Below are 115,343 nucleotides of genomic sequence, written 5' to 3' on the forward strand. Positions count from 1 at the left end.
CCGGTTTTCTCAGACAAACGGGAACCGTTTTGTCCAAGGATCATGCTCAAAAAATGCCTTAGCTACCGACCCGGGCGCGTGCTTCGAGATAGCGGCTGATCGCGGCGTTGAGTTCGCCGCCAAGGATGAAGATTGCCGACAACATGTACAGGAAGACCACCGCGATCATGATCGAGGCCAGCCCGGCATAGGTCGTGACATAGGACGAGAAGTGATCGAGATAGGTGGCAAAGACGGTTGAACCGATAAGCCATGCGGCAAGCGTGAACAGGATGCCCGGTACGATCGAGACCAAGCGGCGCTTGCCCGCCGGCAGCCAGAAATGCACGGCAAACAGTCCACCGACAATGACCGTCGAGGCGATGACGAACCGCCACAGCGTGATCGTGCCCATATAGGGCTTGATCCCTTCGATATGGGCTTCGGCGAGCCGCGCGAGCAGCGGCGCGAACACCAGAAGCACGCTGATCGCCAGGAAGCCGGCCGTGGCGATCAGCACGAAGATGATGCTCTGCACCCGGCGATAGATGATGCCGCGCGTCTCGGCGACGCGGTAGGCGCGGTTGAGCGAGGTGCGCAGCGCCTCGATGCCGTTGGAGGCGAAATAGGCGGCAAGCAGCACGCCATAGGTCAAAAGATCGGTGCGCCGAACGGTCAGCACGTTGAGCACTTCGCGTGCGATCGGCTTGGCGATTTGCTCCGGCCATGTGTCGAAGACCAGGTGCACGGCGGTATCGGCGAACGCCTGCGCGCCGAGGAAACTCGCCAGCGTGGTGGCAAAGATCAGGAACGGAAACAGCGCCATCAGCGAGGTGATCGCCAGATGGCTGGCCATCGCCCAGCCGTCGTCGGTGTTGAAATGGCCAAGCGCGTCATAGAGCACGCGGCGCAGCACGACGATATTCCGCATCAAGAGCCGCGTTCCCTTCGATTGTCTCGACGCCGCGAATATGGGAAGGGATTGTGGCAAATGGCAACCCTTCCTCAAACCACGATCCCGCCGGCGAACGAGTTGCGCACCATCATCGTCACCGGCGCCTCGTCCGGAATAGGCGCCTATTGCGCCCGCGCGCTGAAGGCGGATGGCTGGCGCGTGTTCGCGACGGCGCGCAAGCCCGAAGACATCGCCGCACTCGAGGCCGACGGCATCGAGGCGTTTTACCTCGACTATCGCGAGCCGGACTCCATCGCCGCCCTTGCGGCATCGGTGCTGGAACGAACAGGCGGCCGCCTCGACGCCTTGTTCAACAACGGCGCCCATGCACAGCCGGGTGCGGTCGAAGACCTGCCGGTTGCCGCATTGCGGGAGCAGTTCGAGGCAAATTTCTTCGGCTGGCACGACCTCACACAACGCATTGTGCCGGTGATGCGCCGCCAGGGACACGGCCGCCTCGTCCATTGCTCCTCGATCCTCGGGCTGGCGCCGGTGCGCTTTCGCGGCGCCTATGCCGCCTCCAAGCACGCGCTTGAGGGCCTGATGCTGTGCATGCAGCAGGAACTTAGCGGCAGCGGCGTCCACGTCTCGCTGATCGAGCCGGGGCCGGTGACGTCGAAGATCGCCAGCAACGGGCTGTTCTGGTTCCTGAAGAACATCGACCACGAGAACTCCGTCCACCATGTCGCCTATGCGGCGCAACTGGCGCGGCTTCGGACCGGCGGCAGCTCTTCGCGGCTGAAAAAGGGGCCGGAGGTGGTCTATGCGGCGTTGCGCCATGCACTTCTGTCGCGGCGCCCACGCCCGCACTATGTGGTAACAGTGCCGGCTAAGATCGGCGTCATGCTCAAGCGCATCCTGCCGGCATCGATGCTCTATCGCGTGCTTGCCAGGCGCGCCTGAGCGAAACGAACTGGAGCCGCCAGATGGTCACCGTCTTCAAAATCCTCGCCGTTGTGGCCATGGCCGCGGTCTTGATCGTGCTGGTCCGCGGCCTCATCAACATGATGCGCGGCGGCGACGGCGTCACCTCCAACAAGCTGATGCAGGCCCGTGTGCTATTGCAGGCCGTGGCCTTGGCGCTGATCCTGCTGGTGGTGTATTTCACCCGCAAGTGACGGCCGTTCGGGAGGCGACGTGGTCAAGCTCAACAAGATCTACACCCGAACGGGCGACGACGGCACCACCGGCCTCGGCACCGGCGAACGCCGGCTGAAATCCGACCTGCGCGTCGATGCCTATGGCACGGTCGACGAAGCCAACGCCTGCATCGGCATCGCCCGCCTGCACACCGCGGCAAGCCATCCCGCGATCGACGCCATGCTGTCCCGCATCCAGAACGACCTGTTCGATCTCGGCGCCGATCTCGCCGTTCCCGACGACGGCAAGCCGCTCGGCTATGAGCCGCTGCGCATCATCGCTTCGCAGACCGACCGCGTCGAAAAGGACATCGACCTTCTCAACAAGGACCTGCAGCCGCTCAAATCCTTCGTCCTCAATGGCGGCACACCGGCCGCAGCCGCCCTGCATCTTGCCCGCACCGTGGCGCGGCGGGCCGAGCGGATCATGGTGGCGCTGGCCCAGGACCCGGCCGAGCACGTCAACCGCGAGGGCCTGAAATACATCAACCGCGTCTCCGACTTTCTGTTCGTCGCCGCCCGTGCGGTCAATGACAACGGAAATGCCGACGTGTTATGGGTGCCCGGCAAGAACCGCTGAATTTGCTCGAAAGCGGACGAGGGACCGGGGCATGTTCATCCCGCTTTACGACACCAACAGGCTGCGCCACATAAGGCTGCAATATGTGACGATCGGCCTGATCGCGGCCAACGCGATGGTTTTTCTCATCACCACGATCGGCGGCGAAAATTTCAACAACGCCGCTGTGCTCGGCCTCGGCTTCATTCCTTCGGTCGTCCACGACACGGCCGAGCTCTCGCCCCAGTTCGTCGTCATTCCGGAGAGCCTGAGCTACATCACCTATGCCTTCCTGCATGCCGATATCTTCCATCTCGGCGGCAACATGCTGTTCCTGTGGGTGTTTGGCGACAATGTCGAGGACGCGCTCGGCCACATCCGCTACCTCATCTTCTACCTGCTGTGCGCCATCGCCGGCGCCTTCTTCCAGGGACTCGTCGCCTGGAGTTCTGAAACGCCGCTGATCGGCGCCTCCGGCGCCATCGCCGGCGTCGTCGCCGCCTATCTGGTCCTCTACCCCCGGGTGAAGGTATGGGTGCTGGTCTTCGCCCGTATTCCCCTGCGCATCCCGGCCTTCATCCCGCTGATCCTGTGGATCGGCTTCCAGGTGGTGATGTTTGCCGCCGGCGGCGAAAACCAGATTTCCTGGGCCTGCCACATCGGCGGCATCATTGCCGGCGGCGTGCTGGTGCTCATTATGCGCAGCCGCGGCGTGCCGCTGCTTGCCGGCGACGACGGCGAGCCGGAACCCGCCGATCAGCCCGCCGTATCCACCGCTCCGGCGCCAGCCGATCCCGCACCCACGCAACCGGAGACGCGCTGGGGCCGGGGTGGCGCTTCCGGTCAGAACTGAACCGATTTGAGTGGTTTGGCCGCTGCCTTGGCATATTGACGTGTTGCGTTGCCACAACTACGGAGGACGCCACCGTTAGGCGGCAGAAGACAGGAATTCCGTCCGGCCAGAATTCCGTTTGGCCGGAATTCAGTCAGGAATGTCGGCTTTCGACAACTCTGCAGTGGCGCACGCTGCTATAGCGCGCCCGAATATCTCAGGAGAGGTGACAGGCAAATGAAGATCCTTGTGCCCGTGAAGCGGGTTGTGGATGCGAACGTCAAGGTTCGCGTGAAGGCTGATGGTTCGGCGGTCGAACTCGCCAACGTCAAGATGGCGATGAACCCGTTCGATGAGATCGCGGTGGAAGAGGCGCTGCGGCTGAAGGAAGCCGGCAAGGCCGAAGAGATCATCGTCGTGTCGATCGGCCCGCAGCAGGCGCAGGAAACCTTGCGCACCGCGCTCGCCATGGGCGCCGACCGCGCCATCCTGGTCAAGACCGACGAACAGACGGAGCCTCTGGGCGTCGCCAAGGTGCTGAAGGGCGTCGTCGACGCGGAACAGCCCGGCCTCGTCATCCTCGGCAAGCAGGCGATCGACGACGACTCGAACCAGACCGGCCAGATGCTGGCCGCTTTGCTCGGCTGGGCACAGGGCACCTTCGCCTCCAAGGTCGTGCTCGAAGGCGACAAGGCCAAGGTGACGCGCGAAGTCGATGGCGGCCTGCAGACGGTGGAGTTGAAGATGCCGGCGATCATCACCGCCGATCTGCGCCTCAACCAGCCGCGCTACGCCTCGCTGCCCAACATCATGAAGGCCAAGAAGAAGCCGCTCGACGAAAAGAGCCCGGCGGATTACGGCGCCGACGTCAAGCCGCGCCTGAAGGTGATCAAGACCGAGGAGCCCAGCGGCCGCAAGGCGGGCGTCAAGGTCAAGAGCGTCGCCGAACTGGTCGACAAGCTCAAGAACGAAGCCGGCGTGTTGTAAGCGATCGGGAAAGGAACAGAAAAATGACCATTCTCCTCATCGCAGAACACGACAACGCAACCCTTTCCGACCAGACCGCCAAGGCGCTTTCGGCGGCCCTGCAGATCGGTTCGGACGTGCATGTGCTGGTTGCCGGCAAGGGCGCCAAGGGCGCTGCCGATGCCGCCGCCAAGCTGAAGGGTGTCACCAAGGTACTGCTCGCCGAAGCCGACGAACTGGCCGAACGCCTTGCTGAGCCGACAGCGGCCCTCGTTGTCTCGCTGGCCGGCGCCTACGACACCATCATTGCGCCGGCGACCTCGTCGGGCAAGAACGTCGCACCGCGCGTGGCGGCCCTGCTCGATGTCGCGCAGGTGTCGGAAATCATCGAAGTGGTTTCGCCCGACACCTTCAAGCGTCCGATCTATGCCGGCAACGCCATCCAGACGGTGCAGTCGAGCGACGCCAAGAAGGTGATCACCGTGCGCACGGCCTCGTTCCAGGCGGCGCCCGAAGGCGGTTCGGCCGCGGTCGAGACCGTCAACGCGGCGGCGAACCCCGGCCTGTCCACCTTCGTCGAGAACAAGCTGTCTGAGACCGATCGTCCGGAGCTGACCTCGGCCAAGATCATCATCTCGGGCGGCCGCGCGCTGGGTTCGGCGGAGAAGTTCCAGGAAGTCATCCTGCCGGTCGCCGACAAGCTCGGTGCCGCCGTCGGCGCAAGCCGAGCTGCAGTCGATGCCGGCTATGCGCCGAACGACTGGCAGGTCGGCCAGACTGGTAAGGTCGTCGCTCCTGACCTCTACATCGCCGTCGGCATTTCCGGCGCCATCCAGCACCTTGCCGGCATGAAGGATTCAAAGGTCATCGTCGCCATCAACAAGGACGAAGAGGCGCCGATCTTCCAGGTTGCCGATTACGGCCTGGTCGGCGACCTGTTCGTCATCCTGCCGGAGCTGCAAAAGGCGCTTTGACGCTATCTGCCAAAGCGTATTAAATTGTGAAAGGGTGGGGTAGACGAAGCTGCCCCACCCTTTTAGTTTGCACTGCACAAAAAGCAGGCCGCAAAGGCCTTTTCGACGGGATCGCTGCAAATGGCCAAGATCGAGACGATCGGCATTATTGGCGCCGGCCAGATGGGCGGCGGCATCGCGCATGTGTCGGCGCTTTCGGGCTTCAAGGTGCTGATCTACGACGTCTCGCCCGACCGTATCGAGAAGGGCATTGCCACCGTCAGCGGCAACATGGCCCGCCAGGTCGGCTCCGGCAAGCTTGACGAAAAGCTGCGCAACGATGCGATGGCACGCATATCGGCGGCTCCCGCCATGGCCGATCTCGCCGGTGCGGATCTGGTGATCGAAGCGGCGACCGAGGACGAGACGGTCAAGCGCAAGATCTACGCGCAGCTCTGCCCCCAGCTCAACCCGGAAGCCATCCTGGCGACCAACACGTCGTCAATCTCGATTACCCGGCTGGCCGCGCAGACCGACCGTCCCGAGCGCTTCATCGGCATTCATTTCATGAACCCTGTGCCGGTGATGAAGCTGGTCGAACTGGTGCGCGGAATCGCCACGGAAGATCAGACCTTCGAGGCGGCCAAGGCCTATGTGAAGCAGCTCGACAAGACGATCACCGTCTCTGAAGATTTCCCCGCCTTCATCGTCAACCGCATCCTGCTGCCGATGATCAACGAGGCGATCTATACGCTCTACGAGGGCGTCGGTTCGGTCGACGCCATCGACACCGCCATGAAGCTCGGCGCCAACCATCCGATGGGGCCTTTGCAGCTCGCCGATTTCATCGGCCTCGACACCTGCCTGTCGATCATGCAGGTGCTGCATGACGGCCTGTCGGATTCGAAATACCGGCCCTGCCCGCTGCTGGTGAAATATGTCGAGGCCGGCTGGCTCGGACGCAAGACCGGGCGCGGCTTCTACGACTATCGCGGCGAGCATCCGGTCCCGACGCGCTGACCCATCAGAACGCTAGGTCTGTTCCGCCCTCAGGACGCCGCCGCAAGCGGCGGCGGCTCAGCCTGGCCTTTTGACCCGCTGTCGTCAGGCGCCACGGAAACGCAGCCGCGGCCGGCGGCCTTGGCCGCATAGCAGGCAGCATCGGCCCGGGCGATGATCTCGTCGACTTCGCCGCTGCGGATCGGCGCTACCCCGATGCTGGCGTCGATCGCATGCGGCCGGCCGTCCCAGGTGAACTGCAGGCCGCGGATGGCGTCGATGATCGAGCGCGCGGCAACCCTGGCGCCGGCGTTCGAGCCGGATTTCAGGATGACCGCGAATTCATCGCCACCGAGCCGGGCGACGACATCCCCCGGCCCAAGCGCGCCGCGAATAGCCTCGGCAACCCGCTTCAGAAGGGCATCTCCCGCGGCATGGCCGCCAGTGTCGTTGACCAGCTTGAAATGGTCGAGGTCGATGAACATGAAATGATGCTCGCCGGTCGACCCAGTCGTACCGCCCGCCGGCTTTGCCGCGCCGGCCTTGCGGTTCCGGTCGACCAGCTCTTCCATGGTGCGGATGAAGCTTGAGCGGTTGGCAAGGCCGGTCAGCGCATCATGCGCGGCGGCGTAGGCGAGCTGGCGCTGCAAGGCGCGCGCATCGGTGAAATCCTGAAAGACGATGACTAGGCCGCCGAACTCCTGGCGCTCGTTCATGATCGGCGACACCACCTGGCGGATGCTGCAGCGCGTGTCGTCGCGGCGGATCAGCACCGCGCGGCTGTTCTGGTCGGCCGGGCTGGCGCCGCCGAGCGCCGGCCGCGTCATGCCGATCCTTTGCCCGGTCTCCTCATCCACCGCCCAGTAGACATGGCCAAGCGTCTTGCCGAGCGCCTCGCTGCCTGCAACACCGGTCAGCTTTTCGGCGATCGGGTTCATGAAGGTGATGCGATTGGCGGCATCGGTGCAGATGACGGCGTCGCCGATCGACTGCAGCGTCACCCTCAGCCGCTCTTTCTCGTCCGCCAGCGCCGCCGCCGATGCGATCAGGCTTTCCTCGGCCTGCTTGCGCTGGGTGATGTCGGTCAGGCTGCCGATGGCCCTGATCAGCCGGCCCTCCCTGTCGCGTTCGAGCGTCTTGCCGCGATCGAGGATCCAGACCCAGTGGCCGTCCTTGTGGCGCATCCTGAATTCGGCCTCGAAAAACGGCGTCCTGCCCTCAAGATGCGCGCTGTCGGCTTCGGCCACGTTTTCGCGATCGTCGGGGTGGATCATCGTCAGCCAGCGGTCGGGATCGCCGTCGAGTTCGCCCTCGTCATAGCCCAGCATCTTCACCCAGGTGGCGGAATAGGTTGTGCCGCCCTTGCGCATGTCGAGATCCCAGACGCCTTGACCGGCGCTGGCCAGGGCAAAGTTCCAGCGCGTTTCGGCTTCGGCTATGCGCGCCTCGGATTGTTTGCGTGCGTCGATGTCCTCGATCTGCGAGACGAGGTAGAGCGGGCGGCCGCTCTTCTCGTCGCGAATGACGGAACCGGCAAGATGGGCCCACACCGGCGTGCCGTCCTTCTTGAGGTAGCGCTTTTCGAAGTGGAAGGCGTTGACGGTGCCCGCCCGCATGCCGTCCATCGTTTCGCGGCCGATCTGCACATCGTCGGGATGGGTGATCTGGAAGAAGGTCAGCGCCTCGATCTCTGCCTTGCTGTAGCCGAGCATGGCGGCGAAGGCCGGATTGGTTTCCTGGATGCGGCCATCGAGGCCGACAATGGCGATGCCGATCGCCGAATCTTCCATGGCGCGGCGAAAGCGTTGTTCGCTCTCGGCGATTTGCCGACGATCGTCCAGTATTCGGTAAATGAAGAAGGCGGCGAGCATCAGTGCCACGGTGGCGACCGGCACCGATATCAGCAGACAGAGTTTCAGCACTTCGGCGCTGACGTCGAGCCGCGACAGCAGGATCGCCACGACGGCGGCGCAAAACCCGCCGGCGGCGAGCACCAACGCCACGTGACTGTCAGCCCGCAGGCTTTTGCGTTTCCATCGCATCACTGTGCATGCCACCCCGTGCGCAACACATTTCTGCAAAAAACACTGGATGATCGATTTTAAGGAAAGGTTGCGCCGGAGCCACCGGCAACACGGTTCACCCGCAAACAATTGCCGGCATGATTAAGGATCGGTGATTATTGCAGGCTATCTCAGGCGGGCCGGTTACCAGCGCACGAAGAACCGTCCGCCGAGCGCACCGAGCCCGGCAAGGACGGCGATTGCGAGCGTATACCAGGTGGCGACGAACAGCGGCGAATCGTCGAAGCAGTGCGCGGCATAGAAGGTCGCCGCCAGCCCGCCGGCGAGCAGGCCCGCGACCGCGCCGGCAAGCACCGGACGCGTCGGCGCGCCATAGCGCAGCATCCACAGGAAGACGGCAAGCGGCCCGATGCCGATCAGTGGGATGAAGCCCATGCAGATCATCATGTTGGAGCCGACCATGCGCGTGCTCCACATCGGCTCCGGCACCATAAACAGTTCAAGAGCCACGGCCACGGCCACCAGCAGCGGCGCCGCAAGCATCCAGGCCGCGGCTCTCGCCGTCGAAGCGCCCGGCGTCGACAGTGCCCGGATCAGGCCGAAGGCGGTGATGGCAAGCACGAGGGTGAAGACGAATTTCGCCAGGAACCGCATCGTGTGCATGGCGATCATAATGTCGGGGCGTGGGCCGATGGTGAGAAAGAACACCACCGCTGCGATCACCACCGCTGCTGCCGCAGCCATCCACCAGGCCGAGCGCAGCGGCATCGCCTTGCTGCGTGTATCGGCGTCGAGTGCCCTGATGAGATCTTCGGTTCTCATGTCACTGCCGCCCGAACCGTTTGGCGATCGCGGCAAGCCCGCGATGCAGCGATACCCTGACCGCCGTCTCGCTGACGCCGAGCTTGGCCGCCGTCTCCCCGATCGAGCGACCGTCAACCGATATGGCAGAGACCACGGAACGCTGCGCCGGCGGCAAGCCGTCCAGTGCCCGGTTGATGTCGCGTTCGCTGACGGTCTCGGTTTCCGGCTCGGCAAAGGTCTCGGCGATCTCGTCGATCTCGATTTCGATGCGCCGTCCGCGCCGCCGGAAGGCATCGATCAGCTTGAAGCGGGCAATCGCATAGATCCACGGCAACACCGGCGCATCCTGGCGCCAGGTATGCCGTTTCACATGAATGGCCAGCAAGGTTTCCTGCACGACATCCTCGGGGTCGACCCCGCCCTGTACGATCTTGCGCCTGACGAAGCCGCGAACCAGCGCGGCGATCCGGTGCAGAAAGTCGGCGTAGGCCCTTTCATCTCCCGCAATCGCGGCCCGCATCAGCCGGGAAAGCTCGGCCTCATCCTTGCCGCTCACAAGAGTTCACTCCCCGATCTTCGCGCCTCGGCGCTGATTTGTTACGTGGCCAACGAAATAATGTCCAAGCCAAAGTGCCGCAAAATCACGAAAGTTTGCGGCCGGGCGACGGATTGAAGCAGCTCGCCAATGTTGACTATGGTATTCAGGTATTGATAGGTGCAGCCTTGCAAACCAGAACCGCCGAGATTGAGGATGACGCCATGAAATACACCCTTTCCACCCTGGTCGGCGCCACCGCGCTGGCAATCGGCATGATCGCCGGTCCGGCAATGGCCAAGGATGCCGGCATCATCGTCTACAATGCCCAGCATGAGAGCCTGGCCAAGGAATGGGTCGCAGGTTTCACCAAGGAAACCGGCATCAAGGTCACGTTGCGCAATGGCGGCGACAGCGATTTCTCCAACCAGATCGTCGCCGAGGGTGCTTCTTCGCCGGCCGACGTGTTCCTGACAGAAAACTCTCCGGCCATGACCCTGGTCGAAGCGGCGGGCCTTTTCGCTCCGGTCGACGCCGAGACGGTGGCCCAGGTGCCGGCCGAATTCCAGCCGAGCAGCGGCAAATGGGTGGGCGTTGCGGCACGCAGCACCGTCTTCGCCTACAACAAGACCAAGCTCGCCGCCGACCAGCTGCCCAAATCGATGCTCGATCTCGCCGATCCGAGCTGGAAAGGCCGCTGGGCCGCCTCGCCCTCCGGCGCCGATTTCCAGGCCATCGTCAGCGCGCTGCTTGAGCTCAAGGGCGAAGCCGCCACCGCCGACTGGCTGAAGGCGATGAAGGAGAATTTCACCGCCTACAAGGGCAACGGCACGGTGATGAAAGCGGTCAATGCCGGCGAGCTCGAAGGCGGCGTCATCTACCACTATTACTATTTCGGCGATCAGGCCAAGACCGGCGAAAACAGCAAGAACGTCGCGCTGCACTATTTCAAGAACCAGGATCCCGGCGCTTTCGTCTCGATTTCCGGCGGCGGCGTTCTGGCCTCGAGCAAGCATCCGAAGGAAGCCCAGGCGTTCCTGAAATGGGTGACCGGCAAGGGCGGCCAGGACGTGCTGAAGACCGGCACGTCCTTCGAATACGCGGTCGGCAAGGGCGCTGAGTCCAACCCCAAGCTGGTCCCGCTGGTCGACCTGCAAGCGCCGAAGGTCGATCCGGCGACACTGAACTCCAAGAAGGTGACCGATCTGATGACGGCAGCCGGCTTGCTTTAGTCCGCGTACGTCCTAAAAGGGCAACGTTTGCGCTCCTGCGAGGTTTTCCGCAGGAGCGCTCTGTTTTCGAGATGGCATTGTCCATGACGACACATTGCGTTTCCGGCCGCACCCGCGGCGCCCCCGCCCCGGCGGCAGTGGCGCGGCCGAGCTGATGCAGTCTGCAGTCGATCTCGCGCGTTCAGGCCAGGCAGCCGCGCGGCCCCGCCGGCAGCCCATGTCCTGGATCGCGCTTGCCGCCATCATCGTCTCGCTGCTGTCGCTGGTGCCGCTTGCCTTCATCATCTGGATCGCCGTGCAGACCGGCTGGGACACCGTCTCGGCCCTGGTCTTCCGGCCGCGCGTCGGCGAACTTCTGGTCAACACCGTGCTTCTGGCGGCGCTCGCCGTGCCCATCGCCATCGTCCTGTCGATGGCACTGGCCTGGCTGACAGAGCGCAGCGACCTGCCCGGCGCTCGCCTCTGGGCCTGGCTGTCGGTGGCGCCGCTCGCCATCCCCGCCTTCGTCCACTCCTATGCCTGGATTACCCTGGTGCCGGGACTGCACGGCCTTTGGGCCGGCGTGCTGGTGTCGGTGCTTGCCTATTTCCCGTTCCTCTATCTGCCGATCGCGGCGTCGCTGCGCCGGCTCGACCCCGCTTTGGAAGATGCCGCCGCAGCGCTCGGCCTCGGACCGTGGCGCGTGTTCGCACGTGTCGTGCTGCCGCAGCTCAGGCTCGCCATTTGCGGCGGCGCGCTGCTGGTCGGCCTGCATCTGCTCGCCGAATACGGCCTCTACGTCTTCATCCGCTTCGACACCTTCACCACCGCGATCGTCGACCAGTTCCAGTCGACCTTCAACGGCCCTGCCGCCAATATGCTGGCCGGCGTCCTGGTGACCTGCTGCTTCGTGCTGCTCGCCCTGGAAGTGCTGGTGCGTGGCGAAGAGCGCTATGCCCGCGTCGGCTCGGGCGCGGCGCGCCACCGGCAGCGCTCTAGGCTCGGGCGCGCCACGCTGCCTTGCCTGGCTCTGCCTGCCATCACCACGCTACTCGCCATCGGCGTGCCCTTCGTCACCATCGGCCGCTGGCTGGTCGCCGGCGGCGCCGATGTCTGGCGTTTCGACGAGATCGGCCTGGCGCTTGGCCAGACGCTGTTCCTGGCGCTCGCCGGCGCCCTGTTGGCAACAATCGCCGCCATGCCGATGGCCTGGATCTCGATCCGCGCGCCAGGGCCGCTGCAGCGGCTGCTCGAGGGCTGCAACTACATCGTCGGCTCGCTGCCCGGCGTCGTCATCGCGTTGGCGCTGGTCACCATCACCGTGCGCATCGCCATGCCGCTCTACCAGACGCTGTTCACCATCCTGGTCGCCTATGCGCTGATGTTCCTGCCGCGCGCGCTGATCAGCCTTCGGGCGTCGATCGCGCAGGCGCCGGTCGAGCTCGAACGCGCCGCCGCCAGCCTCGGCCGGCCGCCGCTGAAGGCGCTGTGGTCGACGACGATCCGCCTGTCGGCGCCTGGGGCCGCGGCAGGCATGGCGCTGGTCGCGCTCGGCATCATGAATGAACTGACCGCCACCCAGATGCTGGCGCCGAATGGCACGCGCACGCTGGCGATGGCGTTCTGGTCCTACAGCGGCGAGATCGACTATGCCTCGGCAGCGCCTTACGCCTTCATCATGGTGGCGATGTCACTGCCGCTGACCTGGCTGCTCTATGTCCAGTCGAAACGGATGGCCGGACGATGAGCTTTCTCGAAATAAGCGGCCTCACCAAGCGATACGGCCCGGTGGCCGCCCTTGCCGGTGTCGACCTCAGCGTCGCCAGCGGCAGCCGCACCGCGATCGTCGGCCCGTCCGGCTGCGGCAAGACCACCTTGCTGCGGCTGATCGCCGGCTTCGAGGCGCCGGACCAGGGCCGCGTCGTGCTCGACGGCGAGGTGCTGGCCAATGGCGGCCATGCGGTGCCGGCGCATCGCCGCGGCATCGGCCTGGTGGCGCAGGACGGCGCCCTGTTTCCGCATCTCAGCATCGGTGACAATATCGGCTTCGGCATGGCCCGCGGCGAGGACCAGCGCGCCGAGCGCATCGTCGAGCTCGCCTATACGGTCGGGCTCGACAAGGCGATCCTCAAACGCCGCCCGCACCAGCTCTCCGGCGGCCAGCAGCAGCGCGTGGCGCTGGCCCGCGCCATGGCGATGAAACCCAGGCTGATGCTGCTCGACGAGCCGTTCTCGGCGCTCGACACCGGCCTGCGCGCCTCGATGCGCAAGGCGGTCGCCGAATTGCTGGAAACCGCCGGGATCACCACCATCCTGGTCACCCACGACCAGGCCGAGGCGTTGTCCTTCGCCAGCCAGGTCGCGGTGATGCGCGAAGGCCAGTTCTCGCAGGTCGGCACGCCGCGCGAACTTTATCTGCAGCCGAAGGACCGCATGGTCGCCGAGTTCCTCGGCGACGCCATCATCCTGCCGGCAAAGATTTCAGGCGGCTTCGCCACCTCCTCGCTCGGCCGCATTGCCGTCGACTCGAAGGAGCGCCGCGATATCGCCCGCATCATGCTGCGGCCGGAGCAGGTGCAGGTGAACCGCACCGCGCGAGAAGGCATGTCGGGCCCACCGGGCACGATCTTCGCCGAGGTGACTGAATCGGAGTTCGCCGGCTCGATGTGCACGATTGCGGTGCGGCTGTTGAACAACCCCGATCCGCCCGACGCCGCGGCCATCGGCAACACGCCGCTGATGCTGCGCAAGCCGGGTATCGACGCGCCTTCCGTCGGCGAGATCGTGCGGCTGACCGTCTCCGGCAAGGCGCACGTCTTCGCCTGACTGAACCTATCGGACCCTCTTGCCGGTCGCCGGTGACCAGAGCGGCCAGGTCTCGAGGAAGTCGTTGTTGTGCACGACCACGCGTCGGGCGCCTGCGTCGATGAGCACGATGCCGTAGGTCGGCGGCGCCTGCTCGACCACCTCGTCGCCGACGAGGTCGAGCATGAAGCGGGCATGCAGGCCGCGTTGCGCGGTGAAGGGAATGCCGGAGACCGTGCCGGCAATGTCGCGATGGACATGGCCGAAGAAGATATGACCGACATTGCCATGGCGCGTCAGCACTTCGAGGAAACGCTCCTTCTGTTCGAGCCCGAGCGGGTCGAGCAGCGGCAGGGCAAGCTCGACCGGCGGGTGATGCAGGAAGATGTAGGCCTGCCGTCCCGCCACCTCACCGAGCCGTGCGTCGAGCCAGGCCAGCCGCTTGTCGCAGAGTTCGCCGGTGACGCGGCCTTCGGCCAGGCTGTCGAGGAACAGCAGCGATGCCTCCGGCGTATCGAAAACCGATTGCACAAAGCCGTTCTCGTCGGTCGGGTTCTCAGGGAATGCCGCCACGAGATCGGCGCGCTGGTCGTGATTTCCCGGCAGCAGCCGGTACGGCAGCGAAAGCCGGCTCAAGGCCGCTTTGAGATCAGCGTAGCTCTCGGGCGCTCCTGTCTCGGTCAGGTCGCCGCTGAAGACGCAAAGAGCGGCATCGCCATGCCGGGCATTGATGTGGTCGATGCAGCGGTCGAGCCGCTCATGCAGATCGACGCCAAAGCGGATCTCGCCGCGCCGGCCCAGATGGACATCGGTGACCTGGATGATTTTCATGCGACTTTTCCCTGGGAATTGCTTTGCCGTCCGTCCGAAGCAGACGGAAACGCGCTAGCTGATGGCTACAAAAATCAGAGCGCCGGTTCCGGTACCGACGCCTTGAACACGTCGAGCCGGCCTCCGGTTTCGGACGAGAAGAAATGCAGGTCGGCTTCAGCAAACTGCAGGCCGACTGTGCTGCCCGGCACCGGGTGGACCGTCTCCGACGTCACCACAGAGAACGGCGCGCCGTCGAGATCGACATAGACGACGCGTCCGGCGCCGAGTTCCTCGACCAGATCGACGGTCGCTTCGAGAGCGCCTGGCGTGCCCGCCGCAACCAGCCGTACGGATTCCGGCCGGATGCCGACCGCGACCTTGGTGCCGACCGGCAGGCCGGCGCGTGACACGTTGAGCTTGCGGCTGTCGCCAAGCAGCGACAGGCCGTCGAGCGTCACCGTGCCCTCGAGTATGTTCATTGCCGGCGCGCCAACGAAGGTGGCGACAAAGCGGCTTGCCGGGCGGCTGTAGACTTCGGCCGGCGTGCCGACCTGTTCGACACGGCCGCCATTCATCACGACCAGCCGGTCGGCCAGCGTCATCGCCTCGACCTGGTCGTGGGTGACGAACACCGAGGTGGCGGCGAGCCGGCGGTGCAGCTTGCGGATTTCGGAGCGCATCTGCACGCGCAGCTTGGCGTCGAGGTTGGACAGCGGCTCGTCGAACAGAAACACCTTCGGCTCGCGGATCATGGCGCGGCCCATGGCGACGCGCTGACGCTGGCCGCCGGACAGTGCCATCGGCTTGCGGTCGAGCAGATGCTCGAGCTCCAGCGTCCGGGCAACCGCCTGGATGCGCTGCGTGCGTTCGGCGGCGGGAACGCCCGACACTTTCAGCGAATAGCCGATATTCTGCGCGACGCTCATATGCGGATAGAGCGCGTAGTTCTGGAACACCATGGCACAACCGCGCTCGCGCGGCTCGAGCTTGTTGACCACCGTGCCGTCGATGGCGATGGTGCCGCCGGAAATATCCTCCAGCCCGGCGATCATGCGCAGCAGCGTGGACTTGCCGCAACCGGATGGGCCGAGAATGACGACGAACTCGCCGGACGCGAAGTCGAGGTCGACACCGTGCACGACCTGCGTCTTGGCGTAATTTTTCTTGACGCCGCGGATGGTGATGGAAGCCATTGTCTGCTCCTTATTTTTCGGTGGCGATGAGGCCGCGCACGAACCAGCGCTGCATGAGCACCACGACGACCAGCGGCGGCAGCATGATGATCAGCGTGCCGGCCATGGCAATGTGCCATTCGGGCGCCCCGCCGACATTGGGGATGAGCTGCTTGAGCTCGGTGACCGCTGTCGCATGCGACTGGTCGGTGGTGATGAGCAGCGGCCACAGATACTGGTTCCACGCCCACAGGAACATGATGGTGCCGAGCGCGGCCATGTTGTTGCGCGACAGCGGCAACAGAATATCGATGAAGAAGCGCAGCGGCCCGGCGCCGTCCATGCGCGCCGCCTCGGTCAACTCGTCGGGAACGGTCAGGAAGAACTGCCGGTAGAGGAAGGTGCCGGTGGCGGTGGCGATCAGCGGCAGGATCAGGCCGGGATAGGAATTGAGCATCCCCAGATTGAGCGCGACATGCGCGCCCGAAACCTTCTCTATCAGCCAGGACAAGCCGGTCAGATCCATGATCGTCTGGTAGGGTTCGAGCACATTGGCGACGACCGCATAGGTCGGCACGATGCGCACTTCCAGCGGCAGCATCAGCGTGATGAAGATCAGCCAGAAGATGAGGGTACGGCCGGGATAGCGGAAATAGACGATCGAGAAGGCGGTGAGCGCCGAGATGATGACTTTGCCGGCGGCGACGCCGGTCGCCATGATGAAGCTGTTCAAGAGCTTCGGCCCGAGGTCGGCCGTTACCCACGCCGTCTTGATGTTGACCCAGAAGTCGCTGCCCGGCAGCAGCGACATCGGCACGTCGTTGACGTCCTTGATGTTGTGCGACGCGGCGATGGCCACGATGACGAACGGCGCGATGCAAAATACGAAGCCGACGAACAGAATCACATGCGTGAAGAAATTCAGGAACGGAGTGCGCTCTACCATGGTCATCTCACCTGTAGTGCACGCGCCGCTCGATGAAGCGGAACTGGAAGATGGTCAGCACGACGATGAGCAGCATCAGGATGATGCTCTGTGCGGCAGCACCGGAATAGTCCAGCCCTTTGAAGCCGTCGGAATAGATCTTGTAGACCATCAGATTGGTGGCGTTGGCCGGGCCGCCCGAGGTCATGATGTCGACGATGCCGAAGGAATCCTGGAAGCTCTCGGTGATGTTGATGACGAGCAGGAAGAAGATGGTCGGCGTGATCAACGGGAACTGGATATCCCAGAAGCGCCTGATGACGCCGGAGCCGTCCATCGCCGCCGCCTCGATCAGCGAGCGCGGTATGGCCTGGAACGCAGCGAGGAAGAAGATGAAGTTGTAGCCGACATATTTCCACGAAAAGGCGACGATGATCGAGGCCATGGCGTCGGCGCCGTCGAGGCCGGGGTCCCAGAAGCCGGGCCAGACCTGATTGACGACGGCCATGAAGCCGGCTTCCGGCGCCAGGATGAAGCGGAACGCCAGCGCCAGCGCGGGCGCGGCGATGCCGTAGGGCCAGATCAGCACCACGCGGTAGAGGCGCGAGCCGGCAAGCTGGCGGTCGGTGAGCGCGGCAAGCACAAGCGCGATGAACATCGCCAGCCCGGTGCTGATACCGGCAAAGATGAGGCTGGCGCTGATCGAATTCCAGTAGTCGGCGTTGGACAGGATCGAGCGGAAATTGTCGAGCCCGACCCAGATGTTGCCGCCGCCCCAGGGCTGCTGCAGCGTCAGCGACCAGTACACGGCCTGGCCGGCCGGCCAGTAGAAGAAGGTGAAGATCAACAGGAGCTGCGGCACCGCGAAGAGGATGCCGACAGTCCACCTGCTGAAGGTTACGCGCTTTTCCATCGATCCGCCGATGCCGTTGAACCGCCGGCCCGTTTTCCTGCATGAGACTAGAGCATGGTCCCAAAAAGTGGGTACCGGTTTTTGGAAAAGATCATGCTCCAAAAAGGACTGGATACGAAATGGCCGCCCGTCGATTCTTGGCGGGCGGCCATACCGGTATCCGGGGGTTAAGGCAGGGTCTTGTCCGGATAGGTCTGCTGGAAGCGCTCAAGAATGGCGTCGCCATTCTTGACCAGCGTGTCGAGGCCTTCCTGGACGCTGACCTTGTTGGCGAAGATCGCCTGCATCTGGGTGCCGAACTCGGCGCGGATCTGGGTGAAATTGCCTAGGCGGATGCCGCGGGTGATTTCGGTCGGCTCGGACGCGGTCAGGCTGGCGATCGCGACTTCACGACCCTTGTAGGGCGCCTTGTCGTAGAAGCCCTGGGACTTCAGGTACTCGAAGCCCGACTTGGTCACCGGGATGTAGCCGGTGTTGGTCGACCAGAACAAGGCGGTCTTGGGGTCGTGGATGAAGTTCAGGAACGCGGCCGCGCCCTTGTATTCGGCATCCGACTTGCCGGAGAGCACCCACAGCGAAGCGCCGCCGACGAGCGAATTCTTGCGCTCGGTGCCGGCATAGACCGGCAGCTCGGCGACATCCCAGTTCATGCCTTCCTTCTGCGTGCGGCCAACGGTGCCGTGGTCGCCGACCGAGGTCAGGATGACCTGGCAGGTGCCGGTCGCGAAGGCCTGGACCATGTCCTGGCCGAGATCCTTGGACTTGATCTTGATCAGGCCGGCATCATACCACTTCTTCAGATCGGTGACGTACTGGACGAACTTGGTCTTGTTGACTTCGAGGCGCGCGTCCAGGCCGTCATAGCCGTTGTTCTTGGTCGCGATCGGCTGGTTGTGCAGCGCCGAGAACTGTTCCATCAGCTGCCAGCTTTCATTGGCCGAGATGTTGATCGCCATCGGGCACTCATAGCCGGCGTCCTTCAGGGCCTGCAGGTCGGCGCCGACATCTTCCCAGGTCTTCGGCGCTTCGGTCTTGCCGATCTTGGCGAAGGCATCCTTGTTCCAGTACATCAACGGCGTCGAGGAATTGAACGGGAACGAGAGCATCTCGCCCTTCGACGTCGCATAATACCGGGCGATGCCGGGGAAATAGTCGGCATAGTCGATCTTGTAGCCGTTTTCTTCCATCAGCTTGTCGGCGGGCTTGTAGGCGCCCGACAGCATCATGGTCGCGGTGCCGACGTCATAGACCTGAACCACGGCGGGCTGCTTGCCGGCGCGGAAGGCGGCGATGGTGTTCTGCAGCGTGGCGTCGTAATTGCCCTGGCTGGTGCAGACGACTTCATAGTCGGCTTGCGATGCGTTGAAGTTCTTGCACAGCGTATCGACGACGCGGGCAAGGTCGCCTGAAAGGCCGAACCAGAAATCGAATTTGACCGGTTCCGCGGCTGCCGGCTGTGCCAGCGCGATGCTCAAGGCACCGGCGGCAAGGGCAGCAAAGCCCTGCTTGAAGATCGACATGGATTTCATTCCCTCTTGAGTGGCTGATGACAACAGGCTTTGCGCAAGTCCCTTGCCGCTCTCATAGAGAAGGTATGTGACAGTTCTGCTGTGGCTTTTCGGGCCTGTGGACAGCCGGTCTCTCCTCCTCGACGGCCAGGCCGGTATGAAACCGTCACACCGGCGCTCTAGGTAGCTAGGGCGCCTTGGAACGGCGTAAAGACCCGGTTGAACGAATGATTATCCGGCTAATGTATCCTTCCGACGGGGCAGATGACGGGCCTGAAGACGAGACGAGAGTGGAGAGACGAATGCTGGTCCAGCAATTGACGCATGTGCCCGCCGCCGACGACCAAGCGATGCGCGAAGGCCCGCGCGATAGCGCCACCCATCTGGCCGAGCGCGGGAATGGCGGCTACATGACGCAGATCGAGATCGGCGGCACGGGGCCATTGGCAAGTGCCGGCGAGAGCCTGTAACGAGAGAAGGTCGCTGGAAGATACAACCGGAAAAACCCGCTGTAGTTGTGGTGCCCATAACCGATTCTTCAAGCGCCCTGTACTAATCAAGTCGATGGCTGATTGCTGCGGGAGAGCAGGTGGGGCGAGATGCTGACGGTCTATAATTGCATCGTGCACGAGCACGATCTGAGACTGGTCGCACTGGCAGCCCTTATTTGCGGTATTTCTTCGTTCTCGGCGGTCAATCTGCTTCGCCATGTCGACCGCTCGAGCGAGCGCAACCGCTATACCTGGCTGATGATATCAGCCACTTCCACCGGCTTCGGTATCTGGGCGACGCATTTCATCGCCATGCTTGCCTTTTCTCCGGGAATCCCCAACGCGTACAATGCGGAAATGTCGGCGCTTTCGCTCGCCGGTTCCGTCGCCCTGACCGCCGCCGGCATGTGGATTGCCACCTTGCGCCGGGGCACCGACTACGCCCTGGTCGGCGGCGCGGTCCTCGGCGCCGGCATCGCCGCCATGCACTATATCGGCATGGCCGCTTTCGAGGTCGAAGGACGCATCGTCTGGAACACACTGCTGGTCGCCGTCTCGCTGCTGGCAGGCGTCACCCTCGCCGCGCTGGCACTGCTGGTCGTATTGCGGCGCCCGTCCATGCAGGGCACCATCGCCGCCGCCGTCCTGCTGACGCTGGCGATCTGCAGCCTGCACTTCATCGCCATGGGCGCGGTGTCGATCTTCCCGGACTCCTCCATCGAAATATCGCAGTTCACGGTCGAACCGCTGTCGCAGGCCTTCGCCGCCGCAGCAGTCAGCCTGGTGATCCTGGTGCTTTCAGCCGCAGCATTGTGGATCGACCTGCGCTTCCGTCGTCACAAGCTCGAGGCCGAGCGCATGCACGGCCTCGCCAACGCCGCCGTCGAGGGCCTGATCGTCTGCGACGGCGCGCGCATCGTCAGCGCCAATGACAGCATCGCTGCCCTAACCGGCATGGCGCCGGAAGCGCTGAACGCGATGCTGCTCGGCGACCTCTTCGGTGAACGCATCGCGGCCGGCATATCCGACTGCAGCGGACAGGCACAGGAAGCGGAACTCAGAGCCCATGACGGCACCGCCATCCCCGTCGAACTGATCGCCAGGAGCATCGACTATTGCGGCAAGCCGCACAACGTCGTCGCCGTGCGCGACATTCGCGAACGCAAAAAGGCCGAGCAGGAGATCCTGCGCCTCGCCCATTTCGACCCGCTGACCGGACTCCCCAACCGCCGCAGTTTCTCCGGCCGGCTCGAGGCCGAAATTTCCGCAATGGGCCACGGCGGCAAGCCCGACAATCTTGCGCTGCTGCTGCTCGACCTCGACCGCTTCAAGGAAGTGAACGACCTGTTCGGGCACGGCGCCGGCGATGCCATGCTGCAGAAGGTGGCGCTATGCGCCTCCGGCGTGCTCCGCCATGGGCAGATGCTGGCGCGTCTCGGCGGCGACGAGTTCGCCATCATTGTCCCTAACCTTCCCGATCCACAGGCGGCCGGCCGCATTGCCGAGCAGGTGCTGGCGGCGATGCGCGAGGAAAACCGGCAGTCGGTCGGGGGCGGCCTAGTGTCGGCCAGCATCGGCATTGCGCTTTATCCGCTCGACGCCGACGAGCCGACAGCCCTGGTCAGCCATGCCGACACCGCGCTCTATCGCGCCAAGGCCGAAGGCAAGGACACCTACCGTTACTTCGAGGCCTCGATGGGCGCCGAGGCGCGCGATCGGCGCGTGATGGAGCACGAACTGCGCCAGGCCATAGCGCGCAATGAGTTTCGCCTCGTCTACCAGCCGCAGAAGGAGATCAGCAGCGGGCGGATGCTCGGGTTCGAAGCGCTCATCCGCTGGCGCCATCCGCAGCGCGGCGACGTGTCGCCGGTGATCTTCATCCCGGTGGCCGAAGACAGCGGCGTCATCATCCAGATCGGCGAATGGGTGCTGGCGACCGCCTGCGCCGAGGCTGCGCGCTGGAAGAACCCTTTGACCGTCGCGGTCAATGTCTCGGCTGTGCAGCTCCACAACCCGAATTTCAGCCGCAAGGTGCATGAAGTCCTGCTCCGCACCGGCCTGTCGCCCGGCAGGCTCGAAGTCGAGATCACCGAAACGGCGCTGGTCAAGGACATGCCCCGCGCGCTCGCCACCTTGCGGCAGGTCAAGGCGCTGGGCGTGCATGTGGCGATGGACGATTTCGGCACCGGCTACTCCTCGCTGTCCAACCTTCGCGCCTTCCCCTTCGACAAGATCAAGATCGACGGCTCGTTCATCAAATCGGTCGACAGCAACGGCCAGGTGGCGGCCATCGTGCGCGCCGTGCTGGGGCTTGGCCGTGGTCTCGGCCTGCCGGTTCTGGCCGAGGGCGTCGAGACACTGGGCGAACTGAAATTCCTGGACGCCGAGGCCTGCGAAATTGGCCAGGGCTATTACATTGGCCGGCCGAGCCCGATCGAGGCGTTCAGTGAACTGACCGGCGTCACTGCGCCGCCAGCTGAGGACGACGCCACGATCAAACCGCGCGGCGGCAGCATCCTGATGCTCGAACCGGCAGCCGCTTTGCGCTCGGCCTAAGGCGCGAGCGCGGCCTCGACCAGGCGCTTGGCATCCGGCCCCGACCATTCGGCCGGCCCGTTCATATGCGCGACCAGGCAGCCTTCGCCGTCGATCAGCATGGTGACGGGAAGCCCGAGCGCCAGCCCGCGCGTCTTGACGTCGTTGAACAGCGCCAGCGTCGAATCCCGGTAGTAGCCGAGCGAACCGATGCCGATATCGGCGAGGAACTTCTTCGGCTTCACGTCGTCGCCCGCATCGACATTGACCGCGATCACCTCGAAGGCATTGCTTCCCTTTTCCTTCTGCAGCGCGTCGAGCGCCGGCATTTCGGCACGGCAAGGCGCGCACCATGTCGCCCACAGATTGAGCAGCACCGTCTTGCCGGCGTGGTCGGCGATCGTCATCGGCTTGCCATCGGGACCGTTGAAGGCGAGGCTTTTCAGCGATTGCGGCGGATCGGCCGGCAGCAGAGCGGCAACCTGGCCCGTGGCCGCGGCGGCGACCTTTTTGGCGCGGTCGCTCTTGGCGGCGCAGGCGACATCATCCTTGCTGGCGCCGGCGGCAGCTTGCGCTGGCGCGCTGGCGGAGGCTGCGTTGTTGCCAGAACCGCTCTCGCTGACATATACCGCGACCGCGCCCGCCAGCACGCCTGCCACCAAGGCGGCGAGGATCAGGCGCGGGGCCGGGAAGTATCTATTGCCGTCTGCCATTTTCTAAACTGCTCCGGAGCACGGGTTATAGCGATGAGCGACAAGAAGGCCAGCAACCAGATGTGGGGCGGACGTTTTGCCTCGGGTCCGGCCGCAATCATGGAAGCGATCAACGCGTCGATCTCGTTCGACCGCAAACTTTATGCGCAGGACATAAGAGGTTCGATCGCTCACAGCGAAATGTTGGCGCAAACGGGCATTATTTCGACGGCCGATCAAGAAAAAATCGCTCACGGGCTGAACACGATCCTGAAAGAGATCGAGGCCGGCACGTTCGAATTCTCGACCCGGCTGGAAGACATCCACATGAATGTCGAGGCCCGCCTCGCCGATCTGATCGGCTCGGCCGCCGGACGTCTGCATACGGCCCGCTCGCGCAACGATCAGGTCGCGGTCGACTTGAGGCTCTGGGTCAAGGACGAGTGCTTCCGTGTGGCCGAGGCGCTGAAAGGCCTGATCGCTGCTTTCCTCGATCGAGCCGAAGAACATGCGGCGACCGTCATGCCGGGCTTCACCCACATGCAGGCAGCGCAGCCCGTGACCTTCGGCCACCACTGCATGGCCTATGTCGAGATGTTTGCGCGTGATCTGTCGCGCGTCCGCGACGCCATCGAGCGGATGAACGAAAGCCCACTCGGTGCGGCAGCCCTAGCCGGCACCAGCTTCCCGATCGACCGCCACCAGACCGCCAAAGCGCTCGGCTTCCGCGAACCGATGCGCAATTCACTCGACAGCGTTTCCGACCGCGATTTCGCGCTGGAGTTCTTGAGCCTGGCAGCGATCTGCGCCACACATCTGTCGCGACTCGCCGAAGAGATCATCATCTGGTCGACGCCGCAATTCGGCTTCGTCAGGCTGTCGGATTCCTTCTCCACCGGCTCCTCGATCATGCCGCAGAAGAAGAATCCGGACGCCGCCGAACTGGTGCGCGGCAAGACCGGCCGCGTCACCGGCCACCTTGTCGGCCTGCTGACCGTGATGAAGGGCATGCCGCTGACCTATGGCAAGGACATGCAGGAAGACAAGGAATCGGTCTTCGACGCCGCAGAGACGCTCGACCTGATGCTGGCGGCGATGACCGGCATGGTGCGCGACATGACGGTGAACGCCGCCGCCATGAAAAAAGCCGCCGGATCGGGCCACGCGACCGCGACCGACCTCGCCGACTGGCTGGTGCGCACGCTGGGCCTGCCCTTCCGCGAGGCGCATCATGTGACGGGTCGCGCGGTGGCACTGGCCGAAGAGAAGAAGGTCAGCCTGGAGAAGCTTTCGCTGGAGGACCTGCAGTCGATCAATCCCGGCATCACATCGGATATCTTCTCGGTGCTTGCCGTGCAGAATTCTGTGAAGAGCCGCACCAGCTTCGGCGGCACCGCGCCATCGGAAGTGCGCAAGCAGATCCGCGCCTGGAAAAAGCGCATCGCCAAGGCGTGATGCCGGATATTGCGCGGCAATATCCGGGGTGCAATGCACCGAAAACTCGGCTAAAAGCGGCAGCACGTGAAAAGTTTCGGACGGATGGATCGATGACCGCTAGCAGGATTTTGGTGACGGTGACGCTGCTGACGGCCATGGTTGCCGTGACCGCCTGCGGCCGCAAGGCCGGTCTCGACACGCCCTATGAAGCGGCCGTCCAGGCCCGCAAGGACGCCGCGCGCGCCAAGCAGCCGGTGCCGCCGGAGCCGGAAAAACCGGTCGTGGACAAGAAGTTCATCCTCGACCCGCTGCTCTAGAGCCGGAGCGACCGGCTTAGTCTCGCTAAACCAGGTCTCCTGCTCCAACTTCCGGAAACACTCTCGTGAACCATTTCGATTACCGCGACGGCGTGCTCCATGCCGAGGACGTGGCGATACCAGACATCGCCGCAAGCGTCGGCACGCCGTTCTATTGTTATTCGACGGCCACGCTGACCCGGCATTTCCGCGTCTTTGCCGATGCCTTCGCCGGGCTCGACACGCTGGTCTGCTACGCCTTGAAGGCGAATTCCAACCAGGCGGTACTGCGCACGCTGGCAAAGCTGGGCGCCGGCGCCGACACCGTCTCGGAAGGCGAAATGCGCCGCGCGCTCGCCGCCGGCATCCCCGCCAACAAGATCGTGTTTTCCGGTGTCGGCAAGACCGCGCGCGAAATGGATTTCGCGCTCGAGGCCGGCATTCTCTGCTTCAACGTCGAATCCGAGCCGGAGCTGGAATTGCTGTCGGCCCGCGCCACGGCGCTCGGCAAGGTGGCGCCGGTCTCGCTGCGCATCAACCCGGATGTCGACGCCAGGACGCACAGAAAGATCTCCACCGGCAAGGCCGAGAACAAGTTCGGCATCCCTTGGCAAAGGGCGCGCCAGGTCTATGCCCGCGCCGCCGGCTTGCCGGGCATCAAGCCGATCGGCATCGACACCCATATCGGCAGCCAGATCACCGAGTTGCAGCCCTTTGACGACGCCTTCGCGCTTCTGGCGGAACTGGTCGGCGCGCTGCGCGCCGATGGCCACACCGTCGAGCACGTCGATGTCGGCGGTGGCCTCGGCATCCCTTACCGTACCGACAACAGCCCACCGCCTCTGCCCGATGCCTATGCCGAGATCGTCAGAAAGCAACTCACAAAGCTTGGGGTAAAGGTGATGTTCGAGCCGGGCCGGCTGATCGTCGGCAATGCCGGCATCCTGGTCTCGGAAGTGATCTTCGTGAAGGAAGGCGACGCCAAGAACTTCCTCGTCGTCGACGCCGCCATGAACGATCTGATCCGGCCGACGCTCTACGATGCCTTCCACGACATCAAGCCGGTGGTGCAGCCGCCGGCCGACACGCCGCGCATGGCGGTCGATGTCGTCGGCCCGGTCTGCGAGACCGGCGACTATCTCGGCCTCGACCGCGACCTGCCGCGGCTGAAGTCTGGTGATCTGATTGCCGTGTCGACGGCCGGCGCTTATGGCGCGGTGCAGTCCGGCACCTACAACACCCGCCTTCTTGTGCCCGAGGTTCTGGTCGACGGTGACCGTTTCCATGTCGTGCGCCGGCGCCAGACCTATGACGAGCTAATTGGCCTGGACTCGGTGCCCGACTGGCTTGCATAGAAGTCGCCGCGCCGGCTGCGCCTATAGCCGGTTCTGGATGAGCACCCTTGTGTCGGCGATCTTGTTCTCGTCGCGGCGGTAGAACGTCCATTGTTTGATACGCTTGGGGCGCAGCAGGCCGGCCTGGGTAAGCACGCGCATATGTTCGGAGAGCGTCGCCTGCGTAATGCCGAGCTTCTCCGCGATCAGCAGCGCGCAAACGCCGTCCTCGACCAGATCGCCGTCTGCCTGGGCCGGGAAATGCGCCTGAGGATCCTTCAGCCAGTCGAGGATCTGCAGCCTGCGTTCGTTGGCGATCGCCTTGAAGACATCAACCTCTTGCATTTAGCCATTTTGCCAAGTTACTAATTGCTGTCAATCCCAAGGAGATGGTCATGACGAACGGCAACACCGTCACGCGCGAACGCATCGCGGCGATGGAACCGCGCATCCGCCCCTATGTCAGACACACGCCGGTGCTGCGCGTCGACATGGCCGATTTCGACCGGCCGCCGCTGGCGGTCGAGCTGAAACTCGAATGCCTGCAGCATTCCGGCTCGTTCAAGGCGCGCGGCGCCTTCACCAATCTGCTGGAACGGCCGGTGCCCGAGGTCGGCGTCGTCGCGGCGTCAGGCGGCAATCATGGCGCCGCTGTCGCCTATGCCGCCATGCGGCTCGGCCACAAGGCGACGATCTTCGTCCCCGAAGTCAGCCCGGCGGCCAAGCTGCAGCGCATCCGCGGTTACGGCGCCGAACTGGTCGTCGGCGGCGCCCGTTATGCCGAAGCGCTGGCCGCCAGCGAGGCTTTTGCCCAAAAGTCCGGCGCACTGCAGATCCACGCCTTCAACCAGGAAGAAACACTGGTCGGCCAGGGCACGCTCGGCCTCGAAATCGAGCAAGACCTGCCTGAGATCGACACGCTGCTGGTCGCCGTCGGCGGTGGCGGCCTGATCGGCGGCATCGCCGCCTGGTTTGCCGGCCGCATCAGGATCATCGCCATCGAACCCGAGGGCGCGCCGACATTGCATCGCGCCTTCGAGGCCGGCCACCCCGTCGATGCGCCAGCCGAAGGCGTCGCCGCCGATTCGCTGGCGCCCAAGCGCGTCGGCGAAATGATGTTCCCGATCGCCGAGGCCTTTGTCGAGCGCTCCATCCTGGTCACCGACGACGCCATCATCGCCGCCCAGAAGGCGCTGTGGGAACGGGTGCGGATCATCGCCGAACCGGGCGGCGCCGCAGCCTTTGCAGCCCTTTTGTCCGGCCGCTACACGCCGGCGCCGGGCGAACGGATCGCTGTCCTGGTGTGCGGCTCGAACACCGATCCGGCGAAATTCTGAACCTTGCTTCGACTGAAATGCGGACGGAAAACCCGCCAAAGCTCTTCAAGTTTTCGGAACCGCCTCGCCTTTGCCGTGTTTGCTGGTAAACTTCCATTGGTTGAGTCTGGGCTATCCCGCCCGGGCAGGAAGGGCCGATGACGGAAAGCCCCATTTCCAGCGGCGATCGCAGCCTGGCCGGGCGGCTTGCCCTGAGCCGGCTGGTGACACGCCTCTCGATAACGGTCGAGCGCGGCTGGCCGCTGCTTCTGCCGCTGCTCATCGTCGCCAGCCTGTTCCTCAGCCTCTCATGGCTCGGTCTCTTTCCTCGCCTGCCTGACGTTGCGCGCATTGTTCTGGTCGCGGTGTTCGGCATTGCCACGCTCGCGGCGCTCTATCCGCTGCGTTTCTTCAAGCTTCCCTCGGCCGCCGAAGTCGACCGCCGCATCGAGGCGGCCAACCAGTTGCAGCACAGCCCGGTGCTGGTCCAGACCGACCGTCCAAGCGGCAAGGAAAGCATCTTTTCCCAGGCGCTGTGGCGCGAACATCAAAAGCGCATGGCCGACAAGCTCGGCAACCTCAGTGCTGATGTGCCGCGTACCCGCGTGCCGGAACGCGACCCGTGGGGGTTGCGCGCCATCGCGGCGCTGCTTTTGGTCACCGCTTTTGCCTTTTCCTTCGGGCCGTCGGGCGGCAGGCTCTCCGATGGTTTCCGTGCCCATGCGGCGCGCGACATCGTGCCGCCGCGCATCGATGCCTGGGTAACCCCGCCGGCCTATACCGGCAAGCCGCCCATCTTCCTCACCACGCCAGTGCTCGATAACAACGCCAAGCAGGCGGCAGCCACCTTCACCGTGCCGCAGGGCAGCGACGTCTCGCTGCGCGTCACCGGCGGCTCCGGCGAGGAAACGCTCAGCTTCGCCGACAAGGGTGGCAATGCCCGCGCCATCAACCCGATGGGTCCGCAGGCAGCAGCGATCAAGGCAGCGGCGGTCAATCCGGCGACGCCCAAGTTGCGCCAGTTCACCGGCAAGCTGACGGCCGACGGCACGCTGACGCTGAAATCAGGCGAAGCCGATCTCGGCCAATGGGCCTTCGCGGTGATCCCCGACAAGCCGCCGACGATCCGCTTCGTCGGCGAGCCCAAGCGCGCCGTGAACGGCGCCTTCGAGCTCAACTACCAGATTGACGACGACTATGGCGCGGCGACCGCCAAGGCGGTTTTCGCGCTGGCCGATCCGGCGGCGCCCGATGCGCATCCGCTCTACGGTCCGCCTGATATGCCATTGGCGCTGCCGCGCCGCGGCGGCAAGGCGAACGCCGCCAAGACCACCAAGGACCTCACCGAGCACGTCTGGGCCGGCGCCAGCGTCAAGCTGTCGCTTGTCGCCACCGACGATGCCGGACACACCGCGACCAGTGAAACCAAGACCATCTTGATGCCCGAGCGGCCCTTCGCCAACCCGCTGGCGCGGGCGGTGATCGAGCAGCGCCGCCTGCTGGCGCTCGATGCCAACGCCAAGCCGCGCGTGCTCGACCTGATGGACGCGATCACGCTTCGGCCCGAAGACACGTTCGACAACATGTCGCATTACCTCGCCATCATGAGCGCCCGCAGCCGGCTGAAAATGTCAGACAGCGACGACCAGCTGCGCAACGAGGTTGCCTATCTCTGGGAAATCGCGCTCGGCATCGAGGAAGGCAACCTGTCGGCGGCCGAAAAGCGCCTGCGCCAGGCGCAGCAGGCACTGCAGGACGCCATCAAGCGTGGCGCCAGCGACGAAGAGATCGAAAAGGCGATGAAGGAACTGCGCGAGGCGATGAACGAATTCCTGCAGGAATTCGCCGAACGCGCCAAGCAGAACCCGAACGCGCCGCAGATGCAGCAGAACGGCCGCGAGCTGCGCCAGAGCGACATCGACCGCATGATGGACCAGATCGAGAACCTGGCGAAATCAGGCGACCGCGACAAGGCGCAGGAGCTGCTGTCGCAGCTGGAAAATATGATGAACAACCTGCAGGCCGGCCGTCAGCAGCAAGGCGGCGAGCAGGACAGTGAGATGCGCCAGCAGATGGACAAGCTGGGCGAGATCATGCGCCGCCAGCAGGAGATGATGAACGACACCTACCGCATGGACCAGATGCAGCGCGGCCAAGGCCAGCGAGATCAAGACCAGCAGCAACAGGATGGCGACGAGCAGCTCGGACAGGATCAGGACAAACCCGGCGTCGGGGACGACCGCGATCCGCTTGCCCGCAAAAAGCAGATGACGCCGCAGGAATTCGCCGATGCGATGAAGCAGTTGCAGGAAGGCCAGGGCCAGCTGCAAAGCGAACTCGACCGACTGAAGAAAGGCCTGGAAGGCATGGGCCTCGAGCCCAATGAAGGGTTCGGCGAAGCTGGCAAGTCCATGGGCAATGCCGAAAAGTCGCTTGGCGAAGGCGAAGGCGACCAGGCCGTCGGCCATCAGGGTCGCGCGCTGGAGGCGCTGCGCAAAGGCGCCAAGGAGATGATGAAGCAGCTGCAGGCGATGCAAGGCGACCAAGGCGGTAGCCAGGAAGGCGGTCGCCAGCAGGATGCCGACCGCGATCCGCTGGGCCGGCCGCGCGCCAGCCGTGGACCTGATTTCGGCGACTCGGTGAAGGTGCCCGACGAGATCGACGTGCAGCGCGCCCGCCAGATTCTCGAAGCGATCCGCAAGCGGCTCGGCAACGCGCTCAGCCCCGACATTGAGCGCAGCTATCTCGAGCGGTTGCTCGAACTGAAGTAGCGTCGCCCGGGGAGATCCGATCCAACCGAAATGGTGACGCCATGCCCAAACTCGGGACTGTTACGCCCATCCTGCGCATCTTCGACATCGCCAAGGCGCGCGAGTTCTATCTCGACTTCCTCGGCTTCAAGGTCGAGTTCGAGCACCGCTTCGACGACAATGCGCCGCTCTACATGGGTGTAATCCGCGACGGCTGCGTGCTGCATCTCAGCGAACACCACGGTGACGGCGCGCCGGGCGTGGCGGTGCGCATCGAGGTCGAGGATATAGCGGCGCTGCATCGCGAACTGATCGGCAAGAAATACCGCTTCGCCCGGCCGGGTCTCGAAACCACGCCCTGGCAAAGCCGCGAAGTATCGGTCGCGGACCCCTTCGGCAACCGCCTGCATTTCTACGAGGATGCGGCAGGCTAGGCAGCTGCAGCAAACAACCGCTCTAATCGGACCTGTTGACGAACGCGTCGCGGATCGCTTCCTGCATGCCGTCGATCGCCTCGCCTGACGCGTTGGGGTTGCGATGCATCACCACATTCGAGGAATCGATGTGACCGAACCCGTCGGCGGCGGTGAGCTCGCGGCAGCCGTCCGGAATGTTGCTGTGCGAGATCGGCGCGATCGCCAGGCCGGAGGTGACGGCGAGCTTCAGCCCGCCGGTGGTGTCGCTGGTATAGGCGACCCGATAGGCAAGCCCGCGCTGCTCCAGCGATTTAATGGCGAAGTCCTTGCACCAGCCGGCCCTGTTGTAGAGCGCGATCGGCACCGGCTGCTCCTCATGCATGTGATGCAGGCTCGATGTCACCCACACCGTCGGATCGTGCATCAGCACCTCGCCGCCACCTGGATCCTGCCATTCGAAGACCACGGCGAGGTCGAGCTCGCCGGCGGCAAGTGCCGCCAGTTGCGCGCCTGAATGCGCGTAGCGCACCGTGACCTCGACCTTGGTGTGGCGCTTGGAGAAGGCGCCGAGCGCGCGCGACAGGATGGCATGGCCATATTCCTCGGGAATGCCGATGCGAACCGGCCCGCCGAGGGGTGCCGCCGCCATCGAGGCCGCCGTCTCGTCGAGCAGCGAGACGATGCGGCGGGCATTGACGATCAGCTCGCCGCCACGGCGCGTCAGCGCGACGCCGCGCGAGCCGCGTTCGAACAGGCTGTCGCCGACCAGCTCCTCGAGCTTCTTCATCTGCATCGACACAGCCGACTGGGTGCGGCCGGCCTGCTCCGCCGCCCGCGTGAAATTGCCAGCTTCGGCAATGGCCACGAAGGTGCGCAGAAGATCGCTGTCGAGGGTTGGCCGCATCGAATCCGTCATAAGCAAATTTGATCGCTGGTATCATTCCAATTCGTTTGCAACATGTCAAACGCCAGACGATAGTCAGCCTACCCATTGGATATGCGGCCGCGAAATCGGTTGCGGACCAATCGAAGAGTCCTCACTCATACCCGCTGCCCGAAACGGTGGCGGGTTCTTTTTACCCCGCGGCCGGGCGGCTGCGGGCAGTTCAGATGGAAAGAGCATGATGTCGTCCGAAAACCGCTTCACACTTTTCGGCATCGTGCTCTAGGGGCCGGCAACAACGCATGCGCAACCGGATCGTCCTCGGCATCATCAGCCTGTGCCTTGGCGTGCTGGTGTTCTCGCTCCAGGACCCGCTCGTCAAGGCGGTGTCGGGCGGCTATCCCGTCACCGAGGTGATGTGGATCCGCTCGATCGTCGCTCTGCCGATCCTGATCGTTCTCGTCCACGCAGATGTCGGCTTGCGGGCCATCGCCTCGAAGCGGTTCGGCCTGCTGACGATCCGCGCCTTCATCCAGTTCAGCTCCTATACCGTCTACTATCTGGCGATCGCCGCTTTGCCGCTGGCCGACGCTGTGGCGCTCTACTTCATGGCGCCGCTGTTCATCATGGCGATGGCCGGCCCCTATCTCGGCGAACGCGTGTCCTGGCAGACGCTCGCCACCGTGCTGATCGGCATGCTGGGTGTCGTGGTGATGCTGCGCCCGGGCGCCGGCCTGTTCGACTGGGCGGCCTTCCTGTCGCTGGGTTCGGCGCTGCTCTACGGTTTTTCGCAGCTGATGGCGCGCAAGATCGGCGATACCGAATCCTCCACCGTCATGGCCTTCTACCAGAACGGCGCCTACCTCGTCGGCGCCGCCGCGGTTGCCTGCACGTTCTGGCTTGCCGGCATTACCCACGCTGTCCACCCCAGCCTCGAATTCCTGGTGCGGCCATGGGCCTGGCCGACGACACCGGATTTCCTCAAGATGGCAGCCTGCGGTTTCGTCGCTTCGGCCGGCATGATTCTTCTGTCGCAAGCCTACCGGCTGGCGCCCGCCAATCGCGTCGCCACCTTCGAATACACGGGGATCATCTGGTCGCCGCTTTGGGGATTCCTGTTCTTCAACGAGGTGCCGCGCTCGACCACCGCCATCGGTGCCGCGCTGATCATCGGCGCCGGCCTGCTGGCGCTCAACACCGAGCGACGCAAGGGCGTCACCCCAGTCCTTGCCGCAAGCCAGGATGCGGCTTGAAAGTCAGGCGAAGCAGGCGAGCGCCTGGTCGACCCGCGAGCGGATTTCGGCCAGCGTGAACGGCTTTTGCACGACATCGATAATGATGCCGTTCAACTCCTCGGCGCGTTCGCGCTGGTCGGCATAACCGGTCATCAGCAGGATTTTCATGTCAGGGAAAAGCCTGGCGGCCGCGATCGCCATCTCGATGCCGTCCATTTCCGGCATGCGGATGTCGGAGACGACGAGATCGTAACCGCCGCCTGCCGCGCTGATCATCGCCAGCCCTTGCGCGCCATCGGCGGCAATGTCGATCGAATGCCCGGCGCGTTCGAGCGCGCGGGCGGCGAGGGTGCGGACGGACTCATCGTCCTCGACGATCAGAAGCTTTGCCATGGGCCGGAATTTGGCGGGCAAAAGTTGACTTTTTCTGAAAATTTGAAGCGTCGAGAAGCCTTTTCTCAGGCGTCCCCTTTGACGACGCCTACGAATGGCAATTCACGGAAAGCGTGGGCGACGTCCATGCCGTAACCGACGACGAAATAATCGGGACAGTCGAAGCCGACATAGTCGGCGTTGAGCTCGGTCTGGCGGCGCATGCGTTTGTCGAGCAGCACCGCGATGGAACAGCTTTTGGCGCCGCGCGACAGCATCAGATTGCGGGTGAAGGACAGCGTCTTGCCGGATTCCAGAATATCGTCGATCAGCAGCACGTCGCGGCCGGCGACCTCATTGTCGATGTCGCGCAGCACCCTCACCTCGCCGCTGGTGGTGCCGGCGCCATAGCTGGAAATGAAGATGAACTCGACCTCCGGCGACAGCCCGACATCGTGCATGGCGCGAATCAAGTCGGCGGCGAAGATGAAGGAGCCCTTCAGCACCGAAATCACCAGCAGGTCGTGATAGTCGTGCTCGGCGATCTCCTTGGCGAGCTCCAGATTGCGCCGCGCGATCGCGGACGCTGAAAACAGGACCTCGATGTCCTTGCCGCGCACAACTGGCATCAATAACCTTTCCGAGAGATCGTCGCCTAACCGGCGAAAGTGACCGAGACGGCCTTGACGCCGGTTCTAGGCACATCGAGGCGGCTGGAAAAGCCGAATCTTTCGCCGGGCGCCAGCGAACGGTTGGATGTCCCCAACGTATAGCGGGTGATGCGGCTGTCATTGCCGGTGACGCGGATTTCCAACGGCGGCAACGGCCCGGCTTTCACCCCGTCATTGACGGCCTCGCCATCGACGAACAGCACCGGGGTGAAGCCGGACGCGTCGACACGCGAGGTGACGCCGGCAATGCTGAGTACGGTGCCCGCCGGCTGTTCGCCCCCCCAGAACGGCGTCTGGCGCACCAGCGCGTGGCCGCCCGAGACCCAGAAGGCGGCAAGCGCCGCACCAACGCCAGCGATCCAGAAGATCGGCCCGCCGCGCGACGCCGGCGGCCGCACCGTTGCGGCTTCTGGCTTGCGCAGCATCTCCATGCCTTCGATCGACGGTGTGGCCTTGCTGCGCGCGGGCGGCTGGATAGCATCCGCCTTCGAGACACTGCGAGGCAGCACCTCATAATCGGCATCGACGATGTCGGTCGCCAAAGGACGCAATTCCGGCGCGGCACTTGTCCCGGTCATGATTTCGCCGGAAACCGGGCGCGCGGTTCGTTGCTCAGCCATCATGGCCCCGCTGTTCGCTCTTCGTTTCTTTTGCGTAAATGGAAATGGTTAACGCTTCCCCACCGGAACCCTTGTGACGCATTCAAAAACAACGAAAATTAACCGACGGTTAACCATGGCGGCCGATGGTCGTTTGACAGAAAGGGCTGGCACGCCGCCGCCACAGATTCCAGGTCGTCGCACGTGATCCGCTTCGAAAATGTCGGCCTCCGCTATGGCATGGGTCCGGAAATCCTCCGCGACATCTCCCTGCACATCCCGGAGAGCTCCTTCCAGTTCCTGAGCGGGCCCTCCGGCGCCGGCAAGACGACGCTGCTGCGCCTTCTGTTCATGTCGCTGAAGCCGACGCGCGGGCTGATCACCATCTTCGGCAAGGACCGCTCGCGCATCTCGCGCGCCGAACTGCCGCATCTCAGGCGCCGCATCGGCGTGGTGTTCCAGGATTTCCGCCTTCTCGACCACATGACCACCTATGAGAATGTCGCTCTGCCGCTGCGCGTGCGCGGCCGCGAGGAAGCGAGCTATCGCACCGACGTGACCGAGCTTTTGAAATGGGTTGGTCTGGGCGAGCGCATGCATGTACTGCCGCCGGTCCTGTCTGGCGGCGAAAAGCAGCGCGCCGCGATTGCCCGCGCGCTGATCGAGCAGCCCGAAATCCTGCTCGCCGACGAACCGACCGGCAATGTCGACCCGCCGCTGGCACGCCGGTTGCTCAGGCTGTTCATCGAGCTCAACCGGCTCGGCACTGCGGTGGTGATCGCCACCCATGATCTCGGCTTGATGGAGCAGGTCGACGCGCGCCGCATGATCCTGGCCGGCGGAAGGCTGGATATCTATGACTGAGCTATCCGCCGAACATCTGCATGAAGAGGCCGCGGAGCCGGCGGCGACGACGCAGCGCGTTCAGCGCCGCATGGCGCCGATCGTGCCGGCGCAGAACATTGCCGGCCGCGCTCTGGTGCTGGTCATCGCCATCATGACCTTCCTGTCCTGCCTGACCTTCGGCGCCGTCACGCTGGTGCGAGACACCGCCTCGGTGTGGGAGAACCAGATCTCGCGCGAGGCGACGATCCAGATCAAGCCGGTCGACGGTCTCGACATGGAGGCAGCCCTTGCCCAGGCCTCGCAGATCGTCGGCGAGTTCCCCGGCGTGAAAGCGACCAAGATCATCGACCGCGACGCGACCGCGCGTCTGCTGGAGCCATGGCTGGGCTCTGGGCTGAACATCGACGAACTGCCGGTGCCGCGGCTGATCATCGTCACCATCGACGAGACCAGCCCGCCCGACTTTGCCGCCATCCGCGCGGCGATCACGCCCAAGCTGCCGAGCGCTTCGCTGGACGATCACCGCACCTGGGTCGACCGGCTGGTCGCCATGGCCCGCACCACTGTCACCATTGGCATCGCCGTCTTGGTGCTGATGCTGTCGGCGACAGTGCTGACGGTGGTGTTCGCCACCCGCGGCGCCATGGCCGGCAACGGCCATATCATCGAAGTGCTGCATTTCGTCGGCGCCGAGGCGCGTTTCATTGCGCGCGAATTCCGCTGGCATTTCCTGGTCACCGGCATGAAAGGCGCCGCCGCCGGTGGCGCCGCTGCGATCCTGGTTTTCATTGTCTTTTCCTGGTGGTCGTCACGCAACATGGCAACGCCGCAGGCCGACCAGGCGACTGCTTTGTTCGGCAATTTCGCCATCGGATCGGCAGGATATCTCGGCGTCGGCCTGATGGTGCTGGTGATCGGCGGGCTGACGGCGGCGACATCGCACGCCACCGTCGTCGCCTACCTCAGCGACATCGATGTCCGCCAGCCGGATGCGGGCTGAGCAATGACAGCAGAAGCGAAAACAGCACGGGGAGGCAAGGACAGGAACAAAGGGGCGATCACGGATCGAAAACTGACGTAACGCAATGTGCGCTTTTTTCCTTACCAAGGCGGCATTTCAGGATTAACCATAGGACGATGAACGCGCGGGATTCGACCGGAACGGCTGGGCAGATGCCAGTGGTGGGTGCGCGTGTGCGCACCAGACCGGGCCGTTTGCGCACCGCCCTTCGTCTCGCTTCCCTGTGTTTGCTCCTGCTGGTGGCGCTGTTTGCCGGCGGCTTCGGCTGGTTCGCCAGCAAGGTCAGTCACATGACTACGCCCGCCAATCCAGCCAAGGCCGATGCAATCATCGTGCTCACAGGCGGCCAGGCGCGCCTCGACGCCGCACTCGATCTGCTTGCATCCGGCAAGGGCGAGCGATTGTTGATCTCGGGCGTTCATCCCTCGGCCAGCCGCCGCCAATTGCAGGCCGCGACCGGCGGCGACAAAGCGCTGTTTTCCTGCTGCGTCGACATCGACCGCGCCGCGCTCGACACGATTGGCAATGCCGAGGAAAGCGCCAAATGGGTGGAGAGCCACGCCTATGGCAGCGTCATCCTCGTCACCAACAACTACCATATGCCGCGCAGCCTCTTGGAAATGGGCCGCCTGCTGCACGGCGCGAAGCTTGAGCCCTATCCGGTGGTCAACACCAACCTCGACAATGGCGACTGGCTGACCAAACCGGAGGCGCTGCGCGTGCTGCTGACCGAGTACAGCAAATACCTGCTGGCGCTGGCGCGCGGCATCGTACCGATCCGCCAGACCGCCGACAGTGTCGCGCTGGCCGAGGTTTCGACCGCGAAGGACTGAGTCGATTACCTCTTGATCGCGCCGTCCGACGTGCCGCGCAACCGTGCAACCTCTTGTTCGAGCCGCTCAATCCGCTTATCGCGTTCGGCAAGTGCAGCCGCCACGTCGGCGGCCTCGAAACGCTGCGGAATGTGTTGCGGGCAATTGGCATCCCAGGCCGAGACGGTGAACAGAATGACCTGCTCGGGGCGCGCCTTGTAGTCCTGCGGCATCAGCTTTGCCAAAAGCTCGGCATCGTCCTCGACGACGCGCGCCGTGCCCCAGATCTTGACCCGCTGCCGATGCGCATAGTCGATCAGGAACAGGAAGGCCTGGTTGTTGTCTGCAAGATTGCCCTGGGTGATGAACTGCCTGTTCCCCGAGAAATCGGCAAAGCCGATGGTCTTCTCATCCAACACCTTGAGGAAACCGGCAGGCCCGCCGCGGTGCTGGATATAGGGCTGGCCCTCGCCATTGGCCGTCGACAGGAAGACGCTGGTCTGCGCCTCGATGAAGCCGGCAAGGTCTGGCGTGATGACGGCGCTCCATCCGCCGCGCTCCTCGGCGCTGGCATAACCCTTGCGCGACCCCTTGCGGGTCTGGATGGCCTTGACCGTCGGCGTGAAGGCGACATCGCTGGTGAAGGTGTGAGCGTTCATGGAAGCCTCCGCGAGGCCAAACCTCTGGCCGTTGTACACCGGATGTAGAGGCTTTCATCTTTTGGATGTAGATGGCATATTCGTAACCAATCCTTCCAATTTCCGGAAGAAGCCATGGATCGCCTCGAAGCCATGTACCTGTTCGTCGCCGCGGTGGAAGCCGGCAGCCTTTCCGCTGCCGGCCGCCGTTTCGGCATTCCGCTGGCGACGGTCAGCCGCAAGGTCTCCGACCTCGAAAAACACCTGAACACGCGTCTACTGAACCGCTCGACAAGGCAGCTGTCCCTGACCGATGCCGGCCAGGCCTATCTCGCCGCCTGCCGCCGCATCCTGGGCGATGTCGGCGAAGCCGAGCGTACCGCCGCCGGCGAATACAGTACGCCGACCGGCGACCTGTTCATCACCGCGCCGGTCGTCTTTGGCCGGCTGCACGTGCTGCCTGTAGTCACCGAATTCCTCGCAGCCTACCGCGAGGTCAACGTCCGCCTGATGTTGGCCGACCGGATTACCCAGTTGACGGAGGAACATCTCGATCTCGCCATCCGCATCGGCGAGCTTGCGCCTTCGAGCATGGTCGCCATCCGCGTCGGCGCGATCCGTCGCGTCGTGTGCGCCAGCCCGACCTATATCGCCGCGCACGGCATGCCACAGGCGCCGGAGGATCTGGCTGCGCATGAATGCATCAGTTTCGAGGGGCCCTCCGCCCTCGCCAGCTGGAGCTTTGCGGGCGAAAAGCGAGAGATCATCGTGCCAATCCGCTCACGCCTTCGCATCAACACAGCGGAAGCGGCGATCGATGCCGCGATTGTGGGCACCGGCCTGACGCGGGTGCTGTCCTATCAGATCGCGGATGCAGTGCGTTCGGGCGCGCTTGTCCCTGTCTTGCAGTCGTTCGAGCCGCCGCCTTGGCAGGTCAGCCTCGTCCATGCCGGCCAGGGCTTGCTGCCGGTGAAACTGAGGGCATTCCTCGATTTCGCCGCTCCCCGGCTGAAGCAGCGGCTGCTGCAGGCGGCCTGGTGAGCTAAGGCTGGCTGCGGGCCTGTGGCGAAGCGCCCGGCCTGAGGCCATTGCGGCGTTTCCTTTTTGCCCGCGCTTGGTGTAACCAACGCACACCTCCTCAACGGGCCCTTCCCCGCATGCTCTATATCCGCTCGCTGGCGTTCAACTTCGTCTTCTACGTCAACCTGATCGTCCAGATGATCCTCTGGACCCCGTATTATTTCCTGTCGCCGCGCCACCGCGCCTGGTTCGTGCCGAAATTCTGGTCGCGCACAAGCCTGTGGCTCTACGACAAGATCGCCGGCACCAGGAGCGACATCACCGGCGTCGAGAACCTGCCGGAGGGCTCCTTCATCCTGGCGCCGAAACACCAGTCGTTCTGGGACGCGATCGCCTTCTTTCCGCTTCTTCAGGACCCACTCTACATCCTCAAGCGCGAGCTTACCTGGATCCCCTTCTTCGGCTGGTACATCATGAAGATGCGGATGATCCCGGTCGACCGCGGCAGCCGCTCCAAGGCGCTGAAGCAGGTCGTTGCCTCGACCAGGGAGGAAATGGCACGCAATCCGCGCCAGCTGATCATCTATCCCGAAGGCACGCGCCGCGCGCCGGGCGACGAGCCGGCCTACAAATATGGCATTGTCGAGCTTTACGCGCAGCTTGGCGTTCCGGTGGTGCCCGTCGCCCATGTCGCCGGCCTCTACTGGCCGCGCCGCAAATTCATGCGCTATCCCGGCACCATCAAGGCCCGTTTCCTGCCGCCGATCCCGCCCGGGCTGGGCAAGGACGAATTCATGGACCGGCTGATCGGCGAGACGGAAGCCGCTTGCGATCAGTTGCTGATCGAAGCTTCCCGAGCGCCGAACCCGCCGCCAATGCCGCCGACGGCGGTCAAGCGACTGGCCGAACTCGCTGCGACCGCGAAGACCAGGGCCTGATCTCCGGCGCCGCTTGAGCTACGGCCACGCGGCCAATGCCGTGGTCGCCACCAGCGTTGCCGCAAACAGCAGATTGATGATCCGCGACGCCAGCGGCTGGCGCAGATACTGCGCGAATGCTGCTCCGGCCAGTAGCCATACCACATGGATGGCGACGATCATCAGGGTAAGAACTGCGAGCCTCGCTGGGACACCGAGAGCGTCAGTGCCGGCCGCTGTCGCGGATCCGGCAAGCACGGCTGCAATCGCCACATAGGCTTTCGGGTTGGCGACAGCGAGCAGGAAGCCACCGAGGAAGGTTGGCAGCACCGCCCCGCTCTCGCCTGCCGCCAGCGGCGGCGCCGTCGCTATTTTATAGGCGAGATAGAGGATGTAGGCGGCGGAAGCGACCGCCAGCACCGGCGCCACCCCCGGCATCGAGGCGAGCACCGCGGTGATGCCGGTGGCCACCACCAGCAGCACCGCTGACGTGCCCAGAATGATCCCTGAGGCGTAGCGAAGCGAATTGCGCAGGCCGAAGGCGGCGCCTATCGCCGTGACGCTGATCGTCGCCGGGCCCGGACTGCCCATGACGACGGTTGCCGCCAGCACCAGCGCCAGCAATTGCTGCCAGGGCTGCGCCTGCGAAAGAATGTCTGCGCCCATGCTGCTCCCGCCTCTGCGACGATGCCGAAGAGCAGTTTGGCAAAGGCGGACTGGCACCGTCTTGAACGATCGTGCAACCCTGTTGCGGAAGCCTTGGCTAGGCGCTGGCCTTGTCCAGCGCCGCGAGATCCTCGGCGCTGAGCTTCAGCGATGCCGCGCGCACCAGGCTGTCGACCTGCTCGTGCGTCGTGGCGCTGGCGATCGGCGCGGTGATGCCGGGCTGCGCCATCACCCAGGCGAGCGCCACTTCCGCCTGGCTGGCCGAATGCCGCGCGGACACAGCGTCAAGCGCCGCCAGGATGCGCATGCCGCGCGCATTGAGATACCCCTTCACGCCACCGCCGCGTTCACTTTTGCCAAGATCGGCCTCGCTGCGGTATTTGCCGCTCAGAAACCCTTTGGCGAGGGCGAAATAGGTGATGACGCCGATATCCTCCGCCGCGCACAGATCGTGCAGCGGCCCGTCGAAGGAAGAGCGATCGTAGAGATTGTATTCCGGCTGCAGCACGGCATAGCGCGGCAGCCCGCGCAAGCTGGCCACATCGAGCGCGGCGCGCAACTGGCCGGCGTCGAGGTTGGAGGCGCCGATATGGCGCACCTTGCCGGCGGCAAGCAGCTTCTCATAGGCGCCGAGCGTCTCTTCGTAAGGCGTGGTCGGGTCAGGCCAATGCGACAGATAGAGGTCGATCACGTCGGTCTGCAGCCGCTTCAGCGACGCCTCCACCGCCCTTTCGATATGACCGGCAGACAAATCCTTTTTGCCTTGCCCCATATCCGACCCGACCTTGGTGACGACAACGATCTTGTCGCGGTTGCCGCGGCTTTTCATCCATTTGCCGATGATGGTTTCGGACTCGCCGCCCTTGTTGCCGGGCACCCAGCGCGAATAGGCGTCCGCCGTGTCGATGGCATTGAGGCCGGCGCCGGCGAACCGGTCGAGCAGGTCGAAGGAGGTCTTCTCGTCTGCGGTCCAGCCGAAGACATTGCCGCCCAGAACCAGCGGCGCGATGGAAAGGTCGGTTTGACCGAGACGACGTTTCTGCAAGATGGGGCTCCGTGAGGCTGGCGGCGGGCGAACCCGAATGCTTCGGGCCGCAGCTAAGCTAGGTCTCGCCGCGCCGAGGTCAAAGGCCTCAGCCAATTTTTCCAGCGGACCAGCGCTTCACAAAGGCGCGACCCGCAACCTGCCCGTGGTCTACTGACTTTGACGCCGGTATTCACCGGGTGGCAGTCCGACCGTGCGGTTGAAAAGCCGACTGAACGAGGCCGCATCCTGATAGCCGACCTGATAGCATATCTCCGCAATGCCAAGCTTGGTGCTTTCGAGAAGCGTCTTGGCGGCCTCGAGCCGTTGGTCCTGAATCCATCGGCCAGGAGTTGTGTGCAATTCATCGGCAAACCGGCGCGCCAGCGTTCGCGGCGACAGGCCGAGATGCGCGCCAAGCAAGGCAAGGTCGAGCGTTCTGAGCTGGATTCTTGCCAGGGCTTCGAGGCGGTCGCGCAATGGCTCATGCAAGGGCAACAGATCGGTGAGCGGGAATTCATAGGGCGCCTGGCTGTGGCGCGACGGCGGCAGCACCAAGAGTTTGCGAACCAGCCGCTCCTCCTTGACGAAGCCAAGATCCTTCAGAAGCGTCTTGCCGAGCTCCAAGCCTGAAAAGCCCCCGCCGCACGTGTAGATCCGGCCATCCCCGACCAGGACACGGGAAGCGTCCCAGCGCACTTTCGGAAAACGGCGCTGGGCATCGACCTTCAGCCACCAGGAGATCGTCGCCCGTTTTCGATCGAGGAGGCCGGCATCGGCCAGGAAGTAACCGGCGCCACAATGCGCGGCTATGATGGCGCCGTCGCGCTGCGCCCTGGCGATCAGCGGCGCGGCATGACGGCTCTCTTCCTCCAGTGCGGCAACAAGCTCCGGCACCTGCATGCCGGGCATGGCAAGCAGGATCAGCAGATCCATGCGCTGCGAGGGTTCGCGTCTGGTGTGAAAGGAAATTCCCGGCGTCGTCGTGGCGTCTGCCTGCCGCGCCACGAATTCGAAGGAAATCGCCGGTGCACCGCGAAGGGTGTTCACCAGATCGAACATTTCGACGAGCGTGGCGGCGACCGCCGAATAGAAAGACGATGGCAGCCAGATCACGGCGTGGACAGGTTGTTGTTCCAGGATGCGTCCTCGAGTTCGCAGTATGGCAAGTTTAGCACATAGATTGTCAATTCTGCCAATTCTGGTTTTTGCCGGCCGAACCTAGAGTCCGCGGCGCCGATACAAATGTCGGCGCTCGCGGTCTGGTCGCCTCCAAGCCGCTGCCATTCGGAGACCGACATGAAAGCAATTCTATTCGACGAGATTGGCTCACCGCGGGACGTGCTCTATCTGGGCGACGTTCCTACCCCGCACGTCGGCGATGGCGAAGTTCTGGTCAGGATGGTCTCGGCCTCGGTCAACCCTGGCGATTTTCTGTTCATCCAGAACCTCTATCCCGAGCCGAAGAAGCCCCATTTTCCCCGGCAGATCGCGGGAAACCATGGTGCAGGCATTATCGAGGCGATAGGAGCGGGTGTCGCGCTGGAACCCGGCACGCTTGTCGCCTTCAGCCACTACAACACCTGGGCCGAGTACGCGGCCATTCCCGCTGAATGGCTGATCCCTTTGCCCGCCGACTATCCCGCCGAACGCGCCGGGCAGATGGTGAACCCGATCACCGCCTGGGACCTGCTGGTGGATTCCAGGGTGCAGCCTGGTCAGTGGCTGGCTGTAACGGCCGGCTACTCATCGATTTCAACCATGGTGATGCAGTTCGCCCAACGGCGCGGCATCAACGTCATTGCGGTGGTGCGACGCCAGCATCAAAGGCTGGATCTGAAGGAGCTTGGCGCCACCGCCACCCTCGACCTGTCGGACGTGAAGGGCGACATAAGGGAAGCTGTCATGGACATGACCGGCGGCGCAGGACTGAACGGCATCATCGACAATGTCGGCGGGCCAGCCAGCGGCGAGTTGATCCGCACCCTTGCTCTTGGCGGGCAGATGGTCATCAATGGCGGCATGAGCGCCGAGCGTTTCGAACTGCACAATTTCGACGTGCTGCTGAGCGGCGCCGAAATCAGGGCAAACATCTATCGCTACTTCTTTTCGCCGCCTGTTGAAGCCGACCGGCCGATGCTGCGCGAGATCATCGACATCTTCGGCCAGCCTGGCTTCCACATCCCTGTCGGCGGCGTCCATCCGCTAAGCGAGTTCAAGCTTGCCGTCGAAAACAGCCTGGATCGTGCCGATCTCGGGAAACAGATTTTCACGATGTAGCGTTGGGCGCGACCCGTCTCGCCACCTCTTCCAGCCAGTGATCGCGAATGCCGAGCGCCTTCAGATGCTCGACCGTGCTCGCCACATAGTCCTCGTTGTTTCCGGACTGGCCGACGGCGCCACGGATGACGCTTGCCGCATGCGCCGCGTCGAGCCCGCCGGCATACTGCTCATGCTGGCGGTCGACGATATAGGCGACCGCCGGGACCGTTTCGCCGCCGTCGAGGCGGATGTCGAGCACGCGCTCGAGATAGACGCTGGTCACCAGTTCGCGCTCGCGCAGATAGGCAAGCACCTCATCGCGCAACTCACCGGGCACGCGAAACGCCAGCCCGACGCAGGAGCCGCCACGGTCGAGGCCAAGCACCAGGCCCGGCCGCTCGCGCGTGCCGCGATGCACGAAGGAGTAGACGCAGAGCGACCGGCGGTAGCCGTAAAGGCGGGCGCGCCGGGTCTCGACATGCGCGAATCCCGGCCGCCAGATCAGCGAGCCGTAGCCAAAAACCCAAAAATCGCCCATATCGCCAAGCCTGATTGCACGAGAGTGACGACACCGCATCGGAATCGGTGTTCTTCTGTCTATTTGCTTGTTGCGTAATCCACAGTCCACTCGCAACACGCCCGCGTTAATGAAAGCCGCAGCATGACGTCAAGTAACGAGCGCCCGTCGAAGTTGCCCCGCCGGCTGTTGTGGCTCGCCGCTTTCGTCGTGATGCTGTTCGGCGTCTACAGCGCGGTCTGGTTCTATGTCGCCGGCCGCGTCAGAAGCGAAGCCGACAAGGCGGTGGCGCAGCTGAACACCAGAGGCATCGAGGCCGGCTGCGCCAATCTCACCGTCAGCGGCTATCCCCTGAGCTTTGCCGTATCCTGTGACACGCTGGCCTACGAGGACGACGCCAGAAACGTCGCCGCCTCGACCGGCAGCTTCAATTTCGTGGCCGAACTCATCCGACCATTGTCGCCCGCCGCCGAGTTGCGCGGACCGCTGCGCACTTCAGTGCCCGGGATGACCCCGCTCTGGATCGACTGGGACAATCTGCAGGCCGGTGCAAAGCTGTCCTGGCCCTTGCCTCGCAGCATCTCGTTGCAGGCCGAAGGCCTGTCCGGCCAGACCGACCCGGCCGACGACACCGATCCGGTTTCGCTGTTCAGCGCAGGGACCGCAGCGGGTGAGCTGCGGCCCGACGGCCTGGACGTCGGCTACGTCGGAAGCTTCACCGATCTGGAGATCGATGCCGACGCGATCGGCGGGCGCGTCCTGCCGCCGCTCGATGGCAGCGGCGACGCGACGCTGAAGAACGGCGTGGCGCTGATGAAGACGGAGGCCAGGAGCCTGCGCGGCCAGGCGGCCGATATCCACAAGCTCGATCTGTCGTCGGGAACCGCACGCATCACCGTCTCCGGCCCGGTTTCTGTCGACGCCAACGGCCTGGTCAATGCCGATCTGACCATCAAGCTCAAGGATCCCAAAGCCGTGGCGGCAATCCTCGCCACCGCCATCCCCGAGCAGAAGAGCCAGATCGAACAAGGCTTTGCCGGCCTGGCTTTGCTCGGCAACGAACCGTCGATGCCGCTCAAGGTGGTGAAGGGCAAGGCTTCGCTCGGCTTCATTCCGCTAGGCAAGATCAAGCCGCTCGATTAGAGCATAGCCCCAAAGCGCGAACCGCTTTGGGAGGAGATCCATGCTTAGCCAAGCCAACACATGAGCCGGCCAGTAAAACTGCTCAGCGTTGGCGCGCTGACGCTGGACACCATCCTGCGCCTCGAAACCCTGCCCACGCATCAGGGCAAGTTCATCGCCTCGGACGGCATTCAGCTCGCCGCCGGCATGGCGACAAGTGCGGCCTGCGCCGCCCGCCGTCTCGGCGCCGAGGTGTTTTTGTGGGCAAGCGCGGGTGACGATACCATCGGCGACCAGCTGCTGGCCGGCGTCGCGGCCGAGGGCGTCGATTGCAGCTTTGTCCGCCGGGTCAAAGGCGCGCGTTCGGCGCTGGCCTCGATCCTGGTCGATGCCCATGGCGAGCGCATCATCGTGCCGTTCTACGACCCGAAGGCGCAGGCCGACCCCGACGCGCTGCCTGTCGCCGATCTTTCCGGCTTCGACGCCGTGCTGGTCGATGTGCGCTGGCCGGGCGCTGCCGCCCTCGCCCTGACCGCCGCCCGCGAAGCCGGCCGCCCGGCGATCCTCGACGCCGACACCGCGCCGCTGGAGGTGCTGGAGCGTCTGTTGCCGCTGGCCTCGCATATCGTCGCTTCGGAGACGGCGGCGCGCATTGTCTGCGGCCATGCACTTGATCCGGAGACCGCTTGCGCCGATCTCGCCAGCCGCACCGATGCCTTCGTCGCCGTAACCGGCGGCGCGGCGGGAAGCTGGTGGCATGACCGGTCCGCCGGCTGCGTGCGCCACATCGCTGCGCCGAAAATCAAGGCGGTCGACACGCTTGCCGCCGGCGACGTGTTCCACGGCGCCTTTGCCGTCGGGCTCGCCGAAGCCATGCCGATCGAGCAGGCCTTGCGCTTTGCCAGCGCCGCCGCCGCGCTCAAATGCCAGCGCTTCGGTGGCCGGCTGGGCGCGCCGGACCGGGCCGAGACAATGGCCATGGTTGCGGCAACCTGGCCTGCCTGAAACGGATTTAGGTCTTGGCTGGATGCTCCACCGCCTGGCGGCCGAAATCCGGCACGTCAATGTCCTGGCCGGCCTCGATGATCGAGCGGCGTACGGCGCGGGTGCGGGTGAACAGGTCGAACAGCTTGTCGCCGTCGCCCCAGCGGATCGCCCGCTGCAGGAAGGCCAGATCCTCCGAGAAGCGTGCCAGCATTTCGAGGATGGCATCCTTGTTGTGCAGGCACACATCGCGCCACATGGTCGGATCGGAAGCGGCGAGACGGGTGAAGTCGCGAAAACCCGAGGCCGAATATTTGATGACTTCGGTCTTGGTCACCGATTCCAGATCGTCGGCAGTGCCGACGATGTTGTAGGCGATGATGTGCGGCAGGTGCGAAACGATCGCCAGCGTCATGTCGTGATGCTGCGGGTCCATCGTGTCGATGTTGGAGCCGCAGCGCCGCCAGAACTCGGAGAGCTTTTCCAGTGCGGCCGGATCGGTGCCCGGCAGCGGCGTAAAGATGCACCAGCGGTTTTCGAACAGCTCGGCAAAGCCGGCATCCGGGCCGGATTTTTCCGTACCCGCCAGCGGATGGCCCGGAATGAAATGCACGCCGTCCGGCACGTAAGGCTGCATCTGTGCAATCACCGAGGCCTTGGTCGAGCCGACATCGGTGAGGATTGCGCCCTTTTTCAGCGCCGGCGCGATCTCTTCCGCCACCTCGCCCGACGATCCCACAGGCACCGAAACGATGACCAGATCGGCGTCGCGAACCGCTTCTTTTGCGTCTGTAGTGTAGCTCTCGCCGAGACCGAGTTCCTTCGCCCGCGCCAGCGTGGTCGGGCTGCGCGTCGCGATGGCGACATGGCGGGCCAGGCCCTCGCGGCGGATGACGCGGGCCAGAGACGAGCCGATCAGGCCGATGCCGACCAGCGCGATTTTCTCGAACATCGGTGATGTCATGGGATTCAGCTTTTCAGGAATGTCGTGAGCGCGGCAATCACACCGCGATTGGCTTCTTCTGTGCCGACGCTCATGCGCAGCGCGTTGGGGAAGCCATAGCCGGTAACCCGTCGCAATATGTAGCCGCGCTGGGTGAGATACTCGTCCGCTGCCTCTGCCGAATGCTTCTTGTCCTCAGGGAAATGGATGAGGACGAAATTGCCGACACTCGGCGTCACCCTGAGACCAAGCTTCGTCAGCTCTTCATTCAGCCAGGTAAGCCAGGTCTCGTTGTGCAACGAACTGCGCTCGACATGGGCGCGGTCGCGGATGGCGGCAATGCCGGCCTCGATCGCTGTCGCGTTGACGTTGAAAGGGCCGCGAATGCGGTTGATTGCATCGACGATGTGCAACGGGCCATACATCCAGCCGATGCGCGCGCCGCCAAGGCCAAGCTTGGAGAAGGTGCGGGTCATGACCACATTTTGCGCACTGCCTGCCAGTTCGATGCCGGCCTCATAATCGTTGCGCCGGACATATTCGGCATAGGCGGCATCGAGCACCAGAAGCACGTTGCCCGGCAGGGCAGCATGCAAACGCCGCACTTCCTGGAACGGCAAATAGGTGCCGGTCGGATTGTTGGGATTGGCGAGGAAGATGATTTTGCTTCGCGGCGTCACCGCAGCCAGGATCGCGTCGACATCGGCACGCTCGTCGGTTTCCTTCACCGCAACCGGCCTGGCGCCCGCCGACTGGATGTAGATCTTGTAGACCATGAAGGCGTGTTCGGTAAAAATCGCCTCGTCACCCGGCGCCAGATAGGTCTGCGCCAGCAGGCCCAAAATCTCGTCCGAACCGTTGGAGCAGATGATGTTTGCCGGGTTGAGGCCGTGCACTTCGGCGATCGCCTCGCGCAGCCGCCTTGCGGTGCCGTCGGGATAGACATCCAGCCTGGCCGCGACTTCACGCGCGGCCTCGATTGCTTTCGGCGACGGGCCGAGCGGGTTCTCGTTCGACGACAGCTTATGGACCTTGGCGACGCCAGCCGGCGCCGTGCTCTTGCCCGGCACATAGGCTTCTATGTCCATGATGCCCGCGCGGGGCGTCGGCCGTGCCTTGTCCGCTGTCTTGTCCATGTCGCAAATCCGTCGAGAATGCCCCATCCGGAGGCCGAAGCGGAAATACAAGCCGTGGCACCGAATGTCGAGAGGCCCGGCCAATAGCTTGCCGTTGACGCCGGGCGGCGCGAGTTCTAGAAGAACGTAACAGTCCCGTGGTGATTTGGCCGGTCGGCTTGCAGCCACGTTAAACAACTCGCTAAAGGGCCGTTTGCGTGACGTAACCGGCTTTGCGATCGCATTGCCGGTTTTTTATTGCCTGACGGCGGGCAAGGAGAGTCACATGACCGCGCTCCGCGCTGCAAAAACCAACAACGAGGCCGACAACCCGTCGAGCCCGGTGTTGCGTTTCGGCCCCGACAAGCCGCTCAAGCTCGACGCTGGCACGCTTTTGTCGCCGTTTCAGATCGCCTACCAAACCTACGGCACACTGAACGACGCCCGCTCCAACGCCATTCTGGTCTGCCATGCGCTGACCGGCGACCAACATGTCGCCAATACCAATCCGGTAACCGGCAAGCCCGGCTGGTGGGAAGTGCTGATCGGCCCCGGCAGGATCATCGACACCAACCGTTTCTTCGTCATCTGCTCCAACGTCATCGGCGGTTGTCTCGGCTCCACCGGCCCGGCCTCGACCAATCCCGCCACCGGCAAGCCCTACGGGCTCGACCTGCCGATCATCACCATCCGCGACATGGTGCGGGCGCAGCTGATGCTGGTCGACCATTTCGGCATCGAAAAGCTGTTTTGCGTGCTCGGCGGCTCGATGGGCGGCATGCAGGTGCTGGAATGGGCATCATGCTATTCCGAGCGCGTCTTCTCGGCGCTGCCGATCGCCACCGGCGCACGCCATTCCTCGCAGAACATCGCCTTCCACGAGGTCGGCCGCCAGGCTGTCATGGCCGACCCGGACTGGCATGGCGGCAAATATTTCGAGCATGGCGCGCGCCCGGAAAAAGGGCTGGCCGTAGCGCGCATGGCCGCCCACATCACCTATCTGTCGGAAGCCGCCTTGCATCGAAAATTCGGCCGCAATCTGCAGGACCGTGACGCGCTGACCTTCGGTTTCGACGCCGATTTCCAGATCGAGAGCTATCTGCGCCACCAGGGCATGACGTTCGTCGACCGCTTCGACGCCAATTCCTATCTCTACATGACCCGTTCGATGGATTACTTCGACCTCGCAGCCGACCATGGCGACCGGCTGGCCGATGCCTTTGCCGGCACAAAGACGCGCTTTTGCCTCGTGTCCTTCACCTCGGACTGGCTGTTCCCGACTGAGGAGAGCCGCTCGATCGTGCATGCACTCAACGCCGCCGGCGCTTCGGTCTCCTTTGTCGAGATCGACACCGACCGTGGCCACGACGCCTTCCTGCTCGACGAGCCGGAATTGTTTGCCGCCATCAACGGCTTCATAGGCTCGGCGGCACGGGCGAGAGGGCTCGCATCATGAGCGTCAACGGCAGCCAGCGCGTCGATCTCGAGGTCGTCGCCAACCTCATCCCGCCGCAGTCCAGGGTGCTCGATGTCGGTTCCGGCGACGGTCTGCTGCTCGAACTACTGCAGGAGACCAAGCAGGTCGACGGCCGTGGGCTGGAGCTGTCGCAGCGCGGCGTCAATGAATGCGTTGCGCGGGGCCTCTCGGTCATCCAGGGCGATGCCGACACCGACCTCGAATTCTATCCCGACAAAGGCTTTGACTTCGTCGTCCTGTCGCAGACGCTGCAGGCGACCCGCAACCCGAAGCTGGTGCTCGACGAACTGTTGAGGATCGGCAACCGCGCCATCGTCTCCTTCCCCAATTTCGGCCACTGGCGGGTGCGGCTGTCGCTGTTCTTCAAGGGACGGATGCCGGTGACCGAGGACCTGCCCTATTCCTGGTACGACACGCCCAACATCCATTTCTGCACCATCCGCGACTTCGTCAATCTGGTCGAGGAGCTCGGCGCCTCGGTCGAGAAAGCCACCGCGCTCGACGGCAACGGCCAGAAGATCGGCCTGTCGATGCCATGGTGGTTCTGGAATTTCTTCGGCCAGCAAGCGGTGTTCTTGCTGAAGCGATAGAGTTTGCCCCTATTCCAGCACGTCTGTCGCCTTGTGCGGGTGCCTGACACCCTCGGCGAGGACCACATCGGAGCAGGAATTGTCGGTCCGCAAGGCCAGGATCTCTCGATAGGCAGGCGAACTATACCAGCCGCGCGCATTCTCGTTGTCCGGAAACTCGATGACGATGAGATCCCCGGGCCATTCGTTCTCGAGCACCTCCATGTCGCCGCCATGGACAAGAAAGCGCCCGCCAAACGGCTCCAACGTGGCGTCAATCCGCTGCAGATACTCGACGATCTGCGGGCCCATTGTGACTTGGCGCATATGGGCGACGGCGTAGGCGGTCATGGTTCAACTCCCTGTTCGATCGAAGCGCAAACCGGCTTCGTTGGCGCAATCTGGGGAAATGACGGCCATCGGTCGATTACGCCTGAGGTAATAGGAACGCGGATCAAGGCGACCCGCGAACCTACCCTCGAGCGCACGCTGCCCGAACCGGCGAGGGTGTTGCCATTGGAGCGCGGGGCCTGAAATTCGTTATTGCGGACGGATCGCCTCTCGCATCTTCTGATGACATAGGGACCTGTTCTTTGTAGCGTCGCCTGCCAACATGATGCTGAGCGGAGCATGGAACGGAAGAATCAGACGTATTCGATTGTTGTCGAAATGGAAAACGCCAAGTACATCAACGAAGATGAGGTTGGCGTTTCGCTCACCGCTTTGGCGCGAGAGATCGGAAGGGCAACGACGGACGATCAATACGCCAGACCGGAGGTTATAATCGTTCACAACGGACAGGATACCGACACGCCGCTTCTCCAGCAACGAATCTGCGACCTTGTCCCGCGACTTGGCGCAGTTGCAAATCTGGTTTTCGGCGCTTGCACCGGTGGCCGGTACTACGAGGTCAAGAACAAAGGCGCCGAGTTGGCCACGGGCGACGCCGTCATTTTCACCGATTCTGACACGACGGTTGAGCACGGCTGGCTGTCGGCGCTCCTCAAACCGCTACAGGACCCGAAGACGACTGCTGTGAACGGCTACACCTATCTCGGATTCGACGATTTCGCCTCGCGCACCTTTGCCCTTCTATGGTTCTTCCCGTTGCGCGATGGTGATCAACGTTTTGCTTCCAGGCGAGCGATGAACGCCAACAATTGCGCCTTTCGCAGACTCTGGTTGGCCAGCCACCCCTATCCGGCCAACAACGGTTTCAAGGTTTCTTGCACGTTGCTCACGAACCAGTTGCGAGAAAGCGGATATGACTTTGTCAGGGTCGATGCACGGGCCAGCCACTATCCCCCGCGCGGCTGGCGCTTTTTCTTCTGGCGTGCCCTAGTCACCGGTCGCGATGCGGACCGCAAATATGTGGCGCTGGAATCGACATCCCGAGGCAAACGCGCGCTGAAGGCAACAAGGCGCTGGTTTTCGACGTCCCGGCGAGTGAGCAAACGCCTCACTGCCCATGCCCCACAAGTCGGAATGCCAATCTGGCAGATCCCGTTTGCCCTGATCGTCGGATTGGTCTTTTGCACTCTGGTTTTTCTTGCCCAGGCGGCCATGGCGCTTGGTCTGATCCGGGACGAACCGGAACACGTGCCCCTTTATGTAGTGCATAGCTGAAATGGCCAAGACCTTGGAAATCGAGCCCCTCATCACGGTGATCACGCCGACGCACAATCGCCGCAGCAAGGTGGTGCGCGCCGTCGAAAGCGTGCTGGCGCAGAATTTTGCCCGGTTCGAGCACATTGTCGTCGATGACGGCTCGACCGACGGCACGGCCGCCGCACTTGCCGAAATCCGCGATCCACGGCTGATCTATGTCGGCTCGAAATGGCGCGGCGCCAATGCTGCCCGCAACGCCGGCATCGAACGGGCGCGGGCGCCGGTGGTGACCTTCCTCGATTCCGACGATGTCTACTTGCCGGACCGGCTGGAGCGAACGCTGGAGTGGTTCGAGGCCAATCCCTCGCTCGAAGTGCTGATCAGCTCCTTCGTCTCGCTGAAAGGCAATCGCCGCACCAATTGTGTCAATCGCGATGCGTTCCTCAACCGCGACACGCTGGAGCGGGCTCTGGTTGGGCAGACAATCTTCATTGCCGGCTCGGCGATCACCGCCCGGCGCGAATCGCTGCTGGCCATCGGCGGCTACGACAGCGACGTCACGCGCATGCAGGATCGCGAATTGCTGCTGCGCTTTGCCCGGCGCAGCGGCGCGCAATTGTCCGAGGTGATCGACTGGAAAAAGTACAATTCGGAGAATTCGATCTCCGGTCGCCGCGACGGCTATGTCGAAGCCTATGCCAGTTTGATCGACAAGCACCCCTATATCGCCGATCGCTACCCCCACATTCCGCCTTACATGATCGCCCGGCAGCTAATCGCCGACGCGCTCAAGGGCAGGGTTTCGCAGGCCTTCTCCGGCTATCTGGCCAACCGGTCGTCGAAGGCGCTCGGCTATTCGCTGCCGCAACTGTTTCGCGGCTATGTCGGCGGCCGGCGCTGGCGCCGCGATCTCTACGCCGAATTTCGCGACAAATACGGTGCTCGGCCGGCCTGACGCTTCACTGGAAGCCGCGCAGCGGCTTTCCCTCCGGAACTGCCTCAAAACCTCATTTATCGAGTTCCGGGAAATACGGATCGGAATAAAACCGCCGGTCGCGCTCGCCCTGCAGGCAATCCATCGGTGCGACCGCGTCGATCGTGACCACGGCCGCATCGGCAATGCCGCTCACCTCCAGGATAAGCTTGCGGCGTATGGCGGTGGCGAATTCGGAGGCCGCGTAGATCGGCAGCACGAAGGAGCCAGGCCCGCCGGTGACGCACTCGTCATAATACTGGTCGAGATGGCTGAAGGTCGGCGACGGGCTGATCAGGATCGGCAGGCCGTTGATGACGATGCCCTTGGCCACCGCGGCATCGCGTGTGGTGGCGACCGGCAGCCCGGTATTGTTGGGACCGTCGCCGGAAATGTCGATGACGCTTCGGGGCGCATCGAACCCGGCGCCATCGAAAAGCCCGGTGCCGAAGGCAAGCGCGCCGGAAATCGAGGTGCCGCGAAAGCTGCGGAATGGCCGCGCGGCTATTTTGTCGGCGAAGGCGTTGGCGCTTTCTGCGCTGTCGATCATCTGCCAGGCGATGACGCCGTCCTCGCGCACGACGCCCGCCCATTCGAAATAGGCAAGCGCGATGCGGCCGGTCGTGCCCGAGCGCACAGCCTTGATGAAATCGGGATGCCGGAGCGCCTCGACATAGCCGGCGCGCTGCAAGGCGAACTCCCTCTCGTCCATCGACTGCGAGATATCGACGGCTAGCACCAGTTCGACATCCACGGCAACGGCATTGGCCGGGGCAGCCACGGGCGTGACCGGAGTGCAAGCAAGGCAGGCTAGCAGGCTGAACGCATCGAGCATGGCCGCACCAGGGATGTTTCGATCCGCGAATCTTCGCCGCGATCGCGGCGAAATAAAGCCTAATGCATGTCGCTCAAAAGTGGCCCCGGTTTTGAGAGAACGACATGCATGAAACAAAGACCTAAAGCGCGTTGCGTGAATCCGTTCAAATGCGACGCGCTTTAGGCTACTTCTTTCGCGGGCGAGCCCCTCTCGGCGGCGGGTCGATGGCGCCGGCCCTGACGCGAGCTGGCTTCAGCGCGGGCGCACCGGAATCCTTCACGATCGTCAGGCCGCGCGGAAAGAACTGAGTGTTGTGCTGGCCGCGCCCGATATTGATGATCGCGGCTCCCTTCAGATGCTTTTCCAGCATCGCCAGCACGCGCCTCAGCGAGGGTCCATCGAACGCATCCATGGCTTCGTCGATGATCACCCATTTCGGCCGCCGCAACGCGAGCCTGGCCACGCCCAGCAGGCGCTGTTCGTCATCGGCCAACTCATGGTCCCAGCGCCCCACGCGGTCGAGCGACGATGACAGCCGTTCAAGACCAACCTCGGCCAGCACGGCCGAAATGTCGGCATCGTTAGCGGGCGCATGCCCGTTCGCATGATTGAGCACCTCTCGCAACGTGCCGGCCGGCAAATATGGGATACGCGGCACGAAGATGAGGGTTTCTCCAGCCGGTAGGCCGATCCGCCCCCTGCCCCATGGCCACAGGCCGGCAATGGCGCGGAAGAACAGCGTCTTGCCGGCACCGGGCTCGCCCGTGATCATGACGCGCTCGCCGGGATGGATTTCGACATGGCTGTCGGCAAGCTTGGTGCAGCCCTCCGGCGAGGCCACCTGGAGCTTTTCGAACGTCAGGCTGCCATTGGCGTTGTCGCCGAATTCGATGCGCCTTTCCTTGTCGTGCAGCACATCGGTTTCATCGAGCGCGATGCGGAAGTCGGCGACACGCATCAGTGTGGCGCGCCAGTCGGCGATGCCGCCGATGTTGTTGATGAACCAGCGCAGCGACGAGTGCACCTGGTTGAAGGCGCCGACCGCCATCATCAGCCCGCCGAAGCTGATATCGCCCGAGAAATAGACCGGCGATGCCACCAGGATGGGCGCCACCACGGTGATCCAGCCATAGGTGTCGGTCACCCAGGACAGGTTGATCTGCGCGGTGTAGATGCGCCGCATGGCGCCCAGCACCGTGCCGAGGTCGATTTCGAGCCGGCGCTTGGCATCGGATTCGCCATGGTAGAGCGCAATGGCGTCGACATTTTCGTTGACCCGCACCATCGAGGAGCGCAGCTCGGCCTCACGCGTGTAGCGATCGCTGTTGAGGTGGATCAGCGGCCGCCCGACCAGCCAGCTGAGCCATGAGGCGATGCCGGCATAGAGGAACGCGGCCCAGACCATGTAGCCCGGTATCGCCAGCGACCAGTCGTTGATGTGGAAGACGAAGCCCGACGACAACTGCCACAGCACGCCGACGAAGGACACCAGCAGGATGAAGGACTGCAGCAAGCCGACCCCGAGGTCCGTCGTCAGATCGGACAGATGCGCGGCATCCTGCTGCATGCGCTGGTCGGGATTGACGCCGATGGCGCCGGCATTGGCCAGCCGGAAGGCCCGCGCCGGCCGCATCCACTGGTCGATCAGGTCGAGCGTCAGCGCCTCACGCAGCTTCAGCCGGATCATCTGGTTGAGCCAGGTCTGAGCAATGTTGAGCACCAGCAGCGTGCCGGCGATCATCGCAAAGATCATGAGCTGGTGCAGGAAGGCCGCCATGTCGCGGCGCGCCAGCGCATCGTAGAAGGGCTGGTTCCAGCGGTTGAGCAGAACCTGGCCGATCGACGTCGCGACGATGACGGCCATGATGCCGACCGACGTCCACACCAGCCATTTGCGGACCGGCGAGCTTACCAGCGCGCGTTTGATCGTCGCCACCTGGTCGCGCAGGCTGCTGGCTTCGACGGTTACCGGCTGGGCTGCGGCGTTCGTGTCCGGTTGATCAGCCATGGCCTGGGTCCTTGCGTTCAAAAGCGGTGCTGAAACCGAATGGAGGGACTTGAAGGCATCCGCAGCTCAAACGGCCTGTGAATGCATCTGCGACAGATAGGTGGGAAAACCTCACGCAACACCAATTTCCATCGTGATCACGAAGGTGTCACCTGACGCTTGGTCGATATCACCGCTTCGGCCTGGCGGCCAAGCCTTGTCGCGCCGTGCGGCGACAGCACCGGCACGAAGACGCGGCGCGAGGCGCGCTGCGCGACCGGCACGCCCTGATAGAGCCGCTTCTGTGCCTCGACCACGATGACGCCGGAAAAGATCGGCCAGAACCGCCGACCGGCTCGCTCCAGCACATTGTGGAAGCGCATCATGAAGCGCCGCGGCGATGGTGGGAAGAACAGCGCGTCGGACCAGGAGGCCGGCGTGAAGTTCGCCTCGCGCAGCAATTCGGTGAGCTGGCCGCGCGAGAATGGCCGACCATTGCCGAACGGCGTGTGCTCGAACCGGGCCCAGACGCCGCGCCGGTTGGGCACGACGATGACGACACGCCCCGCCGGCGACAGCACCCGCCAGATCTCGTTCAGCGTCTCGCGCGGGTTTTCGACATGTTCGAGCGAGTGCACTAGCAGCATGCGGTCGATGCAGGAATCGACCAGCGGCAATTCCTCGTCGAAGACCAGCGCCGTCGACGTCGGCCCGCTCGCCGGCCAGACCACAGCGCCCTGTGTTGCCGGCATGAAGGCGAAAACCCGCTCGGCATCGGTGCCGAACCGCTCCAGCCACGGCAAGGTATAGCCGAGCCCGACCAGCCGCTCATTGGGCACGGTCGCCCATAGCGAGGACAGCGCCATGGTGATCGAGCGTTCGGCAAGGCGACCGAGCGTGGTCGAATAGAAGGAACGGAGGTCGACGATATCGGAATGCATACGCGGGACGGTAGCTGCGATGCCGCTCAAGTTCAACAAAGGCGCCAAGCCGAACAGAAGCTAAGTTCAACAAAGCCGGATGACATCGGGGACCAAGCGCCCTATGTCTGCGGCGACAGATGGAGAGATCAGAAATGCCGGTCGAAATCGAACAGTTCATGTGCCGCAGCGACAATTTCGGGGTGCTGGTGCATGACCCCAAGAGCGGCGAGACCGCCATCATCGATGCACCCGAAGAAGCGCCGATCCTGGCCGCGATCGAGCGCACCGGCTGGAAGCCGACGCTGATCCTGACCACCCACCACCATGTCGACCATGTCGAAGCCAATCTGGCGCTGAAGGAGCGCTTCAAGCTGCGCATCGTCGGACCGGAGGCGGAAAAGGAAAAGATCCCCGGCATCGACGAAACCGTCGGCCAGGGCTCGGTCGTCCATCTCGGCGGCGAGCGGATCGATGTTATCGCCACGCCCGGTCACACGGCGGGCCACGTCTCCTATCATTTTCCGGCCTCGAAAGTGGCGTTCACCGCCGACACGCTGTTCGCACTCGGCTGCGGCCGGCTGTTCGAATGCAAGCCGCCGGTGATGTATGACTCGCTGAAGAAGCTCGCCGCACTGCCGGCCGAGACGGTCATCTATTGCGGCCATGAATACACGCTCTCCAATGCCCGCTTCGCGCTGACCGTCGACCCGACCAATTCTGCGCTGAAGGAGCGCGCGGCGAAGATCGAGACGCTGCGCGCCGACAACAAGGCGACGCTGCCGACCACGATCGGCGAGGAATTGTCGACCAATCCGTTCCTGCGCTGGCACGACCCGGCGATCCGCAAGCATCTCGGAATGGAAAAGGCCAGCGATGCCGACGTTTTCGCCGAGATCCGCAAGCGCAAGGACAACTTCTGATCGTCGTTGCGGGAACAGCCATGACCAGCGCCGCTGAAATCATCGCCACGCTTGGCCTGAAGCCGCATCCGGAAGGCGGCTGGTATGCCGAGACCTTTCGCGACGGCGCCGGCGGCGCGCGCGGCCATTCGACGGCGATTTATTTTGTGCTGGAACAGGACCAGATTTCGGCCTGGCATCGGGTCAAGGACGCGGCCGAGGTCTGGCATTTCCATGCCGGCGCGCCGCTGGCGCTGTCGATGTGCGAGGAAGGCGGTCCAAAGGTTAGCCAGGTGATCGAGCAGGTGCTCGGCATTGAACTTGCGGCGGGCGAGCGGCCGCAGATCGTGGTGCCGGCCGGCTGGTGGCAATCGGCGCGCAGCCTCGGCGAATGGACCCTGGTCGGCTGCACCGTGGCGCCGGGCTTCGACTTCGCCGCGTTCGAAATGGCCGAACCCGGCTGGGAACCCGGAACACTTTAAGGTGTGTTGAGATTCAGGTCAGGCCGAGTCGAAAAGGGTGGTTTCCGAGAACCGGAGCGGAACGTACTTCTGGGTACGTGAGCACCGGAAGCGCAGGAAACCGCCCTTTGCAAGCCGGCATCACCTGAATATCAACACACCGAGCGTGATCGCCAACTGGGCGGCATAGTAGAGCACCCAGACCGCATAACGGATACCGGCGCGATAGGGCGCAATTGCCGGCACCAGGAATTTTTCCGTGGCAAGCAGCCCGTCCGACGCCATGAACAGTACGGCGCCGCCGATGACCCACGGATTGTCGAGCGTCAACGCCGAAATGCCCATCGCCAGAATGGCCGCGATATAGGCGGCGATCGGCACCCGCAGGCTTGGGCCGACACGGCGCCAGAGTGCTGCCAGCATGACGACCACGAAGGCGGCCATGGCGAGTGCGATGGCGCCGCGCCATGTTTCGGTGCCCAGCACATCCAGCCCGCCGCCGCTGCGCAAGAAGAGCGGCACATAGAGGATATGCGCTGCCAGGAAGCTGGCCAGCCCGCCGAGGAAGGCCTGTTCGCCGTCACGCGACAGGAAGGCGTCACCGACGGCGCTTAGGGCCAGCGCAGCGACAAGCAGCAGCGGCCCACCTTGCATGAAGGCCAGCACCGCAAGCATGGCCACGGACAGCGTCTTTGCCGCCGAGCGGGCAAGCGTCGGCCGCATGTCCAGGGTGAAGGCGTAGATCACCGCCGCCACCAGCGAAAAAATCAATGTTGCATTGGCGTTGGCGTCGATACCGCCGGCAAACGGCATCGTCATGCGCTTGCCTCACCAGTTGCCGGCTTGCGCTGGAACAGCGATTTCGCCGCCAGGGCCGCGCCGCCGGTGATCAGCACGCAGGCGGCGAGGATACGCAGCGACGGCTCGGCAACGCCGGCGGCGATAAGCACCAGCGTCGATAGCAGCGGCGCCGCATAGCTGGCCGCTCCGAGCACCTGGATGTTGCCGCGCTTGACGCCGATGTCCCAGGCGTAGAAGGCCGCACCCACCGGCATCAGCCCCAGACCGAGCACGGCCAGCCATTGGCCGGGACCGTCGGGCAGCACTGTCTTTTCCAGCAACAGATGGCACACGAGGGAAAGCGCCGCCGTGGGGGCGCAGAACCAGGTGACGATCGAGGTCGGCACCGCCGGAAAACGCCGCGACAGCAGCGAATAGGACGACCACAGCAGTGCGCAGACCGCCGCCATCGCATAGCCGAAGGCATAGCGCGCATCGAAGGCAAGCCCGCCGCCTTTGGTGACGATCAGCACCGTGCCGGCGAGCCCAAGCAGTGCGCCGACAACATGGTTCCAGGCCAGTTTTTCGCCCGGCATCAGCGCCGAGCCGAGCACGATCAGCAGCGGCCACAGATAGGCGATCAGGCTTGCCTCCACCGCCGGCGCGTTGCGCAGCGCGGTGAAGTAGAAGAAGTGGTAGCCGAACAGGCCGGCAATGCCGATCAGCCAGACTTGGCGCGGGATCTTCTGGCTTTTGTCGGAGGCCGGCATGAACAGCCGGGCGACCAGCCCGACCGCGGTGCCGATGGTGAAGGTGATGGCCGACAAAAGGAAAGGCGGCACGGCGCCCGACGCGTCGGTGAGCAGCGCCAGCAGCGCCCACATGGCAACCGCCGAAAACCCGATCAGTGTTGCGCGCCCCATGCCCGTCTCCGGCGGCGCGCCCCATTTCTAGTCGGGTGGGCGCGCCTATTCAGTAGCTTCGAACCGCCCCGCGCTGACGGTCAAGGTGCCTATCTGCGTCCCGACCGTGGCGTGGATCGGCGCATATACGCCGGTTTGGCCGAGCGGTGCAAACGTCACCATCATCTTGCTCTTGTTCTTCAGATAATTCAGCGCCTTGCGGCCCTTGCGGTAGCCCGCCACCGGTTCGAAGCTCATCTTGCAGGTAACGGTGTCGCCCTTGTAGCCCTTGACCGAGATCGAGCCTTTCGAGGCGTAGGTCAGCGTCAGGTCGGCGCGCATCTCGCCGTCATAGAACTTCACCTTGCGGCCGCAGACCTGGTCGAGGCTGTCGGCATGGATGACGGTGGCGGCCATCGGATCGAGCACCGATGTCAGATCGTTGCCACCCAGCGGTATCCAGGTCTTGGGATTGCGCTTTTTCGGCTCAGGGATGACCTGGGTGGCGGTAACCGCGCCATTGGCGAAGCGAATGTCGACGACGGAAGCCTTCTTGCCGGACTTGTAGTCGGCGCGAAACGCCTGCGGCTGCATCTGCTTGCCCAGGATCTTGCCCTTTGACGAGATCGTGCCGCTCGTATCGTCGAACAAAGTGGCGATACCGGCGCTGGAGACGGTGCCGTCTATGGAATAGCTATCGCCTTCGTAGTGGCTGTTGAATTTCGCCCTGGCCACCGAAAGGCCGAGGAACGACACGGTGTATTCGCCCTTGAAGGACTGTGGGGCAGCTGCCGGCGCTGCGGCAAGGGTTGAGGTTGGCAAGGCAGCGGCAAGCATAGCGACAACGGCATGAGACGGACGAAGCATGGCGGGGGTCGGTCCTTGAATTTTAAAGCCGGAGACGGGGCAACTCCGGCCTGGCATGTCCCTATGCGACCGCTTATAGGCTGAATTCCGGCCTTTATATGAAATGCCCGTCACAGGCATGGGCAAGCCGGAGCTTGACGCATTGGCGAAATGCAACTATGGAACGCCAACTTTTCCATAAGGCCGCCTGACTAAAACCGCGCGCCGCCCGGCGCGGGCGAAAATGGTTTGGCAGGCTTAGCGAGAACTGAAGGTTAGAACCATGTCCCGTACCTGCGAACTCACTGCCAAGGCAGTCCAGACCGGCAACAATGTGAGCCACGCCAACAACAAGACCAAGCGCCGCTTCCTGCCGAACCTCGTCAATGTGACGCTGATCTCGGAAGCGCTGAACCAGAATGTGCGCCTGCGCATTTCGGCCAACGCGCTGCGTTCGGTCGAGCATCGCGGCGGCCTCGACGCCTTCCTGGCCAAGGCCGACGCCAAGGAACTGTCGCAGCGCGCGCGCCTGTTGAAGAAGCAGATCGCCAAGAAGCTGGCCGACCAGCCCGCCGCTTAAAGACTTTAAGGCGGGGGACGACCGCCTTGAGCATCGGAGCGATCCGATGCTCAAAAACTTGCAAGGCAGCGCGATCCGCATTTCGGATAGCGCCTGGCTGGTTCCATTACCCAGGATAAAAAAATGACTTCCTTCTCGCGATACCTGCCCTTTGTGGCCGCCATGGCGCTTGTCGTCGTGGCATCGAACATCCTCGTGCAGTTCCCGATGCAGGGCCAGGTCGGCGGCCTGTCGCTGGCCGACATCCTGACCTGGGGCGCCTTCACCTACCCCTTCTCCTTCCTGGTCACCGACCTTGCCAACCGCCGCTATGGCCCGACCGTCGCGCGCCGCATCGTCTTCGTCGGCTTCATGACCGCGGTGATCTGCTCGATCCTTATCCCGCCCTTCCTGTTTCGCCACGGCCTGATCGAGTTCGAGACCGCTGCCGACCGGCTGGTGCGCATTGCAGCGGCTTCAGGTGCGGCGTTCCTGTGCGCGCAATTGCTCGACGTCACCGTGTTCAACCGGCTGCGCCGGCAGAGCTGGTGGCGCGCCCCGATCGTCGGCACGCTGGTCGGCTCGGTGTTCGACACCGTCGTGTTCTTCAGCGTCGCCTTTTCTGCCCTTTTCGCCTTCGCCGGCCCGAATGACAGCTTCGCGCTGGAGACAGCACCCCTGATGGGTGTGCTGCCGGTGGAGACCATGCGCTGGGTGTCCTGGGCGCTTGGCGACCTCTCGGTGAAGCTGATCATCGCCGTGGTGGCGCTGATCCCCTATCGGCTGCTCGCCGCCCGCTGGAGCCAGCCGGCCGTGGCCGCTTGAGGCCATGATTCCCTGGGTCCAGCTCGACTCAGCCAAAACGCCGGATGGTGGACAGGAACTGCGCCTCAAGCAGCGCGGCAGCGAGTTCTCGATCATGCTCGGCACCAACGAGCTGATGAACAGCCGCCTCAGCGGTTCCGAGGAAGCGCTGGCAAAACTGTCCTGCGACAGGATTGCCGGCCGCGGCCAACCAAGAATCCTGATCGGCGGCCTCGGCATGGGTTTTACCCTGCGCGCCGCACTTGCCGAGCTTGGCGCCGACGCAAGCATCACCGTCGCCGAGCTTGTCTCCGCAGTCATCGCCTGGGCGCGCGGCCCGATGACAGCCATTTTCGACGGCTGTCTCGACGATCCCCGTGTGAGTGTCCGCGAGGCCGATGTCGGGCACATCATAAGGTCCGACAAGGCGGCCTGGGACGCCGTCCTGCTCGACGTCGACAATGGCCCTGAAGGCATCGTCTACAAGGGCAACGATGCCCTGTACGGCGCCGCCGGCCTCGGTGCGGCGCGCGCCGCATTGAAGCCCGGCGGTGTGCTGGCGGTGTGGTCGCAAGGACCCGACAGCGGCTTTACGCGCAGGCTGAAGCAGGCCGGTTTTGCCGTGGACGAAGTGAAGACGCGCGCCAATGGCAAGCGTGGCGCCCGCCACGTCATCTGGATTGCTACGAACCCGTCTAGCTGACGCTTGCGAGAAAAGACGGGCGGATCGCTTTGATCCTGCCCGCCATGGATGGACGCTATCTCGACAGTTCGGCGGCAAGCGCCTCCAAAAGTCCGCGCGTGCCTTCCTCGCGGCCTTGCGCCGAATCGACGCCGTCGAAGAAAACGCCTTGCTCAGTAAAGGTCAGGCGGGTGCCGTCACCGGAGGGTGACAACTCGACGGTGGTCAGCGATGCCGACATGGGCTGCGACCCGATTGCCATCCTGTAGGAGAACACGATGCGCTGGTCCGCAACGATGTCCTGGAACTGCGCGTCGAGCCTGATCTCCGGGCCGCCCTCGTAGCTGAACCGCGATACCTCGGCGCCGCCGACACGGAAGTCGAAGCTGAACTCGGCGATGGTGAAGCCGTGGCCTTCGACGCGCCAGCGCCGCACCGTCGCCTTGTCGGCAAAGGCATGGAAGACCTTGGCCGGCGACTGCGGATAGGTGCGCTCGATGGTGAAGGTCGAGTGGATGACGGAGTGTCCGTCTACAGGAGCGATCTGGTTCATGATGCTTGGTCCTTGTCCTGATTCTTCTTGGGGGATTGGTCTTCGGGGTCCGTCTCGGCCAGGATCTGGCCAAGACGATCGAGGTGGCGTTCGGCCGGAATGCGGCGTTGCGCGATCCAGTCGGCGAGCGGAGCGAGCCCGCCCGGTTCGATCCGGCAGGTGCGCACCCGCCCGATCTTTTCACTGCGGATCAGCCCGCAGGCTTCCAGCGCCTGCAGATGCTGCAGCACGGCGGCAAACGTCATGCCGAACGGTTCCGCCAGTTGGCTGACGGTCGCCGGTCCGCGGCTCAGCCTTTCCAGGATCTGGCGGCGGGTGGGCTCGACAAGAGCCCGCAGGATGCTGTCGATCTCGGAATAGTTAAGCATGGACTTGAGTATTTCGTCATCAGAAAATTGTCAAGTCATGACTAAAGTATTTTCGCAAGCAATACGGTCAGCCGTCCAAGCAATCGAAAGCGGAGGGACAAACGGAAGGGGAGACGCGGGAGTGCGCGCCGCCATTCGAATCGCAACTGCCTCAGGAGACACGGAACAACGAAAGGCGCGGGGCCTTACCTCAGGGTGAGCGAGAAGCCGCCCGCGCCGTGCGCGTCGAAATACCGGTACAGGGTTGAAGCATTCCAGCCATGCGGCGCCTCGCGACGGACATCAACGTGGTCTGTGTCCTCGAAGCTCAACTCGGGCGTGGATCCTTTCAACGTCGCCGCGGTGTAATCCAGCGTCACGGAGTCGCCAGTGTCGGCAAAGGAGATGGTGATCTTGCCGTCGCCATAGCTGATGTCGGCGTCGTCGATCGAACGCTCGGCGAAGACGATCGTCGTCTCTCCCGCAACGTTGATGACATCCTTGCCGTCGCCGCGGTCGAAGAACAGCTTGGCCTTGCCCGTGCCGGTGAGATCGATCCGGTCGTCGCCTTGCCCGCCCGAGATCGCGTCGGCGGTGCGCGCGTTGATCCTGATTGTGTCGTCGCCGCTGCCACCCTCGACGCGATCGACCTTGGCGGCGGCGATGGCGATGGCGTCGTCATCATCGCCTCCGTAGACGCCAAAGACGGCCTGACCGCTCGCGATGGTGATGATGTCGTCGCCCTGGCCGCCGGAAATGCCATCGACCCTTTGCCCGGCGGCGACTGTGATGATGTCGCGGCCTTGACCGCCTGAAACACCGCGCGCTTCGTTGCCCGCAGCAACGGTGACGATGTCGTCGCCGGCGTCGCCGGTTATGTTGTCGATGTTCATTCCGCCCGCAAGGGTAAGCACGTCTCGCCCGGCGCCGCCCCAGATTCCCGAGATATCCCGTCCCGCCGCGACGGTGAGCACATCGTTACCCTCGCCCGCCTCGACGTTGTAGGCATCCCGTCCGGCAGCAATGTTGACGACATCATTGCCGGCACCAGTGAAGATGCCGCGACCGCTGGGTATGACAACAGCGATTTGTTTGCCGCCCACCATCGCGTTCGTCACCACAGCGCCCGACGCCGTTTTTCCCTGCCAATAATCGGCGGTGGCGTCTTCAGTGGACACAAGGTTGAGCCGATCGTTTCCGTCGCCCAGGGAAATGTAGTTCGGGGCGGTGTCATCGCCGGACGACATAATGTTGACGACGTCGTTGCCGGATCCGCTTTCGATGAACTCTGCATTGACGGGCATGACGAGCAGGAAGCCGTCGCTGCTCCCAGCGCCTCCGATCGACAGTTTGATGATTCTCTCCAGCGCAGTTTGCTGGGCGCTGTCGCCTCTGCGAAGGCTTGGGCCATCGGTCAGCAGGCCGACCGGCTTCGGCTTTTCACCGGAATCTCCTCTGAGCAGCAATTGCAGGGCCACCTGCTGTCGAGATACGGATGAGACGCTTGTCATGGGGTCCGGAACCGGTTGCACGATTCCAGACAGGCGTCGCCCGACTGAAACCAGGGATTGCAAGGCAGTTTGCCGATTCGGCGTTACCAAACCGTGCATGGTTGCAGACGGGAAAGCAGAAATCCGGCCGTTCAATCCTGGTGCAGGATGAATTCCAGATACAGGTTGCGCTGCAGGATCGAATGGTTGTCGTCAGAGATCAGCGACACCATCACCGCGCCGTCGTCTCGGGTCCAGACGTCGAGCCCTTCCATATTGTCGATCTGGTAGCCCATATCGGCTTCCATCAGCACCGGTCCGTCGGCAACCGCGCCCTGCTCGACGCTTTCGCCATAGATGCGCCTGAGCCGCATCTTCACCCCGCCGGCCATCGAAAAACTGCGCTCCAGGAGCAGCAGGTCGCCATCCGGCAGGAAGGCGCCGTCGGTGATGTCGAAATCGCCATTGCGCTTGACGGTGAAGACGCCCTTGTGCGGCCCTTCAATGATGGCGGCATAGATGTTGCCGGCTTTGTCCAGGCTCTTTTCCGAGACCACGACCAGCCCGCCCTCGTGCTGGCCATAAGGATTGGCGTGGGTGACGGTCTCGAAGCCGCGATTCTGCCGAAGTTCATGGGCCGGAACCAAAAAATTCAGCTGCTTGAATGGCGCCTTCATATTGTCAGGGTCGATCTTGAACTGGGCGACGCGCTGGTCGCGCTCGAAGCCTACGGTGGCAATGCCGTCCTTGACCGCCAGGCCTTCGGCGTCGACTTCCCATTTCTTGTCGATCGGCCGGCCCGATGTATCGACCATCTGCTGCATGCGGAAGTTCTGGATGCCGGACGGCCGCTTGTCGGCGTCATGGGTTATGGTGCCGAAAAACCAGAAGCCGGTATCGGCGACGCCGATGAAATCGCCGCCGGGCTTGAGAAAACGAAACGCCGACAGCGCACCGAAGTCCCGCGTCGGCGACGTCATCTCAAGTCCGCCGACGAATTCCAGCGGGCCGAACTGTTTGTCGGTGCTGCCGATATGGAAGGCGGTGATCGGCCGTGCCGAGACTTCGACCGGCTCGACCGCATTTGGCCCGGCGGCGATAGCCGGCGTCAAAACCAGGCCGAGCAGCGCCGTTGCGGAGAAAAGCGTCTGCCGGAGGCACGCTGTCAAAAGGATCATCCGGCGCGCCGGTAGCCGCCGCGGCGTGTGTCGCGCGCGTTTTCCTCGGCAAACAGCGAGGCCAGTTGCTCGGTCATGGCGCCGGCCAGTTCCTCGGCATCGACGATGGTGACGGCGCGCCGGTAATAGCGGGTGACGTCGTGACCGATGCCGATGGCCAGAAGCTCAACCGGCGAGCGCGTCTCGATCAGTTCGATGACGGCGCGCAGATGCCGCTCGAGATAATTGCCCGGATTGACCGACAGCGTCGAATCGTCGACCGGGGCGCCGTCCGAGATCATCATCAGGATCTTGCGCTGTTCGGGCCGGGCGATCAGCCGGTTGTGCGCCCACAAAAGCGCCTCGCCGTCGATATTTTCCTTGAGCAGGCCCTCGCGCATCATCAGGCCGAGATTGCGCCGGGCACGCCGCCACGGATGGTCGGCGGATTTGTAGATGATGTGGCGCAGGTCGTTGAGCCGGCCGGGGTTCGGCGGCTTGCCGTCCTTCAGCCATTTTTCGCGCGCTTGCCCGCCTTTCCAGGCCCGCGTGGTGAAGCCGAGAATCTCGACCGAGACGCCGCAGCGCTCCAGCGTGCGCGCCAGTATGTCGGCGCAGGTCGCGGCCACCGTGATCGGCCGGCCGCGCATCGAGCCCGAATTGTCGAGCACCAGCGTCACCACCGTGTCGCGGAATTTGGTGTCGCGCTCCTGCTTGAACGACAGCGGCTGCATCGGATCGATGACGACACGCACCAGTCGTGCCGGATCGAGATAGCCTTCCTCGAGGTCGAAATCCCAGGAGCGGTTCTGCTGTGCCATCAGGCGCCGCTGCAAGCGGTTGGCGAGCCGGCCGACGACGCCGGAAAGATTGGCCAGCTGTTTGTCGAGGAAGGCGCGCAGGCGGTCGAGTTCTTCCTCTTCGCACAGCTCCTCCGCACCGACCGTCTCGTCGAAGGCGGTGGTGAAGATCTTGTAGTCGATCTCTTTCGGCAGGTTGGTGAAGGGATTGTCGTTGCGGCGGGCTTCACCCGGCGTCTCGGCATCCGCATCGTCATCGTCGGAGAGATCGTCAGCCGTGGCGTCGGAGGCCTCGGTCTCGGACGACTGTTCGTCATCGGCTGACGCCTCGGCATCCTCGGACTGCGACTGCTCGGAGCCGGAATCGTCTTCGCCGCCCTCCTCGCTCTGCTCCTCGCCTTGCGGCTGGTTCTCGTCGTTGTCCTCGGAGTCTTCAGTCTCCTGGTCGTCGCCGAGTTCCTCGGCCATCTCCATGGAGGCCAGCATGTCACGCACGACGCGGGCGAAGGCCTGCTGGTCGCCGAGCTTGGCCGAGAGACCGTCGAGATCGGCCTTGGCCTTCTCCTCGACCCAGGGGCGCCAGAGTTCTACCAGCCGCTCGCCGCTCTTCGGGATCGGCCGTCCGGTCAGCTTCTCGCGCACCATCAGCGCCAATGCTTCCTCGATCGGCGCGTCGGCCTTGTCCCTGACGTCGACAAGATTGGCCTTGGCGTATTTGTCCTCCAGCATCGAGCCGATATTGTCGGCGACGCCCTGCATGGCGCGGCTGCCGATCGCCTCAACGCGCGCCTGTTCGACAGCGTCATAGATCGAGCGCGCCAGCTTGCCTTCCGGCGCCAGCTTGGTGTGGATGCGCTGATCGTGGCAGGCGCGCTTCAGCGCCATGGAATCGCCGAGCCCGCGGGTGATCGCGATATCCTCTTTCGAGGCTTTCTTCGGCAGTTCCGGCAACCGGGCACGGCTGCCGGCAAGGGCCGGCCGATCCTTGGCGAAACCGACCTCGAGCTCCTTGTCGCCGGCAATGGCGCGCATGCAGACGGTGACGGCGCGCTTGAAGCTGTCGGCTTCAGACCCCGTCTTCGACTTGTTGCGCGTGTTGTCGCCCGGACCCGCCATCGAGGCTCTGCTTAGCCCAGCACCACGTTGGCGGCGCTCTCGGGCAGATCCTCGCCAAAGGCGCGCTGGTAAAACTCGGCCACCACCGAGCGTTCCAGCTCGTCGCACTTGTTGAGGAAGGTCAGCCGGAACGCCATGCCGATATTGCCGAAGATTTCGGCATTTTCGGCCCAGGTGATGACGGTGCGCGGGCTCATCACGGTCGACAGATCGCCATTGATGAAGGCCGAGCGCGTCATGTCGGCGACGCGCACCATCTTGTTGACGATGTCCTTGCCCTTGCCGTCGCGATAGTGCTTCGCCTTGGCCAGAACGATGTTCACCTCATTGTCGTGCGGCAAATAGTTCAGCGTGGTGACGATCGACCAGCGGTCCATCTGCGCCTGGTTGATCTGCTGCGTGCCGTGATAGAGGCCGGTGGTGTCGCCGAGGCCGACCGTGTTGGCGGTCGAAAACAGCCGGAACGCCGGATGCGGACGGATAACACGGCTCTGGTCGAGCAGCGTGAGACGGCCCGACGATTCCAGCACGCGCTGGATGACGAACATCACGTCCGGACGGCCGGCATCATACTCGTCGAAGCACAGTGCGACATTGTGCTGGTAGGCCCAGGGCAGGATGCCGTCGCGGAATTCGGTGATCTGCAAGCCGTCCTTGACGACGATGGCGTCCTTGCCGACGAGGTCGATACGGCTGACATGGCTGTCGAGGTTGACGCGCACGCACGGCCAGTTGAGGCGGGCGGCGACCTGTTCGATATGGGTCGACTTGCCGGTGCCGTGATAGCCCGACACCATGACGCGGCGGTTGTAGGCGAAGCCGGCAAGGATCGCCAGCGTCGTCGCCTTGTCGAACAGATAGTCCGGATCGACGTCCGGCACATGCTCTGATGTCACCGAATAGGCCGGCACCACCATCTTGGAGTCAAAGCCGAATTTATCCTTCACCGAGACTGTCGTGTCGGGCAAATTGGCGATGTCGCGATCGACCTTGTTCATCTCTATCCACGTCTCCACGGGCGAAATGCCTCATTTCGCCGGCAATCGATTTTGTCCGGGGGCGGTCTTAGAGCCTTTTCCACCCTTATGAAAGTTGGAAAACGACACGAACCGTTGGGTCGCTCAGCACAAACCCGCCTGCTTGAGCACGCGATAGGCCTGCAGCACATCGCGGAACCGGTCTTCCGAACCTCTGTCGCCGCCATTCGCATCCGGATGGTGACGCTTCACAAGTTCCTTATAGCGCGCCTTGATATCCTTGCCAGTCGCCTTTGTATCAAGGCCAAGCGTTTCCAGCGCCTTGGCCTCAAGCGGCTTGGCCTTGCGTTCGCGCGCCTCGCGCGGGTCTTTCGGCCCTTTGAACAGGTCGAACGGGTCGCGCATGCGGTTGTAATAGCCGGCGCGGCCGGAGCGCATCTGCGCCATATCGGGCGAGGAGCGCGTCGAGGCGCCGGCGAGGCCCATCTTCCATGTCGGCCGGTGGCCGGTCATCGCTTCCTTCTGGAAGCGGGCGATCTCGGTGTCCGGGACGCCGGAGAAGTAGTTGAAACCCTTGTTGTATTCGCGCACATGATCGAAGCAGAACTGAAAATACTCGCCTTCCTTCATGCGCCCGACCGGCGCGCGATGGGTGCCGGCCTCCTTGCAGCCGTCCCACTGGCAGATCGGCGAGCGCGACTTAAGCTCCGCGTCCTTTTCGGGACGGATCCGAATCTTCTCGAAATATTTGGGGTACGATTTCATCTCACCCATTTATGGGCTGTTCGCACGTGCGAAACAAGAATTGACATTTTCGCGATGATCGCCCTAACCGCTGAATCGCGGCATAAAGCAGGGCGAATGGTGATTTTTGAGGCGGCCCGGCGAGATCGATCCCGATTTCCCGATCACGCCATGCAGATATGGTGAAGGGAGACCGCGATGTCCATACAGGCGACCATGGAAGACAAGCTGAACAAGGCGTTTTCGCCGGAGCGGTTGGTGATCGTCAATGAAAGCCATCTCCATGCCGGTCATCACCATCACGGCTCCGACCATCATGGCGCCTATGACGGCACCGGCGAGACGCATTTTCGCGTCCGCATCGTCTCGCCCGTCTTTGCCGGCATGAGCCGCATCGACCGCCACCGCGCCGTCAACGAGTTGCTGGCGGCGGAGTTGAAGGCCGGCGTCCATGCGCTGGCCATCGAACCGGCAGCACCCGGTGAAAAGACCCGCTGGTAGGCCGCCTCAGATCACCGCTTCGATCAGAAACGGTCCGGGGCGCGAGAGTGCGCTGTCGAGCAGCGCGTCGAAGCGCTCGCATGTATCGGCGCGGGCAGCCTCGACGCCCATGCCGTTGGCCAGCGCAACCCAGTCCAGCGCGGGGTGGTCGAGATCGAGCATGCGCCTGGCGTTCTCGCCGATCGCATTGACGCCGACATTCTTCATCTCGCCATGCAGGATGGCGTAGGTCCGGTTGGAAAACACGATCGTGACCACGTCGAGCTTTTCCCTGGCCTGCGTCCATAGGCCCTGCACCGTGTACATGCCGCTGCCATCGGCTTCGAGATTGATCACCTTGCGGTCCGGGCAGGCGATCGCCGCCCCTGTTGCCATCGGAATGCCGCCGCCGATCGATCCGCCCGTGCCCATCATATAATCGTGCGGGGCAGCAAAGGCCGACAGCGCGAAGAACCGCCGTGCCGAGGTGACCGCCTCGTCGCAGACGATGGCGTTTTCTGGCAGCTTACGCGCCACCGATAGAGCGATCGCGTCGTCGGTCAACTTGCCGCTTGGTGTTAATTCGTCGGGAAAGGCGGTCGCTGCGGTGAATTTCTGGGTTGCCTTGATACCAAGCTCGTCGGCGAGCGCCTCCAGCGCCGCTTTCAAATCCTCGCCGTGCGCCGCCAGCGAAAGCACCTGGCAATCGTCCCGGACCAGCCGCCCCGGCTTCCCCGGATAGGCGAAGAAGGCGACCGGCTCCTTGGCGCCGACCAGCACCAGCACGTCGATATCCCTGAGCGTGGCCGTTGCGGCGTCGACCGGATAGGGAATGCGTGTCGGCGCGAACCGCCCGCGACCGCGCTGCATGCGGGCGATCAGCACCTCGCTGAACAGGCTGACATTGCCCGCCGCCGAGATTTTCCCGGCAATTTCAAGCGCATCGACGCGCGCTGCCAGCCCGCGCACCACCATGCCGACGCGGCCCGGGCGGGTGCGGATCGCTTCGGCGACCTTGTGCACGGCCTCCATGTCGACGGCGGGCGGCGGCGCCAGCTTGACCTTGCCAGGTGAAATTGCGTCGACCTCGCCCCAGGCGGCATCCGCCGGCAGGATCAGCGTCGTGACGCCAGGAGGGGTCAGCGAAGCACGGAAAGCCGCCTCCGCGGCCGGTGCGATGTCGGCCGGACCCTTGACGCGGCCGACCCAGTTCGACATCGGCGCCGCCAGGCCTTCTATGTTGCTGGTCAGCGGCGCGTCGAGCGGCAGGTGGTAGGAGGCGTGGTCGCCGACAATGTTGATCATCGGGCTGCGCGCGCGCCTTGCGTTGTGCATGTTGGCCAGCCCATTGGCCAGGCCCGGTCCAGTGTGCAGCAGCGTCGCCGCCGGACGGTCGGTCATGCGCGCATAGCCGTCGGCGGCACCCGTCACCACACCTTCGAACAGGCCGAGCACGCAGCGCATTTGAGGCTTGCGATCGAGTGCGGCAACGAAATGCATTTCCGACGTGCCGGGGTTGGCGAAACAGACGGTGACATCATTGGCCAGCAGCACGTCACACAGCAGGTCGGCGCCATTCATGAAATTCTTCCCCGGTTCGACAATCTGCCAGGCAAATGCACCCATAGAAGCCGGTGCGGCAATGTCCTGCCGGGATTTTTGGTCTGATCCAGGGCCTCGCCGCGATCAGCCGACTGTCGATTTCAGGAAGGCCAGTGCCGCAGCGGTCAATGCGTCGCCATCCTCGCCGAAATCATGATTGATCGACATATGCGTATAGGCGCTGCCGTCGAACAGCGTCACCGCCGTCCCGGCAACGCGCAGGCGCTTGGCAAAGGCCGTCGATTGCTCGTCCCGGCCATCGGCGCGCGAATAGGCGATGAAGGTCGGCGGATGCTTCTTTCCGTCGACATAGCTGGCCGGCGATAAGGCCGCCCATTGCGAAGGATCGGAAAACACACGGGCATAGGCCCGCACCATGCCGCCGCTTTTCTCAAGTGCCGCAAGATCATAGGCCCTGGTATCGTCGAGGATCAGCGCTGCTACGCCGGGCAACCCGCCGCGCATGCCGGTCAACGCAATAAGGTGGCATCCGGCCGAATGGCCCATGCCGACGATGCGGCGGGGGTCGCCGCCAAATCGGGCGATGTTGGCCCTGACATAGGCATAGGCCTTCTCGACATCGCCGGCCTGGGTGGCGACATCGGCTTCGGGCAGCATGCGATAGTCGATGGAGACGAAGCAGAAGCCATTGGCGAGCAGAAAGGCCGGCTTGGCGCCGACCTGGCTGCGTTTGCCGAACTGCCAGGCGCCGCCATGGACGAAGAAGACCACCGGTAGGCCACTGGCGCCTTCGGGCGCATAGATATCGAGCTTGGCTGGTCCGTAGTCGAAGGTTTGAGGAGACGGCCGCCGCCCTGATGCCGCAGCGCCGGCGACCGGCAACAACGCCAACGACGCAAGAAGCAGGGTTCGCCGGTCTATCATCCATCGTCTCCTGACCGCCCCGGCGAAGATGCACCTTGGCGTCGTCGAGTTCCAATGAAGGATTGGTAATGCGGGCCGAGCTAGGCGTCGCCCGCCGGCCTGATCCTGATCCTGGCGATCCGGTTCTTGTCGCGCTTCATCACCACGAAGCGCTTGCCGTGGAAGGTAAAGGCCTGCTTTTCCTCGGGGATCGACTGCGTCTCGTGGATGACCAGGCCGGCAATGGTGGTGGCTTCCTCGTCCGGCAGGTTCCAGTCGAGCGCCCGGTTGAGGTCGCGGATCGGCACCGTGCCGTCGACGACGACGGAGCCGTCGGCTTCCTGCTTGACGCCCTGGATGTCGACATCGTGCTCGTCGGCGATCTCGCCGACGATCTCCTCGATGATGTCCTCCAGCGTCACCAGCCCTTCGACCTCGCCATATTCGTCGACGACGATGGCGAAATGCGCCTTGGCGCGCAGGAAGGCGTTGAGCTGCTCCTGCAAGGTCGTGGTGTCGGGCACGAACCACGGCTTCGACGCGATCTTCATCACGTCGATCTTGGTAAAGTCGTTGCCGACCTCGTTCAGCGCCCGCAGCAGGTCCTTGGCGTGCAGCACACCGACAATGTTGTCGAGCGAGCCCTTCCACAGCGGCATGCGGGTGTGCGGGCTCTGCAGGATCTCGCGCACCACGGCTTCCGGCGCATTGTCGGCATTGACCGAGCGCATATTGGTGCGGTGGACCATGATGTCGGAGACTTCGAGCTCATCAAGGTCGAACAGGCCGCCGACACGGTCGCGGTCCTCGCGCACCATCTGGCCGTCGCGGCGGAAATCGTCGACCGCGCCGCGCAATTCGTCCTGGGTCGAACGCTGCGGCTCGATGCGCGAAAGTTCGTAACCGAACATGGCAAGCAGGCGCGTGCGCACGGAAATGAAAAACAGGATGAGGATGGCGAGGACGGCGACGACGATCCAGCCGGTGTCCATCTCAGCCGGCTTTCCTGCTGGCTGGATGATTTTCCCTGAGGAAGGACAGCACTTCCGACGCCGGCACATCTTTGGCGATAAAGGCTTGGCCGATGCCGCGCGTCAGGATGAAGGTCAGCGCGCCGCGCGACACTTTCTTGTCCTGGGTGATGAAGCCAAGCAGCGCCTCGGCGTCGGGCAGTTCGCCAGGGATGTCGGACATGCGCCAGGGCAGGCCGACGGCACGCAGATGCGTCTCGACGCGCGCAGCGTCGTCGGGGCTTGCCAGGTTGAGCCGTGCGGAAAAACGATGCGCCAGCGCCATGCCGATGGCGACACCTTCGCCATGGACGAGACGGGAGCCGTCATACTGTGTGGCCCCTTCCAGCGCATGGCCGAATGTGTGGCCGAGATTGAGCAGCGCGCGGTCGCCGGTTTCGAACTCGTCGCGGGCGACGACATCGGCCTTGGCGCGGCAGGCCTCGGCGATGGCCTCGGCCCGCTCCGCACCGCCCGCGAACACCTTCTCCCAATTGGCCTCCAACCAGGCGAAAAACGCCGGCCGGTCGATCAGCCCGTATTTGGCGAGCTCGGCATAGCCGGCGCGAAATTCACGGATCGGCAGCGTGTCGAGCACTTCGGTGTCGGCCAGCACCAGCTTGGGCTGGTGGAAGACGCCGACCAAATTCTTGCCGCGCGGGCTGTTGATGCCGGTCTTGCCGCCGACGGAGGAATCGACCTGCGCCAGCAGCGAGGTCGGGATCTGCACGAAATTCATGCCGCGGCGCACGACCCCAGCGGCAAAGCCGGTGAGGTCACCGATGACCCCACCGCCGAGCGCGATGACGACGTCGCCGCGCTCCAGTTTCGCGGCCAGTACGCCGTCGACCACCTCTTCGAGATGGGCAAAGCTCTTGGTCTTTTCGCCGGCCGGCAGAGTGATGACGGCAGGCTGGATGCCACCTTTTTCCAGACCGGCCTTCAGAGCTTCGAGATGTGCCACCGCGACATTGTCGTCGGTGACCACGGCTGCCCTCGTGCCGGGCAGGCGGCGCGAAATCTCGGTGCCGGCACGCGCCAACAAGCCGGGGCCGATCAGTATGTCATAGGCGCGCTCGCCAAGGCCGACCTCGACAATGACTGGTTCGCTCATGGCCTCACCTCGTCCGGCGCCGTGGTCACCGGAACGCCGAAATGCCCGCACAATGCGTCGACGACCTCGGTCGCGATGACCTCCTTGCGGTCGTCGCGCGTCGGCACGGTGACGTCGGACGTGGCATAGACCGGATAGCGTTCGCCCATCAGCCGCTCCAGGACGGCGCGCGGATCGGGGCTTTTGAGCAAGGGCCGGTTCTGCTTCTTGGAGACGCGCTCCATCAACAGATCGAGCTCGGCCTTCAGCCACACCGAAACACCATGCGACGCGATCGCGTCGCGCGTCTGCGCATTCATGAACGCGCCGCCGCCCGTCGACAGCACCTGCGGGCCGGTTTCCAGGAGGCGCAGGATGACGCGCTGCTCCAGCGCCCGGAATTCGGTCTCGCCATAGCGTTCGAACAGCTCCGGCACGGTCATGCGCGATACGCTTTCGATCTCCTGGTCGCTGTCGATGAACGGCAGCGACAGCATGGCGGCCACCTTGCGGCCGATCGCTGTCTTGCCGGCGCCCATCAGGCCGACAAAGACAATCGAGCGGCTGCCCAGTCTGTCGAGCAGCGCGGCATGGCTCTCGCCGGGAGGATTTGCTGGTAACACGTTCATGAGACCATGCTGTTTCTAAGCCGTCTTTGCCGGCGTATCGACATCAAAAGCCCGTTTGCGTCAAGCATCGCGCCCTGAGCAGGTCTCGGAAAGTGCAGTGGTTTTCCCACATGGACCTGCGTTAGACAAAACCCTTCGTCCTTGAATTGGCCGGATTGGCGTCCCATAAGGGCACAGGGTTTGGAATCGCAGAACAAGAAGACGGGCGAAAATTGATGCCGACACTGTTCCGCTTTGTCGTGACGCTGATGATTCTTGCCGGCATTGCCTATGGTACGATGGTGGCGCTGGCGATGTTCGTTGAGCCGAAAAAAGCGGAAATCACCGTGCGCATCTCGCCGGAAAAGCTGAACCCCAAGAAAAACTGACCCCAAAGGGCACATGAACAGCGCGGCTCGCATCGAAGCTTTTCTCGAAATGATGAGCGCCGAGCGCGGTGCCGCCGAAAACACGCTCTCTTCCTATCGCCGCGATCTCGAAGACGCCTCGCAGCAGATTGGCGGCGGGCTTGCCGGTGCAGCCGCGGCCGACATCCGCGCCTATCTCGACGACATCGCCGTGCGCGGCTTTGCGCCGACCTCGCAGGCGCGAAAACTGTCGGCGATCCGCCAGTTCTTCAAATTTCTCTATACCGAGGGCCTGCGCAGCGACGACCCGACCGGCACGCTCGACGGTCCGAAAAAGGGCCGTCCGCTGCCCAAGACGATGAGCGAGGCCGATACCGGCCGGCTGCTCGACCGGGCGGCGCTTGAGGCAGGCGATGGCGCCGATGGCGATCGGCTGGCGGCATTGCGCCTGCACGCACTGGTCGAGGTGCTCTACGCCACCGGCTTGCGCGTCTCCGAGCTGGTCGGCCTGCCGGTGACCGTTGCCCAGCGCGACGACCGCTTCTTCATGGTGCGCGGCAAGGGCGACAAGGAGCGCATGGTGCCGCTGTCGGCCAAGGCGCGCACGGCGATGCGGGCCTGGCTCACGGCCCGGGCGAAGGTGCCGGCTTTCGCCGACAGCCCGTTCCTGTTTCCGGCCGCCGGCGACAGCGGCTATCTTTCCCGGCAGGTCTTTGCTCGCGACCTGAAGGGCCTTGCGGCACGGGCCGGCATATCGGCGGCGAAAATATCGCCGCATGTGCTGCGCCATGCTTTTGCCAGCCATCTGCTGCAGAACGGTGCCGATCTCAGGGCGGTGCAGCAGCTGCTCGGCCACGCCGATATCTCGACCACGCAAATTTACACGCATGTGCTGGAGGAGCGGCTGGTGCGGCTGGTCAACGATCATCATCCGCTTGCCGACTAGGCCTCATATCGCTATGTGAGGGCGACGTTCCACCCCACGGCGCCCCGGTTTTCAGGTTCCGTCAGTCTTTGCCTTCCGACGCATCGGTCCGCTCAAGAATGTACAATTACCTCGATTTCGAAAAGCCGGTGCAGGACCTTGAGCTCAAGATCCTCGAGCTGAAGAAGCTTGCCGAGAATGGCGAGGCGGTCGATGTCGGCGACGAAATCAGCCGGCTCGAGAAACGCGTGCGCGACGCGCTGCGCGACATCTACAAGGCGCTGACGCCGTGGCAGAAGGTGCAGGTCGCGCGCCACACCGACAGGCCGCATTGCCTCGACTACATCAAGGGCCTGTTCAGCGATTTCACGCCACTCGCCGGCGACCGCAATTTCGGCGAGGACCAGGCGATCATCGGCGGCTTCGCCCGCTTCCGCGGCGAACCGGTGGCCGTCATCGGCCAGGAAAAGGGTTCGGACACGGCGAGCCGCCTCAAGCACAATTTCGGTTCGGTGCGCCCTGAAGGTTACCGCAAGGCGGTGCGGCTGATGGAGCTTGCCGACCGCTTCAAGATCCCGCTTCTGACGCTGGTCGACACCGCCGGCGCCTATCCCGGCGTCGGTGCGGAGGAACGCGGCCAGGCCGAAGCCATCGCTCGTTCGACCTCGGCCTGCCTCGGCCTCAAAGTGCCGTCGATCTCGGTCGTCATCGGCGAAGGCGGCTCGGGCGGCGCCATTGCGATTGCCACCGCCAACCGCGTCTACATGCTGGAACATGCCATTTATTCGGTGATCTCGCCGGAGGGCGCCGCCTCGATCCTGTGGCGCGACACCACGCGATCCAAGGATGCGGCGACCAACATGAAAATCACCGCCCAGGATCTTCTGGAGATGAAGATCATCGACGCCATCATCCCCGAACCGCTCGGCGGCGCCCAGCGCGCGCCCGAAACGGTGATCGCCGCCACCGGCGACCTCATCGCCAAGACGATGAAGGATTTTGCCGGCGCCAACACCGATTTTCGCGAGCAGCGCCGTGAAAAATACCTGGCGATGGGCCGCAGCCTCTGATTTCGGACCGGTTGCGCGCCGCAATGTGGCGCGAGTGAGCAATTTCGCCACAAAAATGCCGCCGCATTCGGTTCAATGAAAACTCCGTGAAACGGGACGAATTGCCGTGGGGGAAGCCGCCCGGAGCTTGCGGTAAGGAATTTTCAAGGTTAACGGGCTTAGGGTCCGTGAAGGTTTAGTGTGCTGGCCGGCGCAGCCGAAGCCCTGGCCCCGAGAAAAAAGACATAGCCGTAACCATGTTCGCCAAGCTTGCCCGCACCGGAATCCTGATCGCCGCCCTCGGCGTTGCCGGCTGCAACGATTCCTCGATGAAGGATTTCGCGCCGGAGGCCAACAAGCCGCTGCCGGACAAGATCCTCGCCGACATGAAGGCCAAGGGCATGGTCCGCACCTCCTCAGTGATGGCTCGCATCTTCAAGGAAGAAGGCAAGCTCGAGATCTGGAAGGCCAAGACCACCGGCCGCTACGAGATGGTCGCCAGCTACGACATTTGCAAATGGTCGGGCAAGCTCGGCCCGAAATACACCGAGGGCGACCGCCAGGCGCCGGAAGGTTTCTACACGGTTCGCCCGTCGCAGATGAATCCGCGCTCGAACTATCATCTGTCCTTCAACATCGGCTATCCCAACGCCTATGACCGGGCCAATGGCCGCACCGGCGCCAATCTGATGGTGCATGGCGCCTGCTCGTCATCGGGCTGCTATTCGATGACCGACCCGCAGATCGAACAGATCTATGCTTTCGGCCGCGACGCCTTCCAGGGCGGCCAGACCGAGTTCCAGATCCAGGCCTTTCCGTTCCGCATGACCGCCGCCAACATGGCGCGCTATCGCAACGACCCGAACTACGACTTTTGGAAGATGCTGAAGGTCGGCTACGACAATTTCGAGATCACCAAGGTGCCGCCAAAGGTCGACGTCTGCGAGAAGCGCTATGTCTTCAACCAGGTGGCGCCGGAGGGCACCACCTTCGATCCGACGGGCGCCTGCCCTCCAACCACGCAGCCGGATTCGCTGAAAAGCGCCTACAACGCCTATCAAAGCAGCTATGACGCGGCCTTCAGCGGCGCGGTCAAGGCCAGCGTGCCGGCGCCCAAGCCGACCATTGCCGGCATCAAGGAAGCCAGCATCGTTTCCGACTGGTCGAAGCGCCGCGCCCGCGGCGAGCGCGTGCCGATCGATCCGCCGTCGCTCAATTCCGACGGTACGGTGACCGAGACGGCGCGCATGGGCCGCATCGATTCGCCTGCCGGCCGCAAGATGGCCGCGCTCGACGCCGAGAAGGAAGCCAAGCGCAAGGCCGAGGAACAGCGGCTTGCGGCCATCGAGGCGGCGAAAGCCGCCAAGGCCCAGGCATTGGCTGAAAAGGAAGCGGCCAAGGCCCAGGCGGTGGCCGAGAAGGAAGCCGCCAAGCAGGCTGCCCAGCAGCCGGTCGCCACTGCGAGCGTCGAGGCGGCGCCCGTCGAGCCGCAGGCCGACGAAAGCCGGCTGGCAAAGATCAAGAACAAGCTGCTCGGCATGTTCGGCGGCTGAGGTTTCACCTTGGCTGCGATCTACGATCTCAAGGGGCTGAACTGCCCCCTGCCCGTTCTCAAAGCAAAAAAACGCCTGGCGGCGATGCAGCCGGGCAGCCGGCTGTGGCTGGAGACCACCGACCCGCTGGCGGTCATCGACATCCCCGCCTTTTGCGCCGACGCCGGCCATCAGCTGGTTGAAACAGCGGCCGTCACCGGCGGCCATCGCTTTCTGGTCGAGCGCGGCGAACCGCAACCCTGAGTATCAACCCCCGGCAATCGCCAGCGGATTGCTCTCCAGCGCCGCACGATCCGGTGTGTCGATCGACGGCCGGTTGGTGAAAGCGGCGAACAGCCGGCGCACATAGTCTTCCGGCATGTCGAGGGTGATAAGGACCAGCCTGGTGCCGCGCTGACCGTCCGGCCAGGCCGGCAGCCGCGCCGGCGGATGCAGGATCTTCTGCACGCCGTGAACGACCAGCGGCCGCGACGGGTCTTCCGCAAGCTCGATGACGCCCTTCATGCGCAAGAGCTTGTCGCCATGCGCCGAGCGCAGCAGGTCGAGGAACATCTCGATCGCCGAAAACGGCACCGGCACGTCATGCACCAGCGAATAGGAGCGCACGCGGGAATCGTGGCGATGCGCATGGTCGTGCTCGCCGTGCTCATGCTGGCCGTGATGGTGGTCGCCCTGATCATGGTGGTGGTCGTGCGCGGCTTCTTCGCCTAGCCAGCGCTGGACGTCGGCGGATTTGGTCGCCGGATTGTAGAGGCCGCAATCGAACAGCGCCGCGACGCCGGTTTGGCTGTCACCGGCCTCCAGCACTTTCGCGCCCGGATTGAGCTGACGCAGCCGCGCCCGCAGGGCCTCGAGATCGGCGGGATCGCCGGCCAGATCGACCTTGGTCAGCACGATGCGGTCGGCGACCGCAACCTGCTTGACCGCCTCGACATGACCATCGAGCGTCGCATTGCCGTTGACCGCGTCGACCAGCGTGATGACGCCGTCGAGCCTGAACGCCTGGACCAGGGCGGGATGCGCCATGATCGATTGCAGCACCGGCGCCGGATCGGCGAGCCCCGTGGTCTCGACGACGACGCGCGCAAGGCGGGCTATACGACCTGTCTGCAGCCGGTCGACGAGGTCGGCCAGCGTGTCGACCAGTTCGCCGCGCACCGTGCAGCACAGGCAGCCATCGGACAGCTGGATGATGCCGTCCGAGGCCTGTTCCACCAAGAGATGGTCGATCGCCACTTCGCCGAACTCGTTGATAATGACGGCGGTATCGACCAGCGCCGGGTCCTTGAGCAACCGGTTGAGCAATGTCGTCTTGCCGGCGCCGAGGAAGCCGGTGAGCACCGTGACGGGTATCGGAAAGCCCGCCATCTCCTAGTTCGCGGCCTTGACCGACTGGTCGCCCTGCACCGGGGTTGCCGAACCCACCACGACCGGTTCCGAACCCTTTGGCGCCGGGATGTCGGGCCGCCAGCTCGGCAGCGGCACATCGGCGAATTCCTGGCCGCCCTGGTCGAGCATCGCCTTTGGCGCTGGCCCGGTGGCGCCGCCAAGACCGACGGCGACCAGCGTCGGCACGTGGTCCAGCTTTTCCTGATAGGGCGATTTCGGCACATCGGCGCCCTTCGCGGCGACCGGCGGTGCCGCCTCGGACTGCTCTTCGGGCGCCTTCTTCTTGCAGATCTCGTCATGCATGTCGTTGGTCGACACGGCATCGCCATAGGTTGGCATGGCCGCGACCGTGATCGCGTTCGGATCGGGCGTGGCAAAGCCCTGGTCGAGCAGCCTTGCCGCGGTCTCGGCGCGGCTGACCGCCGATTTTTCGCCAAGCACGACAGCGACCAGCGTGCGACCATTGCGCGTTGCCGAGCCGATCATGTTGAAGCCCGATGGACAGACGAACCCGGTTTTCATGCCGTCGGCGCCGGGATAGCGGCCGATCAGAAGATTGTAGTTGGGGATCGCCTTCTTGCCGACGGCAAGGCCTTCGATCGAGAACCACGGCGCGTATTGCGGGAATTCCTTGCGGATCGCCATCACCAGCAAGGCAAGGTCACGCGCCGTCGTATACTGCTCCGGCGAAAACAGCCCGTTCGGGTTGACGAAATGCGTCCCGGTCATGCCGAGCCGCGCGGCTTCGGCGTTCATGCGGATGGCGAAGCCTGCCTGCGAGCCGCCGATATTCTCGCCGATGGCCATGGCGATGTCGTTGGCCGATCTGACCAGCATCATCTTCAGCGCATTGTCGAGCCGCATCACCGAGCCCGGCTTGAAGCCCATCTTGCTGGGCGGCTCGCCGGCCGAATGCTTGGTCACCTTGATCGGCGAGTCGAGCTGGACCTCGCCGGCGGCAATCGCCCGGAAGGTGACATAGGCGGTCATCAGCTTGCTCAGCGAAGCCGGATACCAGCGGCTGAAGGCGTCCTGATGCTGCAGGACCTTGCCGCTGTTCAGGTCGAACAGGACAATCGGATTGGCCAGAGCCGGCCCGGCCAGCATCGGCAGCGCCAGGGTTCCCGTTAGCAGTAATTTGAGGATATGGCTGTGCCGCATCATGGAATCCGAAATCACCTCTTGCCGTAGTCGCCCCTGGCTCCGTAAGATTTCGTTACGCGATGGCCAGCATGATGAGATCCGGCCCTCAATTTCCGGATCACATTGTTTGCGGTGCTATTTACCCTATGTGACGCCAAGATGGCAAAGTGCCTGGCAATCACAATTGCAAAGCAGCGGGCCAACACCGTCTGCTCCAACAGCGAGATGGAACCATAATGCCGATTCTCAACCGCGCCGCCGAGATGCAGGATGAAGTTGCCGGCTGGCGACGCCATCTGCACCAGACGCCAGAACTGAACTTCGATGTCTTCAAGACCGCCGCCTTCGTCACCGAGAAGCTGAAGGAATTCGGCTGCGATGACGTGGTGACGGGCCTCGGCAAGACCGGCGTCGTCGGCATCATCCATGGCCGCAAGGGCGAAGGCGCGACCATAGGCTTGCGGGCCGACATGGACGCGCTGCCGATCAACGAGATCACCGGCAAGCCCTACGCCTCGACCGTTCCCGGCAAAATGCACGCTTGCGGCCATGACGGCCACACCGCAATGCTGCTGGGCGCCGCCAAATATCTGACAGAAACGCGCAATTTCGCCGGCTCGGTGGCGGTCATCTTCCAGCCGGCGGAAGAAGGCGGCGGCGGCGGCAACGAGATGGTCAAGGACGGCATGATGGAGCGTTTCGACATTTCCAGGGTGTTCGGCATGCACAACATGCCGGGCCTGCCGGTCGGCCAGTTCGCCATCCGGCCGGGCCCGATCATGGCGGCAACGGCCGAATTCACCATCACCGTCAAGGGACGCGGCGGCCATGCGGCTATGCCGCACGGCACGATCGACCCGATCGTCATCGCCAGCCAGCTGGTCGGCGCCTTGCAGACGGTTGCCTCGCGCAGCACCGACCCGGTCGAGGCCGTGGTGGTGTCGGTGACCAAATTCCACGCCGGCGACGCCTACAACGTCATTCCAGAGACCGCCGAGATCGCCGGCACGGTGCGCACGCTGAAGAAGGAGATCGCCAAGAAGTCGGAAGAGCGCATCCGCGCCATTTGCGACGGCATTGCCACCGCCTTCGGCGCGACGATCACTGTCGATTATGACGCCAATTACCCCGTCACTTTCAACAATCCGGAAGAAACCGTCTTTGCCAGCGATGTCGCGGCGAGTGTCGCCGGTGACACCCAGGTTCACCGTGCCATCCAGCCGGTGATGGGAGGCGAGGATTTCTCCTACATGCTGGAAGCCCGGCCCGGCGCCTTCATCTTCATCGGCAATGGCGAGACCGCCGGCCTCCATCACCCGGCCTATGACTTCAACGACGAAGTCATCCCGCACGGCATGAGCTACTGGGTGAAACTGGCCGAAACGGCGCTCGCTGCCTGACCTATGCCGCCTAGAGGCCGGCCGAATTGCCTTCGGCCGGCCTCTTGATTGCCTTCGGCGAGCCTCTTGGCGAAACGATCCGAAGCGGCTATGTGTCGGGCCGCGTGGTCCCGTAGCTCAGTAGGATAGAGCGGCAGATTCCTAATCTGTAGGTCACAGGTTCGATTCCTGTCGGGATCACCAATAACAGGTAGATCGCATCCGCGAAGCTCAGGCCACCTGATCGCCGACCGGCCGAGAGCGTCTCATGGCACCTGATCGGCCTCTTTCGGAACTTGCAAATCGCCACTATCCGAGATGATAGCGATGCCGGAACGGCAATCACGACTACACTGAAGGGGCGTCTGATCGGAATGGATTTTGATTGGCAGAGCATCAACGCTTCAGGGTCGTTTGCCGAGCGCGACTATGTGACGAACAAGCTCTCGATATGGATGCCCATTCTTGAACCGCTGCGGGATACGCCGCTTTCAGTTCTGGAAATTGGTTCCATGGAGGGCCGCTCCGCCCTTTTCTTTGCCAGCTACTTGCCTAAGGCCGTCATCACCTGCGTCGATCCATTCCACAAACGGGAGAAAAGGTTCGACAGGAATTTGAAGCGCTACGCCGATCGGGTGACGAAGATTCGCGATTTCTCCCTGCCTGCGCTGATCAGGCTGCGCCAGGCAGGAGCGGAATTTGACCTTGTTTATATCGATGGTTGTCATGAGCGCGAAAGCGTCATGATGGATAGTGTCCTGGCATGGGGGATGCTCAAGCACGGCGGCATGCTCATTTGGGACGACTACACCGACTACAAGGACAACAAGGCAAATTGGGAGCGTCCCACGTCCGCCGTCGATGGCTTCCTGGTCGCCTACGCGCAAGAGTTTCAAGAGATCTCGCGCACCAAACAGCTCATCGTGAAGAAGACTGCCGATACCCCGCGCTGCCCGGTAAGGGGAAAAATCGGCTCACGCCGTCTCAGGACCTTTGTGCAATCCATTCAGGGCTGGCTCTGAGAGCCACGGCGACGGGTGCGTCGGGCAGCCTTGCTCCGAAACCTATCAGCCCGTGAGGCGCCCACGAAACAACGTGGTGCCGTCCGCCAGGCGCGACCTGGAAATGTCCCGGAATCCAGCCTCGGTCATCCACGCGCGATACTGACCTTCAGTGTAGGATTCGCCTGCGCGATAGAGGTTCAGGAAGGTGAGATTGAGAAAGACACCGTCAGGCGGGCCGAGACGGTCGTCATCGACGACACCCCACCCGGCAATTGCGATCTCGCCTCCTTGTGTCAGGCAACGTGCCGCGTTCAGGATCGAACTGCGCGCCTGGTCCGGCGGCAGCACCTGGACGACGGCTTTCAGGATCGCCAGATCGTGCTGGCCGACCGATGGCGCGACCGTGATGTCGCCTTCTTCGACAACCACGTCGCTGGCGCCGTATTCCGCCAGGATGGCTGGCGCGACCGCTGCGACCGTCGGCAGTTCCATCAGCGTCGACGCAATATGCGGCCAGCGCTCGCGAAGTCCGACGAGAATCGTCCCGGCGCCGCCGCCGATGTCGATCACCGAACCGATCGTCGAGAGGTCCAACGCGCGGGCCAGATGTCGGCCGAAAATCACTCCGCCGGGGGCGAGCATGCGGCTGAAGGCCGCCGCGGACTCAGGCCCTGCCTCGGCAAAGTCGTGCAGCGCAGCCGGCCGGTTCTGCCGCAGCGAGTCTGCGGTCAAAAGGTCGGCTCCCCAGAGCTCGCGCAGCAGCGCGTGATCGCCGCCGCGATAAGTCGGCTTGGACGCGTCGAGGAACTCCGCCGCTTCGGCGCCGTTGCGAAATTGACCATCCTCGACGTCGAGGAGACCGACGCTGGCGAGCGCATAGAGGAGCCGCGACAGACGATCGGGCTCGACTTTGAGCGCGACCCCGAGGCTGCCGGCGGTCATTGCACTGCCGCCGAGCTGGGTGAAGATGCCAAGGTCCAGCCCGGCGCGAAGCGCGAGGGCAGGAGGCACCCCTGCGATCAGCTTGTCGATCCGCTCAAAATCCACCATGTCACATCCCTTTCCTCGATCCGGAGCCGAAAGCAACCCGGCGGATCGGATTCGACCGAACCGGCACCAACCGCAAGCTTTTGCCAGTCGATGCGCGCCGTCGATGCCGAAAACTCCTGTCCCGTCACGGAAACGTTTCAACCGCCTTCTTGGCGATAGCCCGGCCCATGGTTGCCATGATGTCGAACTGATTCTCGTAGTTGATCCCGTTCGCCTTCTGGATCGAGGCCTGGATTGCGCTTGAGAACGGCCAATAGGGAAAGTACGGATGACATTCGAATATGCCAACCTCACCGGTCTCGATGTCCCTGGCCATGTCGAAGGTCAGCAGCGGAACATCCGGAAAAGCGGAACGGTGGGCTGACCTGGCAGTTTCCATCATCTCCGGATTGGCGTCCAACACAACTTCCATACTTCGGGTGTTGGAGACTATGGCCGTGCCGCCGCCCTTGCCGAAATCCCATCTCGCCTTCAGCGGTTCACCGCGCCGCGTGGTTTGCCGGATGCAAAGGACGACTTCGCCGAAGACGGTGATCACACGATAGCTGACTGGCCATTCGCCCGTGTAGACGAATTTCTGAACAATCATCGGTCCGCGCCGGCCGAGATGGTCCGGCGGGTATGAAGCGCGGTCAGCAAACTTCACCCTTCCGATCTTCCTGATCCTGACATTGGCGCCGGCCCGTCCGACAGACGGCTTTTCGACGACGTAAGGCCCCCATTCGGCCGGGTCGAGTTTGGTATCCGGGCGCAGCTCTTCCCACCGTGGCACCGATACACCGGCAGCGGAAAGCGTCCTGTACTCGTCTATCTTGCTGCCTTTCACACCTGAAAAGAACTTGCCTGGGAGCAACTTGCGGTCGGTCCGCCGAACCATGGCGATGGACATGGATTGAGAAAGCCAAAGGGGCAAAAGCGCAATCTGCTCCGATCGTTTGTGACGGACAAGACGGGCAGAAATTCCCTCCGACCTGATTGCCTCTGCGATGCGATGAAAATCCTGCTTCGTCTTCGGATTCTCGTCCGGTACGACCAACACCACCGTCGTCAAAGGCGCTCTCCCGCGTCCCCATCGCGGCGATATTAGACGACAATCAATTTACCGAACAACTGGTGCCCCTTTCAGGGCAGTACGTCATGCGCGAGTATTCGATGGCCGACCGTGCTTTGCCGTTGCCGATCCGCCGACAGCGCCAATCACCTTTCCAGCGCCCGCCCGCTCTCGGCGTCGAACAGGTTCAGCTTGGCGGTATCGGGCTCGACCTAAAGCGTTTCCCCCGGACGCGCGCTGATCCGTTCGCGAAACACCGCGACCGCCGGCTCGCCTACGCAGGCAAGGCCAGCAGCGCCAGTCCGGCCAGTGCCGAGCCGGCTAATGTCGGCAGCATGCCGATCTTCAGTTTCAGCATGGCGACCATCGCGGCTGCCGCCAGCAGTGCGGCGCGCCAGTCCAGCGACGACAGCACCGGCACCTCCACCCCGAGGCCGACACGGTGCACCGCGCCGAAAACGACGTGCAGCGCAAACCACAGAGCAAGGTTCATCACCACGCCGACGACAGCCGCCGTGATCGCGGTCAGGGTCGCCGACAGCGCCTTGTTGCCGCGCAGCGCCTCGATGTAGGGCGCGCCGAGAAAAATCCAGAAGAAGCAGGGCACGAACGTCACCCAGAGCGTCAGCAATGCGCCAAGCGATCCGGCGACGACTGGGCTTATGGTGCCGGCGTGCCGGTAGGCGGCGACGAAGCCGACGAACTGCAGCACGAGGATCAGCGGGCCTGGCGTCGTCTCGGCAAGGCCAAGGCCGTCGACCATTTCCCCGGGGGCGAGCCAACCGAATGACGTCACGGCCGCCTGTGCGACGTAGGAGAGTGCGGCATAGGCACCGCCGAATGTGACCACCGCCATCAGGCTGAAGAAGCCGCCAAGCTGTGTCCACACGCTGGCTGGGCCGGTCAGCGCCCAAATCAGCAAAACCGCCCCGAGCCAGATCGGCAGCCAGATCACGATGGTGCGCGGCGCGTGCCATTTCGTCGGCCTGGTATGGGCAAGTTCGCCGCGCTCGAACATCAGATCGACCGCGCCTCTGATGTCAGGCAAATTGCCCTTGCCATGTGCGGCTCCGGAAAACCGCGCCGGCGCCAGGCGGTTGCCTACCCAGCCGGTCAGCCCCGCAGCCAGGATGATCAGCGGAAACGGCAGCCTGACGACATAGATGGCCAGAAAGGCGGCCACCGCGATCGCCACCATCACCCGGTTCTTGAGCGCCCGTTTGCCGATGCGGATGACCGCCTCGACGACGACGGCCAGCACCGCCGCCTTGATGCCGAAGAACAGCGCCTCGATGACAGGCGCATCATTATAGAGCACATAGAAGGTGCTGAGGCCCAGCATGACCAGGGCGCCGGGCAGCACGAACAGTATGCCGGCAACGAGGCCGCCTGCGGTCCGATGCAGCAGCCAGCCGATATAGATCGCCAGCTGCTGCGCCTCGGGTCCGGGCAACAGCATGCAATAATTGAGCGCATGCAGAAAACGCTGCTCGCCGATCCAGCGCCGTTCCTCGACCAGTTCCTTGTGCATCAGCGCAATCTGCCCGGCCGGCCCGCCGAAGGAGAGCAGGCCGATCTTCGCCCACAGTTTTGTGGCTTGCCTGAAGGTCGGGGCGGCAGGTGCATCGACAGGACGCGCCTTGTCGTCCGCTGCAAGGGCGCTCATGGCGTTTTGCCCCCGCTTGGCCAATTATGCGTTTCGTCGGTGGCGTCGCGGCACCACCTGAAAAACGCGTCATAGAGCAGCATGCCGGCCTCGAGCTGTTCGAGATCGTCGCGGAACATGCGCGACAGTCCGAGCGATGCGGCGAGGAACCCTGCCGCCTGCGGTATGAGATCGAGGCGCGCCGTGTCGGCCGCACGCACGATCAAGGCAAGCCGGTCGAGCGCCTCGGAGCGCAGCCCGAATTCCTCGATCATGGTGTCGAAGGTGCAGCGCTCGCCGCGATGGCTCCAGAATACATCGTCGATGTCGAAGGGGATCGCCGCGAACCGGTCGGCGGCAGCCAGCACTTCGGCCGGTTCGACGAACAGGAACACCGCCGAAGGATCGATGAAGCGGCGGATCAGCCACGGGCAAGCGATGCGGTCGACCTTGGGGCGCGCGCGCGTCACCCACACGGTGCGGCCCTTGTCGTCGCGGCGCGGCATCTTCTCGGCCGTGACCAGAACCCCCTTGGCCGCCAGCCAGGCCTCGAAACCGCCTTCCAGCGATTCAGCGGCGATGCCCTCATGGCGCAGCCAGGCAGCGACGCCTTGCGAGAGTTTTTGGCCCTTTTGACAGATGACGACGACGTGGCGTCCGGCGAACTCGGCCGCCCAGGTCGAAACAGACTTGAAGTCGCGCCGGGATGAGGCCGGCAGCAGGCGTGGATCGGCGTCATAGTCCTCGTCGATGCGGACATCGACAAGAACAGGTGCTTCCGGCAGGCCGATGAGACGGGAAAGCTGCGCTGCGGTGATTGCGGTTGTTGACGGCATGGCGTCCACCTCCAGAGTGAGAGTTTGGACGCGATCATTGGGCTGACGCCTCACGGGGTCGTCGCGAAGGAACCCCTTGCCTTGATGCTGGATCGATCGACGCTGATTGTCAAGGACAGAGCAGCGCTCGGCCCTCGGACGCCTACTGCGCCGTCCAGCCGCCATCCATCGGCAAGGTCGTGCCGGTGATCTGCCTGGCCGAATCCGAGCACAGGAACAGCGTCAGCGCGGCAAGCTCCTCGACGGTGACGAATTCCTTGGTCGGCTGCGCTGCCAACAGCACGTCGTGCTTGACCTGCTCTTCGGTCATGCCGCGCGCCTTCATGGTGTCGGGGATCTGCTTTTCGACCAGCGGCGTCCAGACATAGCCAGGCGCGATCGCATTGACGGTGATGCCGTCCTGCGCGACTTCGAGCGCCACCGTCTTGGTCAGGCCGGCTATGCCGTGCTTGGCCGAGACATAGGCCGACTTGAACGGCGAGGCGACCAGCGCATGCGCCGACGCGGTGTTGATGATGCGGCCCCATTTGCGCGCCTTCATGCCCGGCACCACAGCCTTGATGGCATAAAAGGCAGCCAGCAGATTGATACGGATGATGGCTTCCCATTTGTCGTCAGGGAATTCTTCGATCGGCGCGACATGCTGTATCCCGGCGTTGTTGACGAGAATGTCGAGGCTGCCGAAGGCAGCTTCAGCCTCGTGCACCATGGCGGTCACGGCCGCGCCGTCCATCATGTTTGCGCCGGAGTAGCGACACTTGACGCCGAAATCCTTCTCGATGCCGGCGCGCTCCTGTTCGATCGCGGCGGCATCGCCGAGGCCGTTGATGGTGACGTTGGCGCCTTCGGCGGCAAAGGCGCGGGCAATGGCCAGGCCGATGCCGCTGGTCGAGCCGGTGACGAGCGCATTCTTCGAAGACAGGGAACCCATGGAGATCTCGCGACTGGTGGGAGCAGCTTTGACGCAGATGGTTTGTGCACCGCAACATAACAATGGCAGGACCATATGTCATTGCGATTACAATGTTGTGATCCTCCACGCGCGCCTTGCGCTGGCATCGAAGTGACACGACATGGCACTGTCATGCTGCCGTGCAACATAATCGTCCTGCACGTCCGCAAGATCATTCCTGAACCGATGGGTGAGCAATTTGGAAATCGCCGATGTCGTGAAGCGCGCCTATGCGATGCCGCTGACCAACCCGTCCTTCCCGCCCGGCCCGTATCGCTTCTTCGACCGCGAATACGTCATCATCACCTACCGCACGACGCGCGAGGCGCTTGAGGCCCAGCGCAATCAGCAATGCCAAGCAGGATCCACCGCACGGTCTTGGCCGCCGCCAGATCCTGGCTGAGCGCGTAGCCGACATAAATGACACCGACGAGCACCAGCACGCCGAAGGCCGGCAGGAATCACTTCGCGCCGCCCGATTGATTGAGCGGATGGTCCGGTCTCGGAATCCCCGCTTCGCTAGAAACAACGTCCACCATCGTCCCACTCCGTTTTGCACTGCAGCAAAGTACTCGGAATGACGCTATGGCTGGTCGATGAAGCTGGTGTGACGGCTATGGTCTTTTTGATCGGGCAAGGGGCGCTGCAGCCCTTGTTCCGGCGCGCGATGCGGATCACGTTTCTTTGCCGGCGCAAAAGCAATCCAGGAAAAGTGTGAGCGGTTTTCCCGGGAAAAGCGCGAAGCGCTTTCCCTTGGGAAGTGCGAAAAAACAAAAAGAGATAGAGCGGTTCGCCGTTTCAGTGAAACGGTGAAACGCTCTAGAGCCGGGTGAGCGAAAGATCGTCAATCCGGATCATCGGCCGAGAGGCGGATGAACCGGATTGCGGATCTAGTGGAACGCTATGTCGTCGTCAGCGTCGGCATGCGTTTCGAACCGGCCTGTCTCGGCATCGAAGAGCAGCACGTCCAGATCGACGTAAGGTGTCTCCTCCGTAACCTTGACCGCGACCTTGTCGACGCCGCCGATGAGGTCGGACCAGTTGGTCCAGGCAAGGGTCGTGCCTTTGATGGCGATGTCGCCATTGCGGATGCCCGATATCAATTCGGCGGGCCCGGCAGCACTTTTCTTCGCCATCGGAGCGGCGGCGGCAAACGCCATGAACAGCCCGGCATCGCCCGCGCCCGGCGCCAGCGCCATCCGCATGAACGGCACAACATCTCCGCCGGGCAAGGTCGTTTGGTCGAAGCTCCTGATGAAGTTCAGATCCGTCGTGGGCCGGAGCAGCGCCTGCGCGACGGTATTGATCACCTTGGGCGTTGTACTGATGCCCGCGGCCAGTGCGGGCGCGGCGCCGACCCTGACCGAAGCCAGTCCGGTCGGATCGAGCGTTGCCGCGGCGGTCCTGGCATTGGCGCCAAGCCGCGTCATCAGCGGGCTGACCCAGGAGCTGCCCAGCACCAGGCTGGCAGACCCTGCATCCAGCGACTGGCGAACCACATCCGTGCCGCCGCCGGCCTGGACCGTGTCGCGCGTCCGGTCGAAGGCATAGATGTTGGTGCCGGTGCCGCCATTGACGATATCGAAGCCATTGCCACCGGAGAGCTGATCGTTGCCGTTGCCGCCCAGAATGTAGTCGGCGCCGAGCAGGCCATAGAGGATATCGTCGCCGTCATTGCCGATCAGCCAGTCAGCATCGACCAGGAACGACGAGCGCACGTTCACATCCGACGTGACGACGCCATGCAGCGGGCCGTACGCTCCGTAGTTGTAGACGTAGCGCAACGTCGCGGTCAGCGTTGCGGCAGTCTCGCCGACGGGCAGCACCCGCATGCTCTGGATCATGCCGGCGCCGGTGGTGTTGGTGATGATCGGGATGACGGCCGCGATATCGCCGAACACCAGGTCATTGCCGATGCCGCCATCCACGTAGTCGCTGTCGAGAACGATATAGTCGGCGGCGGGTCGCTGAGCCTGGCGCTTGTCCAGGGTGTCGAGCAGCCACGAACTGACCGAACCGTTCTTCGACCAGTCGGCGGCCTTCGATGCGGCGAGCGTCGATTGCACGCCCCAGGCCTCGGCACGCGCCTGCGCCGCGCTGATGGTGCCGAGATAGAGCCGGTCTATGGTTTTGAAGAAGGAGTTCTGCAGGCCGTCGGCGATCGACTTGGTCGTCGCGGTCGTGCTGGCGATTGTCAGCATCGGCTGCTCGATCAGCCCGACATCGCCGATCAGCACGTCATTGCCTTCGTCGCCGTAAAGCTGGTCGTTGCCGACAGAGAGCGAGTAGCCAAGACCGTTGCCGAACAGCCAGTTGCCAACCTTGTTGGCATTGGCGTTGATGGCGTGATCGCGGCTTATGTGGCCCGTCAGTGCCGCTGTGCGCGCGTTGTCCTGCGCTGCGAGCGCGGCATTAACGGCCGCGAGTTCGGCGGTGGAGATGCCGGCAAGCGTGGCGGAGTTCGCTGCGCTCACCACCGGCAGCACGACAACGCCGTGGTCGCCGACGACAAAGTCGTTGCCGAGACCGCCACGGATATAATCGTTGCCGATGTTCAACCGATGCGTGGCAGGCCGCAACACCGACTGGCCGGCTACGAAGGTAGCGTTCGTCGTGCCGGTCCTGACGCCGTAGTCGGCGATGACCTGTTCGCCCGCCGCATGCGCGGTATACGACGTGTCGGCAACAATGGTCTGGAAGTCCATCAGCCAGTTGTGCAGGCTGAGCGCGCCTGCGGTGAGGTTGGCGCCGACCACGGTCAGCGCTGTCGCCGGAACCACGATGGTCCCGGTGTCGCCGAAGATGGTATCGTCGCCATCGCCGCCAACGATCCAATCGGCGCCTACTGTCACGCTGACAACTGGCGCGTTCGGCGCTGTATCCAGCGCGTCCTTGGCAAATCCCAGCGACGACAGGTCACGCAGCAGGTCGCTCATCGAGACCGACAGGCCGGCGACTTCCTTGTCGATGATCGCCAGGCCGGTTTCGGGGATGCTGGTGATACGTCCGTCGTCGCCGAAGATGCTGTCATTGCCGGAACCGCCGTCGATGCCGTCATTGCCATAGGCAAGGTCCTTCAGCCGCGTCACGTCGGCCAGCACCGAGGCAAATACCTGGAAGTGGTTGCCGTTGCCGCGCAGTATCGTGTTCTTCGCCGAGAACTCACCGAGGAATCCGGCTGCGCCGGGCATGATCTCGATCTGCGGCAACGCATTGGTCAGTTCCGAAGGCAGCAGATTGACGCCGGGCACCACCAACAGTCCGTCGATGGGAACCGCCACGTTAACGGTGGGATCGGTCACCGCGATGATCCGGAAAGCGTTGACGATCTTGGGCAGATCGGTTTGGAAGCCGCTGCCATTGGAGGCCCGGTCACCGAAGATGGTGTCGTTGCCGGCGCCGCCGAGCAACGTATCGTCGCCACGCTGGCCGAACATCACATCGTCGCCGTCGCCGCCATCGACAAAGTCGTTGTAGGCGGCTTCAAGATCGATGCCGAGCGCCTTCGTATTCCACGCCGGGCCGTTGATGACCTGGACGTTGTTGGGATCGTACACGCCTGCGAGCAGCAGCATGTCAGGATCCAGCAACTGGGATGCGAGCTGCGTGCGCGGCACGGCCGTGTTGGAATAGAGGGTGACCATGCTGACGATCGTTGCGACCTCCTCCAGCACCACATCGCGATGCCAGCTGCCGTCGCTGTTGAGCAGAGCCGTACCGTCGGCGTTGAACGCCCGCAGGATCTGGCCCTCGTCACCGAGCAGATAGTCCACCCCTGCGCCGCCTTCGATGTGGTCGGCACCCAATCCGCCGACAATCTCGTCGATGCCGTTGTCGCCGTACAGCCAGTCGCTGCCGCGCTGGCCGAAGATGCGGTCATCATCGTCGCCGCCATGGACCTCGTCCCTGCCGCCGACACCATCGATGAGATCGAAACGGATCACGTCGCGCATCAGCGATGGCGCTTTGCCCGGTACCGCCGGGTTGAGCTGCCAGATCGTGCTCCGCCAGTCGGTGCCGCCCGCGACCTTGCGCGCGATCAGCCCATTGTCCCCGAGCACGACGTCTTCGCCGGCCCCGCCTTCGATGTAGTCGTCGCCATCGGCGCCGCCGACCACATTGTGGCCGCCGGTGATGTCGTCATCGCCGTCGCCGCCAAACAGCAGGTCACTGCCTTGCTGGCCATCGATGATGTCGTCGCCGGCACCGCCGTAAATCTTGTCGTTGCCGGCGCCGTCGGCATCGGTGGTGTAGATCGAGATGACGCGCTGGTTGTTTGGCAGCGCCCGGTCGAACAGGGCATGGTCGCCGAACAGGCGATCGTTGCCGGCGCCTGCATGGATCTCGTCTGCGCCGGTGCCACCGGCGACGATGTCATTGCTGCCACCGGAATTGATGAGGTCGTTGCCGCCATCGAGCGGGCTGATCGTGAAGCCGCGCTGCAAATAGCCGAAGAGGAATTCGAACCGCGCATTGTCGCCGAAGATGATATCGGAGCCATTACCTGTGGTGATGATATCGCCAAAGGCGCCGCCGGCGACGATATTGTCGCCGTCACCTGTGGTGATCGTGTCAACGCCGCCCTTTGCGGTGTCGATGGAATAGGCCAGCGTCGGCAGGCCGTTGGCGAATTCGCCATAGCCGCTGTCGCCGAACACCACGCTGTTGCCGGTGCCGATCTTGATCTTGTCGCCTGCGCCGCCACCGAACACGACATGGCTGCCATTGCCAGCCTCAATGTCGTCGATGCCGTCATAGTCAGTCCACTCGCTGCGCACCGAGGCAATCTTGCCGTCGACGTAAAGCGCGATGCCGTTGTCGCCCAGGATGACGTCGTTGCCGCCGCCGGCGGTAATCTTGTCGGCGAACGAGCCGCCCATCAGCACGTGGTTGCCGCTGGCGATGGTGATGGTGTCGTTGCCGCCATAGGCGATATCAGTCGTCTCGACCGAGACGCGCTGGCCGGTGGCGTCGAAAATCGCCAGCCCGTTGTCGCCGAGGATGACGCTGTCGCCGTCGCCTGCAGTGATGTCGTCATCGCCATTGCCGCCGAACACGACGTTGCGGCCTGATCCCGCCTTGATCTTGTCGTCGAAGGCGACAACGACCGCGCCGTTCACCAGCCGATCGGCGAGGGTACTTTCAATCCGAATGAGGATGTTGTTCTCGAACGTCGCCTGGCCGTTGTCGCCAAGGATAACGTCATCACCGCCTTGCGACGTCACCATGTCGTTGCCCGACCCGGCAATGACGATGTTGTCGCCCGCACCTGTCTCAATCACGTCGTCCCCATAATAGTAGGGATTCGTGCTCTTGATGTTGGTGACGTTGCCAAGGGCGTCGAACAGGATGATGCCATTGTCGCCGAGCACGACGTCGCCGATGTCCAGAACGCTGCCGCCGAGCACCTTGATCGAGTCGCCGGCCGAACCGCCGACCAGTATGTTGCGGCCGCCGGCGCTGGTGATCTGGTCGGCGCCGCCGAACTCCGGCGACGTCGTCTTGATGATCGTTGGCAGGCCATTTGCGAATTCGGCGCTGCCATTGTCGCCGATAACCAGGTCCTGGCCGCCGGTGCTCTTGATGATGTCGGCGCCGAAGCCGCCGAAGACGATGTTGGGTCCGCCACCGGCGTCGATCTCGTCGTTGCCGCCAACCCCCGGATTGGATGTCTCGACCTTGATGACCGCGCGGTCGAGCATCATGTCGAGCGTGCCGGGCACCAGCACAAGCGTCGAACCGTTGACCGTCGCCACCTGGGTGATGGTGCCGTGATCGCCGATGATGACGTCACCGGTGTCGCCGCCGGTGATGATGTCGGCGCCGGCGGTTTCGGTGATCCCTTGAGCGTTCTTGCCGTCATGGTCGATGATGACGGTGCGGTTGCGATAGTCGACGTCGAACGACGAGTCGCCGATGATCCAGTTCTTGCCGGTGATGCCGCCGAAGATGTGATCGGCATCGGCGCCGCCGGCGATGAAGTTGGTGCCATGGCCGCCGGTCAGCGTGTCCGTGCCGGCGCCGCCGTCGATGACCACGACGCCATGGGCGCCCGAGGCATCGATGATGTCGTTGCCGGTGTTGAGGAACGAATAGGCGGTGCCGTTCGGCGTGCCCGGCGTCGAGGAGTAGCGCAGGCCGTTGGCCGACGTGTCGCCGAACAGGACGACCGGTCCGGTGCTGTTATGGACGGTCAGCGTATCGCTGCCGCCGCCGCCATGCACGACCGTCAGCGTCTGGTCCTTGGTGCTCTCAATGGTGAAGTTGTCGTTGGCGACGCCAAGCAGGACTTCGACCACCTGCAGATTGGTGTAGGTGATGCCGCGCGCAACATCGACCGGCGGATTGCCGTCATTATAGTCGACCGACAGCGGGTTGGATGGCATGCCGAGGCCCGAAATATGGGTGTCGGTCAAGACGCCTGTCAGCGGCGCCTGTGCGGTGTCGCTGAACACGACCAGCTGGTCGACATCGGTGCCGTCATCGACCTCGATTTGCCGGACAACTTGCGGGTTGAATTCGTCCGGCAGTGCCACCGAAGGCGTCAGCGAACGGTCTTCCGGTCCGACGCCGCCCTCGACGAACAACGGCCCGCCGATGCGCGTCAGATCATGCGGCTGCTGCGAGAACACGCGGATGCCTTCGGGCGGCGCCTGGCCGGCGCCGTCGAAGACGAGGTTGACGGTGACCGGCTGGTCCCAGTTGGTGCCGTCGAAGACGACGAAGTAGCCGGTGGCGTCCTGCTGCACGCCAGGTGAGGCGCCGAGATTGACGCTGGCCTGGCCGTCAATGGTGATGCGGACCGTTACCGGCGCGATCGGCTGTGTCGACAGCACGATCTGGTAGCTGTCGGTTTCGCCGGCCTGCGACACTGTGGTGTTGCCATTGGTCTCGATGATCCGGACAGCGGCGGTGTCGGAATCGACCACCTCGACGCTGACCTTCTGGCTGTCGACATCGGCATAGACGCCGTCCGCCTTGTCGGAGGTGACGGTGTTGCTGATGGTGGCGACAATGCGGTTTTCGGGCGTGCCATCGCTCGGTGAGGAGATGAGCACGGTCTGTGCGTCATCCCAGGCGAAAATGCCGTTCGGGATGTCTGCGACCAGCCCGAACTTGATCGTCGTGCGCGACAGGCTGACCTGGTTGCTGCTGGAGGCGAGCGTCACGGTGACGATTTCGCCGGCGGCCGGCGCCTTGCTCAGCACCACTGTGTAATCGTCGCTGGCGCCGCCTTCGAACACGCTGGTCGAGCCGCCGCTTTCGGTGATGATGGCGTCCGGCTTGTCATCGTCAATGACGGTGACCAGCACGTTCGGGATTGCGTAATTGTCGAGCGGCTGGGCGATGCCGTTGCTGTCGACATTGATGACTGAATGGCTGATGGCGACAACCGTCTTGCCTTCCTCGGCGCTGTCGGAGATCGCCTTGACGTAGATTTTCTGACCGGCGGCCCAGTTGCCGCTGTCGAACGCCACCGTCACCGCTTCGGAGAAAGTGACGCCGTCCAGCGAAACCAGGATGGTCTGGCCCTGCTTGGCGCGCTGCTGGGCCGAGGCCTGCGCGGCCGAGACCGTGACATAGGCGATGGTGCCGGCAACCGGCGCCATCGGCAGCGTCAGCATGTAGCTGTCCACCGATGTCGCATCGTCTTCCTTCACCTGCAGCCCGTCGTCGATATCGACCGCAACGGCTGTGCTGCCCTTGGTGGTCAGGTCGATTCCGGGCGTGAACAGGCCATTGAACCGCGGGTCGGCGCTGCTCACCGTATGGGTGATCGTGCCGCTGTCGCCATTGGCGTCGTCCGACACCACGGTCTGCGTGACGTCGCCGGCGACATTGAACGTGTCGCTGCCAAGGCCGCCGATCAGCGTGGTGACGATATCGTCGGCGGTCGACAGCACATAGAACGTGTCGTCGCCCTCGAGGCCGTCGACATCCATCGCCTCGGCATTGCTGATCTTGATCGTCAGGCCGGCACCGTAGACGCCGTCCTTGGTGATGACGAAGGTGTCGTCGAGCTCCGTGCCCAGCACCACGACCCGGTCGAAGCCGGCGCCGCCGTCGATGTTGACCGGTGCGTTGACATTGTACTGGATGACGTCGTCGCCATTGCCGCCATTGACCTTGACGTTGACGCCCTCTGCCAGCGCGAAAGCACGGATGACGAACTCGTCATTGTCGTCCTCGCCCTCGAGCCTGAGATCGGCATGGTTGGAATAGACAACGAACATGTCCTCGCCGCTGCCGCCATAGAGCACTGCCGGAACGGTGATGCCTTGCGACAGGTAGCCAAGCGTCGTCTCGGTCGTGGCGAAGCGGTCCTCTTCCGAGATGATCGCATAGGCGCCGCTCGGGTCGAGCGCGCCGTCCGCATCGACCTTCTGGTCACGCGAACTGCCGAAGATCTGGCCGACCTGGAAGAAGTCGTTGCCGACGCCGCCGTCGACGGTGAGGATCGCCGCATTGTCGTCGAAATAGAAGCGGTCGTTGCCTTCATTGCCCTCGACGATGACGCGGCCGTTGCTGCTGGCGTCGTAGTTGATCCGCTCGACGGCCGGCAGGTAACCACCGGCGCCGTCCGGCACCATATGGGCGATGAAATTCTTGCGGAACAGGAAGGTGTCCGCAATGTTTGTGCCCTCGATGGTCAGCGTGTCGACGCCATCGTCGCCGGCGCCGCTGTCATGGATGTTCATGACATAGTCGGCGCCGCCCTCGATGTTGACGACAACGGCATCGGTGCCGCCCTCGCCGTCGATCGTCAGTTCGTCGCGGATAATGCGACCCGTCGCGTCGCGGCCGAAGGCCGGCAGGCCGTTGGCGCCTGGCGCCACGTCCTGACCCAGATAGGTGGTCATCGACGGCAGCTTGTTGACCGTGATGAGATCTTCGCTCTCGCCGCCATGGACAAACGTGTTGCCGCGCAGCGCGGCGACGTCGATCAGGATATTGTCCCTGTCCAGGCCGCCGACGATCTCGATCTGCGGCGCCTGCAGCGCGCCATGCAATTCGATGTAGGTGCCGACGCCCGGATCGGGATCGGTGACGCCCGAGGCCTGGTAGTCGCCGGCAATCAGGATCTTGGTCGGCGAGATGATGACCGAGGTGGCGTTGGTATGGACGTCGTCGCCTGCAAGAAGGCGCACATCGCCCAGCGACGCTTCCAGCGTCACGCCGGCCGCGACGGTGATGTCATCGGGAAGGTCGTCATCGCCGATATGTGTGCCTTCAAGGTCGTCCTCGGCCCAGAATTCGAGCTCATCCTGCTCGGCAATGCTGCTTTCGGTGATCAGAATCGGGCTCGATGCCTTGATATAGGCGCCGCCGCCGGCATTGACGCCGGAGGTCTCGGCCCGCACCCCGCCAACTTCCAGCGCGCCGAGATTCTCGACCCAGGTGTCGTTCGCAAACGACCAGGATTCGAGATTGGCAACCGCCGTGGTGAGGCGCTTCGAGCTGGTGCCGATGCTCTTGGAAGCGAACAGATAGGTTTTCTTCGAGACGACGTTGGCAAAGCCATCGGTGCGGCCGTTGAGGATGCTGCCGTTGACGGCGGTGATGAAAGCCACCGCATCGGCGAACGCCGCCGCATTGGCGGTACCGGCGCCGACTTCGTTGAGGATCAGATCGCCCGCGGTCTCGATCAGGTAGATGCTTTCGAGGTCGGTGTGCGCGCTGACTGTGCCCGCCCCGGAAGCCGAGCTGTCGATGTCGAGTTCGTTGGCGACGGAACCGATGCCGATATGGGCCGTCAGATTGACATTGCGGCCGATCACGTCGGCCTTCGGCAGCACCAGCGCCCGCGTCGGATGCGACGGGTCGATGTTGGAGTCCGGAATGCTGAGGTTGTAGTTCGGATCCGGCAGTTCGGCGTCGACGATCGACCCTTCATTCGCCACCAGCGTGACGTCGCCGTTGATCGACTGGATGCCGCGGAGATTCATGTCGCCATGCGTCTCGGTGAGGAAGATCGAGCCGCCAGCCACCGCGATGATCGTGCCGCGGTTGGTGGCGTTGATGGTCGGATCGCTCGACAGGCTGCCGGTGACATCGATCTCGAGCGCGTTGGTGCTGGTGCCGATGCTGCCGCCGGCGCTGAGCCAGATATGCTGTGCCTGCACCTTGGTTGCGGTCGAGCCGGGCAGCGCGTCGACGATCGACTGGGCGGTCGCGGTCAGATACGCGTTGCCGCTCTTCGAATAGACGGATTCGATCCTCAGATCGCTGGTCGGCGCAGTGATGCGAACATTGTCCTGGGCCCTGGCGATGAGGCCGCCGTCGCCGCGCATGGTGACGGTGACGGCTTTGCCGTCCTCGCCGATATGACCCTTGCTGGCTTCCAGCAGGATGTTGGCACCGTCGAGATTGACGCCGCTCGCCGCGGCATTGACCAGACTGCCGCTGGTCTTGATGCGGATGTCGTCGCCATTGGCCGTGCCTTCGCCGGCGACCACATTGTTAAGCTTGATGGTGGCTTCGGAGCCGAGATAGATGGCGCCGCCGGCCTTGGCCGTCAAAAGCTCGCCGACCGTCAGGTCGACGTCCTCGCGGCGGTTGACGATGACGCGGGTGATGCGCTCGGTCGTGCTCATCGGATCGTCGACGACCTTGGCCAGCGCGACCGTGCGGCCAAGTTCGGTGACGAACGACTGATCCGGGCCCAGACTGACCGTGATGACGTTGCCGACCACCGAAACGACGGTGAAATAGGCGTTGTCCTCGGTCGTGTTCTGCGTGTTGCCGGCGATGTAGAGCAGGTCGCCGGCCTTGAACATGCCGGCCGGCCAGTTGGCGCCGCCGGTGATGGTGCCTTGCGTACCGCCCGCCAGCGCGGCGAAGTTGACCACCGTCGAGGCGATGTATGAGCTGGCGACGACGCCGGGAGAGGTCTCGTAGCCGCCGACATAGACGATGTCCTGCCGCTCGGCGGCGGCAAGCGCCACCCGCTGGTCGTCGGTCAGGATGATGTGCTGGTTGCCGTCACCGAGGTCGAGCTGGAGCTCGGGCTGCACGATGCCGATGTTCTGCTTGGCGTGGATCTCGACGTTCTTGCCGACAATGTTGGCGCTTTCGATCACCACTTCCGTGTCGGTCACCGACTTGGTCAGGCCCGACCCGAACGCATTGAGCAGCTCTTCCTCGGACCAGACCTTGATCGTGCTGGTGAGTTCGGTCGCCTTGGTGCCGATGGCAAACAGGAGCCTGTAGCCGAAGGTCCGCGCGGCGTCCTTCTGCGTCTCGTTCAGCGTGCCGAACTGCTCGTTGAGCTTGCGGTATTCAGCCGTGCGGATATCGCGCTCGGTCTGGATGCCGTCTGCCACATAGGCGCTGAGCGCGCTGCCGGACAGGCCGCTGAGCGTCCCTTGAGTGGTCAGGGTGGCGGTCAGCGTGGTCAGCTCGGAGCCGGTGATGGCCACGACATATTCGGGGTCGAACTTCGTCGGATCGGTCTGGCCGTTGCGGTAGCTCCAGTACTGGTCGTAGTCGGCCTTGATGTCGGCGCTCATGAACAGCGTCGCATCCTGTTGCGACTGGCCGAGACGGCCGAACATCTTGTCGAGGTCGGCATAGTCGGCAAGCTGCGCCGCCGACAGCCCGACGGTCGCGCCGGGATTGTAGGTGGTCGAATTCGCCTGCGTATGGCGATAGGTCCAATACTGCTTGTAGGCCGCCTCGATGTCCGGACGGTAGGTGGAACCGTAGCCGGCATAGATGGCGCTGAGGTTGATGTACTGGGCCGTGCGGTTGGCTTCCAGCGTCGCGATCGCGGCAGCGGCATCCGCCGGCGAAAGCGTGTCTTCGTAATACTGGCGCTCGGCGTCGCTCAGCTTCACCGTGCCCGAGACCGGGTCGAGGCTCGACTTCAGGCGCCAGTAGGTGTCGTACTCGCCGCGCTTCAGCATCTCGTAGCCGAGCAGCGTCGCGTTGATCTTGTCCTGTGCGCCGGTCGTTCCGGTCAGCTGCAGGTCGGTCCACACGCCGGCCTTCAATTCGTCATAGGTGCGCTTGTCCTTGACCGAGACGTCATCGGAATCGAGCAGCGAGCCGTTCTGGACCTCGATCCAGACATTGCCAAGCGTGGTCAACCGCTCGAGATGCATGTTGCCGGCGGTCTCGGAGACGAAGACATCGCCCTGCGCGGTGATGTTGACCTTGTCGTCATTGCCGTCGCCGGAATCGATCTGCAGCGCATGCGTCGTCGAATTGCCGACGCCGCCCTGGGCGCCGGCCGGCAGTGCACCCTGGCCGTCGACATAGGTGTCGGCGGTGAGCGTGATCTTGGCGCCCTTGACCAGGCCCTGCAGATAGGTGCTGGAGCTTGAATCGGCGACGACGATGCCGGCTTGCCCGATCAGCGTCACATTGCCCTTGTCGGCGACGACCGAATTGATCGACATGTCGCCGGTGCGTTCCTTGATGTAGATGTCGCCATTGGCGGAGTGGCCGGTCAGATAGGCATACGCGGTCGACTGGCCGGCAACGCCCTTGTAGCCCTCGGGATATTTATCGACGAGGTCGATCTGCAGCGGCCGCTCGTCGGTGCCGATGCCTTGCTTGCCGTCGAGCGTGACACGCACGCCCTGCACGACCGAATTGTCGTTGCTCGCCTCGATTACCGTGTTGGAGACGACCTGGGTAAGGCCGGTGTCGTTGTAGATGCCGTTGTCGACGATGACCTTGCCCGAGCCGGTCGAATTGATCTTAACCGTGGCTTCCTCATAGCCGATGAAGCTGATCTGCACCGGCAGGTCGGCCTTGATCGAATTGGTCGCAGTCGTCTGCGTGCGGCGCTCGACCGTGTACTTCTGGTAATAGGTCTTCTTGCCGTACCAGGTGCTGGTCGTCCACTTGTCGCCCGGCACGGGATCGGTCTGGCTAAGCGTAATGGTCGCCGAGCTATGGGTGTACGGGTCGGAGACGTTGCTCTGGTAGAAATAGTCGCTGCCGGGAACCAGCGTCGGCTGTTCGAGCAGCTTGTATTCCGTCTTGACGACATTGGCCGGGTCGGCGGCGAGGAAATCGATACCGAGCCACGCCGACGTGCCGTAGGTTGTGGTCACGCTTTCAAGCGTCTTGGTCGCCACCGACCAGCCATAGCGCCATCCGGCCTGGGGATTGTACTGCGTGACGTAATCCCAGCTGCCATTATGCTGGCCGGCAACGGTGTTGAGCGTCACCGCCCCGGTCTCGACCATCTGCTTGGTCGCCACCGGCTGGCCGTTTGCGCCGAGCGCGCCCACCACCGGCTTGAAATCGACGACGCGCACGTCGACCGTGCCGTCGATCTGCGTCTGGTACCAAGTCTGCGTATAGCCGCCGTCGCTGCGCTTCGACTTGTCGTTGAGGATGATCGTGCCGAGACCGCGCTCGGTGACATCGATGCGCTTGATCAGAACGTCATAGTTCGAGGCGTTGTTGACGGTGACGTTGACATAGGCGCCGAGCGCCTTGATCTGGCCCTTGCCGGTGTTCATCAATTTGCCGGTGATGGTGATCGATCCGGCCGGCGTGCGGAATTCCTGGATGACGATCTTGCCGAGGTCCGAATCCCAATACGCCTTGAACTCATTGTACTGGGCGGTCTTCAGCATGATCTTGCCGGGCTGGATCTTGCCGCTGGCAATGTCCTTCTTGATCTGCTCGATTTCGGCGATCGTGTCGGCGCCGATGTTCAGCACATAGTCGCTGGAGCCGCTCTGGATCAGGCCGTTGAGATTCACATATTCGGCGTTGATCGAGATCAGGCTGGCATAGATGCCGCTGGTCGGCGCTTTCGCGAGCTCGGCATCGCGGTCGGCATCGGTCGCAGCGCCCATGCCGTCCGGATTGGTGATCTGCTTCCAAGCCAGATAGGGGTCGCCGCCGGTGTTGAGCACGCTGCCGGGCGGCAGGTCGATCACCACCATGCCGGCGGTGATGACATGCAGCGAGGCGCTGTGGATGTTGCCGGTGATGGTGATGTCGCCGGAGCCGATGCTGTTGTCGAGCGTGACGCTGGCCGAGATCGCATCGATATCGCCGGAGACGGTGATTCCGGGCCACGGATTGTGACTGGTGTCGACGATCAGCGTGTTCTTGATCAGCACCGTGTTGACCGGCGCGACGCCGAAGGTGCGGGTGATGTCGAGATTGACCAGGCCCGGAACCAGCACCGGCTCGCCGCCGCGCTGGTCGTCCGAATTGTCGTCATTGGCGTTGGCCTGGTTCTGCCCGGCGATCACGCCGTTGAGCAGGCTGCGCACGATGGCCGGATCGGTTTCCGCGCTGTCGATCTTCGAGATCTCGTTCTGGAAGCCGTTGAAAAAGACGCCGCCATTGTTCTCGGGGATGTAGATGCCCTGAATGTCGAGGAAGGCGGTCGTGTTGTTGGTGATCTTGACGCTGACATTGCCCGGCGCGTCGAGCGTGCCCGAGCCCTGCAGCACGTCGCCGTTGATGTTGATATAGCCGGCTTCGGCCAGGATCGGTTTGACATGGATGGTCAGCACATTCTTCTGCACCGGCAGCAGCCCGGTCTGGGGCACGCCGTTGATGACCACCTGGTGGCCCTGGGCATCGAGAATCGGCACCACCTCGACCAGGCCGAGGAACTGCAGCTCGCTGACCATCCGCTTGATCTCGCGATTGTAGAAAGCGACGAGGTCGGGATTGGTGGAATATTCCAGCTTCTTGGCTTCGGCGTCGGCGATCAGGTCGAAATAGCTGGAAACCAGCGGTGCCTGGTCGATGCCCAGCGTGACGGAATCCGAGCCGGCGCCGCTATAGGTGACAGTCGGGTTCGCCGTCGTCCCGCCGATCGCGGTGATGGTGATGTCGATGTTGCGGTTGAGGCCCGTGCGCACGGTGCCGTCAACGGTGACAATCGCGTGCGAATCGGTATGCGCCAGGCCGTCGAACTGCGCATAGGCGTTGCCGCCCAGCGCCTTGTCGATGGCGCCCGACAGCGCCGAGGCCCAGTTCACCGCCTTGCCTTGCGATGTCATGTTGGCGAAGGCGGACTTGTCGGCGAACAGCCTGACATTGCCGCCGGTCTCGACCAGCGCGCCGGCGAAGATGGTGATCAGGTTTTCCTGGTAGAGCAGCGCATCGGACACGACATGGTCGATCGGGATGACGCTGCCGGCGAACGTGTCGCTGTAGACGGCGACGCGATAGACGTCGTGGTTGGAATTGGCATCCATGCCGACCAGCACGTTGACGTCGCTCAGCGCCTTGATGTGCGAGCCGTTGCCGATGAGCACGCTGTTGGTCGGGCTGAGGTCGATCGTGGCATCCGCCACCGACACGGTGACGCCACCGTAATTATCGACGCTGACATGCAGTTCGGCATCGGCATTGGTGTCGGCCTTGAGGTCGATCTCGCCGACCGTGTTCAGCTCGACATTGTTGTCGACCGCAGTATTGGTTCCGATCTGGACGGTGGCGAAGACATTGTCGGCATCGAACTTGCTCGATGCCCCGATGCCGGAACCGAGGCCGCCGCCCTTGTAGGAGACGTTCTCGTAGAAGTGGATGTCGTTGCGCGCCGCCAGCGTGAACTCGCCGGCGGTAAGCGAGGTGCCGATCACCTTGAGCTGCGCATTGTTCTTGACCAGCGTCTTGGTGTTCAGCGTCAGATGCGTGTCGCTGCTGACACCGGCGCCGGCGACCAGGCCGCCCGTGCTGCCATTGACGTTGTCGCCGATGTTCGGCTTGTCGAAGCGGTTGAGCGAGGTGGCGTTGATCGCGTAGGCGGTGACCTTGGCGCCGTCGCCGACGATCACGTTGGAGGTCGAATTGATGTTGTTGTCGGCCTCGGCGCCCGAGCCGGAAAGCACACCATAGGCGCTGGTCACGATCACCGTATTGGCGCGCGCCAGATGATCCGACGTCATGGCGAAACGGCCGGCGTTGGCTTTGTAGAGGGTGAAATTCGCCGCGCTCTCGCCGGCAAGCTGCGTCGCCGCGTTGGTGAGCGTGATCTGCGCATTGTCGCCCAGTATGGACTGGGTCACCGCATTGGAAGTGGTATCCGCCACCGCTGCGGCGATGCCGACCAGGCCGCCGGCGCCGGGCGAGCTCGTCGCCTGGTTGTCGTCGCTGCCCAGCGCCGAAATGCTCATCGTGCCGGCGTTGATGGTGATGCCATTCGCCACCTGGGCGGTGGTGTTGGCGACTGCAACGCCATTGTCGAAATGCTGCAGCGACTGCGCCTTGGCCTTGGTGGCGCCCGCGGCGACAAGCCCATAGGCGGCGCTGTTGGAATCGGCGCGCTGGCGGCTGTCGTTCTGCGCCGCGACGCTGACGCCGCGGGCCGCGGTGATCAGCGTGCCGGTGCCGATCAGCGCCATCACCGTGCTGGTGTTGATCGCTTCGGTGATTGTCGCGTCGACGCCGATCAGACCGCCGGCAAGGCCTTGCGCCTTGGCGTTCGCCGTATCGCCGACGCTGGGAAGCGTCTGGCTGGCGGAGACGCGCAGGCTGTTGACATTGAACGTCGTGCTGCTTGTCTCGGCGCTGATGTGGGTGTCGACATTGGCCTTGGCGAGCGAAACGCCGACCGCGGCGGTGCCGGCATTGACGCCCTTGGCTTCGGACCGCGCCTTGGGGGTAGCCACGGCCTCGATCACGACCGCGCCGGCCGTAACGTTCGATCCTGAAACTTCGGCCGAAACGGTCGAGCCGATATTGGACGTAGCCGAAGCGCCACCGGCCGCCAGGCTGAAGATGCCGATCGCCAGTGAGATCGCGTCGACCGTGGAGACGACCGTGGTCACGTCATGCGCGCTGATCGTCAGCGTGCCGTTGATGTTGAGCGTGCTGTCTTCGAGACGTACGCCAGTGCTGGAAGAGACCGTGTTGGTAACCACCGCGCCGCCGCCGGCGACGGTGACGCCAAGATCCGTCGATGCCGCAAGCGATGCCATGATGGCGCGCGATGTCAGCGTGGCGTTCTCGTTCGCCGTGATCGACATCGAGCCGCTGTTGGCGGCGTAGGCTGGCATTACGCGCGGCAGGAAGGTCGGCCCCGCGCCCGGCACGGTGTAGATGTAACCGTTGGCCCGCACCGGAATGTCGCCGGTGACGGTGATGTTGGCATCCTCGGCATAGGCGGAAATATCGTTGTCGATCAGATTGTCGGCAAGCGCGACGCCAAGCGCGATCGCGCTGCTGCCGGTTGCAAAGCCGACTGAGATCGCCACAGCAGCGGCACCGGCGAAGGCATCTATCTTCGACGTATCCTGCGCCTGGACGGTGACATCGCTGGCCTTGATGGTGCCGCCATCGATGAAGGCGCTGGCGTCGACGCCCACCTTGTTGACCGTCACAGCCGCCGCTCCGGCGGCACTGAAGGCAAAACCGCCGACGGCAAGCGCGACCGAGGCCGCCGCCACATTGGCGTCGATCGTCTGGCTGGACGTCGACGACACGCCGAGCGCGCCGTAGCTGTCGACATTGGTGTCCTGGAGATAGGCCGAGACCTCGACGCCCGAACGCGTTCCGTCGCCCTTGAACCCTATATTGTTGAGCGCGACGCCGAAGCCAAGCGAGGCGCCGACCGCAACGCCACCGATCGCGACGCCGACCGCGGCCGCGAGCACATGGGCGTTGATGACAGAGGTGTTCGACGCGCTGAAGCTGATGGCGCCACCGGCGTCGAGCACACTGTCCGTCGCATAGGCGCGCGTTCCGCCGAGAATGGTGTTTAGCGCTACCGCGCCGCCGCCGGCGACCGACACCGACACCGCGCCGCCGGAAATGGCGACGGCAGCGGCAGCCGTTATCGCGTCGATGGTGGCGCCTTCGCTGGCCGAGACCGTGATCGTGCCCGGTGCTGCCGCATGTGCCGGCACATTGGTCTCGACGCCGGCGGTATAGGTCGGATTGTGGACCGGTATGTCGGTCACCTCAACGTCGGCGAAATCGAGATAGGCGTCGACATCATTGGCGATGGTGTTCTTGGCGACCGCGACGCCAAAGCTGACGCCGACGCTGACCGAACCGATGGCCGCCGAGATCGCGGCAGCACCGGCATTGGCTGTGATGTGCGAGACGTCTTCCGCGCTGACATTCACATTGGCTGCGCGGATCGTCGCCTTGTCGGCTGACGATTCGCCGGTGATCGAAGCCTCGGTCAACACACCGATCATGTTTTCGGTGTAGACGCCGGCGCCCGCGACGCCGACGCCGACAGTGCCGGCGCCAAGCGCCACGGCGCCCGAGATCACCAGCGCATCGATGGTCTGGCCAGCCTTGGCGTGAACCGTGAGCGTGTCGTCCGCCGTCACGCCGCTGTCGATGATCGTGGCGCTGACGCCGCCGCTGTTGGCCGCGTTGAAGGTCGGCGCCCGGGTCGGATCGGGCGTGCCGTCAGCCTTGACGGGATTGACGGGAACCGTCCAGTTGCCGATCTGGTTGATCGCAACCGACACGCCGATGGCGGCGCCGACGCCTGGGCCTGCCGAAGCGCCGACCGCGAGCGACAGCGCGGCGATCTTCGCGGTGATTTTGGACGTCGAGAGTGCTTCCACTGTAACCGCGCCATCGCTGTCCAGCGTGCTGCCGACGACCGTGGCGATGGTGTTGTCGTTGATCGTGTTCTTGGCCGTGGCACCCGCGCCCGAGAACGCGATGCCGGCGCTGGCGCCGATGCCGATGCCGATCGATGCCGCTACCGAGAGCGCATCGATGGTGGCGTCCTGTGTCGCCTTGACCGAGAGAGCGCCTGATGTCGAGGTCAGCGTCTGGCCGTCCAGCACGCCGGCATAGGTGTCGTTGTGGATGTCGTTGAGCGCGATCGAAACGCCGATGGTGACCGCGACACCCGTGGCGCCGAAGCCGGCGGCCAGCGAGGCTGCCCCGACATTTGCCGTGATGTGAGACGTGTCGGTGGCGCCGATGGCGGCCGAACCGACGGTGATGATGGACCCGGTCTGGTCGTCCGGATCGTCGAGGAAGGCAGCGGTGCGCACCGCAATCGTGTTGCGGGCGCCGGCACCGGCGCCACTGATGCCGACACCCGTGCTGCCGGCGCCGATCGCCGCCGATCCGGCCGCCACGAGGGCGTCGATGATCTCGGTCGAGGTCGCGTCAACTGTGAGCGCGCCGGTGGCTTCGATGGAGCTGCCGCGTACATAGGCCTGAACCTGGTCGCGATCGGCTTCACCATGGCCGATCTCATTGATCGCCACGGCCGCGCCGAACGAAGCAGCGCCGCCGACAGTCCCGCCGACGCCGAGCGACAGCGATACCGCAAGTGTGTCGGCCTTGATGGTCGACGACGCCTTCGCGGTGACCGAGACGGAACCCGCCTCGGTGATCGTGCTTGCCTCGATGAAGGCGTTGGTGTCGGTGGCGATGTTGTTGAGCGCCACCGCGCCGCCGCCGCTGAATGAAATGCCGTTGGTACCGCCGATGGCCACCGAAATCGAAGCGGTTGCGACGGTGGCGTGGATCTTGGCGCCGTTCTCGGCGCTGACTTCTATGGCGCCACTCGCATCGGCGTCGTCGACATCCTTGAGGTAGGCGGCGACATTGTTCTGGATCTTGTTTTGCGCCATGGCAAAACCGATCGACACCGCAACGCCATTGGTGCCGGCCATGCCGGCAGCAACGCTGGCCGCGCCGGCCAGCACGTCGATGGTGCTTTCGTCGAGAGCCCCGACATCGATCGATCCGACATTGATATCGCCGCCGCTCGGCGTGTCGGTGATGTAGGCCTGCGTCGCCACGGCGACGAAATTGAGCGTGTAGACGCCGCCTACGCTGACGCCGATGCCGGTCGTGCCGCCGCCGGCGATCGCCACCGAACCGGCGGCCACAAGGGCATCGATATCCTGCTTGGAATGGGCGGAGACCTTGACCTGGCCGTCGCTCTCCACGCCGGTGTTGCTGATGAAGGCGCGCACGCCCGTCGTGCCGTTGGCGGCAAGCGTTGCGTTGCCGGTCGGCAGTTTGCGGCCGCTCATGGCGTCGACGGCCTCAGTGACCGTCCAGTCGCCGATGCGGTTGACGGCAACCGCGGCGCCGATCGAGGCGCCGATGCCGGTTGTGCCGCCGCCGCCGACCGCCGCCGAAGCCGCCAGAACCGTGGCGGTGATTTTCGACTGGCTGAGCGCCTCGACGCTGACACTGCCGCTGTCGAGAATGCTCGAGTCGGTGATAGACGCCAGTGTATCGACATCGATGAGGTTGGACAGCCCGGCACCCGCGCCGCTGATGGAGATGGAAGATGTGCCGGAGAAGGCGACCGTCATCGACGCGGCCGCACCCTTGGCTTCGATCAGTGCGTGATTGTCGGCCTTGACCGTGATGGCGCCATCGGTGGAAAGCTCGGCATGATCGGCCGTGGCGGCGACACTGCCCTTGATGTCGTTGAGCGCCACCGCTAGCCCGATCGAGAATGCTTTCGCATTGGTCGAGGCGAAGGCTGCCGCAACCGTTGCGGCCGCGGCAAAGGAATGGATCTGGCTGGTGTTGAGTGCCTCGACATCGATGCCGCCGGCGCCGCCGGTGATGGTCGATATGTCGTCTACGACGGTACCGCCGTCAATCAGCGCCGTGGTGTCGGCGGCGATGCTGTTCTGGGCAAAGACGCCACCGGCGCTGAACGCAGTGCCATTGCCGGATGCCGATATACCGACCGCGACGGAGGCAGCCACGGTGAGCGCGTCGATGGTCTGGTTGGAGGTTGCTGTAACCCCGACCTTGTTGCCGCCGGCGGTTGAATGACGGATGCGCGCTTCGGTCTTCAGCGGCGTCGCAACGCCAGGCGCTTCGATGCTGCCGGCATAGCCGACATAGTTGAAGGCCAGCACGATGCCGACCGCAATCGCGGTGCCGTTGGCCGAGAACCCGCCGGCGACCGAAGCGGCCGCGGCGGCAATCTTGGCGTCAATGTCGGCAGTGTTCGTCGCTGATACGGTGACGTCGCCGGTCGCGCTGACGTCGCTGTCCAGGATCAGTGCGTCGACCGCACCCAGTATGGTGTTGAAGGCAATCGTAGCGGCGACACCGACCGCCAGCCCGCTCCCGGTGCCGGCAGCCACAGACACGGCGGCAGCCGCGGCCGTGGCGTCGATCTTGCCAGCCTGCGAAGCGCTGACGGAGACACTGCCGGCATTGAGGTCGGCGACATCGTCGATGGTGGCGGAAACCGTGGCGTCGACCGCATTGCGCGACACCACCAGCCCGATCGAGACCGATTTGCCGTTAGGGTTGGCGCCGTAGGTGTAGTTGATGGAAATCACCGGCGCGATGACATGCGAGGTGATTTCGCTGGTGTTGCTGGCCGAGACGGTCAACGCGCCGTCTGCATCGATGTTGGCGGAATCCTCGATCGAGGCGCCCACCACCATCTGCACGCGGTTCAGCGCAAAGACGCCGCCGACACTGACAGAGTTCGGCGCACCGCCGCGCAACGTCTTGACGTAGTTGGAGATTTCCGAGTTGATTTTCTGCGAGGCGGTGGCCGACACCGTCACGGCGCCGGTCATGTCGACCTTGGAATTGTCGATCTTGGCCTCGATCGCCGCGTTCTCGTCATGGCCGTAAATGGTGTCGACGAGGTCGGTGCCGACCAGTGCGTCGACGGTGTTGAACAGGAAGTTCTGGCCGGCAATGCCGATCGTGTTGAAGGCGAGCGTGATACCGACCGCCGTCGCCTTGGCGATGGTGTCAGCATCGATCGACGCGTCGATGTCGGCCGAGCTCTCGGCCTTCACGCCGAGATCGGCGCCGGAGATATCGCTGTCGATAACATTGGCCTTGGCGTGGCTCACCACATTGTTGGTGGCGATGACGCCGTTGACGGCGATCGACTTGCCCTTGGCGCTGCCGGTGACTTCGACACGTGCCTTGATGTCGGCCAGGATGGCGCTGGTCTGCAGCGCCGAAACCAGCACATTGCCGGTTGCGATGATCGTCGCCGCATTGATGGTCGCGGCCGCGCCGCTGTCGATGTCGTTGCGGATCGCCATGCCGCCGACGCCGACGGCGTCACCGCCGGCCAGGCTCGGCACGATGTTGTCGTTCACCCAGTCGATGACGTCGTTGACGATGTATTTCGACCATTCGCTGCCGGTGAAATCCTCGGTCGAGAAGTCGACGATGGCGCCGTCCGGGCCGTCATAGACCCAGGTCTCGCCCGCGGTCGCATCGCCCTTGTCGGCGTCGATATAGACGAGGTCGCCGTCATTGAGCGTCTGCACCCCGGACTGGGTGGTGAACTGGTAGCTGCCCAGCGCCGTCTTGGCCAGATTGGCCAGCACGCTGATGCCGTAGTCGTTCTTGATCTCGGCCAGCGCCAGCAGATTGCCGTGCGAGGTGATCGACGCATCGTCGGTCGCGGAGACCTCGACGCTGGCGCCGTTGACCTCGAGGTCCGTCCCGCCGCTGTTGTCGATCTTGGCGGTCGCTTCGCTGGCGACCTTGTTGGAGGCGATGATCAGGCCGACAGCCTTGCCGTTGGTACCCGAGATCGAGGTTGCAGAGGACGTCGCCTCATTGCTGACCGTGGCATCGATCGATGCCTTGTTGTCCGACGTCACCGACACCGCGCCGTCGGCGTCGATTTCGGAATCGATGATCGAAGCCGACGTCATCGCCGGGTTGCGGCCGCCGAACGCGTCGGCGATCAGATCGTCGCCGAGCAGCGCATCGACGCCGTTGAACAGGATGTTGGTCGCCCGCCAGCCGATCGAATTGAATGCCATCGTCACGCCGACGGTGTCGCCGCCGCTGGAATAGGCCGAACTCTTGGTGTCGGCGACGATCGACGAGACGTTCTGGGCCGCGACATCCACGTCGCCACCGCTCGTCACATCGCTGTTTTCGATGGTCGCGGTGGCGCTCGATTGCACGATGTTGGTGGCGATGGTGCCGTTGATGGCCAGCACCTTGTCCTTCACCGTCTCCTGCTTGGGATCGGCCGGCGTTTCCGGCGTCGTCGGATCGGGGGTGGTGGTGCCCGGCGTCGTCGCCGGGTTGGTGTCGGCCGCGCCGGTCTTGCTGTCGCCATCCCAGTCGACCGAGCTGCCGCCGGATGCCGAAACCGATGTATCGACCTTGGCTTTGATGTCGGCGCTTTCCAGCGCCACCACCTGGACATCGCCGGCGGTGCTGGTGACGGCTGCGTTCTTGATCGAGGCGTTGGAGCCGCCGCGCACGTCGTTCATGACGATCAGGCCGCCGACCGCCTTGGCGGGCGCCGCCGACAGGTTGAGGTCCTGCAGCAGGATCGTCGCTTCGGGCGCTTCCTTCCAGAAGCCGAGATTCGTGAAATCCGTGTTCGCGAGATCGAGGCCCTGCCCGCTCGCATTGTCACCCATGTAGATGTAGATGCTGCCGGCATTGCCACCGACACGGGTCCAGGCGGGATCGGTATCGAGGTTTTCCGTGCCGTCGGCGATCGCCGCCACCAGCGCCTCGAGATCGATGACGCTGTTTTCGCCATTGTACTGGTAGACCGGACCGCTTTCCTCGTCGCCCGTCGCTTCGAACTGCACCATGTCGCCGGTCTTGATCGGGAATTTCGAGGGCGGCAGCATCTGGTCGAGATTGATGACGACGTTGCCGGCATAATCGTCGGCGAGCCGTACGCGGTCACCGAACTTGATGTCGCGGATCTTGGTGCCCCCGCCGGCATCCGGCTTCGTGTCGTAGTCGGCATCGTAGAGATCGTTCAGCGTCTCTTGGATGATGGCTGCGCCGCCATCGCTGCTGACCGTAGTGTCCGAAACCAACTTCGAATTGGAGTAGACGCCCGATGAATCGTTGGCGGTGACCTGGATGCCATCTCCCGCAACGATGGTCTTGCCGGTGGACCCGGTGTTGTCGATCGTCGCCTTGGCGACACCCGACACCTTGTTGGAGGAAATGATGACGCCGTAGGACGAACCCGAGGCGCCGTGGATGGCGGCGGATTCCGTCACCGCCGCATTGCTGACGGTGGCATTGATCTGGGCGTTGCTGAGCGCCGACACGTCGATCGCGCCGTCGACGTCGACCGAACTCGTCAGGATCGACGCAGTGGCGCCGGCGCCGATATTGTCGCCGAAACCCTGGTCGGAAATGTAGGGCGCACCGATCAGCGTATCGATGGTGTTGAACAGCAGGTTCTGCGCGTCCCAGCCGACCGAATTGTAGGCCAGCGTGACGCCGGCCGCAGTCGCACCCGACGAGCCGGACGAATACATGCGCGCGTCGATGCGCGCCTCATTGTCGGCAGTGACGTCGAGATCGCCGCCGCCGGTAACCGTGCTGTCCTGGACAGTCGCGGTGGTCTTGCCGAGCACGACGTTGGTGGCGATCTGGCCGCTGAAGCCGAGCACCTTGCCCGAACCGTCTATACCGCTGCCGCCGGAGGCCGACACGGTGTTGGTGGTGTAGGCGGTGATTGTCGAAACGCCCTTGGCCGCGACTTTCACATCGCCGGCTGCGGCGTCGACCGTGGCTTTCTTGATGTAAGCCTGGGAATCGCCGCGCACGTCATTGTAGGCGATGCTGAGCCCGATCGACTTGGCATTGGTGGTGACGACATTGCCGACATTGGGGAAGAAGATGTCCTCGAAGTCCGAGGTCTTCAGCTGCTGCCATTTCGTCGTATCGGAATAGTCGATGACCAGCGGGTCGTGGCTGCCGAGATTGACGTTGGTAAGCGGCGTCTCACCGATATATTTGTAGACCTCGCCCGAATTGACATCGAGCGCCTTCCACGTCGCCGTGTCGGTCAGCACGATTCCGGTATTGGCCGTGATCGGATCGGCCCCAAGGTAGCGGTAGACGGTGCCGCCCTTCTCGACGAGATCGCCATGGACGATGTCGAGCGGATCGTTGGCCGGGACGGTGTCGAGGTCGACCTCTGCCTTCAGATAGTCGAGCGCAACACGAACCTTGTCGTCTTTCTCGACCGTCCGAACACCGGACTTGGTGGTGAAATCATAGTCGCCGGCGCCGAGCTCCTCGGCCGCCCTGCCGACAGCACCCTTCAGCGCGTCGAGCGTATTTTCCGGCAGCGCGGTCGACACCACGGTGATGTCGGCCGAAATCTTTGCCGCATTGGACGAGGAGACATCGACGGACCCATCCGCCTCGACCTGCCGGGTGGTGGTTCCGCTGTTGTCGATATAGGCCGAGGCACCGGCGCTGACCTTGTTGCTGGCGAGGATGACGCCGGCGGCCATGCCCGACGCGCCATACTTGGCGGAAACGCCAAAGCCGTTGTTCCACTCCTGCTTGGCCTCGCTGCCAGTCGTCGCCGAGATCTCGGCGGTGGTGTCGGCCGAAAGCGCGATGCTGCCGGCAATGTCGACATCCGAATTCTTGATGAACGCGCTCGTCTGGAACGGATTTTCGCCACCCAGCGCCTCGCTGACTTCCGGCGAACCGATCAGCGTGTCGGCAGCGTCGAAGAAGATATTCTGCGGCTCCCAGCCGATGGCGTTGAACGACAGCACGAAACTGGCCGCCTTGCCGCCGGCATAGGCGGCGCTGAGCGCCGTCGAATCGATCGTCCCGTCGTTGATCGCGCTAACGATAAGGTCGTTGCTGGCAGCAGCACCGGTGCCCTTGGTGATCGTGCTGTCCGTCACGGCGGCGGTGGTGCTGCCCAAAATGGTGTTGGCGACCGAGACGCCGCTGGCGGCCAGCGACGCATTGCCGGAATCGTTGAGCGATTCGAAATGGCTGGTGTCGATGGCGGTGATCTTGGCGCTCTGCTTGGCGGTCACCGAGACCGCGCCGGAAGTGGTGACGCTGGTCGAGACGAGTTCGGCGTCGACCGTCGTATTGATCTGGTTGCGGGCGAAGATGCCGCCCAGCGCCTTGCTCTTGCCGTCGATGATCTTCTTGCTGACGCCGGCCGCCAGCAGCCCGGTCTTGAC

General features: G+C 63.8%; 94 protein-coding genes, 1 tRNA gene, 1 pseudogene and 1 riboswitch (1 of these 97 only partly in view). Of the genes and pseudogenes, 47 read left to right on the plus strand and 49 right to left on the minus strand.

Annotated features, from left to right (window positions below; translation table 11 throughout):
• Positions 1-58: 58 nt before the first annotated feature.
• Entirely contained in the window at positions 59-910 is an 852-nt protein-coding gene (locus AC1DYC_RS19460; protein WP_477305619.1) for a YihY/virulence factor BrkB family protein, read from the minus strand.
• Positions 911-970: 60 nt separating this feature from the next.
• Here AC1DYC_RS19460 and AC1DYC_RS19465 point away from each other — a divergent pair, with 60 nt between their 5' ends.
• The 7 genes from AC1DYC_RS19465 (at position 971) to AC1DYC_RS19495 (ending at position 6,403) form a co-directional block, all read left to right on the plus strand.
• Complete coding sequence (locus tag AC1DYC_RS19465; protein WP_477409097.1) at positions 971-1,837, plus strand: SDR family oxidoreductase; 867 nt, start codon at positions 971-973, stop codon at positions 1,835-1,837.
• 23 nt (positions 1,838-1,860) lie between these two features.
• Complete coding sequence (locus AC1DYC_RS19470; RefSeq protein WP_112562259.1) at positions 1,861-2,052, plus strand: twin transmembrane helix small protein; 192 nt, start codon at positions 1,861-1,863, stop codon at positions 2,050-2,052.
• A 19-nt stretch (positions 2,053-2,071) separates the two neighbouring features.
• Complete coding sequence (locus AC1DYC_RS19475) at positions 2,072-2,653, plus strand: cob(I)yrinic acid a,c-diamide adenosyltransferase (protein WP_477409099.1); 582 nt, start codon at positions 2,072-2,074, stop codon at positions 2,651-2,653.
• Between the two features lie 31 nt (positions 2,654-2,684).
• Positions 2,685-3,485 carry a rhomboid family intramembrane serine protease gene (locus AC1DYC_RS19480; RefSeq protein ID WP_477409101.1) on the plus strand — a complete coding sequence of 267 codons (801 nt, stop codon included), beginning with the start codon at positions 2,685-2,687 and terminating at the stop codon, positions 3,483-3,485.
• Positions 3,486-3,701: 216 nt separating this feature from the next.
• Entirely contained in the window at positions 3,702-4,451 is a 750-nt protein-coding gene (locus AC1DYC_RS19485) for an electron transfer flavoprotein subunit beta/FixA family protein (RefSeq protein ID WP_477305629.1), read from the plus strand.
• 23 nt (positions 4,452-4,474) lie between these two features.
• A complete protein-coding gene (locus AC1DYC_RS19490; RefSeq protein ID WP_477409103.1) occupies positions 4,475-5,404 on the plus strand; it encodes an electron transfer flavoprotein subunit alpha/FixB family protein in 930 nt (309 codons plus the stop codon).
• A 120-nt stretch (positions 5,405-5,524) separates the two neighbouring features.
• Positions 5,525-6,403, plus strand: a complete 879-nt coding sequence (locus AC1DYC_RS19495) for a 3-hydroxybutyryl-CoA dehydrogenase (RefSeq protein WP_477305633.1) — start codon at positions 5,525-5,527, stop codon at positions 6,401-6,403.
• A gap of 29 nt (positions 6,404-6,432) precedes the next feature.
• Here AC1DYC_RS19495 and AC1DYC_RS19500 read toward each other — a convergent pair whose 3' ends face one another.
• The 3 genes from AC1DYC_RS19500 to AC1DYC_RS19510 form a co-directional block, all read right to left on the minus strand.
• Positions 6,433-8,424, minus strand: coding sequence for a PAS domain S-box protein (locus AC1DYC_RS19500; RefSeq protein ID WP_477409105.1), 1,992 nt, complete (start codon positions 8,422-8,424; stop codon positions 6,433-6,435).
• Positions 8,425-8,589: 165 nt separating this feature from the next.
• Entirely contained in the window at positions 8,590-9,228 is a 639-nt protein-coding gene (locus AC1DYC_RS19505) for an NrsF family protein (RefSeq protein ID WP_477409107.1), read from the minus strand.
• Between the two features lies 1 nt (position 9,229).
• Positions 9,230-9,766, minus strand: coding sequence for a sigma-70 family RNA polymerase sigma factor (locus AC1DYC_RS19510; protein WP_112562252.1), 537 nt, complete (start codon positions 9,764-9,766; stop codon positions 9,230-9,232).
• A 203-nt stretch (positions 9,767-9,969) separates the two neighbouring features.
• Between AC1DYC_RS19510 and AC1DYC_RS19515 the strand changes: the two genes are divergently transcribed.
• The 3 genes from AC1DYC_RS19515 to AC1DYC_RS19525 all read left to right on the plus strand — a co-directional run bounded on the left by AC1DYC_RS19515 (position 9,970) and on the right by AC1DYC_RS19525 (position 13,782).
• The gene (locus AC1DYC_RS19515) at positions 9,970-10,977 is read left to right on the plus strand and encodes an iron ABC transporter substrate-binding protein (RefSeq protein WP_477409109.1); all 1,008 of its coding nucleotides are present in this window, start codon (positions 9,970-9,972) and stop codon (positions 10,975-10,977) included.
• A 154-nt stretch (positions 10,978-11,131) separates the two neighbouring features.
• Entirely contained in the window at positions 11,132-12,703 is a 1,572-nt protein-coding gene (locus AC1DYC_RS19520; protein ID WP_477409111.1) for an ABC transporter permease, read from the plus strand.
• Complete coding sequence (locus tag AC1DYC_RS19525; RefSeq protein WP_477409113.1) at positions 12,700-13,782, plus strand: ABC transporter ATP-binding protein; 1,083 nt, start codon at positions 12,700-12,702, stop codon at positions 13,780-13,782. Before AC1DYC_RS19520 ends, AC1DYC_RS19525 begins: the two co-directional genes overlap by 4 nt.
• Positions 13,783-13,788: 6 nt before the next feature.
• On the opposite strand, the gene AC1DYC_RS19530 is transcribed toward AC1DYC_RS19525, so the two are convergent.
• The 5 genes from AC1DYC_RS19530 to AC1DYC_RS19550 all read right to left on the minus strand — a co-directional run bounded on the left by AC1DYC_RS19530 (position 13,789) and on the right by AC1DYC_RS19550 (position 19,104).
• Positions 13,789-14,592, minus strand: a complete 804-nt coding sequence (locus tag AC1DYC_RS19530; protein ID WP_477409115.1) for a phosphodiesterase — start codon at positions 14,590-14,592, stop codon at positions 13,789-13,791.
• A 74-nt stretch (positions 14,593-14,666) separates the two neighbouring features.
• Positions 14,667-15,767 carry a sn-glycerol-3-phosphate ABC transporter ATP-binding protein UgpC gene (gene ugpC, locus AC1DYC_RS19535; RefSeq protein WP_477409117.1) on the minus strand — a complete coding sequence of 367 codons (1,101 nt, stop codon included), beginning with the start codon at positions 15,765-15,767 and terminating at the stop codon, positions 14,667-14,669.
• Positions 15,768-15,777: 10 nt separating this feature from the next.
• Entirely contained in the window at positions 15,778-16,692 is a 915-nt protein-coding gene (locus AC1DYC_RS19540; protein WP_477409119.1) for an ABC transporter permease subunit, read from the minus strand.
• Between the two features lie 7 nt (positions 16,693-16,699).
• Complete coding sequence (locus tag AC1DYC_RS19545; protein ID WP_477409121.1) at positions 16,700-17,584, minus strand: carbohydrate ABC transporter permease; 885 nt, start codon at positions 17,582-17,584, stop codon at positions 16,700-16,702.
• 167 nt (positions 17,585-17,751) lie between these two features.
• The gene (locus AC1DYC_RS19550) at positions 17,752-19,104 is read right to left on the minus strand and encodes an extracellular solute-binding protein (protein ID WP_477409123.1); all 1,353 of its coding nucleotides are present in this window, start codon (positions 19,102-19,104) and stop codon (positions 17,752-17,754) included.
• Positions 19,105-19,394: 290 nt separating this feature from the next.
• Between AC1DYC_RS19550 and AC1DYC_RS19555 the strand changes: the two genes are divergently transcribed.
• Positions 19,395-19,562: a hypothetical protein gene (locus tag AC1DYC_RS19555; RefSeq protein WP_477409125.1), complete on the plus strand. Its 168-nt coding sequence runs from the start codon at positions 19,395-19,397 to the stop codon at positions 19,560-19,562.
• A 129-nt stretch (positions 19,563-19,691) separates the two neighbouring features.
• Positions 19,692-22,139, plus strand: a complete 2,448-nt coding sequence (locus tag AC1DYC_RS19560; protein ID WP_477409127.1) for a bifunctional diguanylate cyclase/phosphodiesterase — start codon at positions 19,692-19,694, stop codon at positions 22,137-22,139.
• Here the strand turns inward: AC1DYC_RS19560 and tlpA are convergent.
• On the minus strand, positions 22,136-22,831 hold the full coding sequence (gene tlpA, locus AC1DYC_RS19565; RefSeq protein WP_477409129.1) for a thiol:disulfide interchange protein TlpA: 696 nt from the start codon (positions 22,829-22,831) through the stop codon (positions 22,136-22,138). The genes AC1DYC_RS19560 and tlpA overlap by 4 nt on opposite strands.
• Before the next feature lie 33 nt (positions 22,832-22,864).
• On the opposite strand from tlpA, the gene argH reads away from it, so the two are divergent.
• From argH to lysA, 3 genes are all read left to right on the plus strand, one after another.
• The gene (argH, locus tag AC1DYC_RS19570; protein WP_477409131.1) at positions 22,865-24,265 is read left to right on the plus strand and encodes an argininosuccinate lyase; all 1,401 of its coding nucleotides are present in this window, start codon (positions 22,865-22,867) and stop codon (positions 24,263-24,265) included.
• 92 nt (positions 24,266-24,357) lie between these two features.
• Positions 24,358-24,564 (plus strand): hypothetical protein, encoded by a 207-nt coding sequence (locus AC1DYC_RS19575; RefSeq protein WP_477305664.1) that lies wholly within the window; start codon positions 24,358-24,360, stop codon positions 24,562-24,564.
• Positions 24,565-24,629: 65 nt separating this feature from the next.
• The gene (gene lysA, locus AC1DYC_RS19580) at positions 24,630-25,898 is read left to right on the plus strand and encodes a diaminopimelate decarboxylase (RefSeq protein ID WP_477409133.1); all 1,269 of its coding nucleotides are present in this window, start codon (positions 24,630-24,632) and stop codon (positions 25,896-25,898) included.
• A gap of 21 nt (positions 25,899-25,919) precedes the next feature.
• On the opposite strand, the gene AC1DYC_RS19585 is transcribed toward lysA, so the two are convergent.
• Entirely contained in the window at positions 25,920-26,222 is a 303-nt protein-coding gene (locus AC1DYC_RS19585) for an ArsR/SmtB family transcription factor (RefSeq protein ID WP_477305668.1), read from the minus strand.
• Positions 26,223-26,272: 50 nt separating this feature from the next.
• Between AC1DYC_RS19585 and AC1DYC_RS19590 the strand changes: the two genes are divergently transcribed.
• From AC1DYC_RS19590 to AC1DYC_RS19600, 3 genes are all read left to right on the plus strand, one after another.
• Positions 26,273-27,214 carry a threonine/serine dehydratase gene (locus AC1DYC_RS19590; RefSeq protein ID WP_477409135.1) on the plus strand — a complete coding sequence of 314 codons (942 nt, stop codon included), beginning with the start codon at positions 26,273-26,275 and terminating at the stop codon, positions 27,212-27,214.
• 137 nt (positions 27,215-27,351) lie between these two features.
• Positions 27,352-29,964, plus strand: a complete 2,613-nt coding sequence (locus AC1DYC_RS19595) for a TIGR02302 family protein (protein ID WP_477409137.1) — start codon at positions 27,352-27,354, stop codon at positions 29,962-29,964.
• A gap of 41 nt (positions 29,965-30,005) precedes the next feature.
• Complete coding sequence (locus tag AC1DYC_RS19600) at positions 30,006-30,377, plus strand: glyoxalase superfamily protein (protein WP_477305674.1); 372 nt, start codon at positions 30,006-30,008, stop codon at positions 30,375-30,377.
• A 22-nt stretch (positions 30,378-30,399) separates the two neighbouring features.
• On the opposite strand, the gene AC1DYC_RS19605 is transcribed toward AC1DYC_RS19600, so the two are convergent.
• Entirely contained in the window at positions 30,400-31,263 is an 864-nt protein-coding gene (locus AC1DYC_RS19605; protein ID WP_477409139.1) for a LysR substrate-binding domain-containing protein, read from the minus strand.
• Positions 31,264-31,544: 281 nt separating this feature from the next.
• On the opposite strand from AC1DYC_RS19605, the gene AC1DYC_RS19610 reads away from it, so the two are divergent.
• Positions 31,545-32,495: a DMT family transporter gene (locus tag AC1DYC_RS19610; protein WP_477409141.1), complete on the plus strand. Its 951-nt coding sequence runs from the start codon at positions 31,545-31,547 to the stop codon at positions 32,493-32,495.
• Between the two features lie 3 nt (positions 32,496-32,498).
• Here AC1DYC_RS19610 and AC1DYC_RS19615 read toward each other — a convergent pair whose 3' ends face one another.
• The 3 genes from AC1DYC_RS19615 to AC1DYC_RS19625 form a co-directional block, all read right to left on the minus strand.
• Entirely contained in the window at positions 32,499-32,870 is a 372-nt protein-coding gene (locus AC1DYC_RS19615; RefSeq protein WP_477305678.1) for a response regulator, read from the minus strand.
• 65 nt (positions 32,871-32,935) lie between these two features.
• Complete coding sequence (gene hpt / locus AC1DYC_RS19620) at positions 32,936-33,478, minus strand: hypoxanthine phosphoribosyltransferase (RefSeq protein ID WP_477283475.1); 543 nt, start codon at positions 33,476-33,478, stop codon at positions 32,936-32,938.
• A gap of 26 nt (positions 33,479-33,504) precedes the next feature.
• Entirely contained in the window at positions 33,505-34,143 is a 639-nt protein-coding gene (locus tag AC1DYC_RS19625) for a hypothetical protein (protein ID WP_477409143.1), read from the minus strand.
• A gap of 180 nt (positions 34,144-34,323) precedes the next feature.
• Between AC1DYC_RS19625 and ftsE the strand changes: the two genes are divergently transcribed.
• From ftsE to AC1DYC_RS19640, 3 genes are all read left to right on the plus strand, one after another.
• Positions 34,324-34,983, plus strand: coding sequence for a cell division ATP-binding protein FtsE (gene ftsE, locus AC1DYC_RS19630; protein WP_023685344.1), 660 nt, complete (start codon positions 34,324-34,326; stop codon positions 34,981-34,983).
• Positions 34,976-35,965 (plus strand): cell division protein FtsX, encoded by a 990-nt coding sequence (locus AC1DYC_RS19635; RefSeq protein ID WP_477409145.1) that lies wholly within the window; start codon positions 34,976-34,978, stop codon positions 35,963-35,965. The genes ftsE and AC1DYC_RS19635 overlap by 8 nt, the downstream gene beginning before the upstream one ends.
• Positions 35,966-36,102: 137 nt before the next feature.
• Entirely contained in the window at positions 36,103-36,819 is a 717-nt protein-coding gene (locus AC1DYC_RS19640; protein ID WP_477409147.1) for a YdcF family protein, read from the plus strand.
• Positions 36,820-36,824: 5 nt separating this feature from the next.
• Here the strand turns inward: AC1DYC_RS19640 and AC1DYC_RS19645 are convergent, their stop codons facing one another.
• A complete protein-coding gene (locus AC1DYC_RS19645) occupies positions 36,825-37,457 on the minus strand; it encodes a pyridoxamine 5'-phosphate oxidase family protein (protein WP_477409149.1) in 633 nt (210 codons plus the stop codon).
• Positions 37,458-37,571: 114 nt separating this feature from the next.
• Between AC1DYC_RS19645 and AC1DYC_RS19650 the strand changes: the two genes are divergently transcribed.
• Together AC1DYC_RS19650 and AC1DYC_RS19655 are read left to right on the plus strand one after the other, a co-directional pair.
• Complete coding sequence (locus tag AC1DYC_RS19650; RefSeq protein ID WP_477409151.1) at positions 37,572-38,477, plus strand: LysR family transcriptional regulator; 906 nt, start codon at positions 37,572-37,574, stop codon at positions 38,475-38,477.
• A 116-nt stretch (positions 38,478-38,593) separates the two neighbouring features.
• Entirely contained in the window at positions 38,594-39,394 is an 801-nt protein-coding gene (locus AC1DYC_RS19655) for a lysophospholipid acyltransferase family protein (protein ID WP_477409153.1), read from the plus strand.
• Positions 39,395-39,412: 18 nt separating this feature from the next.
• On the opposite strand, the gene AC1DYC_RS19660 is transcribed toward AC1DYC_RS19655, so the two are convergent.
• The 3 genes from AC1DYC_RS19660 to AC1DYC_RS19670 form a co-directional block, all read right to left on the minus strand.
• On the minus strand, positions 39,413-40,039 hold the full coding sequence (locus AC1DYC_RS19660) for a LysE family translocator (RefSeq protein ID WP_477409155.1): 627 nt from the start codon (positions 40,037-40,039) through the stop codon (positions 39,413-39,415).
• A gap of 97 nt (positions 40,040-40,136) precedes the next feature.
• Entirely contained in the window at positions 40,137-41,084 is a 948-nt protein-coding gene (locus AC1DYC_RS19665) for an aldo/keto reductase (protein ID WP_477409157.1), read from the minus strand.
• 150 nt (positions 41,085-41,234) lie between these two features.
• Positions 41,235-42,179: a GlxA family transcriptional regulator gene (locus tag AC1DYC_RS19670; RefSeq protein WP_477409159.1), complete on the minus strand. Its 945-nt coding sequence runs from the start codon at positions 42,177-42,179 to the stop codon at positions 41,235-41,237.
• A 183-nt stretch (positions 42,180-42,362) separates the two neighbouring features.
• On the opposite strand from AC1DYC_RS19670, the gene AC1DYC_RS19675 reads away from it, so the two are divergent.
• The gene (locus AC1DYC_RS19675) at positions 42,363-43,343 is read left to right on the plus strand and encodes a quinone oxidoreductase family protein (RefSeq protein WP_477409161.1); all 981 of its coding nucleotides are present in this window, start codon (positions 42,363-42,365) and stop codon (positions 43,341-43,343) included.
• On the opposite strand, the gene AC1DYC_RS19680 is transcribed toward AC1DYC_RS19675, so the two are convergent.
• On the minus strand, positions 43,333-43,863 hold the full coding sequence (locus tag AC1DYC_RS19680) for a gamma-glutamylcyclotransferase (protein WP_477409163.1): 531 nt from the start codon (positions 43,861-43,863) through the stop codon (positions 43,333-43,335). The genes AC1DYC_RS19675 and AC1DYC_RS19680 overlap by 11 nt on opposite strands.
• 123 nt (positions 43,864-43,986) lie before the next feature.
• On the opposite strand from AC1DYC_RS19680, the gene AC1DYC_RS19685 reads away from it, so the two are divergent.
• Positions 43,987-44,985, plus strand: coding sequence for a DUF2125 domain-containing protein (locus tag AC1DYC_RS19685; protein ID WP_477409165.1), 999 nt, complete (start codon positions 43,987-43,989; stop codon positions 44,983-44,985).
• 60 nt (positions 44,986-45,045) lie between these two features.
• Positions 45,046-45,969, plus strand: coding sequence for a sugar kinase (locus AC1DYC_RS19690; RefSeq protein WP_477409167.1), 924 nt, complete (start codon positions 45,046-45,048; stop codon positions 45,967-45,969).
• 7 nt (positions 45,970-45,976) lie between these two features.
• Here AC1DYC_RS19690 and AC1DYC_RS19695 read toward each other — a convergent pair whose 3' ends face one another.
• Positions 45,977-46,912 (minus strand): prephenate/arogenate dehydrogenase family protein, encoded by a 936-nt coding sequence (locus AC1DYC_RS19695; RefSeq protein ID WP_477409169.1) that lies wholly within the window; start codon positions 46,910-46,912, stop codon positions 45,977-45,979.
• A 5-nt stretch (positions 46,913-46,917) separates the two neighbouring features.
• Complete coding sequence (gene hisC / locus AC1DYC_RS19700) at positions 46,918-48,027, minus strand: histidinol-phosphate transaminase (RefSeq protein ID WP_477409171.1); 1,110 nt, start codon at positions 48,025-48,027, stop codon at positions 46,918-46,920.
• A gap of 127 nt (positions 48,028-48,154) precedes the next feature.
• Positions 48,155-48,232: riboswitch (SAM riboswitch) on the plus strand.
• 60 nt (positions 48,233-48,292) lie between these two features.
• Here hisC and metX point away from each other — a divergent pair.
• Positions 48,293-49,462, plus strand: coding sequence for a homoserine O-acetyltransferase MetX (metX, locus tag AC1DYC_RS19705; protein WP_477409173.1), 1,170 nt, complete (start codon positions 48,293-48,295; stop codon positions 49,460-49,462).
• Positions 49,459-50,073 carry a methionine biosynthesis protein MetW gene (gene metW, locus AC1DYC_RS19710; protein ID WP_477235979.1) on the plus strand — a complete coding sequence of 205 codons (615 nt, stop codon included), beginning with the start codon at positions 49,459-49,461 and terminating at the stop codon, positions 50,071-50,073. Before metX ends, metW begins: the two co-directional genes overlap by 4 nt.
• 9 nt (positions 50,074-50,082) lie before the next feature.
• Here the strand turns inward: metW and AC1DYC_RS19715 are convergent, their stop codons facing one another.
• Positions 50,083-50,403, minus strand: a complete 321-nt coding sequence (locus AC1DYC_RS19715) for a DUF1330 domain-containing protein (RefSeq protein ID WP_477409175.1) — start codon at positions 50,401-50,403, stop codon at positions 50,083-50,085.
• 279 nt (positions 50,404-50,682) lie between these two features.
• Here AC1DYC_RS19715 and AC1DYC_RS19720 point away from each other — a divergent pair, with 279 nt between their 5' ends.
• Together AC1DYC_RS19720 and AC1DYC_RS19725 are read left to right on the plus strand one after the other, a co-directional pair.
• On the plus strand, positions 50,683-51,678 hold the full coding sequence (locus tag AC1DYC_RS19720; RefSeq protein ID WP_477409177.1) for a glycosyltransferase family 2 protein: 996 nt from the start codon (positions 50,683-50,685) through the stop codon (positions 51,676-51,678).
• Between the two features lies 1 nt (position 51,679).
• Complete coding sequence (locus AC1DYC_RS19725) at positions 51,680-52,615, plus strand: glycosyltransferase family 2 protein (protein ID WP_477409179.1); 936 nt, start codon at positions 51,680-51,682, stop codon at positions 52,613-52,615.
• A gap of 52 nt (positions 52,616-52,667) precedes the next feature.
• On the opposite strand, the gene AC1DYC_RS19730 is transcribed toward AC1DYC_RS19725, so the two are convergent.
• The 3 genes from AC1DYC_RS19730 to AC1DYC_RS19740 form a co-directional block, all read right to left on the minus strand.
• Complete coding sequence (locus AC1DYC_RS19730) at positions 52,668-53,468, minus strand: DUF1194 domain-containing protein (protein WP_477409181.1); 801 nt, start codon at positions 53,466-53,468, stop codon at positions 52,668-52,670.
• A 166-nt stretch (positions 53,469-53,634) separates the two neighbouring features.
• On the minus strand, positions 53,635-55,458 hold the full coding sequence (locus tag AC1DYC_RS19735) for an ABC transporter ATP-binding protein/permease (RefSeq protein WP_477409183.1): 1,824 nt from the start codon (positions 55,456-55,458) through the stop codon (positions 53,635-53,637).
• A gap of 137 nt (positions 55,459-55,595) precedes the next feature.
• Positions 55,596-56,378, minus strand: coding sequence for a class I SAM-dependent methyltransferase (locus AC1DYC_RS19740; RefSeq protein WP_477409628.1), 783 nt, complete (start codon positions 56,376-56,378; stop codon positions 55,596-55,598).
• Between the two features lie 134 nt (positions 56,379-56,512).
• On the opposite strand from AC1DYC_RS19740, the gene gloB reads away from it, so the two are divergent.
• Positions 56,513-57,280 carry a hydroxyacylglutathione hydrolase gene (gene gloB / locus AC1DYC_RS19745; protein ID WP_477409185.1) on the plus strand — a complete coding sequence of 256 codons (768 nt, stop codon included), beginning with the start codon at positions 56,513-56,515 and terminating at the stop codon, positions 57,278-57,280.
• 20 nt (positions 57,281-57,300) lie between these two features.
• A complete protein-coding gene (locus AC1DYC_RS19750; RefSeq protein ID WP_477409187.1) occupies positions 57,301-57,741 on the plus strand; it encodes a cupin domain-containing protein in 441 nt (146 codons plus the stop codon).
• Positions 57,742-57,861: 120 nt separating this feature from the next.
• On the opposite strand, the gene AC1DYC_RS19755 is transcribed toward AC1DYC_RS19750, so the two are convergent.
• The 3 genes from AC1DYC_RS19755 to AC1DYC_RS19765 are packed head-to-tail and all read right to left on the minus strand — an operon-like array spanning position 57,862 to position 60,269.
• Positions 57,862-58,539 (minus strand): lysoplasmalogenase family protein, encoded by a 678-nt coding sequence (locus tag AC1DYC_RS19755; RefSeq protein ID WP_477409189.1) that lies wholly within the window; start codon positions 58,537-58,539, stop codon positions 57,862-57,864.
• On the minus strand, positions 58,536-59,423 hold the full coding sequence (yddG, locus tag AC1DYC_RS19760; protein ID WP_477409191.1) for an aromatic amino acid exporter YddG: 888 nt from the start codon (positions 59,421-59,423) through the stop codon (positions 58,536-58,538). The genes AC1DYC_RS19755 and yddG overlap by 4 nt, the downstream gene beginning before the upstream one ends.
• 45 nt (positions 59,424-59,468) lie before the next feature.
• On the minus strand, positions 59,469-60,269 hold the full coding sequence (locus AC1DYC_RS19765; RefSeq protein WP_477409193.1) for a DUF3108 domain-containing protein: 801 nt from the start codon (positions 60,267-60,269) through the stop codon (positions 59,469-59,471).
• A 262-nt stretch (positions 60,270-60,531) separates the two neighbouring features.
• Here AC1DYC_RS19765 and rpmB point away from each other — a divergent pair, with 262 nt between their 5' ends.
• The 3 genes from rpmB (at position 60,532) to AC1DYC_RS19780 (ending at position 62,314) form a co-directional block, all read left to right on the plus strand.
• The gene (gene rpmB / locus AC1DYC_RS19770) at positions 60,532-60,828 is read left to right on the plus strand and encodes a 50S ribosomal protein L28 (RefSeq protein WP_023670682.1); all 297 of its coding nucleotides are present in this window, start codon (positions 60,532-60,534) and stop codon (positions 60,826-60,828) included.
• A 123-nt stretch (positions 60,829-60,951) separates the two neighbouring features.
• On the plus strand, positions 60,952-61,632 hold the full coding sequence (locus AC1DYC_RS19775) for a queuosine precursor transporter (RefSeq protein WP_477409195.1): 681 nt from the start codon (positions 60,952-60,954) through the stop codon (positions 61,630-61,632).
• Between the two features lie 4 nt (positions 61,633-61,636).
• Entirely contained in the window at positions 61,637-62,314 is a 678-nt protein-coding gene (locus AC1DYC_RS19780) for a hypothetical protein (RefSeq protein ID WP_477409197.1), read from the plus strand.
• 55 nt (positions 62,315-62,369) lie between these two features.
• Here AC1DYC_RS19780 and AC1DYC_RS19785 read toward each other — a convergent pair whose 3' ends face one another.
• From AC1DYC_RS19785 to AC1DYC_RS19815, 7 genes are all read right to left on the minus strand, one after another.
• Positions 62,370-62,846, minus strand: coding sequence for an SRPBCC family protein (locus AC1DYC_RS19785; protein ID WP_477409199.1), 477 nt, complete (start codon positions 62,844-62,846; stop codon positions 62,370-62,372).
• A complete protein-coding gene (locus AC1DYC_RS19790) occupies positions 62,843-63,214 on the minus strand; it encodes an ArsR/SmtB family transcription factor (protein WP_477409201.1) in 372 nt (123 codons plus the stop codon). Before AC1DYC_RS19790 ends, AC1DYC_RS19785 begins: the two co-directional genes overlap by 4 nt.
• 185 nt (positions 63,215-63,399) lie before the next feature.
• Positions 63,400-64,704: a calcium-binding protein gene (locus tag AC1DYC_RS19795; protein ID WP_477409203.1), complete on the minus strand. Its 1,305-nt coding sequence runs from the start codon at positions 64,702-64,704 to the stop codon at positions 63,400-63,402.
• A 131-nt stretch (positions 64,705-64,835) separates the two neighbouring features.
• Positions 64,836-65,861 carry an esterase-like activity of phytase family protein gene (locus AC1DYC_RS19800; protein ID WP_477409205.1) on the minus strand — a complete coding sequence of 342 codons (1,026 nt, stop codon included), beginning with the start codon at positions 65,859-65,861 and terminating at the stop codon, positions 64,836-64,838.
• Entirely contained in the window at positions 65,858-67,756 is a 1,899-nt protein-coding gene (gene cobT / locus AC1DYC_RS19805; RefSeq protein ID WP_477305742.1) for a cobaltochelatase subunit CobT, read from the minus strand. The genes AC1DYC_RS19800 and cobT overlap by 4 nt, the downstream gene beginning before the upstream one ends.
• An 11-nt stretch (positions 67,757-67,767) precedes the next feature.
• Positions 67,768-68,754 carry a cobaltochelatase subunit CobS gene (gene cobS, locus AC1DYC_RS19810; RefSeq protein ID WP_023776798.1) on the minus strand — a complete coding sequence of 329 codons (987 nt, stop codon included), beginning with the start codon at positions 68,752-68,754 and terminating at the stop codon, positions 67,768-67,770.
• 123 nt (positions 68,755-68,877) lie between these two features.
• Complete coding sequence (locus AC1DYC_RS19815) at positions 68,878-69,507, minus strand: J domain-containing protein (protein ID WP_112562202.1); 630 nt, start codon at positions 69,505-69,507, stop codon at positions 68,878-68,880.
• Positions 69,508-69,675: 168 nt separating this feature from the next.
• Here AC1DYC_RS19815 and AC1DYC_RS19820 point away from each other — a divergent pair, with 168 nt between their 5' ends.
• Positions 69,676-69,978: a BolA family protein gene (locus AC1DYC_RS19820; RefSeq protein ID WP_192258319.1), complete on the plus strand. Its 303-nt coding sequence runs from the start codon at positions 69,676-69,678 to the stop codon at positions 69,976-69,978.
• A 6-nt stretch (positions 69,979-69,984) separates the two neighbouring features.
• On the opposite strand, the gene AC1DYC_RS19825 is transcribed toward AC1DYC_RS19820, so the two are convergent.
• The 5 genes from AC1DYC_RS19825 to AC1DYC_RS19845 all read right to left on the minus strand — a co-directional run bounded on the left by AC1DYC_RS19825 (position 69,985) and on the right by AC1DYC_RS19845 (position 75,155).
• Complete coding sequence (locus tag AC1DYC_RS19825) at positions 69,985-71,538, minus strand: acetolactate synthase large subunit (protein ID WP_477409207.1); 1,554 nt, start codon at positions 71,536-71,538, stop codon at positions 69,985-69,987.
• 105 nt (positions 71,539-71,643) lie between these two features.
• Positions 71,644-72,444: an alpha/beta hydrolase gene (locus AC1DYC_RS19830; protein WP_477409209.1), complete on the minus strand. Its 801-nt coding sequence runs from the start codon at positions 72,442-72,444 to the stop codon at positions 71,644-71,646.
• Between the two features lie 80 nt (positions 72,445-72,524).
• Positions 72,525-73,415, minus strand: coding sequence for an HlyC/CorC family transporter (locus AC1DYC_RS19835; protein ID WP_477409211.1), 891 nt, complete (start codon positions 73,413-73,415; stop codon positions 72,525-72,527).
• 1 nt (position 73,416) lies between these two features.
• Positions 73,417-74,547, minus strand: a complete 1,131-nt coding sequence (gene aroB, locus AC1DYC_RS19840; protein ID WP_477409213.1) for a 3-dehydroquinate synthase — start codon at positions 74,545-74,547, stop codon at positions 73,417-73,419.
• On the minus strand, positions 74,544-75,155 hold the full coding sequence (locus AC1DYC_RS19845; protein ID WP_477409215.1) for a shikimate kinase: 612 nt from the start codon (positions 75,153-75,155) through the stop codon (positions 74,544-74,546). The genes aroB and AC1DYC_RS19845 overlap by 4 nt, the downstream gene beginning before the upstream one ends.
• A 215-nt stretch (positions 75,156-75,370) precedes the next feature.
• Here AC1DYC_RS19845 and AC1DYC_RS19850 point away from each other — a divergent pair, with 215 nt between their 5' ends.
• The 5 genes from AC1DYC_RS19850 (at position 75,371) to AC1DYC_RS19870 (ending at position 79,272) form a co-directional block, all read left to right on the plus strand.
• A complete protein-coding gene (locus tag AC1DYC_RS19850) occupies positions 75,371-75,523 on the plus strand; it encodes a histidine kinase (protein ID WP_477409217.1) in 153 nt (50 codons plus the stop codon).
• A 13-nt stretch (positions 75,524-75,536) separates the two neighbouring features.
• Positions 75,537-76,448: a site-specific tyrosine recombinase XerD gene (locus tag AC1DYC_RS19855; RefSeq protein WP_477409219.1), complete on the plus strand. Its 912-nt coding sequence runs from the start codon at positions 75,537-75,539 to the stop codon at positions 76,446-76,448.
• A gap of 98 nt (positions 76,449-76,546) precedes the next feature.
• Positions 76,547-77,497 (plus strand): acetyl-CoA carboxylase carboxyltransferase subunit alpha, encoded by a 951-nt coding sequence (locus AC1DYC_RS19860; RefSeq protein WP_112562192.1) that lies wholly within the window; start codon positions 76,547-76,549, stop codon positions 77,495-77,497.
• 236 nt (positions 77,498-77,733) lie between these two features.
• Entirely contained in the window at positions 77,734-79,029 is a 1,296-nt protein-coding gene (locus AC1DYC_RS19865) for a L,D-transpeptidase family protein (RefSeq protein ID WP_477409221.1), read from the plus strand.
• A gap of 9 nt (positions 79,030-79,038) precedes the next feature.
• Positions 79,039-79,272: a sulfurtransferase TusA family protein gene (locus AC1DYC_RS19870; RefSeq protein ID WP_477305770.1), complete on the plus strand. Its 234-nt coding sequence runs from the start codon at positions 79,039-79,041 to the stop codon at positions 79,270-79,272.
• Between the two features lie 3 nt (positions 79,273-79,275).
• On the opposite strand, the gene AC1DYC_RS19875 is transcribed toward AC1DYC_RS19870, so the two are convergent.
• Both AC1DYC_RS19875 and AC1DYC_RS19880 read right to left on the minus strand, forming a co-directional pair.
• On the minus strand, positions 79,276-80,397 hold the full coding sequence (locus AC1DYC_RS19875) for a CobW family GTP-binding protein (RefSeq protein ID WP_477409223.1): 1,122 nt from the start codon (positions 80,395-80,397) through the stop codon (positions 79,276-79,278).
• A gap of 3 nt (positions 80,398-80,400) precedes the next feature.
• Positions 80,401-81,579: a D-alanyl-D-alanine carboxypeptidase family protein gene (locus tag AC1DYC_RS19880; RefSeq protein ID WP_477400686.1), complete on the minus strand. Its 1,179-nt coding sequence runs from the start codon at positions 81,577-81,579 to the stop codon at positions 80,401-80,403.
• 218 nt (positions 81,580-81,797) lie between these two features.
• Here AC1DYC_RS19880 and AC1DYC_RS19885 point away from each other — a divergent pair, with 218 nt between their 5' ends.
• The 3 genes from AC1DYC_RS19885 (at position 81,798) to AC1DYC_RS19895 (ending at position 83,962) form a co-directional block, all read left to right on the plus strand.
• Positions 81,798-82,961 carry a M20 aminoacylase family protein gene (locus AC1DYC_RS19885; RefSeq protein ID WP_454573183.1) on the plus strand — a complete coding sequence of 388 codons (1,164 nt, stop codon included), beginning with the start codon at positions 81,798-81,800 and terminating at the stop codon, positions 82,959-82,961.
• Positions 82,962-83,067: 106 nt separating this feature from the next.
• A tRNA-Arg gene (locus AC1DYC_RS19890) sits at positions 83,068-83,144 on the plus strand.
• A 170-nt stretch (positions 83,145-83,314) separates the two neighbouring features.
• Positions 83,315-83,962: a class I SAM-dependent methyltransferase gene (locus tag AC1DYC_RS19895; protein ID WP_477409225.1), complete on the plus strand. Its 648-nt coding sequence runs from the start codon at positions 83,315-83,317 to the stop codon at positions 83,960-83,962.
• A 45-nt stretch (positions 83,963-84,007) separates the two neighbouring features.
• Here the strand turns inward: AC1DYC_RS19895 and AC1DYC_RS19900 are convergent, their stop codons facing one another.
• From AC1DYC_RS19900 to AC1DYC_RS19920, 5 genes are all read right to left on the minus strand, one after another.
• A complete protein-coding gene (locus tag AC1DYC_RS19900) occupies positions 84,008-84,994 on the minus strand; it encodes a methyltransferase (RefSeq protein WP_477409227.1) in 987 nt (328 codons plus the stop codon).
• A 124-nt stretch (positions 84,995-85,118) separates the two neighbouring features.
• Positions 85,119-86,045, minus strand: coding sequence for a hypothetical protein (locus AC1DYC_RS19905; RefSeq protein WP_477409228.1), 927 nt, complete (start codon positions 86,043-86,045; stop codon positions 85,119-85,121).
• 274 nt (positions 86,046-86,319) lie between these two features.
• The gene (gene chrA, locus AC1DYC_RS19910; RefSeq protein ID WP_477409230.1) at positions 86,320-87,711 is read right to left on the minus strand and encodes a chromate efflux transporter; all 1,392 of its coding nucleotides are present in this window, start codon (positions 87,709-87,711) and stop codon (positions 86,320-86,322) included.
• The gene (locus AC1DYC_RS19915; protein WP_477409232.1) at positions 87,708-88,526 is read right to left on the minus strand and encodes a chromate resistance protein ChrB domain-containing protein; all 819 of its coding nucleotides are present in this window, start codon (positions 88,524-88,526) and stop codon (positions 87,708-87,710) included. Before AC1DYC_RS19915 ends, chrA begins: the two co-directional genes overlap by 4 nt.
• 142 nt (positions 88,527-88,668) lie before the next feature.
• On the minus strand, positions 88,669-89,457 hold the full coding sequence (locus AC1DYC_RS19920) for a 3-hydroxybutyrate dehydrogenase (RefSeq protein ID WP_352585324.1): 789 nt from the start codon (positions 89,455-89,457) through the stop codon (positions 88,669-88,671).
• 220 nt (positions 89,458-89,677) lie between these two features.
• On the opposite strand from AC1DYC_RS19920, the pseudogene AC1DYC_RS19925 reads away from it, so the two are divergent.
• Together AC1DYC_RS19925 and AC1DYC_RS19930 are read left to right on the plus strand one after the other, a co-directional pair.
• Positions 89,678-89,815 (plus strand): annotated as a pseudogene (locus AC1DYC_RS19925) (acetoacetate decarboxylase); the annotation flags it as partial.
• A gap of 240 nt (positions 89,816-90,055) precedes the next feature.
• Positions 90,056-90,196, plus strand: coding sequence for a hypothetical protein (locus AC1DYC_RS19930; RefSeq protein ID WP_477409234.1), 141 nt, complete (start codon positions 90,056-90,058; stop codon positions 90,194-90,196).
• Between the two features lie 172 nt (positions 90,197-90,368).
• On the opposite strand, the gene AC1DYC_RS19935 is transcribed toward AC1DYC_RS19930, so the two are convergent.
• Positions 90,369-115,343, minus strand: partial view of an LEPR-XLL domain-containing protein gene (locus tag AC1DYC_RS19935; RefSeq protein WP_477409236.1) — the 3' portion only. 4,971 nt of this gene lie beyond the right edge of the window; only the last 24,975 of its 29,946 coding nucleotides appear in the window; the start codon falls outside the window, past its right edge; the stop codon is at positions 90,369-90,371.

Source organism: Mesorhizobium sp. P2_E7, from assembly GCF_056403855.1.

Bases quoted from the DNA above. Each gene is read 5' to 3' on its own strand.
- AC1DYC_RS19795 (WP_477409203.1), bottom strand. From the start codon at position 64,704: ATGACAAGCGTCTCATCCGTATCTCGACAGCAGGTGGCCCTGCAATTG.
- AC1DYC_RS19725 (WP_477409179.1), top strand. From the start codon at position 51,680: ATGGCCAAGACCTTGGAAATCGAGCCCCTCATCACGGTGATCACGCCG.
- AC1DYC_RS19490 (WP_477409103.1), top strand. From the start codon at position 4,475: ATGACCATTCTCCTCATCGCAGAACACGACAACGCAACCCTTTCCGAC.
- AC1DYC_RS19830 (WP_477409209.1), bottom strand. From the start codon at position 72,444: ATGATAGACCGGCGAACCCTGCTTCTTGCGTCGTTGGCGTTGTTGCCG.
- AC1DYC_RS19845 (WP_477409215.1), bottom strand. From the start codon at position 75,155: ATGAACGTGTTACCAGCAAATCCTCCCGGCGAGAGCCATGCCGCGCTG.
- gloB (WP_477409185.1), top strand. From the start codon at position 56,513: ATGCCGGTCGAAATCGAACAGTTCATGTGCCGCAGCGACAATTTCGGG.
- AC1DYC_RS19880 (WP_477400686.1), bottom strand. From the start codon at position 81,579: ATGCGGCACAGCCATATCCTCAAATTACTGCTAACGGGAACCCTGGCG.
- AC1DYC_RS19815 (WP_112562202.1), bottom strand. From the start codon at position 69,507: ATGGGTGAGATGAAATCGTACCCCAAATATTTCGAGAAGATTCGGATC.
- AC1DYC_RS19885 (WP_454573183.1), top strand. From the start codon at position 81,798: ATGCCGATTCTCAACCGCGCCGCCGAGATGCAGGATGAAGTTGCCGGC.
- AC1DYC_RS19715 (WP_477409175.1), bottom strand. From the start codon at position 50,403: ATGACCGCCTACGCCGTCGCCCATATGCGCCAAGTCACAATGGGCCCG.
- AC1DYC_RS19930 (WP_477409234.1), top strand. From the start codon at position 90,056: ATGACGCTATGGCTGGTCGATGAAGCTGGTGTGACGGCTATGGTCTTT.
- AC1DYC_RS19550 (WP_477409123.1), bottom strand. From the start codon at position 19,104: ATGTCGATCTTCAAGCAGGGCTTTGCTGCCCTTGCCGCCGGTGCCTTG.
- hpt (WP_477283475.1), bottom strand. From the start codon at position 33,478: ATGCCAGTTGTGCGCGGCAAGGACATCGAGGTCCTGTTTTCAGCGTCC.
- AC1DYC_RS19540 (WP_477409119.1), bottom strand. From the start codon at position 16,692: ATGGTAGAGCGCACTCCGTTCCTGAATTTCTTCACGCATGTGATTCTG.
- AC1DYC_RS19560 (WP_477409127.1), top strand. From the start codon at position 19,692: ATGCTGACGGTCTATAATTGCATCGTGCACGAGCACGATCTGAGACTG.
- AC1DYC_RS19650 (WP_477409151.1), top strand. From the start codon at position 37,572: ATGGATCGCCTCGAAGCCATGTACCTGTTCGTCGCCGCGGTGGAAGCC.
- AC1DYC_RS19585 (WP_477305668.1), bottom strand. From the start codon at position 26,222: ATGCAAGAGGTTGATGTCTTCAAGGCGATCGCCAACGAACGCAGGCTG.
- AC1DYC_RS19480 (WP_477409101.1), top strand. From the start codon at position 2,685: ATGTTCATCCCGCTTTACGACACCAACAGGCTGCGCCACATAAGGCTG.
- AC1DYC_RS19680 (WP_477409163.1), bottom strand. From the start codon at position 43,863: ATGGGCGATTTTTGGGTTTTTGGCTACGGCTCGCTGATCTGGCGGCCG.
- AC1DYC_RS19505 (WP_477409107.1), bottom strand. From the start codon at position 9,228: ATGAGAACCGAAGATCTCATCAGGGCACTCGACGCCGATACACGCAGC.
- AC1DYC_RS19495 (WP_477305633.1), top strand. From the start codon at position 5,525: ATGGCCAAGATCGAGACGATCGGCATTATTGGCGCCGGCCAGATGGGC.
- AC1DYC_RS19800 (WP_477409205.1), bottom strand. From the start codon at position 65,861: ATGATCCTTTTGACAGCGTGCCTCCGGCAGACGCTTTTCTCCGCAACG.
- AC1DYC_RS19610 (WP_477409141.1), top strand. From the start codon at position 31,545: ATGCGCAACCGGATCGTCCTCGGCATCATCAGCCTGTGCCTTGGCGTG.
- AC1DYC_RS19500 (WP_477409105.1), bottom strand. From the start codon at position 8,424: ATGCGATGGAAACGCAAAAGCCTGCGGGCTGACAGTCACGTGGCGTTG.
- AC1DYC_RS19690 (WP_477409167.1), top strand. From the start codon at position 45,046: ATGAGCCGGCCAGTAAAACTGCTCAGCGTTGGCGCGCTGACGCTGGAC.
- rpmB (WP_023670682.1), top strand. From the start codon at position 60,532: ATGTCCCGTACCTGCGAACTCACTGCCAAGGCAGTCCAGACCGGCAAC.
- AC1DYC_RS19735 (WP_477409183.1), bottom strand. From the start codon at position 55,458: ATGGCTGATCAACCGGACACGAACGCCGCAGCCCAGCCGGTAACCGTC.
- AC1DYC_RS19590 (WP_477409135.1), top strand. From the start codon at position 26,273: ATGACGAACGGCAACACCGTCACGCGCGAACGCATCGCGGCGATGGAA.
- AC1DYC_RS19875 (WP_477409223.1), bottom strand. From the start codon at position 80,397: ATGGCGGGCTTTCCGATACCCGTCACGGTGCTCACCGGCTTCCTCGGC.
- AC1DYC_RS19575 (WP_477305664.1), top strand. From the start codon at position 24,358: ATGACCGCTAGCAGGATTTTGGTGACGGTGACGCTGCTGACGGCCATG.
- AC1DYC_RS19695 (WP_477409169.1), bottom strand. From the start codon at position 46,912: ATGACATCACCGATGTTCGAGAAAATCGCGCTGGTCGGCATCGGCCTG.
- cobS (WP_023776798.1), bottom strand. From the start codon at position 68,754: ATGAACAAGGTCGATCGCGACATCGCCAATTTGCCCGACACGACAGTC.
- AC1DYC_RS19600 (WP_477305674.1), top strand. From the start codon at position 30,006: ATGCCCAAACTCGGGACTGTTACGCCCATCCTGCGCATCTTCGACATC.
- AC1DYC_RS19825 (WP_477409207.1), bottom strand. From the start codon at position 71,538: ATGAATGGCGCCGACCTGCTGTGTGACGTGCTGCTGGCCAATGATGTC.
- AC1DYC_RS19525 (WP_477409113.1), top strand. From the start codon at position 12,700: ATGAGCTTTCTCGAAATAAGCGGCCTCACCAAGCGATACGGCCCGGTG.
- AC1DYC_RS19855 (WP_477409219.1), top strand. From the start codon at position 75,537: ATGAACAGCGCGGCTCGCATCGAAGCTTTTCTCGAAATGATGAGCGCC.
- AC1DYC_RS19775 (WP_477409195.1), top strand. From the start codon at position 60,952: ATGACTTCCTTCTCGCGATACCTGCCCTTTGTGGCCGCCATGGCGCTT.
- AC1DYC_RS19750 (WP_477409187.1), top strand. From the start codon at position 57,301: ATGACCAGCGCCGCTGAAATCATCGCCACGCTTGGCCTGAAGCCGCAT.
- AC1DYC_RS19820 (WP_192258319.1), top strand. From the start codon at position 69,676: ATGTCCATACAGGCGACCATGGAAGACAAGCTGAACAAGGCGTTTTCG.
- AC1DYC_RS19660 (WP_477409155.1), bottom strand. From the start codon at position 40,039: ATGGGCGCAGACATTCTTTCGCAGGCGCAGCCCTGGCAGCAATTGCTG.
- AC1DYC_RS19675 (WP_477409161.1), top strand. From the start codon at position 42,363: ATGAAAGCAATTCTATTCGACGAGATTGGCTCACCGCGGGACGTGCTC.
- tlpA (WP_477409129.1), bottom strand. From the start codon at position 22,831: ATGGCAGACGGCAATAGATACTTCCCGGCCCCGCGCCTGATCCTCGCC.
- metW (WP_477235979.1), top strand. From the start codon at position 49,459: ATGAGCGTCAACGGCAGCCAGCGCGTCGATCTCGAGGTCGTCGCCAAC.
- AC1DYC_RS19655 (WP_477409153.1), top strand. From the start codon at position 38,594: ATGCTCTATATCCGCTCGCTGGCGTTCAACTTCGTCTTCTACGTCAAC.
- AC1DYC_RS19465 (WP_477409097.1), top strand. From the start codon at position 971: ATGGCAACCCTTCCTCAAACCACGATCCCGCCGGCGAACGAGTTGCGC.
- AC1DYC_RS19555 (WP_477409125.1), top strand. From the start codon at position 19,395: ATGCTGGTCCAGCAATTGACGCATGTGCCCGCCGCCGACGACCAAGCG.
- chrA (WP_477409230.1), bottom strand. From the start codon at position 87,711: ATGAGCGCCCTTGCAGCGGACGACAAGGCGCGTCCTGTCGATGCACCT.
- AC1DYC_RS19615 (WP_477305678.1), bottom strand. From the start codon at position 32,870: ATGGCAAAGCTTCTGATCGTCGAGGACGATGAGTCCGTCCGCACCCTC.
- AC1DYC_RS19595 (WP_477409137.1), top strand. From the start codon at position 27,352: ATGACGGAAAGCCCCATTTCCAGCGGCGATCGCAGCCTGGCCGGGCGG.
- cobT (WP_477305742.1), bottom strand. From the start codon at position 67,756: ATGGCGGGTCCGGGCGACAACACGCGCAACAAGTCGAAGACGGGGTCT.
- AC1DYC_RS19740 (WP_477409628.1), bottom strand. From the start codon at position 56,378: ATGCATTCCGATATCGTCGACCTCCGTTCCTTCTATTCGACCACGCTC.
- metX (WP_477409173.1), top strand. From the start codon at position 48,293: ATGACCGCGCTCCGCGCTGCAAAAACCAACAACGAGGCCGACAACCCG.
- AC1DYC_RS19850 (WP_477409217.1), top strand. From the start codon at position 75,371: ATGCCGACACTGTTCCGCTTTGTCGTGACGCTGATGATTCTTGCCGGC.
- AC1DYC_RS19900 (WP_477409227.1), bottom strand. From the start codon at position 84,994: ATGGTGGATTTTGAGCGGATCGACAAGCTGATCGCAGGGGTGCCTCCT.
- AC1DYC_RS19835 (WP_477409211.1), bottom strand. From the start codon at position 73,415: ATGGACACCGGCTGGATCGTCGTCGCCGTCCTCGCCATCCTCATCCTG.
- AC1DYC_RS19685 (WP_477409165.1), top strand. From the start codon at position 43,987: ATGACGTCAAGTAACGAGCGCCCGTCGAAGTTGCCCCGCCGGCTGTTG.
- AC1DYC_RS19515 (WP_477409109.1), top strand. From the start codon at position 9,970: ATGAAATACACCCTTTCCACCCTGGTCGGCGCCACCGCGCTGGCAATC.
- AC1DYC_RS19785 (WP_477409199.1), bottom strand. From the start codon at position 62,846: ATGAACCAGATCGCTCCTGTAGACGGACACTCCGTCATCCACTCGACC.
- ugpC (WP_477409117.1), bottom strand. From the start codon at position 15,767: ATGGCTTCCATCACCATCCGCGGCGTCAAGAAAAATTACGCCAAGACG.
- AC1DYC_RS19460 (WP_477305619.1), bottom strand. From the start codon at position 910: ATGCGGAATATCGTCGTGCTGCGCCGCGTGCTCTATGACGCGCTTGGC.
- AC1DYC_RS19640 (WP_477409147.1), top strand. From the start codon at position 36,103: ATGAACGCGCGGGATTCGACCGGAACGGCTGGGCAGATGCCAGTGGTG.
- hisC (WP_477409171.1), bottom strand. From the start codon at position 48,027: ATGGACAAGACAGCGGACAAGGCACGGCCGACGCCCCGCGCGGGCATC.
- AC1DYC_RS19780 (WP_477409197.1), top strand. From the start codon at position 61,637: ATGATTCCCTGGGTCCAGCTCGACTCAGCCAAAACGCCGGATGGTGGA.
- argH (WP_477409131.1), top strand. From the start codon at position 22,865: ATGAGCGACAAGAAGGCCAGCAACCAGATGTGGGGCGGACGTTTTGCC.
- AC1DYC_RS19915 (WP_477409232.1), bottom strand. From the start codon at position 88,526: ATGCCGTCAACAACCGCAATCACCGCAGCGCAGCTTTCCCGTCTCATC.
- AC1DYC_RS19765 (WP_477409193.1), bottom strand. From the start codon at position 60,269: ATGCTTCGTCCGTCTCATGCCGTTGTCGCTATGCTTGCCGCTGCCTTG.
- AC1DYC_RS19790 (WP_477409201.1), bottom strand. From the start codon at position 63,214: ATGCTTAACTATTCCGAGATCGACAGCATCCTGCGGGCTCTTGTCGAG.
- AC1DYC_RS19755 (WP_477409189.1), bottom strand. From the start codon at position 58,539: ATGACGATGCCGTTTGCCGGCGGTATCGACGCCAACGCCAATGCAACA.
- AC1DYC_RS19625 (WP_477409143.1), bottom strand. From the start codon at position 34,143: ATGATGGCTGAGCAACGAACCGCGCGCCCGGTTTCCGGCGAAATCATG.
- AC1DYC_RS19530 (WP_477409115.1), bottom strand. From the start codon at position 14,592: ATGAAAATCATCCAGGTCACCGATGTCCATCTGGGCCGGCGCGGCGAG.
- AC1DYC_RS19730 (WP_477409181.1), bottom strand. From the start codon at position 53,468: ATGCTCGATGCGTTCAGCCTGCTAGCCTGCCTTGCTTGCACTCCGGTC.
- AC1DYC_RS19485 (WP_477305629.1), top strand. From the start codon at position 3,702: ATGAAGATCCTTGTGCCCGTGAAGCGGGTTGTGGATGCGAACGTCAAG.
- AC1DYC_RS19720 (WP_477409177.1), top strand. From the start codon at position 50,683: ATGGAACGGAAGAATCAGACGTATTCGATTGTTGTCGAAATGGAAAAC.
- AC1DYC_RS19520 (WP_477409111.1), top strand. From the start codon at position 11,132: ATGCAGTCTGCAGTCGATCTCGCGCGTTCAGGCCAGGCAGCCGCGCGG.
- AC1DYC_RS19470 (WP_112562259.1), top strand. From the start codon at position 1,861: ATGGTCACCGTCTTCAAAATCCTCGCCGTTGTGGCCATGGCCGCGGTC.
- AC1DYC_RS19635 (WP_477409145.1), top strand. From the start codon at position 34,976: ATGACTGAGCTATCCGCCGAACATCTGCATGAAGAGGCCGCGGAGCCG.
- AC1DYC_RS19605 (WP_477409139.1), bottom strand. From the start codon at position 31,263: ATGCGGCCAACCCTCGACAGCGATCTTCTGCGCACCTTCGTGGCCATT.
- yddG (WP_477409191.1), bottom strand. From the start codon at position 59,423: ATGGGGCGCGCAACACTGATCGGGTTTTCGGCGGTTGCCATGTGGGCG.
- AC1DYC_RS19860 (WP_112562192.1), top strand. From the start codon at position 76,547: ATGTACAATTACCTCGATTTCGAAAAGCCGGTGCAGGACCTTGAGCTC.
- AC1DYC_RS19865 (WP_477409221.1), top strand. From the start codon at position 77,734: ATGTTCGCCAAGCTTGCCCGCACCGGAATCCTGATCGCCGCCCTCGGC.
- aroB (WP_477409213.1), bottom strand. From the start codon at position 74,547: ATGAGCGAACCAGTCATTGTCGAGGTCGGCCTTGGCGAGCGCGCCTAT.
- AC1DYC_RS19920 (WP_352585324.1), bottom strand. From the start codon at position 89,457: ATGGGTTCCCTGTCTTCGAAGAATGCGCTCGTCACCGGCTCGACCAGC.
- AC1DYC_RS19895 (WP_477409225.1), top strand. From the start codon at position 83,315: ATGGATTTTGATTGGCAGAGCATCAACGCTTCAGGGTCGTTTGCCGAG.
- AC1DYC_RS19545 (WP_477409121.1), bottom strand. From the start codon at position 17,584: ATGGAAAAGCGCGTAACCTTCAGCAGGTGGACTGTCGGCATCCTCTTC.
- AC1DYC_RS19645 (WP_477409149.1), bottom strand. From the start codon at position 37,457: ATGAACGCTCACACCTTCACCAGCGATGTCGCCTTCACGCCGACGGTC.